This is a genomic window from Calothrix sp. NIES-2098, assembly GCF_963875125.1.
GTDB lineage: Bacteria > Cyanobacteriota > Cyanobacteriia > Cyanobacteriales > Nostocaceae > Aulosira.
Genome location: NZ_CAWNKJ010000001.1, coordinates 6538845 through 6654187, shown reverse-complemented (window position 1 = coordinate 6654187; position 115343 = coordinate 6538845). Strand labels below are relative to the sequence as shown.

General features: G+C 41.4%; 96 protein-coding genes, 1 tRNA gene and 1 pseudogene (2 of these 98 cut by a window edge). 52 read left to right on the top strand and 46 right to left on the bottom strand.

Going from position 1 to position 115343, the window contains the following annotated elements:
* From AACU33_RS27830 to AACU33_RS27820, 3 genes are all read left to right on the top strand, one after another.
* Nucleotides 1-247: the 3' end of a DUF2887 domain-containing protein gene (locus AACU33_RS27830; RefSeq protein ID WP_096592892.1), read on the top strand. 581 nt of this gene lie to the left of the window's left edge; the window shows 247 of its 828 coding nt (coding positions 582-828); its start codon lies off the left edge, out of view; its stop codon occupies nt 245-247.
* Nucleotides 248-414: 167 nt separating this feature from the next.
* Nucleotides 415-1083: a YaaW family protein gene (locus AACU33_RS27825; protein ID WP_096592889.1), complete on the top strand. Its 669-nt coding sequence runs from the start codon at nt 415-417 to the stop codon at nt 1081-1083.
* 115 nt (nt 1084-1198) lie between these two features.
* Nucleotides 1199-1471, top strand: coding sequence for a DUF2513 domain-containing protein (locus AACU33_RS27820; protein ID WP_096592886.1), 273 nt, complete (start codon nt 1199-1201; stop codon nt 1469-1471).
* Nucleotides 1472-1481: 10 nt separating this feature from the next.
* On the opposite strand, the gene menD is transcribed toward AACU33_RS27820, so the two are convergent.
* Nucleotides 1482-3254 (bottom strand): 2-succinyl-5-enolpyruvyl-6-hydroxy-3-cyclohexene-1-carboxylic-acid synthase, encoded by a 1773-nt coding sequence (gene menD, locus AACU33_RS27815; protein ID WP_339376330.1) that lies wholly within the window; start codon nt 3252-3254, stop codon nt 1482-1484.
* Between the two features lie 124 nt (nt 3255-3378).
* Here menD and folB point away from each other — a divergent pair, with 124 nt between their 5' ends.
* The 3 genes from folB to AACU33_RS27800 all read left to right on the top strand — a co-directional run bounded on the left by folB (nt 3379) and on the right by AACU33_RS27800 (nt 6759).
* A complete protein-coding gene (gene folB, locus AACU33_RS27810; protein ID WP_096592880.1) occupies nt 3379-3747 on the top strand; it encodes a dihydroneopterin aldolase in 369 nt (122 codons plus the stop codon).
* A 958-nt stretch (nt 3748-4705) separates the two neighbouring features.
* On the top strand, nt 4706-5986 hold the full coding sequence (locus AACU33_RS27805; protein WP_096592878.1) for a GGDEF domain-containing response regulator: 1281 nt from the start codon (nt 4706-4708) through the stop codon (nt 5984-5986).
* A gap of 236 nt (nt 5987-6222) precedes the next feature.
* Nucleotides 6223-6759 (top strand): maltose acetyltransferase domain-containing protein, encoded by a 537-nt coding sequence (locus AACU33_RS27800; protein WP_096595415.1) that lies wholly within the window; start codon nt 6223-6225, stop codon nt 6757-6759.
* Nucleotides 6760-6917: 158 nt separating this feature from the next.
* Here the strand turns inward: AACU33_RS27800 and AACU33_RS27795 are convergent, their stop codons facing one another.
* The 10 genes from AACU33_RS27795 to AACU33_RS27750 all read right to left on the bottom strand — a co-directional run bounded on the left by AACU33_RS27795 (nt 6918) and on the right by AACU33_RS27750 (nt 16037).
* Nucleotides 6918-7298 carry a calcium-binding protein gene (locus AACU33_RS27795; protein ID WP_096592875.1) on the bottom strand — a complete coding sequence of 127 codons (381 nt, stop codon included), beginning with the start codon at nt 7296-7298 and terminating at the stop codon, nt 6918-6920.
* A gap of 174 nt (nt 7299-7472) precedes the next feature.
* Nucleotides 7473-8258 carry a hypothetical protein gene (locus AACU33_RS27790; protein WP_096592873.1) on the bottom strand — a complete coding sequence of 262 codons (786 nt, stop codon included), beginning with the start codon at nt 8256-8258 and terminating at the stop codon, nt 7473-7475.
* Nucleotides 8259-8416: 158 nt separating this feature from the next.
* Nucleotides 8417-9196 carry a photosystem II S4 domain protein gene (locus tag AACU33_RS27785; protein ID WP_096592870.1) on the bottom strand — a complete coding sequence of 260 codons (780 nt, stop codon included), beginning with the start codon at nt 9194-9196 and terminating at the stop codon, nt 8417-8419.
* A gap of 37 nt (nt 9197-9233) precedes the next feature.
* A complete protein-coding gene (locus tag AACU33_RS27780) occupies nt 9234-9395 on the bottom strand; it encodes a hypothetical protein (protein WP_339376329.1) in 162 nt (53 codons plus the stop codon).
* Between the two features lie 84 nt (nt 9396-9479).
* Nucleotides 9480-9986 (bottom strand): hypothetical protein, encoded by a 507-nt coding sequence (locus AACU33_RS27775; protein WP_096592867.1) that lies wholly within the window; start codon nt 9984-9986, stop codon nt 9480-9482.
* Between the two features lie 175 nt (nt 9987-10161).
* Entirely contained in the window at nt 10162-10539 is a 378-nt protein-coding gene (locus AACU33_RS27770; protein ID WP_096592865.1) for a hypothetical protein, read from the bottom strand.
* A gap of 314 nt (nt 10540-10853) precedes the next feature.
* Nucleotides 10854-13124, bottom strand: coding sequence for a TolC family protein (locus AACU33_RS27765; protein ID WP_096592862.1), 2271 nt, complete (start codon nt 13122-13124; stop codon nt 10854-10856).
* Between the two features lie 103 nt (nt 13125-13227).
* The gene (gene kaiC, locus AACU33_RS27760) at nt 13228-14790 is read right to left on the bottom strand and encodes a circadian clock protein KaiC (protein WP_096592860.1); all 1563 of its coding nucleotides are present in this window, start codon (nt 14788-14790) and stop codon (nt 13228-13230) included.
* 250 nt (nt 14791-15040) lie between these two features.
* Nucleotides 15041-15355: a circadian clock protein KaiB gene (kaiB, locus tag AACU33_RS27755; protein WP_096592857.1), complete on the bottom strand. Its 315-nt coding sequence runs from the start codon at nt 15353-15355 to the stop codon at nt 15041-15043.
* Between the two features lie 100 nt (nt 15356-15455).
* Nucleotides 15456-16037: a KaiA family protein gene (locus AACU33_RS27750; protein WP_096592855.1), complete on the bottom strand. Its 582-nt coding sequence runs from the start codon at nt 16035-16037 to the stop codon at nt 15456-15458.
* A gap of 666 nt (nt 16038-16703) precedes the next feature.
* On the opposite strand from AACU33_RS27750, the gene AACU33_RS27745 reads away from it, so the two are divergent.
* The gene (locus tag AACU33_RS27745; RefSeq protein WP_096592853.1) at nt 16704-20081 is read left to right on the top strand and encodes an ATP-binding protein; all 3378 of its coding nucleotides are present in this window, start codon (nt 16704-16706) and stop codon (nt 20079-20081) included.
* Nucleotides 20082-20400: 319 nt separating this feature from the next.
* Here the strand turns inward: AACU33_RS27745 and gyrA are convergent, their stop codons facing one another.
* Nucleotides 20401-22905, bottom strand: coding sequence for a DNA gyrase subunit A (gene gyrA, locus AACU33_RS27740; protein ID WP_096592847.1), 2505 nt, complete (start codon nt 22903-22905; stop codon nt 20401-20403).
* A 228-nt stretch (nt 22906-23133) separates the two neighbouring features.
* On the opposite strand from gyrA, the gene AACU33_RS27735 reads away from it, so the two are divergent.
* Entirely contained in the window at nt 23134-23532 is a 399-nt protein-coding gene (locus AACU33_RS27735) for a response regulator (RefSeq protein WP_096592844.1), read from the top strand.
* 146 nt (nt 23533-23678) lie between these two features.
* Here the strand turns inward: AACU33_RS27735 and AACU33_RS27730 are convergent, their stop codons facing one another.
* Entirely contained in the window at nt 23679-24563 is an 885-nt protein-coding gene (locus AACU33_RS27730) for a tetratricopeptide repeat protein (RefSeq protein WP_096592841.1), read from the bottom strand.
* A 1194-nt stretch (nt 24564-25757) separates the two neighbouring features.
* Between AACU33_RS27730 and AACU33_RS27725 the strand changes: the two genes are divergently transcribed.
* From AACU33_RS27725 to AACU33_RS27705, 5 genes are all read left to right on the top strand, one after another.
* Entirely contained in the window at nt 25758-27326 is a 1569-nt protein-coding gene (locus tag AACU33_RS27725) for an efflux RND transporter periplasmic adaptor subunit (RefSeq protein ID WP_096592839.1), read from the top strand.
* A gap of 78 nt (nt 27327-27404) precedes the next feature.
* Nucleotides 27405-28688 carry an ABC transporter permease gene (locus tag AACU33_RS27720; protein WP_096592836.1) on the top strand — a complete coding sequence of 428 codons (1284 nt, stop codon included), beginning with the start codon at nt 27405-27407 and terminating at the stop codon, nt 28686-28688.
* Between the two features lie 92 nt (nt 28689-28780).
* On the top strand, nt 28781-29452 hold the full coding sequence (locus tag AACU33_RS27715; protein WP_096592833.1) for an ABC transporter ATP-binding protein: 672 nt from the start codon (nt 28781-28783) through the stop codon (nt 29450-29452).
* A gap of 175 nt (nt 29453-29627) precedes the next feature.
* Complete coding sequence (locus AACU33_RS27710; protein WP_096592830.1) at nt 29628-31061, top strand: TolC family protein; 1434 nt, start codon at nt 29628-29630, stop codon at nt 31059-31061.
* 741 nt (nt 31062-31802) lie between these two features.
* Complete coding sequence (locus AACU33_RS27705) at nt 31803-32189, top strand: hypothetical protein (protein ID WP_096592828.1); 387 nt, start codon at nt 31803-31805, stop codon at nt 32187-32189.
* Between the two features lie 447 nt (nt 32190-32636).
* On the opposite strand, the gene AACU33_RS27700 is transcribed toward AACU33_RS27705, so the two are convergent.
* Nucleotides 32637-35093, bottom strand: coding sequence for a hypothetical protein (locus AACU33_RS27700; RefSeq protein ID WP_096592825.1), 2457 nt, complete (start codon nt 35091-35093; stop codon nt 32637-32639).
* 795 nt (nt 35094-35888) lie between these two features.
* On the opposite strand from AACU33_RS27700, the gene AACU33_RS27695 reads away from it, so the two are divergent.
* Together AACU33_RS27695 and AACU33_RS27690 are read left to right on the top strand one after the other, a co-directional pair.
* The gene (locus AACU33_RS27695; RefSeq protein WP_096592822.1) at nt 35889-37361 is read left to right on the top strand and encodes an efflux RND transporter periplasmic adaptor subunit; all 1473 of its coding nucleotides are present in this window, start codon (nt 35889-35891) and stop codon (nt 37359-37361) included.
* A gap of 91 nt (nt 37362-37452) precedes the next feature.
* Complete coding sequence (locus tag AACU33_RS27690) at nt 37453-38670, top strand: ABC transporter permease (RefSeq protein ID WP_096592820.1); 1218 nt, start codon at nt 37453-37455, stop codon at nt 38668-38670.
* Between the two features lie 503 nt (nt 38671-39173).
* Here AACU33_RS27690 and AACU33_RS27685 read toward each other — a convergent pair.
* Both AACU33_RS27685 and AACU33_RS27680 read right to left on the bottom strand, forming a co-directional pair.
* Nucleotides 39174-39623, bottom strand: a complete 450-nt coding sequence (locus AACU33_RS27685) for an orange carotenoid protein N-terminal domain-containing protein (RefSeq protein ID WP_096592817.1) — start codon at nt 39621-39623, stop codon at nt 39174-39176.
* Nucleotides 39624-39959: 336 nt separating this feature from the next.
* Nucleotides 39960-40736, bottom strand: coding sequence for an SDR family NAD(P)-dependent oxidoreductase (locus tag AACU33_RS27680; protein WP_096592815.1), 777 nt, complete (start codon nt 40734-40736; stop codon nt 39960-39962).
* A 169-nt stretch (nt 40737-40905) separates the two neighbouring features.
* On the opposite strand from AACU33_RS27680, the gene AACU33_RS27675 reads away from it, so the two are divergent.
* The 7 genes from AACU33_RS27675 (at nt 40906) to AACU33_RS27645 (ending at nt 47731) form a co-directional block, all read left to right on the top strand.
* Nucleotides 40906-42408, top strand: a complete 1503-nt coding sequence (locus AACU33_RS27675) for a hypothetical protein (protein ID WP_096592812.1) — start codon at nt 40906-40908, stop codon at nt 42406-42408.
* 66 nt (nt 42409-42474) lie between these two features.
* A tRNA-Val gene (locus AACU33_RS27670) sits at nt 42475-42548 on the top strand.
* Nucleotides 42549-43147: 599 nt separating this feature from the next.
* A complete protein-coding gene (locus AACU33_RS27665; RefSeq protein WP_096592809.1) occupies nt 43148-43378 on the top strand; it encodes a hypothetical protein in 231 nt (76 codons plus the stop codon).
* 216 nt (nt 43379-43594) lie between these two features.
* Entirely contained in the window at nt 43595-44776 is a 1182-nt protein-coding gene (locus AACU33_RS27660) for an aminoglycoside phosphotransferase family protein (RefSeq protein ID WP_096592807.1), read from the top strand.
* Between the two features lie 22 nt (nt 44777-44798).
* The gene (locus AACU33_RS27655) at nt 44799-45920 is read left to right on the top strand and encodes a T3SS effector HopA1 family protein (RefSeq protein ID WP_096592804.1); all 1122 of its coding nucleotides are present in this window, start codon (nt 44799-44801) and stop codon (nt 45918-45920) included.
* The gene (locus AACU33_RS27650; protein ID WP_096592802.1) at nt 45914-46930 is read left to right on the top strand and encodes an aldo/keto reductase; all 1017 of its coding nucleotides are present in this window, start codon (nt 45914-45916) and stop codon (nt 46928-46930) included. The genes AACU33_RS27655 and AACU33_RS27650 overlap by 7 nt, the downstream gene beginning before the upstream one ends.
* A 39-nt stretch (nt 46931-46969) precedes the next feature.
* Nucleotides 46970-47731 (top strand): peptidylprolyl isomerase, encoded by a 762-nt coding sequence (locus AACU33_RS27645; RefSeq protein ID WP_096592799.1) that lies wholly within the window; start codon nt 46970-46972, stop codon nt 47729-47731.
* Here AACU33_RS27645 and AACU33_RS27640 read toward each other — a convergent pair.
* Genes AACU33_RS27640 through AACU33_RS27625 form a run of 4 tightly spaced genes read right to left on the bottom strand, consistent with a single transcriptional unit; the run spans nt 47728 to nt 53689 of the window.
* A complete protein-coding gene (locus AACU33_RS27640) occupies nt 47728-48519 on the bottom strand; it encodes a peptidylprolyl isomerase (protein ID WP_096592797.1) in 792 nt (263 codons plus the stop codon). The genes AACU33_RS27645 and AACU33_RS27640 overlap by 4 nt on opposite strands.
* Nucleotides 48520-48555: 36 nt before the next feature.
* Entirely contained in the window at nt 48556-49992 is a 1437-nt protein-coding gene (locus AACU33_RS27635) for an HlyD family efflux transporter periplasmic adaptor subunit (protein WP_096592795.1), read from the bottom strand.
* Between the two features lie 37 nt (nt 49993-50029).
* A complete protein-coding gene (locus tag AACU33_RS27630; RefSeq protein WP_096592792.1) occupies nt 50030-53110 on the bottom strand; it encodes a peptidase domain-containing ABC transporter in 3081 nt (1026 codons plus the stop codon).
* A 6-nt stretch (nt 53111-53116) separates the two neighbouring features.
* Nucleotides 53117-53689, bottom strand: a complete 573-nt coding sequence (locus AACU33_RS27625; protein ID WP_445291767.1) for a helix-turn-helix domain-containing protein — start codon at nt 53687-53689, stop codon at nt 53117-53119.
* Nucleotides 53690-54047: 358 nt separating this feature from the next.
* Between AACU33_RS27625 and AACU33_RS37645 the strand changes: the two are divergent.
* Nucleotides 54048-54152: pseudogene (locus AACU33_RS37645) on the top strand (DUF433 domain-containing protein); the annotation flags it as partial.
* Between the two features lie 202 nt (nt 54153-54354).
* Nucleotides 54355-56247 (top strand): alpha-amylase family glycosyl hydrolase, encoded by a 1893-nt coding sequence (locus tag AACU33_RS27620; protein WP_096592787.1) that lies wholly within the window; start codon nt 54355-54357, stop codon nt 56245-56247.
* Between the two features lie 71 nt (nt 56248-56318).
* Here AACU33_RS27620 and AACU33_RS27615 read toward each other — a convergent pair whose 3' ends face one another.
* From AACU33_RS27615 to AACU33_RS27605, 3 genes are all read right to left on the bottom strand, one after another.
* The gene (locus AACU33_RS27615) at nt 56319-56996 is read right to left on the bottom strand and encodes a sugar transferase (RefSeq protein WP_096592785.1); all 678 of its coding nucleotides are present in this window, start codon (nt 56994-56996) and stop codon (nt 56319-56321) included.
* Between the two features lie 189 nt (nt 56997-57185).
* Nucleotides 57186-59414, bottom strand: coding sequence for a GUN4 domain-containing protein (locus AACU33_RS27610; protein WP_339376328.1), 2229 nt, complete (start codon nt 59412-59414; stop codon nt 57186-57188).
* Nucleotides 59415-59584: 170 nt separating this feature from the next.
* Complete coding sequence (locus AACU33_RS27605) at nt 59585-60148, bottom strand: NUDIX hydrolase (RefSeq protein WP_096592782.1); 564 nt, start codon at nt 60146-60148, stop codon at nt 59585-59587.
* 199 nt (nt 60149-60347) lie between these two features.
* Here AACU33_RS27605 and AACU33_RS27600 point away from each other — a divergent pair, with 199 nt between their 5' ends.
* From AACU33_RS27600 to AACU33_RS27575, 6 genes are all read left to right on the top strand, one after another.
* Nucleotides 60348-61361 carry an IS701 family transposase gene (locus tag AACU33_RS27600; RefSeq protein ID WP_096586464.1) on the top strand — a complete coding sequence of 338 codons (1014 nt, stop codon included), beginning with the start codon at nt 60348-60350 and terminating at the stop codon, nt 61359-61361.
* A gap of 244 nt (nt 61362-61605) precedes the next feature.
* The gene (locus tag AACU33_RS27595) at nt 61606-62658 is read left to right on the top strand and encodes a dipeptide epimerase (RefSeq protein ID WP_096592780.1); all 1053 of its coding nucleotides are present in this window, start codon (nt 61606-61608) and stop codon (nt 62656-62658) included.
* Nucleotides 62642-63688: a DUF1611 domain-containing protein gene (locus tag AACU33_RS27590; protein ID WP_096592777.1), complete on the top strand. Its 1047-nt coding sequence runs from the start codon at nt 62642-62644 to the stop codon at nt 63686-63688. The genes AACU33_RS27595 and AACU33_RS27590 overlap by 17 nt, the downstream gene beginning before the upstream one ends.
* 543 nt (nt 63689-64231) lie before the next feature.
* Complete coding sequence (locus AACU33_RS27585) at nt 64232-64660, top strand: Nif11-like leader peptide family RiPP precursor (RefSeq protein WP_096592774.1); 429 nt, start codon at nt 64232-64234, stop codon at nt 64658-64660.
* A gap of 156 nt (nt 64661-64816) precedes the next feature.
* Nucleotides 64817-66079: a nif11-class peptide radical SAM maturase 3 gene (locus AACU33_RS27580; protein WP_096592771.1), complete on the top strand. Its 1263-nt coding sequence runs from the start codon at nt 64817-64819 to the stop codon at nt 66077-66079.
* Nucleotides 66080-66103: 24 nt separating this feature from the next.
* Nucleotides 66104-66256 (top strand): hypothetical protein, encoded by a 153-nt coding sequence (locus AACU33_RS27575; protein WP_339376327.1) that lies wholly within the window; start codon nt 66104-66106, stop codon nt 66254-66256.
* A 172-nt stretch (nt 66257-66428) separates the two neighbouring features.
* On the opposite strand, the gene AACU33_RS27570 is transcribed toward AACU33_RS27575, so the two are convergent.
* Nucleotides 66429-67454, bottom strand: coding sequence for a 2-hydroxyacid dehydrogenase (locus AACU33_RS27570; RefSeq protein WP_096592768.1), 1026 nt, complete (start codon nt 67452-67454; stop codon nt 66429-66431).
* A gap of 17 nt (nt 67455-67471) precedes the next feature.
* On the opposite strand from AACU33_RS27570, the gene AACU33_RS27565 reads away from it, so the two are divergent.
* Nucleotides 67472-67615, top strand: a complete 144-nt coding sequence (locus tag AACU33_RS27565) for a hypothetical protein (protein ID WP_339376326.1) — start codon at nt 67472-67474, stop codon at nt 67613-67615.
* 738 nt (nt 67616-68353) lie between these two features.
* Here AACU33_RS27565 and AACU33_RS27560 read toward each other — a convergent pair.
* A complete protein-coding gene (locus AACU33_RS27560; protein ID WP_096592766.1) occupies nt 68354-68815 on the bottom strand; it encodes a DUF4383 domain-containing protein in 462 nt (153 codons plus the stop codon).
* 422 nt (nt 68816-69237) lie between these two features.
* Here AACU33_RS27560 and AACU33_RS27555 point away from each other — a divergent pair, with 422 nt between their 5' ends.
* Complete coding sequence (locus tag AACU33_RS27555) at nt 69238-70038, top strand: SDR family NAD(P)-dependent oxidoreductase (RefSeq protein WP_096592763.1); 801 nt, start codon at nt 69238-69240, stop codon at nt 70036-70038.
* Here the strand turns inward: AACU33_RS27555 and AACU33_RS27550 are convergent.
* The 3 genes from AACU33_RS27550 to AACU33_RS27540 are packed head-to-tail and all read right to left on the bottom strand — an operon-like array spanning nt 70035 to nt 72921.
* Nucleotides 70035-71549 (bottom strand): GH3 family domain-containing protein, encoded by a 1515-nt coding sequence (locus AACU33_RS27550; protein WP_096592760.1) that lies wholly within the window; start codon nt 71547-71549, stop codon nt 70035-70037. The two genes, AACU33_RS27555 and AACU33_RS27550, sit on opposite strands and share 4 nt — an antisense overlap.
* Complete coding sequence (locus AACU33_RS27545; protein ID WP_096592758.1) at nt 71549-72157, bottom strand: acyl transferase; 609 nt, start codon at nt 72155-72157, stop codon at nt 71549-71551. The genes AACU33_RS27550 and AACU33_RS27545 overlap by 1 nt, the downstream gene beginning before the upstream one ends.
* Entirely contained in the window at nt 72154-72921 is a 768-nt protein-coding gene (locus AACU33_RS27540; RefSeq protein ID WP_096592755.1) for a sterol desaturase family protein, read from the bottom strand. Before AACU33_RS27540 ends, AACU33_RS27545 begins: the two co-directional genes overlap by 4 nt.
* A gap of 337 nt (nt 72922-73258) precedes the next feature.
* Here AACU33_RS27540 and AACU33_RS27535 point away from each other — a divergent pair, with 337 nt between their 5' ends.
* From AACU33_RS27535 to AACU33_RS27520, 4 genes are all read left to right on the top strand, one after another.
* Nucleotides 73259-75376 (top strand): PAS domain S-box protein, encoded by a 2118-nt coding sequence (locus AACU33_RS27535; protein WP_096592753.1) that lies wholly within the window; start codon nt 73259-73261, stop codon nt 75374-75376.
* Between the two features lie 160 nt (nt 75377-75536).
* A complete protein-coding gene (locus AACU33_RS27530) occupies nt 75537-75791 on the top strand; it encodes a ribbon-helix-helix domain-containing protein (protein ID WP_096592750.1) in 255 nt (84 codons plus the stop codon).
* Complete coding sequence (locus AACU33_RS27525) at nt 75791-75919, top strand: type II toxin-antitoxin system RelE/ParE family toxin (RefSeq protein WP_339376324.1); 129 nt, start codon at nt 75791-75793, stop codon at nt 75917-75919. Before AACU33_RS27530 ends, AACU33_RS27525 begins: the two co-directional genes overlap by 1 nt.
* A gap of 9 nt (nt 75920-75928) precedes the next feature.
* Nucleotides 75929-76111 carry a type II toxin-antitoxin system RelE/ParE family toxin gene (locus tag AACU33_RS27520; protein WP_339376323.1) on the top strand — a complete coding sequence of 61 codons (183 nt, stop codon included), beginning with the start codon at nt 75929-75931 and terminating at the stop codon, nt 76109-76111.
* Nucleotides 76112-76253: 142 nt separating this feature from the next.
* Here AACU33_RS27520 and dprA read toward each other — a convergent pair whose 3' ends face one another.
* Entirely contained in the window at nt 76254-77372 is a 1119-nt protein-coding gene (gene dprA, locus AACU33_RS27515; protein ID WP_096592748.1) for a DNA-processing protein DprA, read from the bottom strand.
* A 336-nt stretch (nt 77373-77708) separates the two neighbouring features.
* Between dprA and AACU33_RS27510 the strand changes: the two genes are divergently transcribed.
* Nucleotides 77709-78944, top strand: coding sequence for a cysteine desulfurase (locus AACU33_RS27510; RefSeq protein ID WP_096592744.1), 1236 nt, complete (start codon nt 77709-77711; stop codon nt 78942-78944).
* On the opposite strand, the gene AACU33_RS27505 is transcribed toward AACU33_RS27510, so the two are convergent.
* Entirely contained in the window at nt 78928-79617 is a 690-nt protein-coding gene (locus AACU33_RS27505) for an ElyC/SanA/YdcF family protein (RefSeq protein WP_096592741.1), read from the bottom strand. The two genes, AACU33_RS27510 and AACU33_RS27505, sit on opposite strands and share 17 nt — an antisense overlap.
* Entirely contained in the window at nt 79617-80270 is a 654-nt protein-coding gene (locus AACU33_RS27500; protein ID WP_096592739.1) for a DUF2301 domain-containing membrane protein, read from the bottom strand. Before AACU33_RS27500 ends, AACU33_RS27505 begins: the two co-directional genes overlap by 1 nt.
* 256 nt (nt 80271-80526) lie before the next feature.
* Here AACU33_RS27500 and AACU33_RS27495 point away from each other — a divergent pair, with 256 nt between their 5' ends.
* Nucleotides 80527-81066 (top strand): SH3 domain-containing protein, encoded by a 540-nt coding sequence (locus AACU33_RS27495; RefSeq protein ID WP_096592736.1) that lies wholly within the window; start codon nt 80527-80529, stop codon nt 81064-81066.
* On the opposite strand, the gene AACU33_RS27490 is transcribed toward AACU33_RS27495, so the two are convergent.
* Nucleotides 81063-81884, bottom strand: a complete 822-nt coding sequence (locus AACU33_RS27490) for an SAM hydrolase/SAM-dependent halogenase family protein (protein ID WP_096592733.1) — start codon at nt 81882-81884, stop codon at nt 81063-81065. The genes AACU33_RS27495 and AACU33_RS27490 overlap by 4 nt on opposite strands.
* A gap of 124 nt (nt 81885-82008) precedes the next feature.
* Between AACU33_RS27490 and pirA the strand changes: the two genes are divergently transcribed.
* Nucleotides 82009-82164: an arginine synthesis PII-interacting regulator PirA gene (pirA, locus tag AACU33_RS27485; protein ID WP_339376322.1), complete on the top strand. Its 156-nt coding sequence runs from the start codon at nt 82009-82011 to the stop codon at nt 82162-82164.
* 204 nt (nt 82165-82368) lie between these two features.
* On the opposite strand, the gene aspS is transcribed toward pirA, so the two are convergent.
* Nucleotides 82369-84156, bottom strand: coding sequence for an aspartate--tRNA ligase (gene aspS / locus AACU33_RS27480; RefSeq protein WP_096592728.1), 1788 nt, complete (start codon nt 84154-84156; stop codon nt 82369-82371).
* A gap of 784 nt (nt 84157-84940) precedes the next feature.
* Between aspS and AACU33_RS27475 the strand changes: the two genes are divergently transcribed.
* Complete coding sequence (locus AACU33_RS27475; protein WP_096592725.1) at nt 84941-85348, top strand: GFA family protein; 408 nt, start codon at nt 84941-84943, stop codon at nt 85346-85348.
* Nucleotides 85349-85394: 46 nt separating this feature from the next.
* Here AACU33_RS27475 and AACU33_RS27470 read toward each other — a convergent pair whose 3' ends face one another.
* Nucleotides 85395-86840 carry a DUF3370 domain-containing protein gene (locus tag AACU33_RS27470; RefSeq protein WP_096592723.1) on the bottom strand — a complete coding sequence of 482 codons (1446 nt, stop codon included), beginning with the start codon at nt 86838-86840 and terminating at the stop codon, nt 85395-85397.
* 214 nt (nt 86841-87054) lie between these two features.
* Nucleotides 87055-88176, bottom strand: coding sequence for a geranylgeranyl reductase family protein (locus AACU33_RS27465; RefSeq protein WP_096592720.1), 1122 nt, complete (start codon nt 88174-88176; stop codon nt 87055-87057).
* A 151-nt stretch (nt 88177-88327) separates the two neighbouring features.
* Here AACU33_RS27465 and AACU33_RS27460 point away from each other — a divergent pair, with 151 nt between their 5' ends.
* Nucleotides 88328-88549 (top strand): hypothetical protein, encoded by a 222-nt coding sequence (locus AACU33_RS27460; RefSeq protein ID WP_339376321.1) that lies wholly within the window; start codon nt 88328-88330, stop codon nt 88547-88549.
* Here AACU33_RS27460 and frr read toward each other — a convergent pair.
* The 3 genes from frr to AACU33_RS27445 form a co-directional block, all read right to left on the bottom strand.
* Nucleotides 88536-89084: a ribosome recycling factor gene (frr, locus tag AACU33_RS27455; protein WP_096592718.1), complete on the bottom strand. Its 549-nt coding sequence runs from the start codon at nt 89082-89084 to the stop codon at nt 88536-88538. The genes AACU33_RS27460 and frr overlap by 14 nt on opposite strands.
* On the bottom strand, nt 89071-89799 hold the full coding sequence (gene pyrH / locus AACU33_RS27450) for a UMP kinase (protein ID WP_096592715.1): 729 nt from the start codon (nt 89797-89799) through the stop codon (nt 89071-89073). The genes frr and pyrH overlap by 14 nt, the downstream gene beginning before the upstream one ends.
* A gap of 70 nt (nt 89800-89869) precedes the next feature.
* Complete coding sequence (locus AACU33_RS27445) at nt 89870-90424, bottom strand: thioredoxin family protein (RefSeq protein WP_096592713.1); 555 nt, start codon at nt 90422-90424, stop codon at nt 89870-89872.
* Nucleotides 90425-91467: 1043 nt separating this feature from the next.
* Between AACU33_RS27445 and AACU33_RS27440 the strand changes: the two genes are divergently transcribed.
* The 7 genes from AACU33_RS27440 (at nt 91468) to AACU33_RS27410 (ending at nt 100133) form a co-directional block, all read left to right on the top strand.
* Nucleotides 91468-92367: an alpha/beta fold hydrolase gene (locus tag AACU33_RS27440; RefSeq protein ID WP_096592710.1), complete on the top strand. Its 900-nt coding sequence runs from the start codon at nt 91468-91470 to the stop codon at nt 92365-92367.
* A gap of 162 nt (nt 92368-92529) precedes the next feature.
* Entirely contained in the window at nt 92530-96072 is a 3543-nt protein-coding gene (gene metH / locus AACU33_RS27435; protein WP_096592708.1) for a methionine synthase, read from the top strand.
* Nucleotides 96073-96210: 138 nt separating this feature from the next.
* Nucleotides 96211-96645 carry a SufE family protein gene (locus AACU33_RS27430; RefSeq protein WP_096592706.1) on the top strand — a complete coding sequence of 145 codons (435 nt, stop codon included), beginning with the start codon at nt 96211-96213 and terminating at the stop codon, nt 96643-96645.
* Between the two features lie 23 nt (nt 96646-96668).
* On the top strand, nt 96669-97580 hold the full coding sequence (locus tag AACU33_RS27425) for an alpha/beta fold hydrolase (RefSeq protein ID WP_096592703.1): 912 nt from the start codon (nt 96669-96671) through the stop codon (nt 97578-97580).
* Between the two features lie 36 nt (nt 97581-97616).
* Nucleotides 97617-98588, top strand: coding sequence for a CobW family GTP-binding protein (locus AACU33_RS27420; protein WP_096592701.1), 972 nt, complete (start codon nt 97617-97619; stop codon nt 98586-98588).
* A gap of 100 nt (nt 98589-98688) precedes the next feature.
* Nucleotides 98689-99732 carry a WD40 repeat domain-containing protein gene (locus AACU33_RS27415; protein WP_096592698.1) on the top strand — a complete coding sequence of 348 codons (1044 nt, stop codon included), beginning with the start codon at nt 98689-98691 and terminating at the stop codon, nt 99730-99732.
* A gap of 137 nt (nt 99733-99869) precedes the next feature.
* The gene (locus AACU33_RS27410) at nt 99870-100133 is read left to right on the top strand and encodes a hypothetical protein (RefSeq protein ID WP_096592696.1); all 264 of its coding nucleotides are present in this window, start codon (nt 99870-99872) and stop codon (nt 100131-100133) included.
* Nucleotides 100134-100197: 64 nt separating this feature from the next.
* Here AACU33_RS27410 and AACU33_RS27405 read toward each other — a convergent pair whose 3' ends face one another.
* The 5 genes from AACU33_RS27405 to pstS all read right to left on the bottom strand — a co-directional run bounded on the left by AACU33_RS27405 (nt 100198) and on the right by pstS (nt 107012).
* Nucleotides 100198-102366, bottom strand: a complete 2169-nt coding sequence (locus AACU33_RS27405; protein ID WP_096592693.1) for a DEAD/DEAH box helicase — start codon at nt 102364-102366, stop codon at nt 100198-100200.
* 556 nt (nt 102367-102922) lie between these two features.
* A complete protein-coding gene (gene pstB, locus AACU33_RS27400; protein WP_096592691.1) occupies nt 102923-103729 on the bottom strand; it encodes a phosphate ABC transporter ATP-binding protein PstB in 807 nt (268 codons plus the stop codon).
* 54 nt (nt 103730-103783) lie between these two features.
* A complete protein-coding gene (pstA, locus tag AACU33_RS27395; RefSeq protein WP_096592688.1) occupies nt 103784-104665 on the bottom strand; it encodes a phosphate ABC transporter permease PstA in 882 nt (293 codons plus the stop codon).
* A 19-nt stretch (nt 104666-104684) separates the two neighbouring features.
* The gene (gene pstC, locus AACU33_RS27390; protein ID WP_096592685.1) at nt 104685-105635 is read right to left on the bottom strand and encodes a phosphate ABC transporter permease subunit PstC; all 951 of its coding nucleotides are present in this window, start codon (nt 105633-105635) and stop codon (nt 104685-104687) included.
* A 201-nt stretch (nt 105636-105836) separates the two neighbouring features.
* Entirely contained in the window at nt 105837-107012 is a 1176-nt protein-coding gene (gene pstS, locus AACU33_RS27385) for a phosphate ABC transporter substrate-binding protein PstS (RefSeq protein WP_096595414.1), read from the bottom strand.
* A 502-nt stretch (nt 107013-107514) separates the two neighbouring features.
* On the opposite strand from pstS, the gene AACU33_RS27380 reads away from it, so the two are divergent.
* Together AACU33_RS27380 and lspA are read left to right on the top strand one after the other, a co-directional pair.
* Nucleotides 107515-108102, top strand: coding sequence for a biotin transporter BioY (locus AACU33_RS27380; RefSeq protein ID WP_096595413.1), 588 nt, complete (start codon nt 107515-107517; stop codon nt 108100-108102).
* Nucleotides 108103-108215: 113 nt separating this feature from the next.
* Nucleotides 108216-108692, top strand: coding sequence for a signal peptidase II (gene lspA / locus AACU33_RS27375; RefSeq protein ID WP_096592683.1), 477 nt, complete (start codon nt 108216-108218; stop codon nt 108690-108692).
* A 363-nt stretch (nt 108693-109055) separates the two neighbouring features.
* On the opposite strand, the gene AACU33_RS27370 is transcribed toward lspA, so the two are convergent.
* Nucleotides 109056-109676, bottom strand: coding sequence for a hypothetical protein (locus tag AACU33_RS27370; protein WP_096592680.1), 621 nt, complete (start codon nt 109674-109676; stop codon nt 109056-109058).
* A 439-nt stretch (nt 109677-110115) separates the two neighbouring features.
* Here AACU33_RS27370 and AACU33_RS27365 point away from each other — a divergent pair, with 439 nt between their 5' ends.
* Entirely contained in the window at nt 110116-112386 is a 2271-nt protein-coding gene (locus AACU33_RS27365) for a transglycosylase domain-containing protein (protein WP_096592677.1), read from the top strand.
* A 198-nt stretch (nt 112387-112584) separates the two neighbouring features.
* Here AACU33_RS27365 and AACU33_RS27360 read toward each other — a convergent pair whose 3' ends face one another.
* Entirely contained in the window at nt 112585-114072 is a 1488-nt protein-coding gene (locus AACU33_RS27360; RefSeq protein WP_096592675.1) for a DUF4335 domain-containing protein, read from the bottom strand.
* Nucleotides 114069-114695, bottom strand: coding sequence for a DUF3038 domain-containing protein (locus AACU33_RS27355; protein ID WP_096592672.1), 627 nt, complete (start codon nt 114693-114695; stop codon nt 114069-114071). Before AACU33_RS27355 ends, AACU33_RS27360 begins: the two co-directional genes overlap by 4 nt.
* A gap of 406 nt (nt 114696-115101) precedes the next feature.
* Between AACU33_RS27355 and AACU33_RS27350 the strand changes: the two genes are divergently transcribed.
* Nucleotides 115102-115343 carry the 5' end (the start) of an adenine phosphoribosyltransferase gene (locus tag AACU33_RS27350; RefSeq protein WP_096595412.1) on the top strand. The gene runs 277 nt beyond the window's last position, so 242 of the gene's 519 nt are visible here — the first part of the coding sequence; it begins with the start codon at nt 115102-115104; its stop codon lies beyond the right edge, outside the window.

The window sequence follows — 115343 nt, the reverse complement described above, 5'->3', positions numbered from 1 at the left end:
GATTGAAGCGATGTTGGGAGTGAATTTGGGGGAAGAACCACGGGCTATTCGGGAAGCGAAAGAATCAGAAGTGCGATCGCTTATTCTTAGACAATTAAAACGACGATTCGGTGAGCTTAATGATGAACTTCAGACTCAGATTCAGGCTTTATCGCTGGAACAGTTGGAAGCTTTAGGTGAGGAGTTGTTGGATTTTTCTACTCTTGCTGATTTGGAAGGGTGGTTACAAGGTCAAGCAAGAGGGTAAATATCACGCCAAGGCGCAAAGAAGAACGCAAGAGTTGGCTATGTAGCGATTTTTAGTTGAGTAAAGTCTATCCCTAGTGTAAGCTTTGCTAAATCCATCTTGATACAGAAACAATACTTCTGGGAAGACTATTAGCAAGGATTGGTTTTCTCAGAGGGTTTAAAAATATGGATGACCTTAAATATTTACTGAATCGTGCCTCATTTGAGGAAAGGAAAGCATTGGCAGATATTCTTAAGGCATCACAACCAACAGCCAATTCTATCGTTGATCGGCTATGTGAGAAGAGTCAAGATACTGTCAGTTATGTATTTAATGAAATATTTGATGATCATCCAAGCTATCAAAAAATAGTTAGGCGGGCTGCTAAGAAGTTAAAAATCAAATGTGAAAAATATGAACCTGCTAGCGAAATGGAGGTCAAAATCGCACAGAAGGTAATGGTAACAATGTTGGAGAAAATGACACCAGAACAGAAGCGAGAAATGGAACAGCAGTTACGAAAAACAGCATCACAATTTGATAAAGGGACAGAATTATTAGGAAGTACTAGTATTTTTCTTGCTTTAACAAGCGCTAAATTGTCTGGTTTTAGTATTTACTTACTAGCTTCAACAACCTTGGGTACACTTACTGGAGTAATAGGGGTTACTTTACCCTTTGTGGTTTATACAACAATGTCAAGTGCAATAGCTATCATTATTGGGCCAGTTGGCTGGATAGGTGCAGGATTATTCTCAATATGGCAATTGACAGAACCTAGTTATAAAAGAGTTATTCCAGCTATTCTTTTTATTTGCGCTCTAAGAGCAAGATTGGATGGTGGTTTTGCTTAATTGTTTTCAGAAATATTTGCTGAAACACGGGCTGCGCTATAGTAGTAGAAAACAGCCTACATACTCTAGCTGGTCATAAAGTCAAATTTAGTTTTATTAATCACACTAAATTAGTATGAAGCGTGACTTGAAATTAGTGGAAACTATACTATCACTTATTGAAAGTGCTGAAACAGAAGGTCTTTTATATAACCCAGTTAAATATCCTTATCTTGAACTAGACGAAGAATACAACCAAAATTTTGTAGACTATCATCTCACAATTATGGAGGAAGCTGGACTGATATCTATCAAATACCAACAACCTGAAAATCAAATTCGACTAACTTGGCAGGGACATGATTACCTAGAGCATCTGAAATATCAAAGTCAAGATAATGAAGGCTAATATAATAAATCTACGGAATTATTATTGCAATATCTGCTGCAAAATTTTTCAAATTATCCTGTCGCCACTTGGCATCATTTTTACGATTTGTTTGCAATTCTAAAACCCGAATCCCCTGAGTTGGAAGCGGGTTTAATTTTTGTTGTAACTGCTGCCAAGAAGTAATTAATTCATACTCTACACCATAAGTGGCGCACAATTGGGCAAAATCAATATCCTGGGGTGTGCCAAAAAACTCTTCAAATGGGGGGTCGAATTTGGCAATGGGTAGCATTTCAAAAATACCGCCACCATTGTTGTTAATTAACAAAATTGTCAGATGTCCAACAAATATATTGCGGATTAAAAAACCGTTGGTGTCATGCAATAAAGCTAAATCTCCGGTTAACATTACACTACTTTGATGGCGATGGGCAATTCCTAAAGCTGTGGATAATGTGCCATCAATGCCATTTGCACCTCGGTTAAAATGCGATCGCACTCCTAAATTATTCGGTTTCCAGAAAAATTCTACATCCCGCACGGGCATACTGTTGGCGATAAATAACGGTGTTCCTGGTGGTAAATTTTGTGAAAGTAACCAAGCGGCTTTACCTTCAAATAACTCTTCCATTGTCCCCAAGGCTTGGTCAACAGCTTCCCTAACTTGCGTTTCTGCTGTACACCACAGTTGCAAGTAATCAGGGAGAGATGAGGAAGATTTTTTCCCCTTGTCCCCTTCCCCTGTCCCCAAATCTTCAATACTCATCCGCAAATGAATCGTCCTCCCATGCAAAGGATCGAGGTTTTGGTCGCTAGGGTCGATTACCCAACGTCGCGGTTGTGTATTAGTAATCCAAGTACGCAGTTCTTTACTGGTGGGCATTTCTCCTACTTGAATTACCATTTCAGGTGCTAGCTGTTTTGCGAGTTGGGGATTTCGCAAAATCTGATCGTAGGTAGAAATTAAATAGGGGTTGAGGTCGGCGTAATTTCTGACTGGGGAGAGTCCTTCGGCTAGGACAGGCCATTTCAAAGTTTGGGAAAGTTGCGCGATCGCTCTACAATACTCCTGGGGTTGTTGTGGTTGAGCAACACCAGCGATAATAATTCCGCGATCGCATTGTTGCCATTCTGGAGGAATGGAGAATGGGGAATGGGGAATGGGGAATGGGATAGAGTTTGTAACTGCTGCAAAAAATTCTTCTGGGTGAAACTGCGATTCCAAATAGCTGAAATCAGTTCCATCGGGGATGGGTGCTAGAGGGTCACGCAAGGGAAGATTTAGATGTACTGGCCCTTTGGTAGGGGTTTGCGATTTTTCCCAGGCGTGGATTATTGTTTGTCGCAGATAAGCTAGCATCTCCATATCTGGGGAGGGTAAAGCTAATTCTGTTTGCCAGTTTGGGTAAGTGCCATATAATTTCAACTGATCTATCGTTTGCCCAGAATGACAATCTCTTAATTCTGGTGGTCTATCGGCAGTTAACACCAATAGAGGTACGCGACTTTCTCTAGCTTCAATAACCGCTGGATAAAAGTTTGCGCCAGCTGTACCAGATGTGCAAACAAGTACTACAGGACGACCGCTAGCCTTTGCTTGTCCTAAAGCAAAAAAAGCGGCGGAACGTTCATCAAGAATTGAAATTGCTTCAATATCGGGCGTTTGCTGGGCAAAGGCCACTGTTAGAGGTGTAGAACGAGAACCCGGACAAATGACAGCGCAACTCAACCCTAGGCGCTTTAGCGTTTCCGTCAAGATATAAGCCCAAAGTTGATTAACATTACTGTAGGCGATCGGCATTCCAGCAAACAGAGCTATAAATTTATCGTCAACTACTTAAGCCTATACTGCAACGTCAACACAGTGAAGGTGAGGTAGCAAATCCAGTTAAAATCCAAAATGCAAAATTCACTAGGCTAGTGTTATGGACTGCATTCATTTAACGGGAATTCGCGCCTATGGCTACACGGGGTTCTTACCAGAAGAACAGGTTCTAGGACAATGGTTTGAGGTCGATGTAAGATTGTGGCTCGATCTTTCTCAGTCTGCCAAAACTGATGCGATCGCAGACACGATAGATTACCGTAGTGTGATTAGCTTGGTGCAAAATCTCGTGAAGACATCCAAGTTTGCTTTAGTAGAGAAGTTAGCTGGTACAATTGCAGATTCTATTCTCCAACAATGCGATCGCGTTTCCCAAATCCAAGTCATTCTCAGCAAACCCGCCGCACCTATTCCAGACTTTGGCGGCAAAATTAGCATTGAATTGACGCGAGCTAAGATTGATTTGTAAAGCACGCTAGTACCGCTTAATTTCTAAATCTCATACTCAACGCCTTTAGGGTATTCAGCTTAAATAGAAAGATATAAATGCTGCGGTGACGCGAAGACTAACAAACTCTGGGGGTAGAAAGTTAAAGTTTACTGCGTCACCTTTACTTTACCTACTCTCCCTCGATAGATCCCGCTTTTCCTAACAAAGTATTTGCAAAAGTACCGCAAAATATTCGCACCTATTCCTCTTTTTGATTGCTCATTGTGCCATCATGTCGATCGATATACAAAACTTAACCTTGCATTTTATTTAAAAGGGATTATATTTTTCCCTCTTTCTCTGCCTTAACAGTTCTCAATCCATAAGTTACCAAAAAAATATTTAATACATCTAACAAATTTTTTATATCCAATTTTAGATAAGCGATTCATCATTCGCTTTGCAATAAATCGCTAGTTTTTATGTGTTTTATGATACTTGTAATAAAGTAGATTCTAGGATTTTCTTGTCAGTGGATTATATTAATAACATTAAACTAATCGCTAAAAAGTTTATCAAAAAAAAACTTAAGTTGAAATTAAGCTTCTAGATTGCGAGTAACCGCTTGGATTAATTTCAAATTACTTCTATAATGACATTTCTTCAGTTATTTGCTTCATAATTTAAATTCCTTTCAGCCTTACGTAAATCCCGCAAATAGTCGTAATTTTAGGATTGAAGATTGCCAAATTGCCAAAATATATCTTTGGTTTTTACTAACTGTAGGGCAATTTACATTTCAAAAGAGTTACTTGCGTTATTAACTGGATATCAACTGTATCAGCAATCGAATAATATGTTAATTAAAAACTTAGTTATTATTTTAGCTAGCAACTACACAGGTAGATTATAGATTGATTATTATAGGATTATTGCTTTTCAGAGTGAGTCGAGACTGAAAACAAAATCTGAACCTTAGCCAACAGATTAGTCTAACATGTTCGCCCACAAAATCCTAGTTGTTGAGGATGAAAAGATCCTAGCTTTAGATATAAGAAATAGTTTGCAGAAGCTAGGATATTTTGTTATAGAAATTACTACTTCTGGTGAAGAAGCTATCAAAAAGATAGCAGAGACAAATCCACATTTAGTATTAATTGATATCTGTTTAGCCGGGGAAATCAATGGTATTGAAATTGTGGATATCATTCAAAACCATTTCCAAATACCCGTTTTATATTTAACGGAGTATTCGGAAGATATTCAGTTAAATAAAAGGCGACTAAGTGAGCCTTTTAGCTATATTTTCAAACCATGTGCTGAAAAAGACTTACATTTCGCCGTTGAAATGGCTCTTTTCAAGCACCAAATGAGCAAAAAGTACGAGGAAGAAAAACAAAGACTGACAGCAATTATTAACAGCATGGGCTGTGCAGTCGTAGTAACATATGCTAACGGTAGTATCCAAATGATGAATCCAGTTGCAGAAGCGCTGACAGGTTGGAGACAAGATGAAGCGTATGGTAAAGATTTGGCAGAAGTTGTAACTTTAATTGACAAAGATATGGATGAAGTAATAGACAATTTAGCCAACCAGGCAATACAAGCAGGTGAGATTTTAAATCTACCAGATAACTGTACTCTGCTGGCTAAGGACGGTAAAAAAGTACCTATTGGTGATTCTGTAGCACCGATTCGGGATCTAGATGGTAACGTCAATGGTGCGGTTTTAGTTCTTCAAGATATTAGTAAACGCAAACAAACCGAGGCACAACTGCTACGCAATGCCTGTCATGATGCACTAACAGCGTTACCTAATCGAGTTTTGTTTCTCGATCGTCTTAGGCAAACAATTGAACGTAGCAAACGCCGGAATGATTATAATTTTGCAGTTTTATTCTTAGATTTAGATGGTTTTAAAGGAATTAACGATCGCTTTGGACACTCAATCGGAGATGATTTTTTAGTAGCGATCGCTCGTCGGTTAGAATCATGTTTACGCAGTGGTGATACTGTGGCTCGATTTGGTGGTGATGAGTTTGCCGTACTCTTGGAAGATATTAAGGACGTGACAGACGCTACCAATGTAGCTAAACGCATTCAAGAGTCTTTAAGCGTGCCACTTAACCTTCACGGACATCAAATAACTCCCACTGCTAGCATCGGAATTGCTTTGAGTAGCGGTGGTTATGAAGAGCCACAAAACCTGCTGAGGGATGCTGATATTGCTATGTATCGTGCGAAGCGTCAAGGAAAAGCTCGTTATGGTGTATTTTGATTAAACCTACATTTTCCAGATCGTTACTCAACCACCAGTTAACTCTCGATTGAATTCTCGCTAGGAAAGCATTGGCATTAGAAATCTACCTCTGAGTCACTTAGCTTGATTGTCAAGCCAGCTTATGTATCATAATAAGCAGCAAAATCTCACAATATTTGGAATTTTTCCTCTGCTATAAATCCTATTCAAGCGAGGCTCAGAATTCTGTGCTCGGAAAAACAGAAAAACAAAAAATGCTGGCAGGCGAGTTATACTTTGCAGAAGATCCAGAATTAGTTGGTGAAAATAAGCGAGCTTGTCGTCTATTGCGAATGTACAACGCTACAACGGAAGAACAGCAAGAGCAGCGACGACAAATTTTGCAAGAATTGTTTGGAAAGATAGGTCAAAAAGCATCGATTGTGCCGCCTTTTCACTGTGACTATGGCAGTAATATTTATGCTGGCGATAGATTTTATATGAACTATGGCTGCGTGATTTTAGATTGCAATACAGTTCATATTGGTGAAAATGTGTTGTGCGCTCCTTATGTGCAGATATACACTGCCTACCATCCTATAGAACCGGAAATTCGATTGTCTGGCAGGGAACTTGCTACCCCAGTTAAAATTGGGAATAATGTCTGGATTGGTGGCAGTGTAATTATTTGTCTGGGAGTAACAATTGGTGACAATACTACTATTGGTGCTGGTAGTGTAGTAGTCAAAGATATACCTGCAAATGTGGTTGCTGTGGGCAATCCCTGCCGCATTATTCGGCATCTATCTTAGAATTCTCTTAGCAGAATTTAATTAAATAATGCAGTTTGCAGAAATAACTCTTGCATAGAAAACCGTTGACTCTGCTTAATTCAAAGATGGTTTGCAGACTGATACCAGCATTCTTTAAGAGTACGTCTAATTGGCTCCGGGTAATAGAAAGTTAACTTTTAAAACTTATATCCTCTAGCAAGCCAATATTGCCAATCGGCAAGTGCTTCTTGAGTTTCTTCATCAGCATTAATTGCTTCTATTTCCGATAGCCGTGCTGAAAATACATCTTCATCTTTGCCATCAGGATAGACCACTTCTACAAACATATCCTTTTCACACTCATCCTCAGGTGCCATTCCCAAAACTTCGACCTGCTTTTCTTGAGGTGCTGACGATTTACGTCCCTTTTTTGTCCACTTGGCCATAAAGGGAAAGTTAAGAGTATCGTCAAGGTAGTAGTACCAACCCATCGCTCGTTCCTCTTTGTCTTCAGCATCGACAATGATTTCGTTTTCAATGCGATGCTCTCGGTTTTGATCGAGTTCAACACTAGGCATAAAATCTAGACTTGCTTAGGATAAATTTTCAAATATGTATACCTTTTTGGCGATCGCCTGTCAATTGGTTTTGTGTTTTTTCGCCTCATCATCTACCGTTGCCTCACAAGCTAGATAGAGTTTAACAGTAACAAACACTTACCATAAAATTACGGTGAATTTTAGCTATTTAACTTACTGCCCTTGAATAACAGTGTAATTTGGACTACTTCTTAATGAAACTTCTTCAATTTTTAGATTGATTTTGTCAGCAGCAATTATTTCAGCTGCTTCTTGTAAAAGCTCATGCTGTTCTTTTTGAATTTCCTCTAGCCGATGGGAGATTTCTGCCAATCTTTGCTGTTTATCTTCATAGATAACTTGAGTATTTATTGGTAGTAAAGTTGAATTTTTTTCATTGGGTAAAGTGCTGGTCATTTTTTGCACAGCAAAACTAGCAAATTTCCTCAAGGATATGAAGCTAACTTCGATCAAAGACTGAAGTAATTTTATTGGCAGTTGCAGAATTGACCAACTAGCTATCTCAATCAAGCGCACGATCGCTTTAATCGTACTCCAGGCGAGAGCCAGGATAAATACCAGCATTACACAACTAATAATCGGGTGATTAGTTGCCCAACTCAGCAGCTGAACTAGCCTCAGAAATGCCGGGTGTTGTGCTAGCCAATCACTCATCGAAGAAGCGATCGCTGTTTGAACTGCTACCGATGTTGAACTCTTAATTTGTTCAGCAGTTTGCAAACTTTGTTCTACAGAACTTTTAGTTTGTTCCCAGCTAGTTGTAACTGTATTAATTGCGCTATCGCTAGCTTGATTTACAGTTTCTTGGAAAGACTGGCCTGCTTGCTGTGCTGAGTTGGTTAGGGTATTAACGCTATCACGGACAAGATGTTTCCCTTGTTGAAAGCGTTGCCAAATTCCTTCAGGAAAATTTATGCCTATTTGAGGTATCTCGCCCATCCCTCGATCCTCCCCATTGCCGCATCTCGCTAGTTCTTATTTCTAGGATAGTATTTGGTATTTGGCGATCGAGCAACCACAACAGAGGAAGAGTTTGGCATACTTTTGCAGTGATTAGGCGACTGACTGTATGAGCTTTGTCAGTCGCCGTAAGCATTTTACATATACCTGGTTAATTGAACTCGGTAACGGTCTTTTTTAGTAACAGCCACTTCCCCAACTTCTAAGCGTCCTTTACCGCGAATGGCGATTAAGTCTCCTGTTTTGACTTGAGAACTCGCTTGAGAGACTTCCTTCCAATTGACGCGGACATCACCGGAGTCGATTAAATCGACCATTTTGCTGCGGGACATGCCAAAACCCGCAGAGGCGATCGCATCCAACCTCAAAGAAGCCTCAACAGTGGTTAATTCTTTTTTCTTGGGTTCTCGAACCTTTAACTCGCTAAACTCAATTCGCTGGGTTTTTACCGGAACCGATCGCACCTGTTTGAGATTCATCTCTAAAAATTCTGTCAACTCTGGTGCGACAATTGCCTGTGCGCCGCGTTCGCCCAAAACAATAATATCCCCGGTTTTTTCTCGGACGATTCCCGTTCCCAGCATTGCGCCTAAAAAGTCGCGGTGTGTGGCGGTATCAAACAAGAAATTACCGGCAATTTCTAATGCAGCCAAAGCGACTTGGGATGGATCTAAAGGCATTTCGGAACGAGCGATCGCTAATCTTTGGCGTTCTGCTTGGGGATATCCACCCCAAGCTACCAATTGCACCTCTGTTAGCCGACTGAACGCTCGTTGAATTTCTGCTAATTCTGGGGGAGATAGAAAATCTGTCAAAACAACTTCCCAAGTTTTGATTGCTTGTTCCGCTTGATCGATAACACGAGCTACACTATCTCGATTTTCAACACTTTTTAAAAGTTCTTCTCTGGGCAACATTCTCAAAAATTATGAGTTGTGAGTTGCAAGCCAACAATTAAGCATTATTGACTATTGACTCATGACTACTGTTCGATTCTAGCGTCATCTGCCATTGCAAACTCGGTGCAGTTGGATAATCAGGCGGATGATGCGATCGCACCTTCACCTCTAAAGCACAAGGCCGTAACTTAAGGCGTAGTGTTGTAATCTGCGACACATTACTCAGCTTGTAGACTTTTAAACTACACAATACTACACGCTGTAGTGCATACTTTACTTAAGCTTCTTGATATGGAATTGCTTAGGCACTAGTAGTATCTGCATAACCCTGGATATTCTCTGGCTCAAACTGACGTAAAATGCGGGTTGCTTGCCGGGTGAGAGTTTCAGAACCCTGAACTACTATCAGATACTTACCAATATCTAAGCGGTTGCGATAGGGTAAAGCATCGCCACTACCTGCAATTAAACCGACTCCGCCACCAACAACCACGCTACCCATAGCGCCACTTATAGCACCCAATATTCCCCCGACAATGTGATTGCCAATTTCTCCAGCCCAAGCAAAGGTATCTAAGCCGGTAATCAAGCTAAAGGTAAAACCTGCAAAAAAACCGAATGGTACTAACCAGAATGCCATGAGCTTTGCTTGCTTTTTGGCTTGTTCTTTAGGATCGATTAAGCCAAACTCATCCGCAGTTTTGTAACCTTTACCGAGGATAGTACTTTTGATGGACTCTTTTTCTAAAGCTAAGTAAGCAGCTTCAGCTTGGATACGGTCTGGTAATACAGCAACAAGGTAATTCATTGATTGAACAAGAGTGTTTTGGAAAAAATTGCCTTAATTAACAGCGTACCAGTGCTGGTCAAATCAATCTTGTGCCTCAGCCAAAATCATCAGCATCAAGAGTTAAATCAAAATTGATCGCTTGATTATTCCTGGGGCTGCTCCCTGTATAATTTATACCTTGCTATATCAAATATTACTTGAGCGCATCCAACGGTTCGCAAAAATCGTTGACACCTTGTTTGAGAACATAAAGCAAAACTGGTACTGCCAAAATCTTAGGAAATGTCGGCATTGTATAGAGGTAGTCCATCATCTTTTGAACTGAGCCACTCTGTAAATCTGCCCGAAATTCCTGTTCGCAAATCACAGCACGCCACTTTCTAGCTAAAGCATCTAGCCATTCTGAATTTGCTCTTTCTGGTTTTTGTCCCGCTTTAATCGCCAGGCTCATAGCCGCATCTTCTAAATCTCCCTCACAATCCTCAATTAAATCCAGCACTTCCATTGCTATGGTGTTATCTGTTAATTGAGAGCGAAACTGTGCAATTTCTTGTGATGTTACTGTAGTCATAAGTTTGCGATCGGCCAGTAATTAAATACTCAGCTATGTTATTCCAAATTAGATGGATTATTCACTGAGAAACTGGTTTTCAATTGAGAAACTTTATACTTTGGTAAATTTAGGTATATTTTTGCTATTTAAAAATTTAGATTCCTGAAAATCTACTTACTTAGAAGCCCATTTGCCAACTTACAGAAGCAAGAGTAAGTAATATAAAATACTAGACAACGCTAGGTTTTGAGGGAGAAATTTAAATTTTTAGTTCCTGAGTCAATAGTCATTAGTACTCATACAAAGGATAAATGACTAACGACTAATGACTCTTAACGGAATGCCCTGGTGGTGACAGAGCGTTGTAATTGAGCCAATGCGCGGTTGTAATCCAAAATTGCCCGCACGCGATTACCTTCAGCTCTTGTCAAATCATTTTCCGAGTTAATCACATCAGTTTGAGTACCTACACCAGCTTGGAAACGCAACCGTGCTAAACGTAAAGCTTCTCTGGCTTGTTCGAGAGCCGCGTTAGCGGTTTGAACGTTCTGCAAATTAGATTGCTGAGTGGAATAGGACTGTTCAACCTCAAACCTGACTTGGTTACGGAGGTCAGCAAATTGAGTTTCTGCGATCGCAATATTAGCTCTTGCTTGCGCTGCCCTTGCCCTTGCTGCTCCTCCATCAAACAAATTCAGGGTTGCCCTCACTCCTACCGAGTAACCATCGGCAACACTAATATCATCATTAAACTGATCGAAAAGTTGGTAGCTAGCAACCAAACTCACCTGCGGGCCTAGTCCTGCTAAAGCTTGCCGTCGTTGTTGCTCGTTGATGTTGCGTTGTGCCAATTGTTGTTGCAAATCAGGACGGTTTTGAAAAGCTAGCACAATACTTTGTTCTAATGTCTGGTTCCAAAGGCCAGCTAATCTTACCGGGTCTGCGGCACTAATATTCACTGACTGTGGCAAACTCAACCGAGCCGCTAACTGACGGCGAGCGATTTGCTGCAAGGAAACAGCAGTAGTTAAATCTTGTTGCGAATTAGCTAAATTCACCTGAGAACGCAGCACATCGAACCTAGTACCTACCCCAGCACGCTCTAAAGCTTCCGCATCCCGCAAACTAGCCTGGGCATTCGTTACAGCCGACTGGGCAATGCGTACTTCTTCATCGCGTTGTTGCAGATTGTAATAGTCTGTAGAGACACTCAGCCGGATTTCCTCAAACTGATTCTCTAAAGCCAACTCATTAAAGCGAACCTGTTCCTCAGCCGCCCTAATGTTAGCTTGCCGTCTCCCAGAAGTGTAGATGTCGTATGAAAGTTGTGCTTGACCATTAAAATTTGTATTGCTAGGAGCAGGATCAATGGGTTGACGGAATGCAGGCGGTAGCCCTTCTTGTTGCTGCTCTTGAACTTTTACCCGATAGGTATCCGAAACAGTACGCTCGCGTGTAATATCAGTACTAAGACCTAGATTGGGAAATAGGGCAGCTTGTGCTTCTCGTAGCGCTGCTCGACTACGCTCTAGCTCCAATTGAGTTACCTGTATCTGTCGATTGTTGCGTCTTGCTAACTCCAAAGCTTGTGCTAAAGTAATTGGCTGATTTCCTTGAACCTTTACTTCCTCTGGTTTTGTAGGATATTGCAGAGGATTGGGGTTAGGAATCAAATTCTCTGGAACTTGAACAGCACCAGCAGGTGTGGAATTTGTAGTTCCTGGTATGGTGGGAATTTGCAAAGAATTACCAGGTGTAGAGTTTGTGGTTCCTGGTACTGTAGGAATTTGCAAAGAACTACCAGGCGTAGAGTTTGTGGTTCCTGGTACGGTGGGAATTTGCAAAGAACTACCAGGTGCAGGAGTCGATTTTCCCGGCGTAGTTATCGTATTACCCTGAGCCACTAAATCCCGTGCAGCCATTCTTGGCGTACAAGTTCCATTCAGCATTAAAGAAGCTGTTCCTTTTTGCTGCGAACAAGTGGTTATTGCTAACAGCTTTGCCGAACTTGTATTGTTGATTGCAGATGGTACAACTGCCTGCAACTGAGTATTAAAATTTTTCTTCTGAGTTTTGGGTTGCTGTGAAGCAGATAACAGCAAATTGTTTTGCTGGGCAGCAATAGGTTTGGAGTCAAAAGTAGGAACGACGATCTTCTCTAATTGCTGTCCAGAATTAGCTGAGTTCTTCTGTTTTTGTTCTCTGTTAACAGAAGCATTCAAATCTGAAGGTTGCGCAGGAAAAGAGTTAGGTGACAAACTATCAAATATACCTTGATTTTCCCTAACTATTTGTGATTTTATCGAACTAGCATTTCCTGCTTTTAGTATTAATGTACTGTGATGACTTAAAGGTTTCGCATTCAGTGACATCCAATTACTTGAAGTTACTAAACTTGAAAACTTACGGTCTGCTATGTAGGGTATTTGTGTGTTTGTGACCTCCGCAACCAAGGTTCGACCATAATTAGAAGTCAAAACACTAGGAGAAGACGCCGATTGTACCCTATTTACTTTCACAGTACCAGCCCAAGCGGGCTGGGTTGTTAACACTGCTACTGTTACGCCAGGCAAGAAACTATGGAATAATTGCTGTCCTTTCACCGCATCCCCTCACACAAAATCAATCTAGCGGCAGAAAACTTTTCTTCACCACAGAATATAGCACGACACTAAATTAAGAAGAGAATATAGTACGATACCAAATTTAGGAATCGGAACTCTGCTTATCTTCAAAACGTTTAACTATGCGAGAAAGTTCCGCCTTTTCATCGATACTAACGCGGGTAGGAGCACCACTTACAATTCTTTCATAATTCCTGAAGGAATCTTTAATTTCTGGACCGTCGGCGGTAATATTGTACTCGCGGATACCTTTATCATGCCACGATCCCCGCATTTTGAATACATTAATTGCCCGCGACATTTCACCACGAATTTCTACATACTGCAACATCAAGATTGTGTCAGTAATTGTGGAAATATGAGAGTCAGTGATGGAATGCGACCCCATAAATTGATCGGTTGTATTGGTAAAAAATCCAGTAATTTCTTCTTGTTTAGCGTAACCTGTAACACCGATTACAAACTGTCGGAATGCATTATTGCTAACACCTCTAGCTAGCGCGGAAAGCGAGTCAATTGCAATCCGCGCTGGCTTGAAAACAGCAATTTCTGACTTAATAATTTGTAGGTGGTCTTCTAAACCAGTTGATTCCGGATAGGTACAGATAATTTTCAGTAAACCTTGGCGTTCTAATTCTTCAAAATCAATTCCCCAAGAAGAAGCATTACGAGAAAGTTGAGCGCGTGATTCTTCATAGGCGAATAATATTGCTTGCTCGCCATTCAAGCAGCCATCTTGGATAAATTTGCTGACTAATAAGGTTTTACCAGTACCGGTGGCTCCTGTTGCCAAAATAATTGAATCTTTAAAGAAACCACCACCACACATTTGATCTAAGGTTTTGACACCAGAAGACACCCTGACATTAGAAGACCTTTGAGTCAAGCGCATTGCTCCTAATGGGAAGATATTGACTCCTTCATTAGTAATAGTAAAAGGATATTCGCCTTTCATATGAGTTGTACCGCGCAATTTGAGAATTTCAATTGTGCGGCGGCGACGTTCTCCTTCCAAAACGTTGCGGACTATCACTACATTATCGGAAACAAATTCTTCCACACCAAAAGAAGCTACTGGCCCGTATTCTTCGCTACGTTCGGTGGTAATTACAGTCGTGACACTCAGCTGTTTCAGCCTTGCTACGAGGCGAAAAATTTCTCGCCGCACGACTCCCATCGCTTCATATTGCTGAAATACTGCTGTGATCGAATCAATTGAAACGCGCCTGGCTTTATATTTGCGAATTGCATATTGCAAACGTTCAATCAATGCCGAAAGGTCAAAGTTACCGACGATATCTTGACCTTCAGGATCTGGCGAAGCATCAAGAATAAACAATTTGCCTTCGTCAATTAAACGTTGCAAATTCCACCCAAAAATATAGGCATTTTTGATAATATCGCTGGGTGATTCTTCAAAAGTAACAAATACCCCTGGTTCATCAAAGTACGTGATACCGTTATAAAGAAACTGTAGAGATAATAAAGTTTTGCCTGTTCCTGAGGTTCCACTGACTAAGGTAGTTCGCCCAATAGGTAAACCGCCATGACTAATATCGTCAAAGCCCTCAATCATTGTGCGGATTTTTTCAACACCCCCAATTAACGGTGTTTTAATTTGCTCTGGTTGCTCTTTTTCAATCATTGCTAGCTAATAAAGGGGTATTAAACCCAGGTTTCCTTTTACTAATGTTTATACTTTCTCATCAAATTCTTAACGCTTAAATATTTTACTAAAGAAGTCGGGAGTGTAAAGCAGAAGCAGAACTTTAGTATGTGCTTGGCATCTGAATCAAAGATAAAATCAGATTTTTTTGATTTTCTTCACAATTTCTAGCTAATTCGTGCATGAAACAGGTGACTTCATACTTCATACTTTATACTTGAGCGTTCTTTTACTCTTCCCAACCTTCTTCACTCAGTTCTTCATAAAGTAAATCCAATCCAATCAATACTCTTTCTCTGTCTGAAAGATCGCCAATAATCTTGCGAACTGGAGGAGGCAAAATTTTCGACAATGTTGGTGTGGCTAATATCTTATCCTCTTCTGCTAGTTGTGGGCTTTTGAGAACATCTATGACTTTTAAAGCATAAACACCTTTAAACTCTTGGTCTAAAATATCTTTTAGTGTTTTTAATGCCCGTATTGAGTTAGGTGTGTTCCCGGCCACGTATAGCTTCAGAACATACGTCTTTCTGGCTTGATTCATAAAGGTACAGGCTAGACTTGGGATAAAAATATAGGACACGTTTGCCTATTGTCAGAGAAGGGTGGTGGCTGTTGCCAATTTGAACTTATATTCATTTACTTTATTTATATATCGAACACCTATAAGTTTCACACAGGTGAGCCAGAATATCTATTAATGTCAGACGGTAATCTAGTAGTGCTTCGTCGCTCCTGCCTTCTAATCTTAGCTGTTTGGCAAGTTCTTCAATTATCTCCATGTGTATTTCTATGATTTGCGGCACAGGAATATTAGCACAAAATACTACATTGATGAATTTATCAATTTTTTCTTTTAATGTTTTCTCTGTGGTAAAGTAATTTATAAGTATTTCTCGGTAATTGGATTTAATTTCTTTTAACAAAGCTTCTCGATCATCTTTATCCATCTGCTGAAAACTCTGGTGTTTTTGCTTATAAGATGCGAATACATAGCTATATTTTTGAGTGGATATTTCATTAAGGTTGAATAGAAACCACTTTCTTAGATAATTAATATGATTAACATCAATCGTATTCAAAGATAGGAATAAAAGCTGGTTACTGCTAGTGCCGAAAACCAAATTCTTTATCCACTTAGTTAATATTTCTTTAATGGCTAAGGTTGGTTGCTTATATAAATATTTTTGAACATTTGCTGGAAAAATTAATATTGGTAATAACATTTTTAGTTTATACTTCTCCTTGATCTTTTTGACCAAGTTGATCGAGATCGGTCAGTGCAAGATGGAGTTGTAGGCTCATCCCGGTATTGAGTTAAGCTGAATGAATGCACTCCAAAAGGTTAATTGATGACAGCCCAAGTTTCTAAAACTCAAAAAGCTGATGCAAATAGTAAGTCAGAAGACTTAGTAAATTTTTGTTGAGGCGCTTTTTGGAGAGGGTGCTGTAGTTAGTTGACGATCTTCATATGTATATCTATCTAAATACAGATTTTTTTATTTCGCTCCTTGATAAGATACTTAAACGAACTTAAAGGATTGTCGCATTCTAAATCATTATAATTCCTCAAGGTTCTAAAGCGAATTTTTAGAGCCATAATTGTTTTAGCTATTGCTATCGAGGAGGTTTTTCAATACCAGTCAGAACACTGGTGAAAAATTGTCGCCCGGAGTAGAATGCGGCAAAGGGAAATAGCCGCAATGAAAATCAATAGACCCAAGCAAGCGTTAGTAAGGGCTATGCCCGTTATTTCAATAGCATTGGAATTGTAAAGAGAATTTTTTATAAGAGTCTTCTTAAAGGATATTGCTTCAGGCATGAGCGCCATCAAATCCAACGGTGATGCTGAGTCCAGAGGCTTCCAGAGGAAGAATGAACCCCGAAGCCTTATGTCAATGCTACAGTACCCGCTTTATGACTTTCTAGCAACCGTACCTATCTGCGTAGAAACAAGTACTCTGGCAATAGTGCTGGAAATTTTTGAGCAAGAGCAGTGCGATCGCGTGGTAATAGTAAATCAGCAGCAATGCCCGATTGGGTTGCTGCACTCTGCCAGGTTGACCCAAAAATTGCTGGCAGCAGCTAGTGGCGATCGCTTTTCTTTACAGCAGCCATTATCAAATTCCGATCAAGCGCTGATTGAGCCAATCCAAACCATCCCCGCCGCCGAACGGGTAGAGCAATTTAGCTTGTTTTTGCGTTATCAACAAACTCAAATTAACCATAATAATTTAGATTGGGCACTCATTGACTCCGACGGCAAATTTTTGGGTTTGCTAGATAGCTCAAGGTTGTTGCGATTGTTAGCTAGGGAAAAAGTAGCAATTGATGCAGTATCTTTTGGCGATGCTCAAGATTACACAACGGAAGCCAGCCAAACCGATGTGGCGATGGCAACTTACTCACAAGCACAAATACTCAATCAGCAGCAAGCTCTATATAAGCCACTAGTGCAATTGTTAGAACGCTTGCCCTGGCCTTTGATGCTACAAACTGGTAATGGCGAGGTGGTAGCACAAAATCCAGCATGGTGGCAGCAATTGGGAGTGTTAAAAGATCCCGAAGGAGTCAGAAAACAAGTAGAAAGGATACTTGCCTCCTCTTTAACCAAACAGCCAGAATATGCCACACAAAAAGCCCAGAAAAATCAGCCCTATGTAACAGGAAATGGGCATAGTTTGGGAGAACAATTCAAACTGCATTCCGGAGATAATGGCTTATCACTACAACAGAAAAGTGTGGTTGGTCGGTTGCAATCTACCTCCTTACCTACAAACAACCTGTACGAGCAAAGTACAGCGACTACATCCAATCAGTGTTTTTGGGATAGTCAAGGAGGTACTTGCACCTGCATTGTGGAAGTGCAAAATGGTCAAGAGCGAGTTTGGCAGTTTGCCAAAATTTCTTTAGATAGTACGGAATTGAAATTCTTGAATGCTGAGTCAGAAATGACGCTGGCTAATCCAGAATCAGGACTTGCTAGTAACGATCTGTGGCTAGTGTTAGCTACTGATGTGACCGAGCAACAGCAGCTGTGTAAAGAATTGGCAGCGAAAAATGCCGATCTAATTCAATTGAATCGGTTAAAAGATGAGTTTTTAGCTTGCATTAGTCATGAACTCAAGACCCCTTTGACTGCGGTATTAGGATTATCGCGATTGTTAGTCGATCGCCAGTTAGGGGAATTAAACGAACGTCAAGCCCGTTATGCTGGACTGATTCATCAAAGCGGACGGCATTTGATGAGTGTAGTCAATGACATTTTAGATTTAACTCGCATGGAAACAGGGCAGATGAATCTGACCCTAGCTCCAGTGAATATTCTTGCCGTGTGCGATCGCGCTTTATCTGAAGCCAAAGCTATTCACACGCAAACAGGTAAAACCAAAGCTGCCAGCCAAACTCAAGTAGAAAGTTCTGGCGATCATCGCTTCTCGCTGACAATTGAACCAGGAATCAAGCAGATGGTAGCGGATGAATTACGTCTGCGACAAATGTTGGTACATCTGCTTTCTAATGCCTTTAAGTTTACTGAAGTCTCCGGCGAAATTGGCTTAAAGGTGAGTCATTGGGAAGGGTGGATTGCTTTTACAGTCTGGGATACAGGTATTGGCATTCCAGAACACCAGCAACATTTAATATTTCAAAAATTTCAACAACTAGAAAATCCCCTGACTCGCCAATTTGAAGGCACAGGTTTAGGACTAGTACTCACTAGAGCTTTAGCACGCCTCCACGGTGGTGATGTCAGCTTCTTGTCGCGGGAAGGTAAAGGTAGCCAATTTACACTGCTGTTACCACCTAGCCCTCCTAAAACAAGCTTTACCGAGCAAGAAGAAGAAAATATAGAAGATGAAGATATTGAAACAGTTAATACTAATACAAGAAGCTTAACTCCATCAGCGCGTCAGCGAGTCAACACATCTGCACAACATCATTCGGTGTCATCACAAAGGTTGGTGTTGGTAGTTGAGGCAGTAGCTCGGTATATTGAAGACTTAACCGAACAACTCAAAGCTTTAGGATATCGCGTAGTGATTGCTCGCTCTGGCACAGAGGCCGTAGAAAAAGCTCGACGCCTGCAACCAAAAGCTGTATTCTTAAATCCCTTACTACCTTTATTATCGGGATGGGATGTACTGACCTTAGTCAAATCCGATCCTGCAACTCGCCACATTCCCTTAATTGTGACAGCGACAGGCGCAGAAAAGGAGCAAGCATTTGCCAATCGCGCTGATGGTTTCTTAAGCCTACCCGTACAGTCTCAGGCGTTAGCACCACTATTAGAAAGTCTATGTGCTACACCAACAACTCAGCAATCGGGATTAGACAGTAATGAAACTTCCGTTAGCACAACCCCACTGCGAATTTTGAGATTGGTCAATCCAGAGTTGGAATCAATTAATCCCCACTCTTTATTGCGAGAACACCGAGTTATCGAAGTAGATGACTTAGATCAGGCAGAACTTTTGGCGAGAGTTTGGCAGTTTGATGTAGTTTTGCTGGATGTAGAAAGCCCTACCGCCCAAACTTACCTGCAACAACTCAGTCAGCACCCGCGATTGGCGGCCTTACCTTTAGTGACTTGCGATGTTATCACTACCTTAGCAGCTTCTCAAATACCTGGTTTGTCTGTATTTCCCTGCTTACAACCATTAGGCAAAGACAACAATAGCAGTAGCAGCAAACCTGATGCTTTATTATCAGTGCTGCAAATTGCTGCTGGTATATGTTGTCCACCAAATATTTTAGTGGTGGATGTCACAATGTTACGAGATTTGCCCCAGGTAAGACGCAAGCAAAAAAACTCATCGCTGAATAGTGAAGAAAGAGGATCGGAGTGGTTTCAAGCTTTAATTCAATATCTGCAAACAGCAGGTTTAAAAGCCGCAATGGGTAGTTGTTGGACAGAAGTATTACAACAAATTCGCCATCAAAGTGTAGATTTGTTGCTCATCTGCTTGAGCGAATCTTCTATTCATAAAGAAGTACTCAAAGCATTGAAAGCATTGGGAGATTTACCTTTCAATTTGCCACCAATTTTAGTACTCGATCGGAGATTGAATCGTGCGCAAGCGATCGCCCATTCTCAGTCTAAAATCTCTCAGCAATTAATTGAGAAACAAAAAAAGAATAGCTGGGAAACTCTAGAAAATATAGCGAATGAGATTTCTGCCCAAATTTTACCTCGCTCAATTTCAATGGAAGACTTGTTAAACGAGGTACATCAAGCTTTGAGTGCCAATCCTCACGAGGAAAAGCTTTAATTGTCATTGGTCATTGGTCATTGGTCAAGCTTGAACTTTCAGGCTCAAAGACTCATTAACGGAGCTAAAAGGCTGGTTAACCGAGTTCCAAGACTCATTAATGGAGCTAAAAGACTCATTAACGGAGTTCAAAGCCTCGTGAACGGAGTTCAAAGACTCATTAACGGAGCTAAAAGGCTGGTTAACGAAGTTCAAAGGCTCATTAATGGAGCTAAAAGACTGGTTAACCGAGGTCAAAGACTCGTGAACGCAGTTCAAAGCCTCATAAGTTTACAACGCAATTTGTCCTGACACTATCTAATCCATGCTGTCTGCAAGGCTACTGTCGCACCTCGACGACCGTAATAATTTTTTCATCGCGGTTGAGTTGCAGGATGCTTTCACCCTTGGTATCCCTAGTTAACAAAGGTACTGTTTCCAGAGGTATACGCACTACCCGTTCTTTATTAGTGACTAACGCTACTTCCGCAGAGGCGATCGCGGCGACCATTCCGGCTAAATTATCAGTTTTGGTGGTGAATTTTACGTATTGCGTGCCTAAATCTCCTCTATTGGCAGATCTCATCTGACTTACAGGAAAACGTTTGGCATATCCTTCTTCGGTAACTAACAACAAATCTTCTTGTTCGTTCACCGTGACACAGCCAACCATTTGCTGATGTTTCAGCATTCGTAAGGCTTGTAGTCCCATTGCAGCACGACCCATGATCGGTAGTTGTTCGTCATTTACGGGAAATTTCAATAAGCGTCCGCTGGAACTGGCGACGATCAGATGTTTACCTGTAGTAGTAAATTGACTAAACAATAATTCATCATCGTCTTTGAGTTTGACAATCGTTACTCCCCGACGAGTCAGGTTTGTTAATTCTTCCAAAGACAAGCGTTTAATTCTTCCTTGTTTCGTCAACAGAATTAGCTGAGTAGTTTCCGAATTTTCTGGTAGCACAAAGCGATTGACAACAGCTTCTTGAGTACCTTGAGCTGTATTACTCAGCATGGTAATCAGTGGTCTTCCTTTGGGAGAACGCCCAGTGATTAGGGGAATCTCTCCTACCGTCACCGGGTAGACTTTACCGCCACTGGTTAGTACTAACAGATCTTTTGCTGTGTCAGTTAACTGAGTTTGGATGATGAAGTCGTTATCATTCAGACCGTTTTCAGCTTTAGATTTTTTCCCATTGGGCTGAATCCGGCGCACATATCCCCGTTGGGTAAACTCTAAAATTGTTTCTTCTGCGGGTGCGGATGGTTGAGAAAAATCCTCATCTTCTTCTGTAGGCTGACGAACTCTCCCTTTATCTTCTGGTTTTCTGATTTCCGCAGTGAAAGGTACGAGTTTAGTACGACGCGGATCGCTATATTTACGCTTGAGCGATCGCAAATCTTTTTTCAGCGCTTTGAGTAATTCCTTGCGATCGCTGAGTAATCTGCGCAATAAATTAATTTGCTCTGTGAGTTGCTCAAACTCTTGCTGCAAATTTTGTTGTTCTAAACTTGTTAAGCGACGCAATGGCATAGCTAAAATTGCATCTGCTTGGACTTCACTCAAATTTAATCGGCTACACAGGTTAATTTTTGCGGTGCTACCATCAGCTGCTTGGCGCAAAATTTCAATGACGGTATCTACGTTAGACAAAGCTAAGAGTAAACCCTCTACCAAATGCAGGCGACTTTCGGCTTTACCTAATTCGTAACTGTAGCGACGGTTGAGGGTTTGCTCGCGGAAACTTAAAAATTCTAGTAACAGCTGGCGCAAGCTTAACTGGCGAGGTTGTCCATCTACCAACGCTAACAAAATCGCCCCAAAGTTTGTTTGTAAAGCGGTTTGGTGATACAAATGCTGGAGTATTTCTTGGGGATTGGTATCGCGTTTGAGTTCGATGACGACGCGCATTCCTTCGCGATCGCTTTCGTCGCGAATATCCGAAATTCCCTGCAAGCGACCTTGATTGACTAATTCGGCTACTTTCTCAATCCAGCCTGCTTTATTTACTTGATATGGTAATTCTGTGACAATAATTGCTGTGCGTCGCTTGCTCCCACGAGATGGGGCTATCTCTTCTAGGGTTGCAACTCCCCGCAATACAATCCCACCCTTACCTGTGGTGTATGCTTCTTTAATTCCTGCATCACCAATAATTTCTCCGCCAGTGGGAAAATCTGGGCCGGGAATTAGCTCGAATAATTTTTCATCTGATAAATCTGGGCTGTCGATTAAAGCGATTAAACCATCAACAACTTCCCCTAAATTATGTGGGGGAATATTCGTTGCCATTCCCACAGCAATACCCGCACAGCCATTAAGTAATAAGAATGGTAACTGTGCGGGTAAAACTGTTGGTTCTTGTTGGGAATTATCGAAGTTACCGATAAATTCTACAGTTTCTTCACCAATTTCTGTCAGCATTCCCTCATGACCAATGGCGGCGAGGCGCGTTTCTGTATAACGCATTGCTGCTGGCGGGTCATTGTCAACGCTGCCAAAGTTACCATGTCCGGCGAGTAAGGGATAGCGGCTAGAAAATTCCTGCACTAACCGCACTAAAGCATCGTAAACTGCTTGGTCGCCGTGGGGATGGTACTTACCTAACACATCCCCCACGACACGGGCACATTTCCGATAGGGTCTATCTGGTGTTAGTCCCAGTTCGTGCATGGCGTATAAAATACGCCGATGGACTGGCTTTAAGCCATCACGCACATCTGGCAACGCTCGTCCTACAATTACGCTCATGGCATATTCTAGGTAAGACCGTTGCATCTCAGTGTGCAGGGCTGTGGTGATTACCTGTCCCGTTGAGAGAAGGTTTAACTGTTTTGCCATGAGCTTTTTCCCTGAAATTTAACTACACAAAAGTCGCCTAAAATTAATGCTGCAACAACCACAGCATAACGGATGAAAAGGAATTTCTAACCAAATCTTGATGGTCATAGGATAAGAAGCAGTAGTATTATCCTTGATGACGGGGATACACATTGAAGACTAAAAAGGAGGCAGACAACTGTTTTTTTTCAGGTGTTTATCCCCCCTATTCTCATAAGTTAAATTCTCATGAAAACTGTTTTGATTGTAGAAGACGATCTGATCAATGCTCGCGTTTTTTCCAAAATTTTGACCAAGCGCGGTGGCTTAGATGTTAAACATACAGAAAATGTGGAAGAAGTAATCAAAATTGCCCAATCTGGTGATGCAGACCTTATTTTAATGGATGTTTCTCTTTCGCGAAGTGTTTACCAGGGTAAATCTGTTGATGGTATCAAAATTACACAAATGTTAAAAGCTGACCCAAAAACAGCAAACTTACCTGTGATTCTGGTTACTGCTCACGCTATGGAAGGCGATCGCGAGAACTTCTTGAAACAAAGCGGTGCTGATGGGTACATCTCTAAGCCTGTAGTTGACCATCAACTTTTTGTTGACCAAATCCTGGCACTTTTACCCACACAATGAAAGCTGAGAATTGGTGATTGACATTCAGCAATGCCCAACTTCCCGTTACATGAGTATATATGTACTATGAAAAGGGATAGTTCGGCAAGTGGTAATGAGTAATAGTTAAAAGCGGTTCCAATTACCAATTGCCAATTGCTGTTCTACTATTGGGCAGGCGGTTGACTAGGGTTTAATGGACTTTCCCCTTGCTGTAGAGCTGCTTGAATCCTGGGTAATTCCAGGAACTTTTTCGTATCCGATAGTAGACGTTGACCCCAAAGATTTTGCTTGAGGAAATCCAAATCGCCGTAGCGCTGATCGATGCGGAGTGCAGCTTCTCCCATTGCTAAACCTTGTTGGCGATCGCCTTTAGTATATAGGGCTACTGCCAAGGCTAGTAAAGGTTCTGCTGCTTGTTTGTCCAAAGATACAGCAGTTTGCCATTGCTTAATCGCATTTTGAATATCACCCTGTTCGTAATGGATTAAGCCAGTGTTGTTAATTGCCGGCCAAAATTTCTTATCGAAGGAGACGGCTTTATTATATTGAGCGATCGCATCTGGCAATCGACCAGTCATATAGTATGCATTCCCCAAATCAAATAAACCTTCTGGATCGTTGGGTTTTAACTTCAAGCCAGCTTGGTAATTAGCAATCGCTGCTGGATATTTCTGCTGCTGAAAGTTAGCCGAACCCATTGCAAACAACACATCAGCATTTTTTGGATTGAGTGATTGTGCTTTTTTTAAAGCAGCGATCGCCTCATCATAATTTTTGGTTTGCAGCTGTAAACCACCCAATAGAAACCAAACTTTATCATTTTTCGGAGCCAGTTGACTAGCCAGCCTGGCTCGTGGCAAAGCTAACTCAAACTGTTGAAACTGACCTAGTTGAGCCGCCTCTTGTGCCAAGCTCAAGCCTTGTTTTTCCAATTTCCCTGCATCGAGTTGCAGTGTATGGGGTATTAGTGCCTGTGCTTGTGCTGCTTTTGGCATACTCCACAAACTACAGACAACTAGAAAAGAAATTATTCCAATATTTTTAGGCACACTACCCCCTCTTACCCACAAATCAAAGAATCTTTCAGCTAGCTTAAACGATCTCCGTCTTAGAAGAAAGGCAAATTTTGTAGTCAAAAGTCAAGAGTCGATCGGAAATTATTTCCACAAAATTGAGGAATGGGGAAATCAGCCCACAGATTTACTCTTCAAGAGCAAACGGGGAATAGGGTTAACGCCTAAGGATCTCTAACTTTCCTCTGCGTCCCTGTATATCCGCATACCCGTGCTATCTTCTATTGCTTTTACCGATCTTTTTCCTATCCTAAACGAGTTTTTTGAGCAGTTTTCCGGAACGGGCAGAGAGCTGCGGAGGATGTAAATGCAGCAGAGAAGGTTTTTCTCAGATTTTCTTCCTCTACTTAGGTTCGCTTTACTCTTGCCAACGAAAGGCGATCGCTTATATTCTACTCAGTTCTTTAATCAACTATGTTTTTCTAGATCGAGCTGCATCTCCCGAATCTATCCCCTCAGATAAATTAGTATTTGTTCAGAATATTGTGCCAATTCTTAGGCAGAGAATTTCCCCAAGCTAGCAGCAATTGTTTATTTATTGCTAACGATAGTTGCGCGATCTTAGCTAATCAAATTCTTGATTTTAAATCTCAGATATCCAACTATTAGATGAAGTCTTTTGTTCTCTAGTGAGTTAGTTTTAAATAATTCTAGTACTTTATCTAATACCAGCAATAATATAAAACAGTAGCAATTATAACAAAATACAGGAGTAATATATAACCAAACTAGGTTTTGGCAAACACTAGCAACTTCTCAAACCAACTGCCAAAGTTGCATAATTCAAGCAATGATAGATACCTTGAAAGTATATTAGTAATAAAATAATTTCTCAGTATAGCACTATGAAAACAGTTTTTTAACCTGATGCATAAATTGGCTAATTAGCCTAAGCAAGCAGATATTTTTAATTTTCGATAACAACAAATGAAAATTACTGGTGTATTAAATAAATACCTGCTAGCCAAAGCGCTCAAAATTCCTTGCTGAGTTAATTAGAGTCAAGCTACATCAATGAAAATTGATGACATTGGTCATGTCCCAATCTGAAAGTACTAGTGACTTTAGTCATGCACCAGTTTGAACGATTTTGCACGATAATTACTAGCATGAATTTATACAAAAATATTGCGATCGAGTCATGTTTACAGATAAAAAAAAAGAGTATCTATGACAATTGATGCATCAAACCCTGTAGATTCATCAGCTTTGATTCCTGAAGTCAAGAGAACCAAAGGGAAGATTCGCTGGCTACCCTGGCTGCTCTCCCTTGTACTTTTGGGTGGAATTGGCTACGTAATTTATTACCAGGTAGCTGTCGCTCCTACTCAGCAAGCAAGACGCCGCGTTCTGACACAGCCTGTAGAAAGGCAGACTTTAGCAATTACAGTTTCAGCGAATGGAACGGTAAAACCTGAGAGGTCAATTAACCTCAGCCCGAAAAATTCCGGCATCTTGAAAAGACTTCTGGTGAAGGAAGGAGATATTGTCAAACAAGGGCAGATTGTAGCTTACATGGATGATTCCAATCTGCGAGGACAACTCACCTCTGCCCAAGGACAATTGGCACAAGCTGAGGCAAATCTGCAAAAGGCACAAGCTGGAAATCGTCCTCAAGATATTGCTCAAGCACAGGCACAGCTAGACGAAGCCCAAGCAAATCTACAAAAAGTACAAGCAGGCAATCGCCCTCAGGATATTGCCCAAGCACAAGCACGGTTACAAAGTGCCCAAGCTGCTTTGAGAAAAGCGGCAGACAATTTCCTGCGCAATCAGCAACTTTACAATTCCGGTGGTATTTCTCTTCAGACTTTAAATCAAAGTCGTGCAGATCGTGACAGCGCCCAAGCTGCTGTGAATGAAGCGCAGCAAGCCTTAGGTTTACAAAAAGCTGGGTCGCGTTCAGAAGACATAGAAGCAGCACGCGCTACAGTTGCGCAAAGACAGCAAGCTTTAGCACTTTTAAAAGCCGGAACTCGCCAAGAAGACATCAACGCCGCCCGCGCCCAGGTGACATCTGCGCGTGGTTCCTTGCAAAATATCCAAGCCCAAATCAATGACACGATTATTCGCGCCCCATTTGATGGGGTGGTGACAAAGAAATACGCCGATCCTGGGGCTTTTGTAACTCCCACAACTGCTAGTAGTGACGTATCTTCTGCGACTTCTTCTTCGATTTTGGCTTTGGCTTCGACCAATGAAGTTGTAGCAAATTTAGCCGAAACTAATATTTCCAAAATTCGCATTGGTCAGAAAGTGACGATTAAAGCCGATGCTTATCCAGGAAAAATATTTGAAGGTAGAGTTAGACAAATCGCTGCCCAATCTGTAGTTACGCAAAACGTTACCAGTTTTGAAGTGCGAGTATCGCTCTCAGATCCTCAAAGGTTACTGCGGTCTGGGATGAATGTGACCACAGATTTCCAAGTCGGTCAATTGGAGAATGCGCTGGTAGTGCCTACAGCCTCAGTTGTCCGCCGAGAAAATGCGACGGGTGTATTTGTGGCAGGAGAAGATAATAAACCTGTATTTACTCGGATCGAAACGGGCGTAACAGTCAATAACTTTACCGAAGTTAAGTCTGGACTATCAGGAGACGAGAGAGTATTGCTCAGTTTTCCACCAGGTTCAAGACCGCAATCAACACCCAGAGGCGGGGTTTTCCCCGGCTTAGGCGGTGGTGGCGGACGTTCTCAAGGTGGTGGTGGTGGACGTTCTCAAGGCGGTGGTTCTCCTTAAGAGTCCAGAGTCAACTAATTATTTCTTCCCACACTCCCTCGTCTCCCTTGTCTCCCTTATCTCTAGACCTTAGCGAGTATGTTTAAGATATTTAATGGCTTTTACAAAGCTAAGAAGAATACCCGCACAGTGCCATTGTTAGAAATCTTGTCAATGGCAACAGAAACACTGTGGAGTAATAAGTTACGCACAGGACTAACGATGCTAGGCGTAATTATTGGCATTGCTTCAGTCATTGCCATTACTTCTGTTGGTCAAGGGGTACAAAAAGGAGTTGAGCAACAGATCCAAGCTTTGGGTACAGATGTCATCCAAATTTTAGCTGGTGCAGCCAGAAGTGGAAATATCAGCCAAGGGATAGGTTCTAGCAGTACCTTAACTTGGGAAGATGCAAAAGCGATCGCAGGGCAAGCGCCATCGGCTCAGATGGTTTCTGCCTATCTACAACGGAATGCCCAAGTTGTTTATGGAGGACAAAACACATCAACAACAATTTACGGCACTGATTTGAACTACCCAGACGTGAGAAATACTCACCCCCAGCAGGGAAGATATTTTACTCAAGAAGAACTCAATACAGCAGCACAAGTTGCTGTGCTTGGGCCGACAGTGCAAAAGACTCTCTTTGACCAAGGTGTCAATCCCATAGGTGAAACAATCCGCATTCGAGGAGAGGCTTATAAAGTAATTGGGGTGATGGAACCTAAGGGTTCTCAGGGGCCAATGGATCGAGATGACCAAGTTTTCATACCTCTAACCAGTATGTCAGCCAGACTAGTTGGTAATAATGCCCTAGCAGGTGTTTCTGTGAGTGGCATTTTAGTCAAAGGTGCTAATCAAGAGCAGTTAGAGGCGGCGCAGTTTCAAGCCACCAATCTCTTACGTCTGCGTCACAACATCTATCCACCACAAGCTGATGATTTTCGCTTAACCAACCAAGCTGATATTGTCAGCACCTTTACCAACGTTGTGGGATTATTTACCGTGATGGTAGTAGCGATCGCGGGAATTTCTCTAGTAGTGGGCGGCATTGGGATTGCTAATATTATGCTAGTTTCCGTGGTCGAACGTACCAGAGAAATTGGCATCCGCAAAGCCGTAGGAGCTACTAATTCCGCTATCTTGAATCAATTTTTAGCCGAAGCGATCGTCATTTCCATTGTGGGTGGAACGATTGGTATGGTGAGTGGTGTTGCCATTGCCTTTGGTGCCGCAACTATATTTAAATTTCCATTTGTAATTTCTTTAATATCAGTAATTGTCGGTTTTGGGCTATCTTTAACTGTTGGCTTAATTGCTGGTGTTATCCCCGCTAGAAATGCCGCAAAATTAGATCCAATAACCGCTTTACGTAGCGACTAATTAAACAGGATAGAGGAGACAAGGAAGTGTGGTGGAACCAGGAAGACAACGAAGAAATAACCAATGACCAATGACAAAGGACAAATCACAAAATGCCCACAATGATTTGGATGGAATCCATTACCAAAACCTACCACTTAGGAGAAGTTGAAGTCCCTATACTTAAAGGAATTCAACTCTCAATTGAAGAAGGAGAATATGTGGCGATTATGGGTGCATCGGGGTCAGGTAAATCCACACTCATGAATATTTTAGGTTGTCTGGATCGTCCAACTTCAGGACATTATATTTTTGAAGGCAGAAACCTCACTACCTATGATGATGATGAATTAGCCTATATTCGTAATCAAAGAATCGGTTTTGTTTTCCAACAATTTAACTTATTGGCAAGAGCAACAGCATTAGACAATGTTATGCTGCCAATGGTTTATGCCAATTTACCCAAGCCAAAACGCCGCCAAAGAGCATTGGAAGCCTTAGAGAGAGTTGGATTAAGAGAGCGTGTTGCTAACCGTCCCAGCCAACTTTCTGGAGGACAACAACAACGAGTAGCTATTGCACGCGCTTTGGTTAACCGACCTGCATTAGTTTTAGCAGACGAACCAACAGGAGCATTAGATACGGAAACTTCCCATGAAGTGATGAATTTATTAACAGAATTAAACGATCAAGGAATTACGATTGTGATTGTTACCCATGAGCCAGATATTGCTGCTCAAACTAAAAGAATTATCCGCGTACAAGATGGTTTAATTGTAGGCTAATTATGTCAAGTTGAGATTTTTTAGTTGAGATTTGAGATCAAAATTTTTTATTATAAACTATCTATAATGTAGAATTCAAAAGCTTCTAGATAAAATTATGATTTCTCAATATGATAAAGATTTTTAATTGCTGCCTCGAATTTGCTGAGAAAACCAATTTACTACTACATCGACTATGAATTTCACCTTATTTTTTGTGCGTTCTACCTGGGTTGCAGTGGCAGTTGCTATTCTCATGCCAACTTTAGCTCAAAGCACAGATGCAGCAACACCCCCAGCAGTGAAGCAATCCCAAGATATTACAGGAACTAACCCTGCTTCAAACATCGATAATCTCAACCCGAATCCTAATCCTTTACAATTTCCTACCAAACCAGAGGAAGTGAGAATTCAGAGAACTGTACCTCTGACTTTGGCTCAGGCTTTGGAACTAGCAAGACGCAATAATCGAACATTGCAGGTAGCTATATTGCAGTTACAACGCAGCCAAAGCGCAGTCCGAGAAGCTCAGGCTGCTTTGTTACCTAATGCTAATCTTAGTACTAATTTAACTAACAACGGCCCTGGTTTTAGTGGTGGTAATTCATCAACTACATCCTTCAACGGTCAAGCACAACTCAACTATGACCTCTATACCTCCGGTAATCGCCAAGCTAATATCCGAGCAGCAGAAGAGCAGGTAAGAGTAGATGAATTGAATGTTGAAAATCAGTCTTTGGTAATTGGTTTAAATGTCTCCACCCAGTACTACAACTTGCAAGGAGCAGATGAACAAGTCCGAATTAATCAGGCTGCGGTAGCAAATGCTCAGGCTAGTTTACGCGATACGCAAGCTAGACTTCAAGCTGGAGTAGGTACGCAATTCGATGTTCTGCAAGCGCAAGTTAATTTAGCTAACGCACAACAACAGCTAACTCTTGCTCTTTCACAGCAGCAAATTGCGCGTCGTCAGTTTGGCACGCTATTAAGTCTGCCACAGTCGGTTGATGTCACGGCAGCCGATCCTGTGAGAATAGCGGGTCTTTGGCCGCAAACACTCGAACAAACTATTGTGCAAGCTTTTCAAAATCGCCCTGAATTGCCCCAACAGTTAGCACAACGCAATATTGCCGAACAACAACGTCGTCAGGCGCTTTCACAACTAGGGCCACAAATAGGCGTGACTGGTAGGTATAGTTTACTAGATCAATTCAACGATAATATTAGCGTTGCTGATGGTTATTCAGTGGGACTGCAAGCAAATTTAACTTTGTTTGATGGTGGAGCAGCAAGAGCAAGAGCAGCTCAATCAAGAGCTAATATTGCGATCGCAGAAACAAACTTTGCTAGTCAACGCGACCAAATTCGCTTTGATGTAGAACAGTTCTATTTTCAATTGCAATCTAATCTAGATAATGTGCAGACTTCTACGGTCGCCTTAGAACAAGCTAGAGAAGCTTTGCGGATAGCCAGGTTGAGATTCCAAGCTGGTGTTGGTACGCAAACAGAGGTGATTGCTGCCGAAAACGACCTGACAAGAGCAGAAGGTAATCGAGTTTCAGCTATCTTAGATTACAATCGCGCTTTGGCTAATTTACAGCGTTCTGTTACTTCCAGAGCTGCACGTTAGGAACTCCCCAATAAAAAACAACCCATCATTCCGAATGCAGGGGAGTAGAGCTATTGGAAAAAAGAATGCGACAAATGCATCGTTAGGGTCGGGGTTTCCTCGTCCTTAACGACAGTCGATAGATCGCAACCATAATTGCATCGGTATTATTTGTAAAGCTAATAACTTCTAGCCGCAAGTCCCTAAGGATTTGTGCGTACACAGCAGGTCTGCAAAGAAGCTTGAGAAGAAGTTGCGATCGGTGTGTCCTATGATTTTTTCTAATTGATATAAGTCCTATTTTCTAACTTGAAAGACTTTTGAGTTGAGAATTCTGAGTAGTTAGTTAAGAGACATGAATTATTTACCTTATTCTGTTTTTCGCTCCGAAGCTTTTTATGCATGATGATGAGGTAAATTTTATTATTGGCAGTGCATTCTGCTTGATTTTATAAACTTAAAAACTAAAATTAGAATAAAAAGAACAATATTGAGCTGAGAAAATATATTGACTTTTAATACATTTCTTAAGGTAAATATCAAATTTCTTCTTAACAGAAATAATGTAAAGTTTTTTATTAAATAAAGTACTAATAGCGTGACTTAAGCTAAAGTGAATATAGGAAATTTATTTGCTAAGTGAGATAGTTTAAAAGATGGCAACTACAAGAGCAATTAATAGATTTCCGAAAAGATTTACTAAAAGATATAGAAAGATACAACACGTATATAAATATGTGTTGTAACAAAAAGGAGGATGTTATGAGTATCAGCAAAAGAATTGCTATTTCTTTATTTGCCGCTACTACCAGCTTGTTGAGTTTAGTTCCAGTTGCTATGGCTGGTGAAGGTGGTGCCGCTGCCGCTGTATCCTTCTCCAGCACACCGTGGGGAGGTGTAACAGGAGGCGCAGCTGCTGCCGCAGTAGGTAAACAAGATGCTGCCGCTGCCGCAACTAATAGACAAGGTAATTTCTTCGAGCCTACAACTAACACAGCTTCTGCATTAGGAAGTGCTGGCACTGTCAGGTTGTCTACCGAACCAACTGGGCAAGTTTCGATGCGAGGACATCGCGATCCCACCCTATTTATTCCACAAGTAAATCATTTGAACAATGACGGTGTTTATGGCGATGTTTTGCGTCCTTAATCATTAGTTGTTCGGTATTGGTGCTAATTTATTATATTTATCAGGTTGCATAATAAACTGTGTCAATGTTTAATCAAAATGACCAAGTCGATATCTCTAAAGCCTATTAAGTAGGCGGAAAAAATAAATGTAGTGTCACTATAGCTAATCACCCGGTTTCTACCCTAAGAACAGCAGCTTAGAGAAATAAGAGAAACCGGGTTTCTTTGTAAGATAATTCGTTTTGAATTAAATACTTTTGTATAAAGCTGACATTATTATTTTGTTATTTGTTAAGGCTAATGATACGAGAGACGTGCTTGATTACGTCTCTAAATTATCTGTATGTGCCAAAAAATTAGAGAACAAAGCCACCAAATTGGAAGATTTGGTGTCTCTTAGTTAGGATAGTTTTAATTCCCCGATTGATATAACTTTTTGCTCCTTGGCATCTGCAATCGGACTTTTTCAATGTATAAAAGGATTATTAGGCTCTCCCAAACGTAACCAAACTTGGAAGACGTTATCTTTAACACTCGACTCTTGTCCAGAGGAATCAGCACCTAAGTTGTATTCATTGTTAGCCCACATGAATGCTAGTGTGGGGCTATTGTATTTATTGCCTAATTTGAATTGGGCGCTAGCACCGTACCACGAGCGAGCAGAACTTTTATTTATGGGAGTGTAGTAAGCCGACAATTGCAAATTATCCCCCAACTTAGCAGCGATATCGGCTACAAGAGTATCTTTGACAGAATTAGGCAATATATCTCCAAAATAATTAACTAAACCTACAGAAAAATCTCCTATGTTAGCTCGTGCGCCTACTGTTAACGAACTACCAGATAAATCCATGACATTGTTACCAATACGCTTTGGTTGATCGAGTGCATAATTTAATCCAGTAGAGAGGAATATATTAGCATTTTGACTGAGGGTAATTTTTTTGGAAACGCTCCCTATGACTTGAGTATAGTAGTCATAGTCGGGGTTGAGATAGGCAATTCCTCCTAAGGTATAATTCCAACCGCTAGAAGTATTTTTGGTAAAATCTGCACCAAGATAAGCTTTTATTTCTTGGGCACCAATTACACCTGCATAATATCTAAAAACATCGTCTCCTTTTGTAGTATTACCAGTAAAGCTAAGATGAGGAAAATAACTGGTTTTTTCTGTGAATTTGCTAGTTCTTAAAGTATTCACATCTTGAAGAAACATTTTGAGATAAATTTGGCTGTAGAAATCTTGTAGGTTAGCAGTGGAGAAACTTTGGTTATTGAATAGAGATAAAAAATTTACATTCGATTCATAACCTCCCTCTGCACCTGCATCAACTAGAATTCGCTGCGGCCCAGTAACTTCATAATAAGTGTCCTCAGATAAAGTACGTTTGGTAATTGGCGAAAGACCAATCCAGATACTATTAAAATGGGCACTGGGCAATTTTTGTGGGTCTTTAATATCTGGTGATGTACTTTTTGCTTCTCCAATACCAGCATGATAAATAGTTAAACTGTTGGCTGGTAGGCGTGCATTATTAGCGGCAAAAAATAAATTGTAGTTCACATTTTTATTAGGGGGATTTGTCCCGCCTACAATTTGAGGATTGGCATCTGGTAAGATTAAATTCCCTAGTTGAATAGCAGAATTGAGCAATCTATTTTCATCATTTGCGATTAATCCAAAACCGCGCACTGTTCTACCAATAACAGCTTCGCGATCGTTAGCTCTCACAACTTGTCTGACTGTAGAATAGATTCCCACAGGCGTGTTTTCAATTTGTTCTTTTCTAGTTACCGATGTGGTATCGCTAGATGACACAGTACCAACCTTCGGGAAATATAAATCTACGCCTATATCTTGCCCATTGGTTCCTGTTTGAAAACCAGGCTGTTTCATAGCATCTAGCGATGCTGTTTCTACCACATCTCCAAAATTAGAAGTTTGCATAATGCGCATTGGCATTAGTGTTTGAGGGTCGATAGAATTTTTATCGGTGATAATTCCTGGAGTATATGTACATTGTCGATCGGGATTAGATAAACAGTTAGCTGTGAGACTTAATTGTATTTCCGTACCCATGATAGTCTCAGCAGCTTTTTTAGCAATTGTAACTTCCCGCTTTCTTCTCACTGTTTGTAGTTGTAAATAACTGCTTTTTTGTTCGACAGTAAAAATGTTATTTTTGGTCAAACTTGCTTCAATTTGGCTGTTGAGTTTGATAATACCGTTGACATCAAACGTTTGATTTTGCTGATTGCTGAAACTGCTCCCTCCAGCAAATTCCCATTCTGTTAAGTGACTGATGGGTAAGCCATTCAGCATCATTGTAGTTGTAAATGCTGGGACTTTTTCTTTAGCAATTACTTGAGGTGGAATAATGTATTTTGAATCTGCTGGTGTAGATGCTGGTGGCTGATTTTCTACTGGTTTTTGCAGTAATTCAATAAGTTTGGGTAAGTTTTGTGCGGGCGTAGATATTGGGGCTGTTTGCTGTTGTTTTTGAATTTGTTCTAATTTATTAGGCTGACACAATTCAGAATTAGTAATTATTGGTTCTAATTCATCTTCTTGAGTAAATTCAGGTGTGCCTAATTGGGGTGGAATGCAACGATGAGAATTACTCACCTGTGTTTCCAAATTTTCTCCTTTTAGTTGCTGTGCAGAATTAGATATTTCTGCTTGAGGGTTACTTTCAAATTCGGGTGAATCGCTTGAAGATTCTGGCTCGGAAATTGGAGATGGAAGATTGCTAGAACTTTCTAAATAATCTGGAAGATGATTTACAACTGATTCTGGCTTGTTCGCAGTTTCTAGATTGCTTAATTCCGCAGCTAATACTTTTTCGCCGCATAATTGTTTAGGCAGAACAGATGCAGTAATTACCAACAATATTAAGCGCGATTTATTTGTAGTTGTATTCATAATGATGAAGTGAAATCATATTATTTCTTGCGACACAGAGTTATTACACAAACAATTCACGATTGTGCAAGTTTGTGCATCATTAATGGTAAATACACTCTGAGCGTTGCCGCCTGAATTATTCAGTCTGCAAATTTCGATAAAATCAATGCTTAATCTTCGGAAAAAAACTACTCTGCGAGTGTCTACATCTGTCACTTTTTCTGTAAACAGCCGCTAGTTTTTCCTTGATACAATTTCCCAAATTTTAGTTGTTCGCCTATTATCGGCTTTTAATAGTGAAAAGCGAATAAGTCAGTCGGGCAAAAATAAATGTAAAAGTTCAGCTATCTTATGGGGTCAGGTAATTAGCAATGACCAGTTCAGCAGCAGCCCCATCTCTTACTATGCATCTACAATTATTACTTCAGTGAAATCTCTAAAACTTCCGGAAGATATGGGAATCAATAGGCACAAAATAGCTAAAAAAATTTGATGGATACAGTATCAAATTCACAACACTGTAGAGACTGTACTATACGGTCTCTACAGGAAGTATTCTCAGAATCAGTAAACTGCTGTAAACCTTTCGTAGGTTTTACGGACAATCTCATTGATGTCACCCAATCAGGTGAAGGCATACAACTTTACTAAAAGTTAATATCAAGAATGGTAAAGCAAACACTAATACCAAAAGTCCTCAGGTAGTTTTTACTGTTCTATCGAGATTGAGTCTAAATTTTCAAACCCCAAGTTGTTGCACTCTTCCTCTAACAGACAGATATTCCCTGAAAGTAATATTGATAGGCTGCTATCATGAATACGCACGTAGAAATCCCCTTGATTGGTAAAAAAGTAAAGTATCCATTGCGTTGGCTAATAGGGCTAATGACAGCGGGTGTTTTGGTTGTGGGTACAACTACTACCTACAATTTGGTGAATCGGGGGACTGGTAAACAAGACATTACTCAATTAACTGTTCCTGTAGAAACGCAAAATGTCACTCTGCGAATTACTGCTAGCGGTAAAGTAGTACCTGTTCAGAGCGTGAATATCAGTCCCAAAAATCCAGGGGTGTTGGGGCAATTATATGTCGAACAAGGCGATCGCGTGCAACAAGGGCAAATTATCGCCAGGATGGATGTTGGCGAAATTGAAGCTCAAATCCTACAATACAAAGCGAATATAGCCCAAGCCCAAGCCCAACTCGATCAAGCCCGTGCAGGGAATCGCCCTCAGGAAATTACTCAAGCTAAAGCGCGTTTAGCACAAGCAGAGGCTCAGTTAGCCGCAGCGCGTGCGGGTAATCGCGCTCAAGAAATTGAACAAGCGCAAGCGCAAGTAGAATCGGCAAAAGCCCAGGTTAACTTAACGCAAGCACGGGTAACTAGGTATAGAGAATTGACACGACAAGGTGCAACTTCTCAAGACCAGCTGGATCAATATATAAGTGAAGACAGACGCGCACAAGCTAGTTTACAAGAAGCGCAAAAACGGCTGTCTCTGTTGCAAAGTGGTACTCGTACTGAAGAAATCGAGGCGAAGGAAGCAGCTGTTACAGAAGCACGCGCCGCATTAGTGCTGTTAGAAAATGGTAGCCGTCCTGAAGAAATTGCTCAACGTCAAGCAGCGGTGAAAGCTGCGCAAGCTCAATTAAAAGCGGCTGAAGTAAGACTTGCAGATACAGTAATTCGCGCTCCTTTTACTGGGATTGTCACCCAGAAGTATGCAAACATCGGTGCGTTTGTGACGCCAACAACTTCTGCTTCTAGTAGTGCATCGGCTACTTCTAGTTCAATTGTCGCTGTCGCACGAGGTTTAGAAGTGCTAGCGCAAGTCCCAGAAGCCGATATTGGCAGAATTAAACCAGGACAACAGGTAGAAATTGTCGCGGATGCTTATCCCGACCAAGTATTTAAAGGTCGGGTGCGCCTGATTGCACCCGAAGCAGTGGTTGAACAAGGTGTAACATCCTTTCAGGTGCGGGTTGCACTAGATACTGGTACGGATAAACTACGTTCTGGCTTAAATGTTGATTTGACTTTCTTAGGCGATCGCGTCAGTGATGCTTTAGTATTACCCACAGTCGCCATTGTCACCGAAAAAGGTCAAACTGGCGTACTCATCCCCGACGCCAATAATAAACCCGTGTTTCACCAAGTAACTGTTGGGGCGCAAATCCAAGACCAAACGCAGATTTTAGAAGGAGTGAAAGCAGGCGATCGCATCTTTGTAAACCCACCGAAGGATTACAAGATTGAGAAAGCGAAGGAGCAGAGTCAGAAATAGGGGACAAGGGAGTGTGGGGAGTGTAGGGAGAAATAACAAATGCCCAATGCCCAATGCTCCATGCCCATTAACAAATGACAAATGACAGGATATGAACTTTTTAGAAAGCATTCAAATGGCGGGGAAAACCCTGCTGGCAAATAAGTTACGTAGTGCCCTGACCATGTTGGGTATCGTTATTGGTAATGCTTCAGTAATTGCCATGATTGGGATTGGTGAAGGTGGGCAGAGGTATGTTTCTCAACAATTAGAATCATTAGGGCCAAATATATTATTTGTATTGCCAGGTAATCGAGAAACTGAGCGTATTTCTAGAGATGTGCCTAAAACTCTGATTTTAGAGGATGCACAAGCGATCGCAACTCAAGTACCAACGGTAGCAAATGTGACTGCTGAGTTAAATAGCCGTCAGGTGGTGACTTACCGCAATCGCAACACCGATGTTAATATCATCGGTACAACTCCCAGCTTCTTGACAGTACGAGATTTTGACGCTGAAAAAGGACGATTTTTTACAGATATAGATATGAAGCGCAGTAACCAAGTTGCTGTGTTAGGTGCAGATTTAGCAGAAAGGCTATTTGGTAGCGTTAATCCTGTAGGACAACAATTAAGAATTAAAAATACCAGCTTTCAAGTCATTGGCGTTCTCACAGCCAAAGGTTCAAACTTAGGTGTGAATTACGACGATGCAGCATTAGTACCAATTATTACCGCAGCTAACCGCCTAATTGGACGAACTTCTCCCTATGGTTTAGAGGTGACATATATTGTCGCCTCTGCGAAGAATGCTGATAGCGTTGATGCAGCCGAGTTTCAAATTACCAACTTGCTGCGACAACGCCACAAAATTAATGGCGAAGATGACTTTACAATTCGTTCTCAGAAAGATGCATTGCAAACAGTCGGGCAAATTACAGGCGCATTAACAATTATGCTAGCGGCGATCGCTGGGATATCTTTGTTTGTCGGTGGCATTGGTATCATGAATATCATGCTAGTTTCCGTCACCGAACGCACCCAAGAAATCGGACTTAGAAAAGCGATCGGGGCAACTCAGCAAGATATTTTGCTACAGTTCATAGTTGAAGCCGTGATAGTCTCTGCAATTGGCGGCTTTGTCGGTACGGCGGTTGGTGTTGGTGGTATTTTCTTAGTTGCAGCCTTAACTCCCTTAGAAGCCGGAATTTCACCTGTTGCAATTACAATGGCTGTTGGTATTTCTGGCGGGATTGGCTTATTCTTCGGTGTTGTTCCTGCACGTCGTGCAGCCAAACTCGACCCAATTGTAGCGTTGAGAAGCGCTTAAGTTGGTTGGTGTAATTAAAGATAACTGGTGAGGGTTGTCATTTGTCATTTGTCAGAGTTTTAAGCGATCGCTTACTACCCTTACCAAATATATCCCCGAATTTTTTGAAAAGTTGGGGATTTGATTTTATTGATTTTATTGTGACCAAAATTACAACATTAATAAGAAAAGCTGTAACATTAAGGCTTAATATTAAAACTTTTCTTATACAAGTAACAATATTAAGCCTTAAGGTTAGAACATTAAGCCTTTAGCTTACAACATTAAGGCTTAAGGTTATAATATGAAGTCTTAAGGTTACAACATTAAGCCTTTAGCATGTAACATCAAGGCTTAAGGTTGGAACATGAAGCCTTCAGCTTACAACATTAAGGCTTAATGTCATAACATTGATGACCAATGTGTTAGGCCGCAATAGTAAAACACCATACTTCCTAATAGCAGTTGAAAAAATGATTGCGACCTAAGGATTCACGAAAATCCAAAATCCAAAACGGTACAAACTAACCTTGTGCTTGTACAGCAGTCAGCATGAAATTTAGCCTTTGATCGAACTCTAGCTGTTTGATCTGTGCTGTAAATTGGTCTGTTTCAGCAGGAAGTTTATATTCAGTAGGAACTGGGATGATAGTTCCATTCTCTATCCCTTGTGCCAGCAACAACCAAACCTCTAGTTTCGCATTGGGACTTAGCGCTTTGTAAGCACGGTTAATCTCACTACTACCACCCCGAAGTAGGTCGCGTTGCGCTTGCAGTTGTTCTTGTTGAGACAAGTTCTGGATGTGATCGAACACGGCTTTACCAGGAACTTCCACACTGTTAGGAGGTGATGGGTTTAGCTGATCTTTAATATCCAGATAACCGTACCAAAGTATAGCCAGTTGAGTATCTACATCAAATCGTCGAAAAGTTTCTAAAGCTGGTTTAGTGCGTTCGTCAACTGTGTAGGTCATAAAAACTCCAAATTAAGCGAGTTTTTCTTAGTTTTGCGGTTCCTAAGAAAAATTTCTTGCAGTTACTCCACATAACTTAACGAATGATTCTAGAGGCATAATCCTACGAAAGATAGAAACAATACTTATTCTGTCAGACAGATGTAGATAGCCTCTACAGAGTACAACTAATACCCATTGATTAAAAGAATGCGCATATGGGTAAGAAGATGACTACAAATAATTGATGTGCCGCAAATATTATTTCAACTCATAGTAGAAATAGCAAAAAAACAAGAGCGATCGCTCTTGTTTTAGTACATTCTAAATATTAGATATTGACTTTAAGAACGTATATTAGGACTTAAAACTTCTAGCTAACATATTCAACAGAATTTTTCTTGGTACTACCCTTGCTAATATAGTTCTAATTTGAGTTTTTACATCGCCAATCACAATGGCTGGCTGCCAATTATCCAAAGCTTTTAAAGACTGTTCTACCACTTCTTCACTAGTAAACATTTGCTCTGTATTCCCTGCTAAAGTCGGAGGAAAATTAGCTTCAGCAAAAAAGTTAGTTTCTATAGGGCCTGGACAAGTAACGAGAACGCGAATACCATAGGGACGATTTTCTGCCCATAGAGCCTGACTAAAACTTACAATAAAAGCTTTACTGGCGGCATAAACAGAAAGATATGGCATTGGTTGAAATGCGGTTATAGAAGACACATTAATAATGCTTCCCGATTGACGTTGCCGCATTAATGGCAGAAATTTATGAGTTAAATCGACTAAAGCCAAAATATTTAATTGCACTATTTTGACTTGCTTTTCCCCATCAGAGCTAGCAAAATCACCGTAATCGCCAAAACCTGCATTATTGATTAATAAGTCAATCGTTAATCCTTGTGCTTGAGTAGCATCAAAGATAGCTTGAGCAGCACGAGGTTCTGTCAAGTCTTTAACTATAACTTCTACTTTAATATTGTAATTTTTTTGTAGTTCTTTAGTTAGTTGATGTAATTTTTCTTGTGAACGCGCAACTAAAACAAGATTAGTATTCCGTGCTGCTAGTTGTTGGGCAAAGGCTTTACCAATACCGCTAGAGGCTCCTGTAATTAAAGCAGTTGACATCCTAGGTTTTTTGATAAAAATTAAATCAATTTATAGATCCTAACAATAGTTATTACTACTTTTCACTATCTAGAGTTGTATGCCAAAAAGATCAAAACTGAACTCAACAACATGGTAGTTTTTCCACGCCAAGCGGGAATACTAGAATCATAAGTTACATCTTGTGTCTATGTATCGGTTAAATAAAAGAGCCTGGAAAATTTTGTCTGCTGAAGTTCAAAGATGCAGTGGTAACGATCGCGTCAGCGAAATTGAACAAGAAATAGTCATTAAGCGCTTAGAAGAACTGCGCCTGGAAAAAGGTTCTCCGGCTAAGTTAGATGAATTGCGAGATAGCGTCATCGATATCTATCCTCAATTTAGCGAGAAGGTACTCAAACAAGCGGCAAAAGCTAATCAACCGCTTAGTCTTTTTAGCACTATAAAATGGGCATCTATACTTTTGGGCAGTTCCGCAGGGATGCTGTGGGTAATAAATTTGCCTTACCCAATGATTCGCTGGCCTGTTGCTAAAACTGTTCCCATCTTGTTATTGCCTAGCTATATAAATATGGATTATCACTATCGTGAGGCAATTAAAAACCTTGAACAAGCAGACCAGTTAATTAATCAAGCCACCAGTCCCTATGATATTGAGCAAGGTTCTCAAAAAGCTAAAGAAGCACAAAAAAATCTGGATAATCTGCCAGTTTGGTTTTTAGGATACTATCCTCAAGCTTACTGTAATTTTTTTGGTTGCACTTGGAAGTTTACCGTAGATGAGTTTGAAGCAGCTAGGCAACGGGTGGCGCGAATAGATGCGATCGCTTTTCAAGATCGAAATGCTTTTACACCCCTAGCGCAAGGAGAAATGGCGCTCAAGCTAGCACGCCAGCAATACGAACAAGCTACTACTATTAAAGATAAAGAATTAGCGATCGCATCTTGGCAAGCAGCCATCGATCAACTAGAAGAAATTCCCGAAGCCACCTTTGCTGGAGAGACTGCAAAAACTAAACTCAAAGCTTACAAACGCGATATTGATAACGCGCGTATCGGTACATTCATTGCTGCTGCACAAGAATTTGATTTAGAAGCTGAAAAAATCCAACCAACAGAACCCAAAGCTGCAACAGAATTATGGGAACAAGCAATTAAGCGCCTTAACCAAATCCCAACAGAGAATCCTCGCTATTTAGAAGCACAAAGATTGCTAGCTGGTTATCAAGCCAAACTCAAAACAGTAGCCGATCCTCGTAGCGGTACATATATTGAAGCAGCAAAAGAATTTGCTCTAGCAGCAGCTAAAGCATCACAAAATCCACCTCATCCTGTAGTGAAGTGGGAGCAAATTGAAAAATTGTGGCAAAAATCAATCGATCAATTAGAAAATATTCGCGTGGAAGAACCCGGCTATGTAGCAGCGCAAAAGTTACTTGCAGAGTATCAAACGAACTTAGGTATTATCGAAACTCGCCGCAAAGACGAAGGTGAAGCACAAGCATCGCTCCAAGAAGCTAATGAGCAAATCCAAAGTTTGATAGCCTCTCCACCCACCGAGCCGCAGCAGCTAAAAGGTAAAATTCAAGGCGTTATCAATCGGTTGAAAACTATCAAAGCGGGAACAACTGCTTATGCAGAAGCGCAAACATTGCTAGCATCTGCTGAGAAAAGGCTTCAACAGAAACAATAAGCCTTTGCACGTCTAAATACTTGCTTATCTTAAATGGGTATGCTATATTTGCTAATCGTGGGTTAAGGACGTATAGCTCAGTTGGTTAGAGCGCTACGTTGACATCGTAGAGGTCACTGGTTCGAATCCAGTTACGTCCATTTTTTTAGAATGACAAATAATCTGTTAATTATCGCTTTTCAAATTTTTGAAATTGGGATGATAGTGTAGGCGATCGCAGTAAACTTCTAGCCACGCCCGCCAACTACCACCCTACAATCGCACCGTCCTGTCCTCGCTATCCTTAAGCTGACTTGACTTGAGCAGTTTATGATAGGACGAAATTAATTTGTTGAAGCGATAAATAATCTGTTATTTGTAATCTGTTAACCCATAAAAAGACATAATTAGAAGGTAATTAAACTATTTATGTCCAAATTTTTTACACCTTTATCAAAGATGGGTTTGCAACTATATCTATCTAAGTAGAGATGAAGAAACCGACACTCTAGCCACTTACTCTTAACATCTCTTACCTAAGATGCTTAGGAAATACATCAACTTCTTTGATTCTTATAAATTCAAGACATAAATATCTTTCTAATACTTTTTTTGTGTCTATAAAATAGGTTCTAATTGCTTGAATAATCAAATTAATAAGGTTAGTCTAAGGATGTATGGAAGCTAGAGAAATAAATTCTAGTTTCTATTCAGAACTATTGACTCATCTAGAATCTTATCTAGAAGTAAGGAGGCAAAAATGTCTGATAAGAAACGGGAAATCAAACTCAATGATTTGAACGAGAAGCGCCCTGCTGGTTCCGAATTCCTCAAAAAGGATGAAGGCTATCTCGACAATTTGAGTGAAGATGAACTCAATGCTCGAGGTGGAGCAGATGATATTTCAATCTCTGCTGGAGACTATGTCTCGTCCGGTACATATACCAGTACAGGCCCAGGTAGCGATGTGAGTATCGGGGATCTCGACTAGCTAGTACCTTTTTACATAGCCACTGCTAGCTTAATTGCATTGGCTATATCAACCGATTAAATTTTTCAGGGTGTCCATTGATTGAGAAAACTGAATTACTGTAGCTCATCCAGTTTGATTTTGAGCGATAAGGGTTGAAGGCATATCTTCTTAGGTATGTCTCAACCCTGCGTTCCTAATTAACTTTGTTCAGCGAATTGTGAAAACATAGTATTCATGTCATTTTTGCTAAGTTCACAAAATGTTTTTGAGTATATAGAACGACATAATATTTATACTCAATTAGGAGAATATCCAGGGCAGATAGAACATAAAGCTGCTCGAAACTTTAACCTATTGTTGAGTTTGCCTGATAATCGCACGATAATTATAAAACAAGAATGTTATAGACCTGATGGCAAAACAACAGGTGGATTTCTTAACGAATGGCGGATACAAGAATTTTTACAACAATTTCCATCATTGAATCACCTTCATCCATTCGTTCCAGAGGTAATTCATTTTAATGAGGAAGACTCAATTATTATTTTTAATTACCTCAAAGACCATTGCGATCTGATTGATTTTTATACAAAAAACAATTTTTTTCCGCCTGCGATCGCATCTACTATTGGTAGCACCATAGCAGCATTTCATCAAGCGACTCTCAATCATGAGGAATATCGTGATTTCTTTTCTCAGGGACGTGAAGATGCACCCCTAAACGGCGGTATTCCTTACATTATTCGCAAATTCGATCGCATTAATCCTGAAGTTTTTGGTCAGGTGCCTGGGGATGGTTTGAAATTCTTTGCTCTATATCAGCGTTACGATAGTTTGAGAAATGCGATCGCACAATTAACAGACACAATCGCGCCATATTGTTTAACGCACAATGACCTCAAGTTGAACAATATCTTGCTGCACAATAATTGGCAGCAAATTCTGGAAGAACAATCTTCTGAACCCAGTGTAGTTCGTGTAATTGACTGGGAGCGTTGTAGTTGGGGCGATCCAGCTTTTGATATTGGGATGCTTGTCGGCAGTTATTTGCTTCTTTGGTTAAAGAGCTTAGTGGTGAGTAAATCCATTGATATTGAAGACTCTTTACGCATGGCGGTTACACCACTGGAAAACTTACAGCCGTCAATCGCTGGCTTGGTGAGTACCTATTTCGCCAATTTTCCAGAAATCCTGGAGTATTGTCCTGGGTTTTTGCAGAGAGTGATGCAGTTTTCTGGTTTGGCTTTAATTCTACACATTCAAGCAACGCTTCAGCACCGCAAAACCTTTGGAAATACAGGAATTTGCATCCTTCAGGTGGCGCAAGGTTTACTTTGCAGTCCAGAACAATTTATGTCGGCAGTGTTTGGGACTGCTGCATCTGAAATTACGGGCTTGCAGCCTGCTCTTGCTTAAGTGTTTTTTGGGGAAGATCGTAATGCAATTGCTAGATTATATACCAACTCAATCACTCAATACATCAGGTGATCGCGTGTTGGGCACACTTCAAGAAATTGCTAGTAAAGTGCAGCTTGAGTCTAACTTTTGTATTCGGCATCCTGACTACAAACCCTTAAAGCTGCCACCCGATGTTGTTTCTCGCTTTCAAAATCTACCGTTGCAACTTCAAACTAAGTATCAAAGTCTACAACTAAGAAGTTTTCTTTACGGCATTTATTACAACGGTTCCCTCCGTAAGGTTTTAGCAGCAGAAGCCGATGCAGGTGAGTTAACGCCTGAGCAAAGCTTAGAGAACAACCGATTTCAGGGCGTAGATCTGAAATTTTACGAGCAGTTGCATAACAGTAATCGGGGAACAGGTTATTTTGACTCAGGTTGGAGAGTGCTGAGACAGGAGGTAGATGGCACTCTAGCAGTAATCAAAGATAATTTAACCCTGCATATTGAGCGAGAACGCCATCTGCGGGTAGAACACCAGTCTGCTGTAGTCGGTAACGATGTTAGCATCCGCTTGCCACGCAATCGCGTTCAAAGTGGCTTTTATATGGCAGTTAGTAATGTGAGTTCGCAAAATCGCAACAATTCAAACGATCCTGAATGTGTGCGAATTTATTTTAACCTCACGCCTGAAGGAGCGATCGCTCTGATGAATGCAATCACCACGCAATTAAATGACATTGCAATTCCCTTCAAATTTAAGGCACTCTATAATCCGTCTGACTACGATCGCTTCGACTCTGCGGTTCTATACAGTGATCAGCAAGATTATGAAGCAATTAGGCAAATGCTTCAGGGGATTTATCTCGAAAATAAATCGCATTTTCAACCAGAGATACCCTTATTCACCAAGTTTCTCGCACCAGGACTGGCACTAGCAGAAGAACCCGATCGCAAATTTGCTACTAAAGAAAGTTTTGGAACGCACCGTTGCCAAATTGTTGCCAATGGCTTACTTCAAGCCCGTGAGAATGGTGATGAGTCTCCAGAGAACCGAATGACTTCGATTTTGCAAAATTTTTCCCGTCTTGGGATCGATGTAAATCATCCTTACTTGAATGCAAACTCTGAAGATATCTACACCACCTTAGAACTATGCTAATCGCTGATTTAGCACCAGAACCTACGATTAAACCCGACAGAGTAAGTGAGCTAAACGCTAGATTTCCAGCGTCAGATTTGCCATTCTACCGTAAGTTGGGGAGAACCGATCTGACAGCGAGCTGTTTGGGTTTAGGAGGTGGAAGCGGTATCTCCAGTGAAGATACGCTATATGCCTTTGAGCAAGGTATTAATTATTTCTTTTTCTCTAGCGATTTACACCACTTTTTGTACAGCAAAATGTCTGATGCGCTGCGGCAATTATGCAGGCGAGGTTCGTCTGTTCGGGAGAATGTGATTCTAGCGACTGTCACCTATAACAAAAGCCCAGAAATGGCACTAGCGGCACTTTTCGATCAGTTTCAAGAACTAAAAATTGATTATGTAGACGTGTTTTTCTGGGGCTGGATTGGCACGGATGATGCTCCCCGCTTTCAAGATTGTATGGAACTTTCCCACGATCTGCGAGGCAGCAATTCAGTGTATCAGCGCAAGATGGAAAGGTGGTTTGGCATATCAGAACGTTTGAAAAAAATGGGTGCCGTTCGCTATATCGGGGCTTCGTTTCACGATCTAGATTTAGCCCGTCAGTGGCTCAATAGTCCGTTGTTAGATGTGGTGATGGTAAGACATAATGTGGCTCACCGCAATGCTCAGAGTAAGATTTTCCAAGATGTAGAGGTTCAAGATTCACAGCGATCGGGCATTGTTACCTTTAAGTCTGCGGGAATGCACACATTTCTGGCAAATGCTCCAGCTCAGTTGCCTAAAGATTGCTGGCAACCGTCTGTGCCCGATTTTTATCGCTACTCTTTATCCCAAAATGGCGTGGATGTTTGCTTGACGGGAATGAAACGACGCAAGGAAATTGATGCAGCGATCGCCAGAGTGCAAAAAGGCAAGTTAACACCTACGGAAATAGATTACCTCAACCTTTACGGTGACTTACATCGCAAACGGTTGACAATACAAGACGTTCCGCGCGATCGCTTAATTTATCAAACTGCTTAAATCAAATCCTCTTGTCTACTCGTTCGGGAGAGCAAAATCATGCAAGAAGTTTTAGAACAAACTGAATTACAAGAAACAATACCGGAAATTCATCCCGCTACAGACGATGAGATTCTGGCTTACTTGCGCAGTTATGGCAAAATTGCTGAAGTTGCTGCACAGGTTGAATATAATACGCACATCCTCAAATTTTGCGAAAAATTTGATATCACCGTTTCTGATGAAGAACTGCAAGCCGCAGGAAATGAATTTAGGCGATCGCACAATTTATTAAGCGCATCCGAAACCCAGACTTGGCTTGATCGGCAACGAATGACAGCAGAAGATTGGACGGAAGGTATTCGCGTCAAATGGCTAGAGCAGAAGTTAAAAGAACATCTGTTTGGCGAACAAGTTGATTCTGATTATTTAAACAACCGTAAACAGTATAAACGGGTGGCGCTCTCCCAAATTCTCGTGCAGGATTTAAACGACGCGCTCAAAATCTTTCAGGCGCTACAAAAAGAAAATGCTTCTTTCTGTGCCTTAGCACTTGAATACTCCCAAGGCAAACAGTCTAAAGACAAAGGAGGGTTTGTAGGGGTGCATTTTCTGCCAAAACTCATGCCAGAAGTTGCAGAGGCGATCGCCAATGCTAATGAAGGTGAAGTTGTGAGACCCATTCAAACGAAACTGGGTTATCACATCATCAGAATTGAAAAATGGTTTCCAGTTCACTTAAATGAATCTCTTCGAGAAGAACTCATAGACTCACTATTTCAAGCTTGGTTACGAGAACGGAATATTTCTTTCCCTCATTAATTACTTAATGATGATGAATAGTTTGGTTGCTCAATTTGGTCAATAGACTCTGGTTGAAATTGAGTAATAACTTCCACCTGGTCTACCTGTTGTTTTAACCAATCTAGAAATAAATTAGAAAGAATTTTCTTATGCAGCGTTTTATCTAACTCCGGTTGAATAATTTCTTCTACTAAAATTAAGTGTGCGCCTTTAGAAGTAATAATTGGTTTTAGCAGTTGGGGTGGAGTCGATGCAAAAATTACAGCAGAAATCTCCGGCTTGAGATCGGTACGGCGTAATTTTCCCCGATATCCTCCACATCGTCGCAGTTCCGTATCTTGAATATATCGATGAGCAACTTCGGGAAAACTCATATCGCCTTCTTGGATGGCATAGAAAAGTTCCATTGCCAAATCTTCATCATCTAAGACAACTTCATACATCACAACTTGCGTGTAATCGAGTTGATGGCTAACAAAAAAAGGCTCAACTTTATCGCCAAACAAATGTTGAGCCAACTTCGAGGAAAGGGCACTAATCCGCACAATCTCTTCAAAATCATCTAAAGATAAGTAATGCTCCTGTAACCATAATTCGGTTGCATCCGCACTCAAGAGGTTATGATTTAATCTAAACGCATCAGCAGTTTCCTGAAGGTCTTCCGGCTCTAGAGTAACGCCAGTTTCCTCAGCCACAGCGTCAATAATTTTGCGATTGGCAATCCCCCTAATCGTTAGAGGCATTTGATAGGAGAGTCTAATCTGTTGAATTAAGTCTTCCTGGGAAATAGCGATAGTTTTTAACATTTCATTACTCTCTATATTGAAACTAAAAGATGAAATTTAAAGCTCTAGTCCCCCTGCTTCCAGCTTCTTAAACGGATCTAAGAGAAAATCAATTACCCGTCTCTGGCGAACAATGACCTCTGCTGTTGCCGTTTGACCGGGAGTGAGCGCAATTTGTTTATCTTTGGTTTGTATATGCGATCGCTCCAGCATGACTTCCAACTCAAAGGTTTGAATCGCACCTTGGGGCGTTTGCGTCATCTTAGAATTTGGTGAAACCCAAGTGACCTGACCTTTGACAATGCCATAGTCCTGGTAAGGATAGGCATCAAATTTAATCTGGACAGGCATCCCGACCTCGAGAAATCCACTTTCTTGGCTTGGCATATCTGCTCTTAATACTAAGAGGACATTCTGAGGCGCAATTTGAGCAACCAATTGACCAGGCTGAACTACGGCTCCGGGTTTCTCAATCGGCAGTTGAAATAAAACCCCATCAATGGGCGAGCGAATTTCGCGCCGCTGCAACTGAAATTTCAGGGCGTTGATTTGTTGTTTGGTCTGGTTAATCTCTCCTTGGAGAGCTACCATTTGTGAATCCAAATCCTTGATTTGTCGCTGAATTCCTAGGAGCGTTAGCTGATTATCGCGCAGCGTACCTTGATACTGCTGCTGTTGCGCTTTCAGTTGAGCTTCAGCCTGTTGCATATCTGAACTGGCTTGATTCAAATTTTCTCTTGTTGTATCTGCGATTCGCTGTTGAGCAACAACCTGCACCTCGGCAACAATACCCTCGCCTACCAAGCTGCGATAGCGCGCCACTTCCTTGTTGTCTCTCGCTAAACGTTCGCTGGCAATATTTTGTTGAGTTTTGCTGTGTTCCAGCTTTTGCCGCGTTTCCTCAATTTTAGCTAGTTGGGCGGCGGCTATGGCTTTTCCCTGCTGTTGTTGGGTAAGCATGGTTCCTCCCTGGAGTTGGTTCTTCACAAGCTGCAACTGGGAGAGCCGATTCATCTGCCCTTCAAGCTTGGCTTGGGCTTGCTGGAGTTCAGTTCGAGTTAAATCAGATTCTAGCTTCACTAAAACCTGTCCCCGTTTGAGAGTTTCACCTTCTTTAACCTTGATTTCTGCCACTTCCCCAGCTACAGGCGCATCCAACTCAAAGGTTTTGCCCTTTGGCTCTAGCTTTCCTCTAGCAGTTCCGGTTTCATCCACCTTGGATAGCATTGCCCAAGGCAGAACGATCGCGGTAAAAATTGCTAACAGGTAAAGCATTCCGCGTGTCCAAACTCGTGGCATGGTGTTAATGGATTCTTCGGTCACAGAAGACCATTCCTCATTCACCCCATTTTGTAAATTCGAGGGACGGGATGAGTCTGCGATCGCAGTATCCAAAGTAATACTCGATGAACCATGACCATTACGACCGTTGCGATCGCTAGGGACATGTCCATTTTGAGGAAAATCATTTGGGATGTTTGACGGGTTGGGCATAGGAACCTCACACTAGTTGGGAAATTGAATGCTTGATTCAACCCACGGCGGTGAGCTGTTGTTGATTGAGATAGAAATAATGACCGCGTTTTGCCATCAATTGATCGTGATTGCCCTGTTCGACTAACACGCCGCGATCGATTACCAAAATCACGTCGGCATTGCGAATGGTGGAAAGCCGATGGGCAATTACAATCGTGGTGCGGTCTTGAGAAATCGCGGTCATGTTGTTCTGAATGATTCGTTCAGACTCCGTATCAAGGCTACTGGTGGCTTCATCAAATATCAGCAAGCGGGGATTGCCCAGTAACGCCCGCGCGATCGCCAGACGTTGCCTTTGTCCACCCGACAGCATTCCCCCAGCTTCACCGATTTGGGTTTCATACCCCATTGGTAATTCTTTGATAAACTGATCTGCGCCAGCCTGACGAGCAGCTTCAATTATGTCTTCCAGTTTCGCTGATGGCTGACTGATGCTGATGTTTTCCCCAATCGTGCCACCGAACAAAAATGTGTCTTGATCGACCACGCCTATTTGCTGCCGCAAGGATTGCATTGAAATACAAGTAATGTCATAACCATCAATCAAAATCTTGCCTTCAGTCGGCGGATACAGTCCTAAAATCAGCTTAGAAATTGTTGATTTTCCGGAACCACTGCGTCCTACCAGGGCGATCGTTTGCCCAGGAAGGGCTTCAAAGGTGATGTTTTCTAAGGTATTCGTCTCACTTTCCGGGTGGTAGCGAAATGTGACTTGCTCAAAGCGAATGTGACCCCGCAGGGGAGGTAAAATTTGCCGGGTCTGGTGTTCTAAATCTTCCTCTGGCTCGGCTTCAATCACGTCATCAATTCGCTCAATGGAAATCATCACTTCCTGTAGCTGGTTCCATAGCTCAATTAGGCGCTGAAATGGGCGGATGACGTTGGTAAGCAGCATATTAAACGCCACTAATTGACCAATTGTGAGTTGATTTTGAATTACTAACCAGGCACCAAACCCTAAAAGAGCAGCAGTCGCAACAGCTTCAATCCCTGAGCTGAAGGTCTGGAGCACAGTGTTAATGACTTGCCCCGAAAACATCATTTTCAGAGATTTATTAAACAGTTCTTCCCAATGCCAGCGCACGCTGCGCTCAATCGCCATCGACTTAACTGTGCGAATACCCGTAAATGACTGGATAAGATAACTGCTCTCAACGGCAGAGGCGTTAAATATGCGTCGAGAGATGCGCTGCAAGAAGGGGGTGGCAACCAGTGCCAATATGACAAAGGGCGGGACGATCGCTAATACCAACAAGCCCAACTTCCAGCTATACCAGAACATCAAAGCCAGATAGACAAAGGAAGTTAATAAATCAAGCCCAATGGACAACGATTGTCCTGCAAAAAACCGTTGAATTTTATGGTTTTCTTGCACGCGGGAAATAATATCGCCTACATAACGCGACTCGAAGAAACGCAGAGGTAAGCGAAAGGCATGGTTGATAAACCCAACAATCAGCGCTAAATCCACACGATTTGCCGTATGGTACAGCAGATATTGCCGCAACGCCGTCATAGCGACTTTGAACAAACCGAAGAGCAGCAAGCCAAGTGCGATCGCCACTAAGGTGAGTTCGCTGCGCTGCACAACTACCCGATCCAATAACAACTGCGTTAACAACGGCGTTAACAGTCCAAATATTTGAATCAGGACGGATGCTAGTATGACCTCAAACAGTACCAACCCGTGGGGCTTAATCAAATCAAAGAACCGCCACACATCGGTCTTGGCTTCATCGGCTTCTGTTAAAAAGGCGGTGGGCTGCACTAATAAGGCATATCCTGTCCAATCGGCGTTGAATTCAGTCCGCTTGAGCGATCGCTGACCTAAAGCCGGATCGGCGACAATCACGCGATCGCCAGTTATCTTATAAACCACAATGTAATGGTTGCCACCCCAGTGAGCGATCAAGGGTAAAGGTTGTCTGGATAAAGCTTTAAAGTCTGCTTTGATGGGACGAGTCGAAAACCCAATGCTTTCGGCGGCAGCAGATAACCCGCGAATCGAAGCCCCGTTGCGATTGATATTGGCTAAATCTCGAACCCGATTGATGCTGAAGCGTTTACCCCAGTAACGACCGATCGTTACTATGCAAGCTGCCCCGCAATCTGCTGCACTCTGCTGTTCATAGAACGGATAGCGCTGGATAATATGTTGCCACCAATGACTAGCTTTAACCTTAGGGCTAGGGAAGTATGCTTTCTGACGTTTTTGAGGAGTTGATTGGGGAGTCTCAGTTAGTGAGGGTGGAGTTACGCCAATCGACCGCGCTTCCTGCTCGCTATCTGTTGTACCTTGTACCTCTTCTGCTTCTTGGGGTGTATCTGCCTGAATTAGTTCTTCCAGTTGGGGCAAATAACGCCTTGCTCTGTCCCACTGGGCAAGGCTTAAAGTATAAATATCAACAGATTCAGTCACCTGCCAGTCGCGCCTTTGGCTAGCAGGCGGCACGGGATAGAAGGTTCCAGGGGAAAGAGTTTGACCGGAGGAGTGTACAATCTCGCCACGACGCAGCAACCATAGCTTTTGCTCAGAGAATAAACTCGCTGGTAGTCTCCCAACCTCGAAATTGTGCTCGTCCAATAATGCCAGCATGTCGGTTAATTGCTCTAGTGAAGCGTCTTTTAGGTGAGCAATCTGTCGGCATAACAGTAATAAATCCCACAGAACTGCCTGATGGCAAAGGTGTTCTCGAATACCAGGATGATGACGAATCAGCGTTTGCAAATCCTCGTTCGGCAGAAAAGCCAATTGCAATTTCAGAGAGGCTCTAGCTTTGTAGGGTTGAAAATGTGCCTTCGGAAACAGCGTTAGTTCACCAAATATTTGCCCCTTTTCCAAGGAAGCAATCAGATTATCATTGGCATACAGCAATCTCACCTTGCCATCTAAAACAAGATAAATTCCTGGCGTGGCATCAACAGATTGCCAGAACGGTTTGCCAGGGCCGGGTTCTAAAAATTCGATTTTTTCTAAACACTGCGTCAACTCTTGTGCTGAAAGTGTTTGCCCCAAGGCACTATTGAGCTGTTGAGCAACTTGTTGTTCGGAAATTGATGATGGAAGCTGAACCATAAGAGCTTAAGGATGAACCTCGATCGGATTGATGAGCAACAAGTCAGATGATTCAGTTGATGCAGGCGGTTGAAGATCGTAAAGTGCAATTTTGAGATCTTTATCTTTACTGACAGCTTGATTAATGCCTTCTTTCACATGAGGCGATCGCGTAGACAGTCCCATTTCTTTAAGTAAACGGTTAATGTGGCGATCGCTAATCTCAATTCCGGTTTCATCTGTCAAATGTTTGCTTAACCACCCTGCTGTCCATCGCTTAAAGGGATAACCATAATCTCTTGGACTATGGCCTACCAGTTCTCTCAAACGCTGGAGATAGCGATCGTTGACTGTATGAGGGCGGCCAATCGGAGATTCATGCCATAGGTGAGCCTTTCCTTTTCTTGCCATCTCTATCCATTGCCGTGCCGTTTTTTGAGAGCATCCAAGTTCCTCGCAAACTTGTGCCTGAGATTTACCTGCATCTGCCAAAAGCATGATTTCAATGCGACGGCGATACTCAGCTCGTCGCTCCTTTTTCATATGTTTCAACAGCAGTTTGCGTTGAAATGACGTTAGGATTTGGCTTTGCTCCTCCACAATTACCCCTCCTTTCAAATTTCCACAAAGCCTATGCAAAGCTTATATAGAAAAACCTAGAATCTGTTCAACTACCCACAAAAGTTTTTCCCTCGCAACTTTACAGACACTCCCTTGACAAGATGTTTTTAATTCCACCAGACACATCATTCCTATAAAGAGGACTAGACAGCAACAAAGGCAGGAAAGAGAACTATTGCAGAAAGTTTCCTACTAGTTCTAAATCTGCTACTTTTTTAACCCGATCTAATTAAAGTGGGATTGTTGCTCCAAAGCCTCTTTCTAGGGACAGCTATTTTGCTTGTCCAGGCTACTCTTTAGGCTGACTAGCAAGGGTGCGCTCAAATTTTGCCAGTAAGATCATTCTCACATCAGTGCTGCTGATTTAGTTAATGCTTGGATATATGTAGATCCTTATGCAGAAGAAATCGAAGCTGCTATCCGAGCAAATGAGGTTGCTTAACAAATAGCGCTTTTAATACTAGAGCAACTTCTACTCCAAATATGCTTTATTGATTGGGATTGCTCATTTACAAGTGCGATCGCATACTCATGGCTAGCTTAAGCTACTCACTGCCATGTAAAATTTTTGTGAGATAAATTTTGACTACCTAAGCCCTAAGTTACCTAGACAACGCCAAACCGTTAGCGCTTTTAATAAAATTATGGTGCAAATTTCTCCATCCCCTTCTGAGATTGAAGCTCAAGCTACAAAAGCTGCTGCTGGGTTCCATACTGAAACAGTTGCATCCGAAACAGTTTCCGATTTTGAGTTTCTGTTTACCAGAGCGATTGAATTTCGCCAAGAAACTATTTACTTCATCATTGTAGACCGTTTTTATGATGGAGATTCCAGTAATAATGAAGGCGCTAATCCAGAACTTTACGACCCCACTAAGCAAAAGTGGGGTAAATATTGGGGTGGAGATTTGCAAGGAATTATTGACAAACTAGATTATCTCAAGAATCTAGGAATTACAGCAATTTGGATTTCTCCATTATTTGAGCAAGTAGAAGCATTACAATTTGATAATGCTGCAATGCATGGTTATTGGACAAAAGATTTTAAACGGATTAATCCGCGTTTCCTCGCTCCTAATGAGGAGAATTCTTTATTTAAAAGTAGCACATTAGATAAATTAATTTCTGGCTTACATGAGCGAGGTATGAAGTTAATTTTAGATATTGTTTGTAATCACAGCAGTCCTGATGTTAACGGTGTCAAAGGTCAACTTTACGAAGATGGGGTGTTAATTGCGGATTATTACAATGATGTTAATCATTGGTATCATCACAATCCAGAAATTACCGATTGGGAAGATGAATATCAATTGCTCTATTACGAAATGTCAGGATTGGCAACTTTTAATGAAAGCAATCCTGACTATCGCCATTATATTAAAACTGCAATCAAGCAATGGTTAGATAAAGGAGTTGATGCTTTACGTGTGGATACAGTAAAGCATATGCCTATTTGGTTTTGGCAGGAATTTAATAGCGATATTCAAACCCATAAACCTTCAGTATTTATTTTTGGTGAATGGGGTTTTAGCAATCCTAGAAAGAGCAGTTCAGTTAAATTTGCCAATGAGTCTGGAATGTCAATTTTAGACTTTGGTTTGTGTGAAGGAATTCGTCAAGCTTTGGCTCAAAATGCAGCAGGGGGATTTCATTTAGTTCAAGATGTTCTAAATCTGGATTATCTTTACAATACGGCAACAGAATTGATTACCTTTATAGATAATCATGATATGCCGCGATTTCAAAGTTTGAATTCCGATCCTGAACTATTGCGATTGGCGATGGCTTTGATTATGACTAGTCGCGGAATTCCTTGTATTTATTATGGCACTGAGCAATATCTCCACAATGATACTAATGGCGGAAACGATCCTTATAACCGTCCAATTATGGAGAAATGGGATACAGCTTCACAGCTTTACCAAGATATTCAATTATTATCTAAATTGCGGCGTTTAAATCCGGCTGTTTCTCTAGGAAGCCATAAGCAGAAATATATTACACCTGATGTATATTGCTATCTGCGGAGTTATCGAGATTATCGTTGCTTAGTAGCGATGAATAAAGGCGATACAATTACTATTGATGTAGAGAATACAGAATTAGAAGATGGGGAATATAACTGTATAGTAACGCAGCGTCAAATAGAAGTTAAAAATGGCAAAATATCAGGCTTAAAGTTAAATCCCAAAGAGTTAATTGTACTGAGTTATTTGGGCGAACGGGTGAAGGGAAAAACGATTGTCAGGGTACAGGTAAATGGTTTGACAACCCAACCTGGTGATACAGTTGTGGTGACAGGTGATTGTCCGGAGTTAGGCAATTGGGATATTAGCAAAGCTTACGCTTTAGAATATATCAATGAAAATACTTGGTTTGGGGAAATACCTTTTAATGAGAGTGCAGGAAAAGCAATATGCTATAAGTATGCTCTGTTGAGAGAGAATCAACCAGCTTTGCGCGAAAATCTAGTTAGCCGTCGCTGGATATTAGTGGAAAAAGGTACAGTTAAATGGCGGGATACTTGGGCGTCCTAATTTACTCTTAAAAAGTAAGATTCCCGACTTCTTTAAGAAGCCAGGAATCTTAACTCTTCACTACAGATTTTTTAGAATGCTCCAATTTTGCCAAAGATGACGTAGAATGTTTTCCCAATTAAAAATAAGTCATAAAATGGATGCCAATTTTTCTGGTATTGCAAGTCTAAGTCAACGATTTGTTCAAAATCTGTCACATGAGAACGTCCGTTAACTTGCCATTCTCCAGTTAAACCGGGTTTGACGTTTAAACGACGCCAATGTTTTTCTGTGTATTTAATAACTTCATCACCTGTAGGCGGACGTGTTCCAACTAAGCTCATATCATTGAGCAAAACATTCCAAAATTGGGGTAGTTCATCTAAGCTAGTGCGTCTTAAAAAGCGACCTACTTTAGTAATTCGGAAATCATTTTTGTTTTTAAAGATGAGTCCATCAGCCTCGTTACTTACTAAAGATTTTAATTGCTCTGCATCACTCACCATTGACCGGAATTTATACAGACGAAATGGGCGTCCTTGCAGACCATAGCGTTCTTGAGCGAAGAAAATAGGCCCTGGACTATCGATTTTAATAGCGATCGCTATCGGTACAAACAAGATTACTAAAATCAATAATCCTACCAAACTCCCCAAAATGTCTAAACAACGTTTAAATTTAGACTCTACTGAGGGATGCAGAGTATATTCTAAATCCCAAGATTTGAAAGTAATGTCTGGAAAAATTCCTTGTAATTGTGTTTGATGCATGATCCTGGCTCAATTAACAAAGGTAGAATTACTTAGTTTGAAACTGTGTTTATTAAAAACAGTATGGGTAGGAATACAGTTTTGTCTTAGATGATTTCGGGAATTTGGCGAACGTAAGTAGGTTTTTCTCTAGCTCCACATATCTGCGTTGATTCCTAAAATAAACGCGATCGCTTCTACCCTCCTGGCTTAAGTAGAATTAAGATCGTCTGCCACGGGATTAACAATTTGACAAGTCTCAAGACGCGAGAAGAGAGTAACGCACAATTCCCACCAAGCAGCAGTTGCGATCGCACTATGCCACTCCCAAACACCTAATACTTTCACACGCCAAGCTTGCTCAAGAAAACCGACATAAGGTAGATGTCCGATAGGAGTTTCCCCTTGCCAAATCAGATTGTCATAATCAACCCAAGAGTCTTTGAGTCGCCAACCAACGCGATTGGCAAAATCAATACAGGTTTCTGTAGCAGCCACTTTGGCGCTACCAATCATTAAAGCCAACACAGGGTCAGTAGCAGATTTACTTTTCATACTCTGCCAGATACGGTGTTGGACGCTAAAACCAAAGCGCCCATGACTATAACTTACCCAAAGCTGGTCAATAGTATAAAGATCTTTACAATAAAAATTTTTGAGACTGTCGAGATCCAGGTAGCGCTGTTGTTCTCGTCCAGCTACCTGCAACATGAGAGTTGTCGTTTCTCGATCCGCCTCCAGCCATCTTTGGGCTTGGAGTAAATCTCGCAGATGAGTATAATCTATCCCTACCTCAGAACTCAAATCATCAACGGTGGGATTGTTAGGATCTTCTGGCTGTTCGTTGGAACTATCGTTAGAGAATAGGGTTTTTCCTGGTAAGACTTCAATAATTCCTTGAGAACCAGACAACCAAAAATATAAGTTGATGTCAGTTTTTGCCAATTGCACTTGCAACTGTGTAATCCAAGCTGCGGCTGTGAGTCCAGTTGGCTGTATCCCCTGGTTGAGAGTTTCTAATAAAGTAGTAGCAAATCTTTCGCTGTCGTGAGATGGGACAGCAGCCGTAATTAAACACTGTCCTATATCTAATCCTAGTTGGAGTTCTTCTAGCCAATCACGTACTGATGCTGTGTCTACTCCCGGTTCTAGCGGACAATCTAACACGATGATTTGTTGCGATCGGCATCGGCGTAACTGTTTTCTTAACCACGAGCGCTGGATGACAATATCATCAGAGAGTATTAATACGGCTTCTCCCTGTTCTGTCTCTTGAATTTTTCCTCGCAGATATAACAATACCGTGGCGGCTGCGTCTGGGATATTGGTAGATTCGGTAAAAGATTGAGATAGCAAGCATTTTTGAATGGCTTTGCGGACATCGGATTGGGAATTTTTGCCGCTTACAGCCCAATAATTGACTGCAAAACTACCAGCAGTACTGAGTATTTTACTCAAAGCTAGAGAAGTTTTACTTTGCGGAAGTCCTTCTACAACTAACGCCTGTCGCGGATTTTGAGAAGATTCTATTTTTTTGGATTTCAATCCCAAAACTACTTCTCCTACACCTTCGACAATGCGCTTGGGCGTTTGTGAGGGATATTCCGAATGTATTGAATTGTCTCCCCGTCCTTTTTTGAGTTGATTAATCACTCGCAACTGCTGATTGGCTTTATCTATATATGTGAGTGTTTGGTGATAAACATAGCGGTAAAGCCCATCAGCTTCGATTACCCCTTGAGAATCAGCAGCTTCTCCTTTTAATCCGCGAATCAAATAATATGTAAATACACCATGTCCTAGTTGGGGAAATTCCCAAGATTGCTGCCCGCGATCGCAAGATAATAAAGCATAAAATCCTTTTCGCTGGGCGGCTCGTTGTCGAAGCACTTCTACTAACTCTGGTGTCGGGTTGAGTTGGGGATCGGTTTGGCCTCTCGCACCCAACAGGGTCATCCCACCGCTATGACAAGCATCTAAGATTAGTAATTGTTGCTGGGCAGAACAATTCTCTAATAGTTGCAAAACTTCCTGCAACTTTAAACCAGTGTCGATTAATTTTTCTTTTTGCGTATCTTGCAGACACAGCACCACCTGCTGGCTTAATGGATCTAGCATCCCATGTCCAGAAAAATAAAATAGAACGGTATCAATGGGTTTGGTAGCGGCTGCGATTTGTCTGAGGCTAGTCAGAACATTTTCTAACTTTGGCTGCTGGGAGGCAAAATCGTGGTAAATCATCACCTCCTTTTGCGGAAATGCTTGTGTTGCGGCGTTTAAAGCATCTCCTAAACCTTGACAGTCCAATGCTGAGTAATGCAAACAAGGTATTTGCTCATCCTCATATTGATTCACGCCCACCAGTAACAGCCAAAGTTTGGCTACACCGGTTTCTAGGGAATGAGTTGAGTGACTAGTACGAACCCCAACTGGACACATCTAAGCAATTTACAATGAAAAACCCAATGCTACTAAGCATCTTAGCTGCTGACTGCAAACAAAGTATACATAGAGCAGCTTTAATGCCAGCGGTATCAGATTAAACAAGACGTAATTTTGGAGAGTTAGTTCCAAAGCAAACTATAGAGCGATCGCAACAGCGCTCAAAGTCATTTTTTACCTCTTTCTGTGAGAAAACTCAAACCTAAAAAAAGCGCTGCTACACTACCTGCTACAGCAATTTCCCCTTGAGTGATTTTTTCTAAAACTGATTCTACAGGAATTAATATTACTTCAATTTCTTCTGTAATATCTAACTGTTGCTCTTTAGCCTTTTTGACATTTTCTGCTAAAAATAAATGGATTTGATTGGTATCTTTACTGGGCTTATCGTATAGTGTGGCGATTTTATTTACTTGTTCGGTAATATAACCAGTTTCTTCTACTAATTCTCTCACTGCTGCAACTTCTGCATTCTCTTGTTGTGGATCGAAACTACCAGCAGGGAGTTCTATAAAAAAATTGCCTACAGCGTGTCTATACTGCCTAACAAATACAATCTCTTGATTGCTAGTTATCGGTAAAATTAACGCTACTTCTGGTTTAATATTAACAAAATAATCATCAATAATTTCTCCGTTAGGCAATTCTATTTCATCTTGTCTCACCTGGCACCAACGATGATCTAATACCATTTGCGATTTCAATATTTTCCATTTTTTCAGGTTTTTCATAGATACTCAAAGTGAATTGTATAGTTCAGGACTTACGCAACTGGCACAATGCGATCGTTAGTTCATAGTACATATGTATTAATTAAATCTGATTTTGAAAGCTTTGCCTTCGTAATAGAAGTCGCTGTCTTGGAAGTACTATCGAAATATTCGTGAGAAAATAGGTAGAGGTTATATTAGATAAATTTCGCTAAGGGTAATGAGATTTACTAAGCTTAATTACTGCCAATATTTATTAAGTAGTCAAATTAATTATACAATTACCAATTTGGCAGAGCATTTAGAGAGTATTAGTCATGACGCAATTAACTATTATTTGAAAACCGAAAAATTAACACCTCGTTTACTATGGGATAACGTGAAAGAGGTCGTTGAGTCTGATGAAAATGGTTACATCATATTTGATGATAGCGTTTTAGATAAAAAGTATTCTGAAGAAATAGAAATAGTCAGAAGACAATATAGTGGTAATGAGCATGGTGTCCTGAAAGGCATTGGTGTAGTTAGCTGCGTGTATGTCAACCCTACACTTCAAAGATTTTGGGTCATAGATTATCGAATTTTTAATCCTGATGTCGATGGGAAAACCAAGATAGACCATGTGAAAGATATGCTCCAAAACCTTGTGTATCATAAGCTTTTACCATTTGATACTGTTTTGATGGATACATGGTATGCGGTACACAGTTTAATGCTATATATTGATAGCTTAGACAAAATTTATTATTGCCCTTTAAAAAATAATCGTTTAGTTGATGATACATTTGGTCAAGAAAAATATAAACGGATTGAATTATTAGAATGGAACCAAGAAGAATTAGACTGTGGTAAAATCATAAAAATTAAAGGATTCCCAGCTAATAAAAAAGTGAAACTATTCCGGGTTACTGTTTCTACCAACAGAACGGATTATGTCGCCACTAACGATTTATCTCAAAGTTCCACGGATGTTGTACAACAGGTGTGTAAAATTCGTTGGAAAATAGAGGAGTTTCACAGGGAAATTAAACAACTAACTGGCATTGAATCTTGCCAGTGTCGGAAAGCTAGACTCCAAAGAAATCATATTGCTTGTGCAATGTTGGTTTGGGTTAGGTTAAAGAATTTAGCCTATAGAACTGGCAAAACTATCTATCAAATCAAGCATAACTTGCTTTCTAATTATTTAATTCAGCAACTGAAGCGCCCAAGTATTTTTATGTGCTTGGTTTGATTTATATTGTCGCGTGTCAGGGCTTTGCCCTGCCTGCTATTTGTGCCAATTGCGTAAGTCCTATAGTTAATAGCGTATCTTTTAAAGTATGATTTCTCCTTCGTACATAAGCTGACAAAATTATCGATAAATTTTGCCAATCAAGGACGTGTAAAAAAGTATAACAGATGTATATAAATAACTAAACTTTAGACTGACACTGTGATATTTATGTTATCTGTTATAGTTTTAGATAAAAATATTTATGCAAATTCAAGTCAAAATATTTACCGTCAATAAGCGGTTTCCCCTGAAAATTAGTCGGGGTACAACTGCCCAGACAACAAATATATGGGTGAGTATTTCCCATGAGGGAATTGAAGGTTGGGGGGAGGCGTCGCCGTTTGGTGTAGGCGATCGCTCGCAATCAACCGATAAAATTAAAGATGCTTTGCAGCAAGTTACATCAATTTTAGAAACATTCAGCCCGTTGCAGCGGCAGCAAGTTGAGCAAGAGTTGATAAAAGCGCAGGTTCCTTCTTCAGCGAGGGCGGCGTTGGATATGGCCATGCACGACTGGCTAGGCCAGCGTGTAGGTTTACCACTGTGGCAACTCTGGGGACTCGATCGCAATGTTATAGTGCCGACTTCAGTAACTATTGGTATAAATTCTCCAGAGGGGGCGCGAGCTAGAGCGCGGGACTGGTTACAATTTACAGATGTCCGTCTTTTTAAGGTGAAGCTAGGTAGTCCGGATGGCATAGATGCCGATCGGAAAATGTTATTAGCGCTAAAAGAAGAAGCCCCAAATTTGGAATTCTTCGTTGATGCCAACGGTGGTTGGAGTTTGAGTGATGCTATTGAAATGTGTAGTTGGCTAGCTGATTTAGGTATAAAGTATGTAGAACAGCCACTGCCACGGGGTGAGGAAAAAAGTTTAGCAGAATTACAGAAGCATACGCCTCTGCCAATTTTTGTTGATGAAAGTTGCTTTACCAGCGCTGATATTCCCCAATTAGCAAACTATGTGGACGGCATTAATATCAAACTCATGAAATCAGGAGGCTTAACAGAAGCAATACGAATGGTACATACAGCAAGAGCCTATGGTTTACAAGTTATGTTTGGTTGCTATTCTGATAGTTCGCTAGCTAATACCGCAGCGGCACATCTGGCTCCTCTAGCTGATTATTTAGATTTAGACAGTCATCTCAACTTAATCGACGATCCGTTTACAGGTGCGTCGATTCAAGAAGGGAAAGTTTTGCCCAACGATTTACCAGGTTTGGGGGTACAAAAAAGTGCGTCTGCCACTTAATCAACGAATAGCTATTTTGCTGCATGAGGGAACTGCTGGAACTCAGGGCAAAACAGGGTTGTCACTTTTACGTTACAGTGAAGCCCCAATCGTCGCCGTTATCGATCGCGAATGTGAAGGAAAATCTTTATCGGCAATTACAGGTATCAAGCGTGATGTGCCAATTGTTGGCTCAGTAGCTGCATCTTTGGAATACAAGCCGCAAGTATTGGTAATTGGCATTGCTCCTAAAGGCGGTGCTGTACCAGATGATTATTGGCATGAAATCAAAGATGCCCTAGAAGCTGGGATGTCATTGGTGAACGGTTTACACACACCATTGGCAACGATGCCAGAGTTAAATGCGCTGCTAAAACCAGGGCAATTAATTTGGGATGTGCGCAAAGAACCACCTAACTTAGGCGTCGCTAGCGGTTTGGCGCGCACCCTTCCCTGTCGGCGGGTGTTGACTGTGGGAACTGATATGGCAATTGGCAAAATGTCAACCAGCCTAGAAATGCACTGGGCATCACGGCTGAGGGGTTGGCGTTCTAAGTTTTTAGCCACCGGTCAAACTGGTGTCATGCTAGAAGGAGATGGTATAGCTTTAGATGCCGTGCGGGTAGACTTTGCAGCTGGTGCTGTCGAACAAATGCTCATGCGCTATGGCAAAAACTACGATATCGTCCATGTTGAAGGACAAGGTTCTCTGTTGCATCCAGGCTCAACAGCTACTCTGCCTTTAATCCGTGGTTCCCAACCAACTCAACTTATATTAGTGCATCGGGCGGGACAAACTCATAATCGCAATAATCCCCATGTCCCAATTCCGCCTTTACCAGAAGTAATCCGGCTTTATGAAACAGTTGCTAGTGCTGCGGGTGCTTTTGCTCCTGTGCGTGTAGTTGCTGTAGCGCTGAATACTGCTCATTTAGATGAAGCTACGGCTAAAGAAGCGATCGCCCAGACAACAAAAGAAACTGGGCTACCCTGTACCGATGCAGTACGTTTTGATGCCAATATCCTGTTGGATGCAGTGATGAAGAATTAGTTCTAATATTGCTAATAATGCAATAAGTTTATCAACTCGTTGGCAACAGCGAGTTTTTTTGTTGTTAATTATACTTTGAAAACACAATGTATTATTATGATGTCCGGCAAGTTACTCTGATGTCATTGCGAGTGGAACGTAGACACCTGAAAGGTAGCTTCCCGCAGGGTAGTGGAGCGTAGCAATCACAAAGACTCTGCGATTGCTTCCCTACGGTCGCAATGACGGGTATTTGAATAGACATAGTATCACCTGGATAACAACCGCTTTTCCGAGATCAATTCTCTGTTGCAAACGTTTTTAACACAGGTAGAATCAGAATCAATTAAAAATTACAATTTCAGCCAAAGTGGCTACATTTGTATTTAAAATTTAAGCCGAATTGGCTACATCTGTTTTATGACCTCTGATAGAGTGGTGACAGTATTTAATTGCAGATTTTAGTTGGTGGAACTTCATATATTTAGAGAGGATTAATAGTATTTCCTTTTCAACTACGTCTGCCGATCCTACTCTTTTTTATGGGAGGTAAGAAAAAATCAGATGTCTTTAGAAATATTGGAAAAAGTCAAAGAATTTTTGATTAGGCTGGTCAAAGATGAAGATTTTCGCCAGCAATTAATGAGCGAAAAAATCGATGAGGTGAAAAAATTTATCGCAGATAGTGGCTATAATTTTTCTCAAGAAGAATTTGAGACAGCCACCATCAAAATCTTGGAATTAAAAGAATTAGGTGAGTTTCACGAACTTACAGAGCAAGAGTTATTAGGTGCTGTAGGCGGTTTTACAAAACGTTATAAGCCTCTACCAGAAGAGCCAATTGCGCAGCCAATGTACGGCATAATTATCGAGCCAATCGGCATAGACCCACAGCCGATGTACGGGATCGTTATTGAGCCAATTGAGCCAATCAAGCCAATAGACCCGCAGCCAATGTACGGCATAATAATTAGCGATCCTGAATTACTATAATCGCTTCCTAAGCTGTTGCACATTTAAGTTGTATTAGGCTACGCAATTTAAATGTGCAGTAGCTTGGCAAAATTTATTAAAACAAGAATCTGCTAATTTTTTTAAAATTTTAATTCCGCGTAGCGAAGTGGATGGTAAGACTTTCTGGGGGTTTTTATGACATATCGTCGCACAAGTTATGCTGTTTGGGAAATTACTTTAAAGTGTAATCTTGCTTGTAGTCATTGTGGTTCGCGAGCCGGCAATGCACGTACTAAAGAACTATCTACAGAAGAAGCATTGGATCTCGTTAAGCAAATGGCAGAAGTCGGGATTAAAGAAGTTACCCTCATAGGTGGTGAGGCATTTCTGCGTCCGGACTGGCTGGAAATAGCTAAGGCTATCGATCGCGCCGGAATGCGTTGCGGTATGACTACCGGCGGCTATGGCATTTCCTTAGAAACTGCACGCAAAATGAAAGAAGCCGGAATTCGTACTGTTTCTGTTTCTATTGATGGCTTGGAAGAAACTCACGATCGCCTGCGGGGCAGAAAAGGTTCTTGGAAATACGCTTTTAAAACCATGAGCCATCTGCGAGAAGCTGGTATTGCTTTTGGTTGCAACACACAAATTAACCGCTTGTCAGCCCCAGAATTCCCTAGTATCTATGAACACATACGCGATGCGGGAGCCGTAGCTTGGCAGATTCAACTCACCGTACCAATGGGTAATGCTGCCGACAATGCAGATATTCTGCTGCAACCTTATGAGTTACTGGATATCTACCCCATGATTGCCCGTGTTGCTCGTCGCGCTTACCGCGAAGGCGTGCAAGTTCAGCCAGGAAATAATATTGGTTATTATGGCCCCTACGAACGGCTGTTGCGGGGACGGGGTAAAGAGCATGAATGGGCATTTTGGCAAGGTTGTGCTGCGGGACTTTCCACTTTAGGTATAGAAGCTGACGGTGCAATTAAAGGTTGTCCTTCATTGCCGACTACCGCTTACACAGGTGGTAATATTAGAGACCGTTCTCTGCAAGATATTATTGAAAATACGGAAGAATTGCGGTTAAATTTAGGCGCAGGTACCCCTGAAGGCACAAAACACCTGTGGGGATTTTGTAAAACCTGCGAATTTGCCGAACTTTGCCGTGGTGGTTGCAGCTGGACTGCCCATGTTTTCTTTGACCGTAGAGGTAACAATCCTTACTGCCATCATCGAGCGATTGTCCACGCAGAGCAAGGTTTAAGGGAACGAGTGATTCCCAAAGTAAAAGCTACAGGGCTTCCTTTTGATAACGGGGAATTTGAACTCATAGTAGAGCCGATAGATGCTCCTAAACCAGAAAACGAGCCACTACAGTTTAGCAGCGATCGCATTTTTTGGTCTGAAAGCTGGGAGCAAGAGCCTGAAGTGACTTACTCTTTGGCTGGTTAAAGTTTTATTTTTATCGGAGGAGATATGGAAACAAATTCTGGAACTGCCAATCTGCAAGCAACTAATAGCGCAGAAGAAGAACTATCTCTCTTACCGCGTTCAGCTTGGAGTAGTCAATTGGCTTATTTAAAAGCATTGTATAAGGCAAAACAAGCCTTAGATAAAAGGCAAAAGTAAAGTTTAGCGGCTCCTGCTACAAGTCAAACCCAGTTGTGTCTACCCTCAAGTCCCCCTCACAAGGTGGGACTTTTTTTTAGGGGCGTCCTGAAACGTGCGCAGTAGCGGGAATGTTTTGGAAGCCTACACTCACTGCACAGCAGGAGTGTAGGAGATTTCACTTCAACAAATCCTAGCTAACGAGTATTTTATTTTCAGCTGGAGGTTGAGCGCGGATTTCATTGTGGCAAGGACGACCTTGTTCAAAGTCAGTGATATTAGCTAGAGTTGTATCCGCAATATTACTCAGAGCTTCTTCTGTAAAGAAGGCTTGATGTCCAGTGATCAGCACGTTGGGAAAGGTTGTGAGGTGCTGGAAAACATCATCTTGGATAATTTCACCAGACAAATCCTCAAAAAACAATTCTGATTCTTGCTCGTATACATCGACACCAAGATAACCGATTTGACCGGATTTTAACCCTTCAATTACCGCTTCCGTATCAATGAGTGCGCCTCGACTAGTGTTAATAATCATCACACCTGGTTTCATTTGGGCGATCGCGCGATCGTCGATCAAGTGATGAGTTTCCGCAGTTAGGGGACAATGTAGAGAGATGATATCAGAGTTGGCAAGTAACTCTGGCAACTCTACATACTTTCCACCCATGGCTTCTAATTCTGGGTTTTGATACACATCGTATGCCAGTAGATGACAGCCAAATCCTTTCATGATTTGACCCAAAATTAAACCGATTTTGCCAGTACCGATAATCCCCACGGTGCGTCCGTTGAGGTTGAAACCTAGCAATCTATCTAGGGAAAAATTGCCTTCCCGAACGCGGTTATAAGCGCGGTGGATTTTGCGATTGAGGCTCAAAATTAATCCTACAGCGTGTTCTGCGACCCCATAGGGTGAGTAGGCAGGTACGCGCACAACTGTAATTCCTAAGTCTGCGGCTGTATGTAAGTCTACATTGTTAAACCCCGCACAGCGCAGGGCTACCAGGCGAGTTCCGTTTGAGGCGAGAATCTCTAAAGTTGAGGCGTCAACCTGGTCATGCACAAATACACAAACTGCTGGAAACCCGGCGGCTAAAATGGCGGTATCTCGATTTAGGCGGGGTTCTAAAAATACTAAATCGTGTTGTTTAGGCGAATTTGCAGCTTCTAAAAACTGCCGATCGTAGGCTTTTGTACCGAATACTGCTACTTTCATGCAAAACCTGAGGTTTGATGCTGCATAGTTTTCGAGAACATGATAGCTTGACATTTACCAGTGCGATCGCACCTCTGATGATTGCTAGTGCTAGACTTTCACCCGGATGTTACCAATTATTGAATTACAGCAAAACTTTAGAATTTGTAATCTCGCTATGACGCGAACTGAATTATTTTAAGGTTGTCTATGAGACTTAGGGGCAGAAGACAGGGAGCAGGGATAGCGAGAAAAACATTTCTGATTAAATTGAATAATTTATATTCTGCAAGTCCCTCAGAACAAAACTTATTGTCCTAACAACAGAAGTTGCGGAAGTAACGTCAGAGGTTACGGAAGTAACGACAGAAGTTGCGGGAGTAACGACAGAAGTTGCGGGAGTAACGACAGAAGTTGCGGGAGTAACGACAGAAGTTGCGGGAGTAACGTCAGAGGTTGCAGAAGTAACGTCAGCTTCTTTGAAACTAAGTAGACGCAACGCACTGGCTCACCAATGACAAACATTGTTTATCTGCTGAGAGTAAAATAAACAGGCGGATTCGCCTTATCAAAGGAATCCGCCCTACAGACAAACAACAATACTATGAACTTATCCATCATTACAGCTGATTAAGCTTTATTACCTTAAGTAATTGCAATATCTTCATTAATATTATGAATAAATCGCATTAGTTATTCTTGAAGCGCAAAAAGCGATCGCCTCAATAACCTATTCTTCACTCCAAGCACTTAAAAATTCCACTTGATTTTGCATATCTTCTGCCGACTTAGCTGCAATAATTGCAATCTCTGTATTTGGCTCGTAGTTGCGCTTTAGCGCTAAAGCACAACTTACGAACCAGCGATGATTATTTGCACCGACTTACTTATTGATTATTTAGTTTAGTTAGCAACAGGTTTTACAAGCGATCGCGATAGCGACCAGTTACCATCTCGCGTTCGTGTTCTCGTATATCTGCTGGACTGGGTGTTTTGAATCCAAAGTAAGCAGCAATTAATGCTGTAATTGCATGTAGCCAAACATCATTACCAAAGATGGGAATTAAACCAAATACAGTATTAAGAACTGGTAACAATCCCATAACTGCAAGCACTCCATAAAAGATTGCCAAACCGCGTGCGTAATTTCGCGATCTGATATAAGTACGGTAGGAAACTAATCCCGCAATACCGACAGCTATATGCACAATGTTATGGAGAAGATTAACAGCAAATGCTTTTAGCAAGTAGCCATATCCAACCTTAACAGCTAATGCAGGCCCAGCAGTACCAGGCGATGCGACCATACCTGGTATAAAGCCAAAAAGGCCAACTAATAGAAACACAATGCCGCAAATCAGGGCAAAATAGCGTGCTCCCATAATATTACTCCCCATTTCCTCAAGATTTTGGGAAACAAACGGGATTATTCATCCCTAAAACCACTCACTTTGATTGTTGCAATTACAACGGCTACTGTTATTCAAGTGCCAGATTTTAACTAGCAGTCGTAGCAACAATTTCTCTTACTCTAAACTCGCTTAAGCTTCAGTAAAACGCCCCCTATCTAAAGTAAGAATTTTGAATATTTTGCTTCAATAACAAGCTTTCTAAAAAAATGGATATCTGGTTTTGGTTAATTTATTGACGGAATTTGCTGCATTTATCCATTACTATTAGTCAATTGTCAATCTTTGGCAAATATACTCAAAGATTTGGCTACGTAAGATACTGTTATTTATTCCTTCATCTACCTGAGTTTAATTGACTTGAATTCACGATATTTTTGAGATAAATACAACACATGAGTGAAGGTAAGCGCCAAAAAACTGCTCTGATTACTGGAGCTTCTAGCGGAATTGGCTACCAACTAGCACACATTTTTGCCCGGAATCATTACAATCTTGTGTTAGTAGATAAAAAAGAAGAAAAACTTAATGAGATGGCGGAGGAATTTCCGCAAAAGTTTGGCATTTTTGTCAAAAACCTGGTTAAGGATTTATCTATACCAACATCGCCAGTAGAAATTTTTGATGAGTTACAACAAGCATCAATCGTGGTTGATGTGTTGGTTAACAATGCTGGATTTGGGACTTATGGAGTATTTGCTGAAACAGACCTTAATGCTGAACTAAAAATGCTACAGGTCAATATAGTAACCCTCACCCATTTAACCAAGTTGTTCCTCAAGCCTATGGTAGCGCAAGGCTACGGAAAAATATTAAATGTTGCTTCGGTTGCTGCTTTTCAACCAGGGCCTTTAATGGCAGTTTATTTCGCTACTAAAGCCTATGTTTTATCCTTTTCCGAAGCAATTGCTAATGAATTAGAAGGTTCAGGGGTTACAGTGACTGCGCTTTGTCCGGGGCCAACAGCAACAGCATTTCAGCAATCAGCGGCGATGGAAGATTCTAAGATTTCTAGCGTTAATCGCATGATGGATACAGAAAGAGTTGCCAGAATTGGTTACAGCAGTTTGATGGCAAATAAAACAGTTGTAGTTCCTGGTTTAAGAAATAAAATATTGGCTGAAAGTGTAAGATTTACACCCAGAAAGCTGGTGACAAAAGTAGTAAAAAGTATGCATGAACTGAAGAAAAATTAGGAATTTCCTAATCGCAATTCTGCTAAAAGTTCAACATCAATGGGAGAGGTTGCGAGAATTTGATGCTTAATACCTCCCCAGATGCTTCCAGTACGGACGCGATGCAGGGCTAATATTTCCGGGATTTCATGAGAAATTAAAGCTTCTACTGGTGCAAGTTGACCGATCGCGCGCGCACGATAGTAGTGATGCGACTGTGATAAGGCACGATCTAGTTGTTTTGCAATGATTTCTGGGGTTTCTTTTGCTGCATCGAGTAACAGAAGATAGTGAGGTGGATTCGCAACGGGAACTAAACTTTTAAAATGAGTTTCCTGTAAGTTCATGCTATTTAAAGCATCATTGACAAAAGCTGCGTGCAACTTTTCGCCCACTAAATCGCTAATGGCTTGGTGTCGCCCCAGAAATTCTAAACAGGGAGTTTGACGATACCAATGAGTTACCCGGACGCGATCGCCTATACGATAACGATACAAACCTCCCTTTTGTGACAAGATAATCGCGTACTCCTTTCCGATGCTGAGTTCGTGTAATCGATGTAGCGAACCACCATCATCCTCAAACTCGAAAAACACCTCATCGAGAACCGGAACATAACCCGCAGCAGCAATCAACGGAATCGTCATTGGGGCTTCGGTGGCTAGCAGTCCTTTACCTTGAACTAACACGCTAGGAAATTGCGATCGCAATCCCTGTGCTTTATCGGCGGCGTTAGCGCTATCCCAGCAGGAAATCAGCTTTAAATTTGACCACAGTTGTGTCCAGGGAATTTGACTTTCGCTGAGGAGTTGCAAGCGATCGCGCGATATGCGGTTGTATAATTCTGCTTGCAATAACTCTCGATTTTCCTGAATGTATTTTAAATGTACTTCTAGGAAACTCGGACTCCAAATCGAAATAATTTCCAGTGTCTCCGCCTGCAATAAAGCCAAAGCCAACTGATGTTTAAATAACTGCGGATCGTGGAGGCGATTGAGTCCATCCGGTATCACTAACCAAGGACGTAGCAACCAACGCAACCAACCATCCAAATAATCTAAGTCATCCTGTGAAGATTGAGAATCGGGAGGATTTAATTGCGGCGAAATACAGGCGTACAGCTTACCTGTAGAAAATTTGGGGCCATGTACAATCAGATCGTGTGCCCATACACAAAACATCTGATTGAAAGATTGCCGCAAAGACTGAGTATAAGGAATCCATTTCGCCGCCCCGCTACTACCAGAAGTTTTTTCATAAAACAAAATAGGTTCGGGAGTCAGAGGAATTTGTCGAGATTTTTGATGTCCTAAAATCCAAGGTTCGAGTGCATCGTAGTCAACAATCGGTACGCTTTGCCAATCTGCTACAGAACTAATTCCCAAAGCTTTACCATACTCACTTTTAATTAGGCGATCGCAAATCTTTTTCTGTACTGATATCTGCATTAACTCAGGTTCATTCAATGCTTGCTGAAATCGCCTTGCACTGGCGGAGAGAAATTGCCCAAAAAGCTGAATAATCGGACGCATTATGGCACTTGCTGGTTAGGAGAAAGGTTTGTGGCCATTGTTAGAAATGTACCATCCCCAATGATTACACCAGGTGCGAGAATAGATCCGGCTCCCACAAAGACATCATTGCCAATCTTGACTTTTTTGACATACAACATCAGGTTTTGTTTGCGGGGCTTGATGACATGGGAGGAAATTGCAACGCGATGACCCATAACCACGCGATCGCCAATTTCCAATAAACCGCGATCGGCAATTTCTAATCCCGGTGTCCAGTAAACATTTCGCCCTACCTTAGCACCCCACAATCGCAACCATAACGAAAATGCTCCCGGAATCAGCCGCAGAATGGCTTCCAATACTGGAATAGTAATATAAATTACCTGGATTTGATGGCTACCCCACCAAGGGCTATATTCTTTGCCAATTAAATAACTAATGCCTTCCTGCACTGGGTACACCCATTGATGCCAACGGTAAACTATTAAAGGCAAACCATAAATAGAAAACAACACAGCCAGAATACTAAATATGCTAGGTGAATAGGCGAGATAAACTATTGCTCCCGCAGTTAGCATTAATATCAATGTAGGAAAAAATAACAGAATTGTACTTAAAAAAGTCATGAAAATGGAAACAAGAGTTTTTGGGTGAAAGTTAATGAGGTAGTAATTCCAATTACAGAGGGCGCTTCTTTACTTTCGTAGTAAGTTCTATGTAACTTATCCCAAATTTTTAAATTAGCACCATAATTGCAATTATAAACTTCGCTGCAATGATGCCATGCATGATCCTGCGGTAGGATTAACCAAGAAAATAAAAATCGATAGAGCCAGCTATTTTCTCTAACGCTCAAGCGGCTATGTCGCCATAAATCCAAGGCAGAAGTTAAACTTACTCCAACTAGATAAACTGTTGGGTCAGCTAATAGATATATAAACAAAGTGTGTATCCATAAATAAATAATTAGCAAACTTGTCCAAAGGGTATTTCGAGAAGTGCCTAGCACATCCATTTGAGTAACAGTATGATGCACTTGATGCACTGGCCAAAACCATTTGGTATGCAATAAACGATGATTCCAATAATACAAGTAATCAACTAAAATAAAACTGAGAATAAAAGTAAATATTGGTGATAATTTTAGATAGCCTTGATAATCAGGCAATAAATTTTGGTAAAGCCCATAAACTAAGGTCGTCTGTAGTAAAGGAATTAAAATTCCTTGAATTGTTAAACCTATACTATCTAGTAACCAATCTTCACGACTTTTAACTTTTAGTTGAGTGCGACTGAAGCGGTCTGCAATCGTCCAGCCGACTAATCCGATAAAAGTCACAAAAATTAAACTTTGTGCCAAGTTTTGCACATTTAAATTCTGATATAGCATTTCCTATATTTCTCAATTTTGAGCAACAATCATCAGACTGAGATTGAGTTTATTTTATATAGGATAACTACCTACACCTTGCTGAAAAACTGATAGTTATAGTATTTTTCGAGAAATTGCCAGCTTTGGAAGAAATTACTCATAATCTTGATGGCTGAATCCGCAGTTGATATTGCTAGTTTTGCTTATAGGTAACGATTGCCTGCCTTCGGTTTACACGGATGCATTAATAATATTTTTTACTGGATAATTTAGATTGTGTAATGGGGAAATTTGCTGTAGTGGGTATGCACTCTGCCTACTCTGCCTGATAATCCCTCCAAGTTTGATGTATACCATGAGCCAAAATTTTCATATTCAGAGTGACTTACAGCGAGACGATCTCTACTGCTCGTTTTTGGAACATCTGCCAATTGCAGCTGCAATGCTAGACCGTGAAATGAAGTATTTGCTAACCAGCCAACGATGGTTGAGCGAAATAGGTTTGGAGGAGCAAGATATTATTGGCCGATCGCATCTTGAGGTATTTCAACAGTTCTGCGAACCATTGACAGAGGCATATCATTACTGTCTGAGGTCAGCCCTGGGATTATGTTTAGAAGAGGAATTTCAGCAGTTTGATGGTCTAACAGGCTGGCGTCAGTGGACGCTTCTCCCTTGGTGCAACAGTGCCGGGGTGACGAACGGAGTGATGCTTTTGGCTGAAGACATCACCCATCGCAAACAAGCAGAACTGGCGCTACGTCGGGAACACAAACAAGCTGAAGAAGCTATGTTTCGCCTAGCGGCAATTGTCGAGTCCTCGGAAGATGCCATTATGAGTAAAACCTTGGATAGTGTAATTCTCAGCTGGAATTATGGCGCAGAAACACTGTTTGGCTATACAGCAAAAGAAGCGATCGGTCAATCTGTAACCATACTGATTCCTAGCGATCGCATGAATGAAGAAACCCAAATTATTGAGAAACTCAAACGTGGAGAACGAGTTTCTCACTTTGAGACAGTGCGCCAACGTAAAGATGGAACGTTGATTGATATTTCGCTGAGTATTTCTCCAGTCAAAGATGCCACAGGCAAAATCATTGCGGCTTCCACAATTGCTCGCGATATCGGTGCGCGTAAACAAGCCGAAGAAGCGATGTTTCGCCTAGCGGCAATTGTCGAGTCTTCAGAGGATGCCATTATCAGCAAAACCTTGGATGGGCTGATTGTCAGCTGGAATCGTGGGGCAGAAACATTATTTGGCTACACGGCAAAAGAAGCGATCGGGCAACCTATGGTAATGCTTGTTCCTGGCGATCGCATCAATGAGGAAGCCCAAATTCTGGAGAAACTCAAGTGCGGCGAACGAGTCGATCACTTTGAAACCGTGCGTCAACGAAAAGACGGAAAGCTGATTGATATTTCGCTGACGATTTCTCCAGTCAAAGATGCCACAAGTAAAATCATCGGTGCCTCTAAAATTGCTCGCGATATTGGCGTTCGCAAACAAGCCGAAGAAGCTTTGCGACACTCAGAAGCTCAATTGCGGCAGAAGGCGATCGATCTCGAAACAACCTTACTTGAACTGAAGCGAACCCAGACTCAGCTAGTGCAAAACGAGAAAATGTCTAGTTTGGGTCAATTAGTGGCTGGAATAGCTCATGAAATTAATAACCCAGTCAACTTTATTTATGCTAACTTCAATCCTGCCAATGAATATATTCAAGATCTGTTAGGACTACTGCAATTGTATAAACAACATTATCCCAGCCCAGTAGCAGAAATACAGAATAAAAGCAAGGCTATAGACCTAGATTTTCTGGTAGAAGATTTGCCTAAATTGCTCTGTTCAATGGAAGTTGGTGCAGACCGAATTAAAAAGATTGTACTCTCATTACGGAATTTCTCTCGTATGGATGAAGCCGAGATGAAATCGGTCAATATTCATGAGGGTATTGATAATACGCTCATGATTTTACAGAATCGCCTCAAAGCCAAGCAAGATCGTCCAGAGATTGAAGTAATTAAAGAATATGGCAACTTGCCTTTAGTTGAGTGCTACGCTGGACAACTCAACCAAGTGTTTATGAACATTATTAGCAACGCCATCGATGCCCTCGAAGAACGAGACGAATGGCGCACATTTGAGGAGATGAAACAACAGCCTAGCCAAATTCGGATTTGTACAGAGATTGTCAGTCCAGATCGCATAAAGATCGGAATTTTAGATAACGGTTGCGGTATCCCAGAATCTGTGCAACAGCGATTGTGCGATCCATTCTTTACCACTAAGCCAGTTGGCAAGGGGACAGGATTGGGAATGTCGATCAGCTACCAGATTGTCACCGAGAAGCATGGTGGCTCATTACAGTGGCATTCTATACCCGGTCAGGGAGCCGATTTTGTGGTTGAAATTCCAATTCAACAGTCTAAGCAAATAGGCCCTCAATTGAGAAAAACCCATCTTTATTGAGTAGTGTAGGATTCTGATAAGTAACTCGGTAGAAATAAACCAAACTAGCTTACCAGAGTAAATATCGGGCATCCTAACTCACAAGTAAATCCATATTAGAATATTAATCAAGATTAAATGGAAGCATTCCAACTAAACGATTTTGAATTTTAGCTTGCTTATGATTAGTATCAATATTTCCTTGTCTGACTCAATGAAAACTTTTGTTGAGGAACAAGTAATAAAAGGTGGCTATGCTTCAATAAGTGAATACCTTTTAGATTTAATCAATCAAGACCAACAGCGCCAAGCTCAAGAAAATATAGAGGAACTTTTAATTGAAGGACTGGAGAGTGGAGATTCAATAGAAGTTACTGATGAATGGTGGGAACAAAAACGTATATACCTGATTAACAAGCCGCTTCAAGAACAATAATGACAAAGCGGATAATTATTACACCTAAAGCCAGTTTAGATATAGATGAGCATTTTGCTTACATTGCCCAAGAAAACTCTGATGCTGCACTACATTTTTTTGATGCTGTTAGGGAGACTTTTGCATAGTTAGCAAAAATGCCGATAATGGGGAGATTATATAAAGTGCAGAATCCTCGTTTAAAAGGTTTGCGTAAGTGGGTTGTTAAGGATTTCAAAAAGTATCTGATTTTTTACCTTCAAGCAGATGAAAATATTCAAATTGTGCGAATTCTCTATGCTAGAAGAGATATTGAGAGAATTTTGGAACAAGAACTGTAGTGTATAAGCGATCGCTTTTTTGATGAGTGTAAAGAGCGATCGCATCTCTACAATGCTGAAGATTTCAACTAAATTTAGGTTTCTACATATAGATAAGTTAGGGCGTTATTATCAAGCATTGGTCGAATACCAAAATGAAATACTATATTTTTTGATATCGCATTCCTGGGAGTTGCGAAACTAAACCCATCAGTTCTAACTGTAACAATGCGCTAGAAACTGAGCCAGCAGCCAAGCCTGTTTGCTGGACAATAAAATCGAAAGGCAAAGTATCAACAGCGATCGCATCTATTACCTGTTGTAATTCTGGTGATAAATCTGGCAAACTCAACTGCTGGGGTGGTAAGGATTCTGCAACTATATCGATTTGTGGTATTGCTCCTAGCATTTTTAAGAGTTCGTCTAGTTCTTTAAGAATTATCGACGCTCCTTGACTAATTAATTTTAAACAACCTTGGGATGGGTAGTCGTCTAGCCTGCCAGGTAATGCATAGACATCTCTACCAAAATCATTGGCGTAAGTGGCGGTAATTAACGCCCCTGATTTTAAAGGTGCTTCTATGACTAAGATGGCACGGCTTAAACCTGCAATAATGCGATTGCGGCGGGGAAAGTGGGCGCGATCTGGTGGGGTTTTGGCGGGATATTCACTTACTACTAATCCCGCGCTCAAAATCTGTTTGTACAAATCCCGATTTTTTGGTGGATAAATCACATCTACACCTGTACCCAAAACTGCGATCGTGCGTCCACCTGCTTTCATGGTAGCTAGGTGGCTTTCAGTGTCGATTCCTTCAGCCATCCCAGAAACAACTGTAAAGCCGTTTTTCGCCAAAGCTGTGCTAATCTGGCGAGTCCAACGGATACCGTAATCTGAGGGTTGGCGAGTTCCGACAATTCCAACTAGAGGTTTGTGTCCAAGATTTTCTTGTAGTTCGACTTCGCCGCGATAGTACAAACTTGCGGGTGGGCTGGGTGTTTCCAATAACAAGCGGGGATAATCTGCATCTGCTGGCGTCCAAAAATGCGGGTTTTCTTCCTGGTGTTTGATGAGTATTTGTTCTGGATGCAGATGCGATCGCTGTTTTACCACTTTTGCCAATGTCTGCGCACCAAAACCCTCTACCTGTGCCAATTCCGCCCCAGTCGCTTTCCAAGCTGTTGCTAGCGTGCCAAAATGCTGTTGCAAGCGCCGTAGCAATACGGGGCCAATCCCAGAAATTTGCGACCAAGCTAACCAATACGCACGTTCTTCTGTCACTTGCTCATCCTCACACCAACTTGATTGAGTATTCCCAAATTCGGTTGAGCTGTTGATGTAAGTTTGATGAACTTTGTAATTTAGCTGCTTGCCAAATTTTAAATGAAATTTATCAACTGATTTCGTTAAACTTTTGATAATTTTCTGCTAGAAATCAAGTATAAAATTTTAGAATTGAGTTAAGAAATTACTAGGCTTGTAAGGTAAGTTCTCATCTAGAAGTACTGGCTCTACATTGCTGTTTTGTAGTGCGAAAATCTTGAATTATTACAGTTAAAATCACGTGCCATAAAAAAGGTTACTGGCAATGTGTAGATAGAATAATGGTGCAATATTATGTTGTTAGAGTTAAACGATCTATTTGATGTCAAAACTATCCGTCAAGACTTTCCCCTGTTACACCAAGAAGTTTACGGCAAACCACTAATCTGGTTAGATAATTCTTCCACAACTCAAAAACCCCAAAGTGTAATTGACACGCTTACACAGTTTTACAAGCAGTATAATTCCAACGTTCATCGCGCTGTCCATACCCTAGGAATACAAGCTACAGATGCTTATGAAGCAGCCAGAGAAAAAGTACAACATTTTATAGGTGCAAATTCGGCATCAGAAATTATCTTCGTGCGCGGAACAACAGAAGGAATTAACCTAGTAGCTCAAACCTACGGACGCAAATATATTCGTGAAGGAGATGAAATTATTCTTTCCACATTGGAACACCACTCTAATATCGTTCCTTGGCAAATGTTAGCGCAAGAAACAGGTGCAATTTTAAAGGTAATTCCGGTTAGCGATCGTGGCGAAATTCTCCTCGAAGAATACGCTCAACTTTTGAGTTCGCGTACTCGCATTGTTGCTTTGGTTCACGTTTCTAATGGATTGGGAACTATTTTGCCAATTCAAGAAATGACGGAAATGGCACACCAATATGGGGCGCGTGTGGTGATTGATGGCGCTCAAGGTGTCCCCCATCTCAGCGTAGATGTTCAATCCTTAGACTGCGATTTTTATGCTTTCTCTGGTCACAAAATGTTCGGCCCGTCGGGAATTGGTGTGCTTTATGGGAAACAAGAAATTCTTGAAGATATACCGCCTTGGCAGGGTGGCGGTAGCATGATTCGCAGTGTCACTTTTGAGAAAACCACTTATGAGGTTCCACCCGCCAAATTTGAAGCAGGAACTCCCAGTATTGCCGATGCGATCGCATTAGGTGCGGCTATCGATTATCTTACTAACTTAGGGATGAATAACATCGCCCAGTACGAGCATAAACTCACCGATTACGCGATGGCACAACTCGCCCAAATTCCCGGATTGCGTTTGATTGGGACAGCGAAACAGAAGGTTGGCGTGTTGTCCTTTATCTTCGAGGATATCTCCCCAGTCGAAGTGGGACAGCTTCTCGCTTTAGAAGGTATAGCCGTGCGTGCAGGCCATCACTGCGCGCAACCCACAATGCAAAGGTTTGGCGTGACTGGGACAGTTAGACCTTCCTTAGCGTTTTACAACACTTATGAAGAAATTGATTCTTTAGTAGAAGTGCTGCGTCAAATCAAGCTTTCCAATTAAAGAATTGTGCATAAGTATAAGCGATCGCTTCATCAATCACGGTGCGCACGCCTTGGCTAGAACTCCACCATTTTTTTGGATTGTAGTCTCGTGTTTTGGCAGCGATCGCACCTATTTTAATCTGAGGAAGTACTTTTTGAAATAGCAACCAACTCCTACGTGTATGCGCATCCCAAGAGAACAGATTAATTGATTTTGGTTGTAAATGTGAGTTCGATAGCCACCGACCAAATTCAACAGCTGAAGTATAGCTACGATCCTTTATTACAAAAGGTGCAGGTACAGCCACTACTTTTTCAGATTCCATACCCAGTTTTTTTAAAGTGGCAGCTGCTACGTCTGCATAGGTATTATATCCAGTCAAATAATTTCCTATTTCTAAAGTGCCTCCTGTGGTAATTATTTGGCGATAATTACCGCTTTTAAATTCAGCAACAACTTCTTGTAGTGCATAGTCTGGTAGCCATCCTTCCACAACCAATATTTCTGCTGATTGAATGGGAGAAGTAACGGCCAGAAATGGATGGATATGAGTAATCGTAAAAATTATTAAAGCTGCAAATAAAGCGATCGCAATTATCCATCCCTGAACCGTCAGTATCCACATTTCTTGGCGTTTGATTAATCTGAATTTAGGAAGTTTTAGCCGCTGGCGATTTTTTATCTTCTGCATTAGGCTTTTTGCAAACGCTGTTGTTTCAAATAACTAAACACAGATTTGTCGCCAATATCCGCAGGAATTGCTTGCACTGTTTTACGCAAAGCAAATACTAAAAATAAAATTGCCCAAATTCCCAAGAGAACCTGTTCCGCCTGAATTGGTAGAATCCCCACCAAATGGCCTAACAACAACAACGGTACAGTGAAAGTTAATATCTTTGTTTCTAAGCGATTAAAGCAAAAAGCCTCTTTAAAATAAATACCAGTCAAAGCTACAAAGGTAAATCCGATCCCAAATAAAGTCAGAGGATGATTGTAAACGGTGACAGCCAAAGGTTCATTACTAGACAGCGCCAATCCGATTGATGTAATGCTACCAATTACCCAAAAAACCTGTAAAAATCGGTGCAGTATAGCCATATATATATGGATGGTTAATAAGCTTACACCGAGAGCCAGAGTAAAACAGGCGTATAGTGGAGTTAGCACTGTGTAATTTGGGTCATTGTTGAACAACACTAAAGCGCTACCGATAGCAAAGCTGAGTGCAGCAATAGTTAATCCAGCGCGATAAATAATTACACCAATGCGATCGCTTTGAGTAATTGTAAATTCCCCAAACTGACCTTGATAAACTTCTGGGGCTGATAGTGTTTGTGTAGTCATAGTAAATCAGTTATGAGTCTGGATTGAGAATTAGTCCCTCGTACTTAGTCTAATAACAAATCACAAAGAAGGCGTAAAGGGCACAACTCTCATGTTTTTCTCTGTGCTTATGTGTCCTCTTCAATTTAGGGCAAACCTATCTTAAAAGAAAAATCACTTTTTCGGAAAATCTCCGATCGCTTCTGTATTTATAGTTAGTTAAAGTTGCTGAAAGTTCAATTTTATACTCTTTAATCATCTGGCTTTGGGAGAATATATGAGTTTGATAACAAAGTTAACAGCGGGATTGTTGACTTTTGCAACATTGATGGCGGGAATATTGCCTGCAATGGCTCGTCCGGCGACCTTGACGAGTAGAAGTAATCTGCGAACGAGTGCATCTTTGACCGCCAGTGTAGAGGAAATCTTACCATCAGGTAGTAATCTGGAAGTTTTAAATCTTACAGTAGGAGATGATGGCGATTACTGGTACTTTGTCCAACCAACAGTGGAAGGAACAGCAAGAGGTTGGATACGCAGCGATTTAGTCAGCTTTAAGCCGAGCCAGAAGCGCTATGCAACTATATCTGGGGAGCGCGGGTATAAAATTAATGTGCGTTCCTCTCCCAACTTAGGAGGTAAGGTTCTGCACACCGGGCTATCCGGTGATTTGGTGACGGTTGAAGATTCCTATCAACAGGCGGGTGAATATCGTTGGTATCGCATCAAGTTCCCAAATAATGTTACTGGTTGGGTGCGAGAAGACCTTTTATCAATATGGCCGCAAGGATGTATTATCATTTGTCCCGTACATTAGGCGTTATTACTAATTATTTGGACTTCTAGACTATCTTGCAACTCGATCTGTAATTGTGAATTTGCATTACCGCTATTGATGGCAATTTCTACCCAACCATGACTTCCAACTAAAGCGATCGCTTCTCCAACTTCAACATCACTGTAAGTTGCATGCCCTGGTATAGTCAACCCACGAACTTGCACGCACCAGGTTTTACCTTCGACATAACTTCCAGGAATATTGCTAATTAAGTTGCCGAAGCGGTCAATATATTGAATACAACCGACTACACCAGTTGTTGTTTCTTGGCATTCACCTAGATTTAGCTGTACCAAAGTCGCTGGATCGATTTCTTGCCCTAGTTCTTGAATAGGGACGCCACTAGCAAGATTAGCTCCCACTGGTGCAAAGATATCTCTACCGTGGAATGTGGTACTTGCTTGGGGAGTTCGCCAATAGTTACGATTTGTTAACTCAACCGCTGCGATCGCGGGATTTTGACTGAGTATGCCACTAAAGATGCCATTATCTGGCCCTACTAGAAAACCTTGGGCAAATTCTACAGCGATCGCTCTTCGCTTGCTTCCCACTCCCGGATCTACCACAGCTATATGCACTGTCCCCACAGGGAAATAAGGATAAGCATTCATCAAACAAAATCTAGCAGCAGCGATACTTTGCGGCGGAATCTGGTGGGTCAAGTCAATTGCTGTTAGTTTGGGGTTAATTTCGGCAATTACTCCCTTCATCACACCGACATACACATCGCGATCGCCAAAATCGCTCAGTAAGGTGACGATACTTGCTTTGCCATCAAGGATTCTCGATCGATCCATTGGTATACACGGTGTGTATCTATAAATATATAATAAAGCAGATATTTCTGTAACAAAGACTACGAAATTTGTGCTATATTAAGAAGACAGCACAAAGATGATGATAGATAACCAGGTAATCATTATGAATACAAATAGACTCCAAGCTGCTAACAAAGCTAAAGAAGCTCACAGACAAAATATTCAAAGAGATATCGAACGTCGTTTGCAAGTAGCCAGATCTCAGGGTGACGAAAAACTAATTCGTCAATTAGAAGATGAAATGCGTTACTGCGCTTAAATCAGCCCTTCAAAGTTATAGTTTTGTTGTGTGTAAACCCGCTAGCGCGGGTTTTTGTTTGGCATTAGTCAATGGGCATTTATCACCAGATGGTTAATATTTGGTGACAAATCTTCCATCAAGCTGATAGCCCCATTCATGAGAAGGCTAGAAATAGCAGCTTGACTCTATTGTGAAAGTGCAAATCGCTCCCTATCTACCCTTTTACGTTTTTGGCTTGTAAGTGGAAGTAACGTGCAATTCTTTCAACTGCTTTGGATCTACCGCAGAAGGCGCATCCGTCAACACACAACGAGCTTGCTGTGTCTTCGGAAAAGCGATGACATCGCGGATTGATTCTTCCCCAGCTAATAACATCGCCAACCGATCTAAACCGTAGGCGATGCCACCATGAGGTGGTGTACCATATTCAAACGCCTCTAAGAGAAAGCCAAATTTATTTTGTGCTTCTTCAGGTGACAAACCTATGGCTTCAAACACCTGTTCTTGAATTTCTCGTTGGTAAATCCGCCGACTACCACCGCCAACTTCAAAGCCATTAAATACCAAATCGTAAGCTTGAGCGCGGGCGGTTTTTAAGTCATGCAAATCGTCAGGATGGGGTGCGGTAAATGGATGATGCAGCGCTTCTAGGCGTTTTTCATCAGCATTCCATTCAAACATGGGAAAATCGGTAATCCAGAGCAAATTGATTTTTTCTGGATCGATTAATCCGAACTCCTTAGCTACAAATTGCCGCAATCTATCTAAAGTTTTATTAACTGTAGCTGCATCGCCAGCCCCAAATAGCAATAAATGACCGGCTTGTGCGCCTGTACGGCGTAAAATTTCCGCTTTTTGTTCAGCCGTCAGGTTGTCTTTAATTGCGCCAATAGTGTCAATTTCACCATCTTCTCGAACGCGGATATAAGCTAAACCCTTAGCTCCAGCTTCACTAGCTTCTTTGAAGATATCCCCGCCTGGTTTGATGCGGACATTAGAAATTGCATCGTTACCATTGGGAATTGGCAGAATTTTGACGATACCACCGTTGGCGACAGCATCCCGAAAGACTTTGAAACCAGAATCTTTTAAGACATCAGAAACATTAACTAGTTCCAAACCGTAGCGGGTATCTGGTTTATCGCTACCGTAGCGTTCCATCGCTTCGGCGTAGGTAAGACGGGGGAAAGGATGATGTAACTCAATACCTTTAACGCTTTTGAAAATATAAGAAACTAACTTTTCGTTAAGTTCGATAATTTCTTCTTGAGACATGAAACTCATTTCCATGTCCAACTGGGTAAATTCAGGCTGTCTATCAGCGCGTAAGTCTTCATCGCGGAAGCAACGAGCAATCTGATAGTATCTGTCCATACCAGATACCATCAGCAATTGTTTAAATAGCTGGGGTGATTGCGGTAAAGCAAACCACTCACCAGGATTGACGCGACTGGGGAGAATGTAATCCCGCGCTCCTTCTGGGGTAGAACGGGTAAGTATGGGGGTTTCAATTTCAATAAAACCTTCTACGTCTTCTAAGTAGCGGCGCATAGCTTTTACAACTTGATGGCGCAATTGGATATTCCGCGCCATGCGTTCGCGACGCAAATCTAAGTAGCGATACTTCAGCCGCAAGTCTTCTCTAACTGTCTCCGTGTCCGCTGTGGAAACTTGGAAAGGTAACTGTTTGCGGACACCGTTGAGCAATTTAATCTTATCGGCGTAAATTTCTACTTCGCCTGTAGGTATGCGAGGATTGAGGGATTCGTCGGGACGTTGCGTTACTCTTCCAGTGATTTCGACAACGTATTCATTCCGCAGAGCATTTGCTGACTCATAGGAATCTGGGGTGCGTTGAGGATCGCTCACAATTTGGACAATGCCAGAGCGATCGCGTAAATCTAAAAATATCACGCCCCCATGATCGCGGCGACGGTCTACCCATCCGTACAAGGTGACAGTTTCTCCAATATTTTCTTTTCGGAGCGCGCCGCAATAGTAAGTTCGCATAGTAGTTAATTCTGTTCTTCCGCTATAGATGGGCAAGTAAATGTCAAAGCTTTCCCATTATCTAGCATCAATAGTATCTAATTGAAGACAAGATGGCATAATCTCCGGCCATTGGGCTGAGGAGATCGGAAAGATGTGTCTTTAAGTTACTATAGCCGAATGGGAATTCATAAGTACTAGTGGTGAAGGCTGTCCCGATGACAAAATGTTCATAGCCATGCATTAAGGAAATAGTGACATAGAGGCGTAAAAACGCAAAAAAAGGTCTTCCAGCTAGAAAATGGGGATAACCAATCGAGAAGGGCGCTAGAGGTATACCTAGCTTCGCAACAATCCAATAGAACTTCTCTGGATGCTCAAAAAAACTTCTTTTCTTCCATAAGCACCGATCGACGTATTTTGTTTTGTCTTCCCTATAGATGCAAGCGGAATTTTACTAGATTAACTTTGCATTTAATCCAAAATGTCACAAATTTTAAGCCAAATTGACCACAAAATTGCGAGCACAAAAGTTAAATTTTAAACTAGGCGTTTAATGTATAACCTCAATCTTATTTACCATAGATGATTGGTTATCTGGTTAAGAATAAAGATTATTTCTATGAGAGGCTGTATATTAACGCCAAGATTTTAACAACATCCAACACGACTAAATTTTGAATTATTTAGTCAGAAGAGTCTTGGCGTTAATCAAGAATAAAAATTCCGTTTATACTTGGGTCGGCTTCTCATAGATACTAATACTAAGTTAATATTTCCACTGAGCAGGATAGTGAGGTTATTTATGGCTTTTTCTGGTGGCTGTTTGTGCGGTGCAGTACGTTATGAATGTCAGGCAGAACCTGTCCTAGCAATGCATTGTCAGTGTGAAAACTGTCGCAAAACTAGTTCTACAGGGCATAGCTCAAAATTGGCAATTCCCAAAGCAGCATTGAATATATCTGGCGAATTGAAGTTCTATGAAACTCCAGGCGACAGTGGTAATACTGTACGCCGAGGTTTTTGTCCAATGTGCGGATCGCATATCTATGCTGAATCTTCTGGTTTTGATGAAATAGGAGCAGTCTCGGCCAGCAGCCTAGACGATGTATCCATATTTCAGCCTAGTATGGTGGTTTATGCCTCCAGTGGGCCAGCATGGGATTATCTCGATCCGCAGTTACCTAAGTTCCCTAAAATGCCTGCTATGTAAGATATGGCTTAGAGAATTTAATTAATTCGGTTTTTCCAGAGAAAACTCAAAGTGTTCTTACACTCAACACCTGAGGCGGTGTGGAATCTGGTGGATAGATAACATCTACCTGTACCATTCGTTTAGTTGCAGGTGGTAGTGTCAGCTGTACCAAAGGTTCTAAAACTTGACCTGTTCTGTGCCACAAATGGACATAACGTGTTTTTTGTTTCCCTTGGTCATCAGTATATTGCAGCCGCACTGTACCGCGGAAAAAAGGAAAATCTAAGGAAGGTTTGCGAAAACGTAGACCACCTTGAGATAATTTATCTTCTTTTAACGGTGTTTCTAATGTGACACTGACTTTTTGCGTTTGGTTGGTAGTATTACTCAAGGGTAAGCGGAGATTATATTCCACCCCATAATTACCATGAGCTTCATAGGCTGTATCTGGATAGCGTACTAACATATTGGCAGTTTGAATTTGTCCGCTACCCAATTGACCGCCACGTAGGGTAACTAAAGGATAAGAAATTGCCTTACCACGCTGAGGAATTGTGAGAGTCTGGTCTTTGGAGTTATCTACAAGTAAAGCTTGCCACTGAGAACCCTGAGATACACCAGCTACACGCCCGTAAATCAGCGCACCACCTGTAGCATTTGGGGGAGTAGGAGTTTTATCTCGTGGCCCAGCAAAGTTGCCAGTATTGAGTAAAGCTTGCCATTCTGCTAGGGTAGGAGAGCGATCGCTACCATTAGCATTTTTCTTGGCAAACATTGCTAAACTGGCTGCATAAACTTTGCCACTACTACGCAGCCGCATAAAGCTAGACCGACCATTGACAGGTTTTTCCAGATTTTTGACCGGAATTGGATGATTTAATAACAATCGGCTTTGACCTGCTGGAATTACCAGCTTGGCCGGAAAATCAGCTTGGCGAATTCCTCGTAATACATCGCTAACAGCACGAGCACCCGGCCCAGAGTAGGTTTTACCATCATTATTTTCGATGTAGGGTGCTAAGGTGACAAAAGGCGCATCCTGCAATAAATAACTCGCCGCTTGCAAAACATCAACTGTTACTGCTTTCTTAGTTGGGTTCTGCAAAATTACGCCTAGGTAAAGCGTTTGTAAATCCTTAGGGGTGTGGGTATAGTGGTGAGCAAATAAGTCAAAGCGTCCCTCAAAGGGAAAATTTAGATGTGCAGCTGAGACTTTTTTCCCATTTGAGGGAAATGTAGAAAGTAAAATTCCCTCAGTTTTGACCCATTCTGGGCTATTGCTATTAAATACAGGAATAGTATCGAGCTTGCCAGGTAAAGCGCGTACTTCCCCAGCTTGGACAATCTCTTGAGGCGCAGGCTTGGGTGAAGTTTGGGCGACTACTACTGAATTGTTAGGGTAGCCATTAGAGTTAAAAGCCGTGTATCTCAAAGTTTGTGAAAGGGCAACTCCTAATAAAAATAAGCATATAGGTGCAATCAGTTTGTCTTGAGGCTTATTAGCTGGCATAGTTATCTATTTTCAAGGAAACTTTGGTGCAAAGAATCACCTGTTGTAACTACAAGCCCCTTGAAGGAGATTTCTTAATCAATGGTTATTTGTCAATAGTCAAGCGTCAAGAGTTAATGGTCATTTGTCATTGGGCAAGAAGGCAACAGGCAATAAATAGGTAAGAGTAATTTTTCTCCCTTGTCCTCCTTGTCCTCCCTGTCCCCCTGCTCCCTTATCCCCCAAAACCAGGGATTAAACGCTTAAGGGCACGACCAGCAACATCGCCATAGCGCAGTTCGCCACAAAGAATTTTACCCATAATCTGGGCACCAGAAGGACGCTTCACACCAACGTTGTAACCAATTTTTGGAAAGCGATAAAATGCGTTAGCTAATTTTTGCGCCCAAGCCATATCAGTGCCCCATTGTTCGTTAATGCTGTTGGTATATTCTTCTAAAGCATTGATATCGCCTGAAAGCGCCTGATTAATAGCACTTGCTGCCAGCAAACCACTAAAAATCGAAGGACGAATACCTTCTGCTGTCATCGGGTCAACTACACAAGCTGCTTCTCCAGCTAAAACAGCATTTTGGGTATGTAGCTTTTGATTCCCATTCCACAAGGTAATAGGATGACCGTATTGCTTGCAGGTTTTGACATCTACATTAAAAGATTGAGCGTACTCATCCAAAATCTTCTTGAAATCTTGAGGTGCGCCACCAATAAATGTCCCTACACCAAGGGAATAACCTTCAGCTTTAGGGAAGTTCCAAATATAGCCATTTTTGACCAGGCCAAATTCAAAATGAGCCGTGGATTTGTTCTCAAAATCGGCAGGAACTTCTGCCTCTAAAGCTCCTGCTAAGTGACGTTTGCGGTCTTTAAAGCCTAGCCATTTTGCCATCGGCCCTTTAGCACCATCAGCCGCAATTAAGTAGCAACCTGTAAATGAGCCGTTGGCTGTGTTCACCTGCCAAGAGTCTGCTTTAAACTCAATGCCAGTTACTTCTGTATCGTCTTGGAGTTGCGCCCCTTGTTGCTGGGCTTGTTGAACAAGAAAATTGTCAAAAACATCTCGCCGCACCATCCAAATCGGTTCTTTAACTCCAATTTTCGCTTCTACTGGGTCTTCCATATTCCAGGTAAAGCGAAGAGAGTCTACCTTTACGGAAATCGCTGGGCTAAAATCAAAGTCAAACCATTGCGCGATCGCTGGTGATACTCCACCACCACAGGGTTTATATCTTGGCAGAGATTCTTTTTCTAAAACTAATACTGAGCGACCTTGTTTGGCTAAATGATACGCAGCTGTTCCACCTGCTGGCCCGGCTCCGACGATGATGCAGTCATACATATGGCTAAATTTTTGCTCCTCAATTAGCCCACCAAAAACTTATTTGTTGAGCATTGCCCACCCTAGACTAGTCTCTGTTTAGGGCGCATACAAAATTCTAGCTTATTACGTAAAACCACAGAGAAACACCGATGGCTAACGATGAATATCTGTGGTTTCAGATTTAAAGATTGGACTGGAGTTAATGGTCAAAAGTCAAGAGTCATTAGTGATTTTTTCTAACCCAATGATGCCAGTTGCTACAACGCGACGGCACTTCCTTCAAGTCGGCGTTCGCCCTTGGCGTTGCCGAAGGCTAGCCGCCCAACGGAGTGCCTTGGAAACCCGTCTAACGCAGTGGCTCCCCCATGTCCTATACCCTAGACAGTGGTAATGTCTTTTTCTTTTTCTGCCAATAATTCGTCAATTCTGGCAGTATATTTATTCGTTAATTTTTGGAGTTTGTCTTGTTGGTCTCGCGATTCATCTTCGGAAATTTCTGCGTTTTTCTCCTGTTTGCGTATTGAGTCTACAGCATCGCGGCGGATGTTACGAATCCCAACACGACCTTCTTCGGCATATTTAGCAGCGATTTTGACTAGTTCTTTACGGCGATCGCTTGTCAAAGGTGGTATATTGAGCCGAATTACCGAACCGTCGTTGCTGGGGGTTAACCCTACATCTGACAGAGAAATTGCCTTTTCAACTATATTCAAGCTGCTGCGATCGTAAGGTTGAATCAGGATAGTGGTGGCATCAGGCGTACTGATATTTGCCAGTGATTTCAAAGGGGTAGGTGTACCGTAATACTCTACCAATACCTTATCTAGTAGACTCGCATTGGCGCGACCAGTACGAATCGTGTTAAAAGCGCGTTGAGTTGCCTCAACGGTATGTTGCATTTTACTCTCAGCTTCAGCTAATTTCACAAGAACCTCCCACAAGGGTGCCGATGGATTCTCCCATGACTGCGCGGTGAATATTACCTCGCACTGTCAGGTCAAAGACCAGAATCGGAATATTATTTTCTTTACACAAGGCAATCGCGGTAGTATCCATTACCCGCAAATCTTTAGCCAAAACATGGGCGTAGGTGAGGCTGGTGTAACGTTTGGCATCAGGATAGACATGAGGGTCAGCATCGTATACTCCATCTACCTTGGTGGCTTTAAAAATCACTTCAGCATCGATTTCTGCGGCTCTTAAGGCAGCAGTAGTGTCGGTTGTAAAGAAGGGATTTCCAGAACCCGCGCCAAAAATTACCACCCGTCCTTTCTCAAGATGACGGATGGCACGACGACGAATATACGGTTCCGCTAATTCTTGCATAGCGATCGCAGTTTGCACTCGCGTCTGTACCCCTATTCGTTCTAACGAATCTTGCAGCGTCATGGCATTCATTACCGTGGCAATCATCCCAATGTAGTCAGCGGTTGCCCTGTCCATTCCCGCCGACGCCGCTTTGACGCCACGAAAAATATTGCCGCCGCCAACGACGATAGCGATCTGAACGCCAGTGGCTACCACCTCTCCTACCTCTTGAGCTATTTCTTTGACCACTTCTGGATCAATCCCATAGCCCATGTTACCCATTAAAGCTTCACCGCTCAGTTTAAGTAAAACCCGTCGGTAATTCGTTCCCATGAAGTTACGCTTTATCGAAAAAGTTGCAATTGCCTCCAATTTAAGATAACAGTAGAGTGCCTATCTGTGTCTAGTTACGCCAGATTAATGAAGTACCTATTGCCTCAGTTTCTGGTGGATATATTTTATGACCTTTTAGTAGCGCTGCGATCGCCTTTTTTAAATAATCTTCTCCCCCACCTAGAGGGTTATGGGGATGATTGTCAATTTGACCTTTGTAGCGTAATATACCTGTATTATCTATTAAGAAAGCCATTGGTGTTTTACAAGCACCAAAACTTTGAGTCACATCTTGGGTTGAGTCCCATAGATAAGGGAAGTTCAATCCGTGACTTTCAGCAAAAACTTTCATATTTTCAAAGCTTTCTGTTGGATGCCCAATAGCTGCACTACCATTCATCCCAATCAGTGTAAAACCAAACTTTGCAAATTCCGCTTGAATCTTTTTTAGTCTATCTAAATATAAGGCTACATAAGGGCAGCGGTTGGACATTGAGATGACACCAACTGCACGAAACTTTTTGAGATAACGACTAAGATGGTGTACTTGATTGTCAATTCCGGGCAGCTCAAAGTCTGGTGCATAGCTCCCAATAGGAGTATCAATAGTTTCTAGTGTAGTCATGTTTTTAAGTTTGGAGGAACTAGCAACAAAAAAATTCGTCAAACTCAGAGTCACTTTCCTAGTTGCAAACTACTCCTTGGCAGATGCTTGATACACAATGATTTTAGAGACTAATTCAGCCAGCGTAAATTGTAAAACTACTGAATCTACTACTGATTCTAATTTCATGAAATAGTACTTAGGAATATTGTAATTTTCGCACCATCAGAAAAATGTAGTGTGCGCAGACTTGTTGAAAAATCTCAAACCCAAAGCTGGAAGTAGAAGCTCTAGAAGTAATAATTATCAATACTTCTGTCCCTAGTTAGGAATAATATGAATTGTTAATTGGCTAAAACTAGTGAAAGTGCTATATATGAACATTTACTACATTATTTAATTAAATTCTAGAATTAGCTTTATTTTTACTTTACAGAAAATCTCAATTCTAATTTTTACTCTATTCAATGCCATATAGATAATTTTCTACATTCCACAAACATGATTGCAAATCTAAACTTGAGATGGTGTCCCATGCTATTTGTAAAAACTTAACTACATATAGCTACGAATTTAGTAAAAATACTGTGTATCAATTATATAGATTACAAATTGGTATCATTAATTTAGTGTGTTGAAGGTTTCTCGACTTAGAGCATACACAACTAAGCACATACTGTATTAATAGTATTAATTATAACTATATTTTAAGTATAAATGCCATATACAAGAAACTTCCTATCTAAATAGCAGAAATTATATTTACATCAAAAGTGTATATTTGTCATACGTCTGAAGATAGATAGCATTTAACTAATAGAGAATCCAAAAGAATTAAGAAATATTTAGTATTATCGGTAACAGTAGCATCAAAGATCTCGCAGAAAACCGTAAATCCGTAGGTTTTGTATGTCTCTGTTTCAGATATTGCTTCAGTAATCCAAATTATTTCCAACCTTAAAGAATTTAATAAAAATTAAAATAATGATGACTGTGGCAAAAAATCTATCTGTCAATTCTGGCACTCATAGTTTATTAATAAATTCCTGGTTTCAGCAACTGCCATGACAACTTCTACAACCGCATTTAACACCACCAAAACTTGGACTTGGCAAGGTTTCCCCATTTGCTATCAAACCCAAGGAAGCGCTGGCCCAGCAGTTGTTCTAGTGCATGGCTTTGGGGCTTCGTGGTGGCACTGGCGGCAAAATATCCCTGTGCTAGCAGAACACTGCCGCGTTTATGCCATTGATTTAATAGGCTTTGGCAATTCGGCTAAACCCAAGCCAGGCGAAAAAATTGATTACACCCTTGAAACTTGGGGACAGCAAGTAGCTGATTTCTGCCGTGAAGTGGTAGGTGAAGCAGCATTTTTGGTAGGAAATTCTATTGGCTGTATAGTCGCAATGCAAGCGGCAGTGAGTAACCCAGAGATTGCTTTAGGAGTGGCATTACTCAATTGTTCTTTAAGATTATTACACGATCGCAAACGGGCAACTTTACCTTGGTCTCGTCGTTTTGGCGCACCTCTTCTTCAGCGCCTATTATCTATCCAACCAATTGGTGCATTCTTTTTCAGTCAAGTTGCTAAACCAAAGACAGTTAGGAAAATTCTGCTGCAAGCCTATGCTAATTCTGAGGCTGTAACAGATGAGTTGGTAGATATTTTGACTGCGCCAGCCAGCGATCCTGGTGCGGTGGCAGTTTTCTTGGCTTTTACAAATTATTCCACAGGCCCCTTACCGGAAGACCTTTTACCTGCGCTACCTTGTCCAGCAATTATTTTATGGGGAACGGCCGATCCTTGGGAACCAGTGGATTTAGGTAGAGAGTTAGCTAATTATCCCCAAGTACTGAAGTTTATTCCCTTGGAAGGAGTGGGACATTGCCCTCAAGATGAAGCACCGGAATTAGTTAATCCGATTTTACAAGATTGGATTTGGGAGCAAACAAAGAATAAGTGACCGCCTATAAACGCCGATAAACGCCGATGAAAACTGCTCTTTTTAGACCCATCATCTCTAGCGATGTCTGATTTTATTCAAGCCTGCCGAAAATTTGCAAATTATAGAAAATAATAAGTTAAGTCTAATATCGCACGACTAACTTAATTTCCTCGTGAAAATATGGCTCATCCTTTTCTTGAACGTTTACGTAGTCCAGAACGCCCGGTTATTGTCTTTGATGGGGCGATGGGCACTAATCTGCAAACACAAAACCTGACTGCTGAGGATTTCGGCGGCCCGCAGTATGAAGGTTGTAACGAATACTTAGTTCATACCAACCCGGAAGCTGTCGCTAAAGTTCACCGTGACTTTCTCGCTGCTGGTGCAGATGTAATTGAAACGGATACTTTTGGTGCGACTTCGATTGTGTTGGCTGAATATGACTTGGCAGATCAGACATATTACCTGAACAAGACAGCAGCCGAATTGGCAAAGCGAGTGGCGGCGGAATTCTCGACACCAGAAAAACCCCGGTTTGTGGCGGGTTCTATTGGCCCGACAACGAAACTTCCTACTTTAGGACATATCGACTTTAACACAATGAAAACTGCTTTTGCAGAACAAGCAGACGCTTTATGGGATGGTGGGGTTGATATATTTATTGTCGAGACTTGTCAGGATGTGCTGCAAATTAAAGCAGCGCTGAATGGCATTGAAGAAGTTTTTGCCAAAAAAGGCGATCGCCGTCCGTTGATGGTATCGGTGACAATGGAAAGTATGGGCACGATGCTGGTAGGAACCGAAATCAGTGCCGTACTCACAATTTTGGAACCTTTCCCAATTGATATTCTCGGTCTCAACTGTGCTACAGGCCCAGACCTGATGAAGCCACATATTAAATATTTGGCAGAACATTCACCTTTCACAGTTTCTTGTATTCCGAATGCGGGTTTACCTGAGAATGTTGGCGGTCAAGCACACTACCGTTTGACACCGATGGAATTACGGATGGCTTTGATGCACTTTGTTGAAGATTTGGGTGTCCAAGTGATTGGGGGTTGCTGTGGGACACGTCCAGAACACATTCAACAATTAGCAGAAATTGCCAAAGACTTAAAGCCAAAAGTTAGACAGCCGAATTTAGAACCAGCGGCAGCATCAATTTACACCACTCAGCCCTACGATCAAGATAACTCTTTCTTAATTGTGGGCGAACGCCTCAACGCCAGTGGTTCCAAAAAGTGCCGCGAATTGCTGAATGCTGAAGATTGGGATGGACTCGTTTCAATGGCGAGATCCCAGGTAAAAGAAGGTGCCCATATTCTTGATGTCAACGTCGATTACGTCGGACGCGATGGCGTGCGAGATATGCACGAACTCGTTTCGCGTATTGTTAATAATGTCACATTACCCTTAATGCTCGACTCCACTGAATGGGAAAAGATGGAGGCGGGTTTAAAAGTCGCTGGGGGTAAATGTTTGCTGAACTCCACCAACTACGAAGACGGCGAACCGCGTTTCTTAAAGGTGTTGGAATTAGCGAAGAAATACGGTGCTGGGGTAGTCATTGGCACAATTGATGAAGAAGGGATGGCACGGACTGCTGAGAAAAAATTTGCGATCGCTCAACGTGCCTATCGTCAAGCGGTAGAATATGGCATACCTCCCACAGAAATCTTCTTTGATACTTTAGCTTTACCCATCTCTACAGGGATTGAAGAAGATAGAGCAAATGGCAAAGCCACTATTGAAGCTATCCGCAGAATTCGTCAAGAATTGCCAGGATGTCATGTAATTTTGGGTGTTTCCAATATATCCTTTGGTCTTAGCCCCGCAGCGCGTATTGTCCTGAATTCGATGTTTTTACACGAAGCGATGAGTGTAGGGATGGATGCAGCTATTGTTAGCGCTAGCAAGATTTTACCACTTTCTAAGATTGAACCACAGCATCAAGAAGTTTGTCGCCAGTTAATTTATGATGAACGTCGATTTGAGGGTAATGTCTGCGTTTACGATCCTCTAGGAGAACTTACCACAGTTTTTGCTGGGGTAACGACAAAACGCAACAAAGGTGTTGATGAAAGTCTCCCCATTGAAGAACGCTTGAAACGTCATATCATTGACGGCGAACGCATTGGTTTGGAGGCACAACTAACAAAAGCTTTAGAACAATATCCCCCCTTAGAAATTATCAACACTTTTCTGCTGGATGGAATGAAAGTTGTCGGTGAGTTGTTCGGTTCTGGACAAATGCAGCTACCCTTTGTATTACAGTCTGCGGAAACCATGAAAGCAGCCGTAGCTTACCTCGAACCATTCATGGAAAAGTCAGAAGCTGGCAATAATGCGAAAGGAACAGTAATCATTGCCACTGTAAAAGGTGATGTCCACGATATTGGTAAAAACCTAGTGGATATCATTCTTTCTAATAATGGCTATAAAGTCATTAACTTAGGAATTAAACAGTCGGTAGAAAACATTATTCAGGCTTACGAACAGCATAAACCTGATTGTATTGCCATGAGTGGGTTGCTAGTAAAATCTACCGCTTTTATGAAAGAAAATTTGGAGGTTTTCAACGAAAAAGGAATTAGTGTCCCGGTAATTTTAGGTGGTGCGGCGTTAACTCCTAAATTTGTCTATGAAGATTGTCAAAATACCTACAAAGGTAAAGTAGTTTATGGCAAAGATGCCTTTTCTGACTTGCATTTCATGGATAAATTAATGCCAGCGAAAGCTGCTGATAAATGGGATAATTTGCAAGGATTTTTAGATGAAGCAGGAACTGAGAAATCAGAAATCGCTTCCCCGAAATCAGAGGTGATTACTGAAAAATCTTCTCTCAAGACTCAGAACTTAGAACTTAGCAATGAAATAGATACAAGACGTTCTGAAGCTGTGTCGGTAGATATTGAACGTCCCACACCGCCTTTTTGGAAAACGAAGTTGTTGCAGTCTAGCGATATTTCTTTAGAGAAAATATTCAATTATTTGGATTTGCAAGCTTTAATTGCTGGACAATGGCAATTCCGCAAACCAAAGGAACAAACTAAGGAGGAATATCAAGCTTTCTTAAATGAAAAAGTGTATCCAATTTTGGAAGATTGGAAAAACCGAATTATTGCGGAGAAGCTGTTGCATCCCCAGGTGATTTATGGATATTTTCCTTGTCAGGCTGAGGGTAATAAGTTGCATATTTATGACACGAACCGCCTAGACGCCAAGGAAATAGCTAAGTTTGAGTTTCCTAGGCAAAAGTCTTTAAGGAGACTGTGTATTGCAGATTTCTTTGCGCCTAAGGAGTCAGGGATAATTGATGTGTTCCCAATGCAGGCTGTGACTGTGGGTGAAATTGCAACAGAGTACGCGCAGAAATTATTTGCAGATCATCAATACACTGATTACCTCTATTTCCACGGTTTAGCAGTGCAGTTAGCAGAAGCTTTAGCCGAATGGACACATGCCAGAATTCGTCAGGAATTGGGTTTTGCGGCTGAAGAACCAGATAATATTCGCGATATCTTGGCCCAACGCTATCGAGGTTCCCGTTATAGTTTTGGCTATCCGGCTTGTCCGAATATTCAGGATCAGTACAAGCAATTGGAGTTGTTGAGGACTGACAGGATTAATCTATATATGGATGAAAGCGAGCAGCTTTATCCAGAACAGTCTACAACGGCGATTATTGCTTATCACCCAGTAGCGAAGTACTTTAGCGCATAGAACTGTACCCCCTCCTCGCTTGTCAGGAGGGGTATAAAATCTTACCAGTTTAGAGTCTTGGGAAATGCTCATGACAAACGCGATCGCTCCTCAGATAATTTACACTCAAGAGGAGACCGATCGTTTGCAACAGATGTTATGTCATCAACTTTAGATTCTTTACCACCTGCTCTCGCTAAAATTGTTCAGCGCTTTCAACGCGCTTCCGACCCAAAGCGGCGCTACGAACAACTTATCTGGTACGCTCAGAAGCTTCCAGAGTTTCCAGAAGCTGACAAGGTACCAGAAAATAAAGTCCCTGGTTGCGTTTCCCAAGTTTATGTCACTGCCAGCTTGGATGATGGGAAAGTGAAATATCAAGGAGATTCTGATTCCCAGTTAACCAAGGGATTAGTCGCCTTGTTGATAGAAGGTTTAAATGGCCTATCTCCTACAGAAATTGTTCAACTAGCACCAGATTTCATTCAAGCCACAGGTTTAAATGTCAGCCTGACACCTTCTCGCGCCAACGGCTTTTATAACATTTTTAAAACCATGCAAAAAAAGGCGTTGGAATGTAAATTAGAACAGTAGTAGTGAGTGCTGAGTACAAACTCATGTCTACCAATTTATTAACAAATGAGAATGCTGTTGGCTTTGGTGGAGTAGTTCAAGAATTTCTCTGGAATTGGGAAAATCAATCGTTACGGGTGGTGTACGAAACTCTTGGTCAAGGTTCACCCCTATTGCTACTACCAGCTTTCAGCAGCGTTTCTACACGGGAAGAAATGGGCGAACTTGCTAGGTTACTAGCTCCCCACTTTCAAGTTGTAGCAGTAGATTGGCCTGGTTTTGGCGAATCTTCTCGACCTGGTTTAGATTACCGTCCAGAATTATATCAGCAATTTTTAGCAGATTTTGTCAACTCAGTTTTTAACACAGCAATTAATGTCATAGCAGCTGGTCATGCGGCTAGTTATGTTTTGCAATTAGCTGTCAAACAGCCTGCTGCTTTCACCAAAATTGTCTTAGTCGCTCCGACTTGGCGCGGCCCCTTGCCAACAATGGGGGCAAATCCCCAGGTAGCAGGTATGGTCAGAGGATTAGTGCGATCGCCTATTGTGGGTCAAATTCTCTACAAACTCAATACTCTGCCATCTTTTTTAAATTTTATGTACCGCCGCCATGTCTTTGTAAATGAGGCGAGACTTACCCCCAGTTTCATCGAGAAGAAATGGCAAACCACTCAAAAACCAGGAGCGCGATTTGCTTCTGCTGCCTTTGTGACTGGTAATATTGATGCGGTACGCGAGCAATCTGATTTTCTGGGATTAATCAGAGCGCTATCTGTCCCACTCACGATCATAATTGCCGAATCCTGTCCGCCCAAATCAAAAGCAGAAATGCAGGCTATGGCGACGTTACCCGGAGTCAGCAGCGTTGTGCTTCCTGGTTCCTTGGGACTGCATGAGGAATACCCAGCAGAAGTTCTAGAAGCCGTGCTTCCTTTTATGAAGGCGCTATCATAGGCAGATAATGATTATCACTATAGCTGTCTTGAGATTATGATCTCTGCCGAAACATCCAATTCTGTACCTGTAACCGTTCTGACTGGCTATCTTGGTGCAGGTAAAACCACCTTACTAAATCACATTCTCACCTACGAACACGGCAAGAAAGTCGCTGTCATCGTCAATGAATTTGGTGAAGTTGGCATTGATAATCAATTGGTTATCGATGCAGATGAAGAAATCTTTGAGATGAATAATGGCTGTATCTGTTGTACAGTCAGGGGTGATTTAATTCGCATCATCGGCAACTTGATGAAACGGCGCGATAAGTTTGACCATTTAGTAATTGAAACTACAGGTTTAGCTGACCCTGCACCAGTAATTCAAACCTTCTTCGTCGATGAAGATATGCAAAATCAACTGTCTTTAGATGCAGTGGTGACAGTTGTTGATGCCAAGCATATTTGGCAGCATTGGGAAGCGGATGAAGCGCAAGAACAGATTGCTTTTGCCGATGTAATTTTACTGAATAAAACTGATTTAGTCACACCAGATGTATTAGAAGAACTAGAAAATCGGATTCGGGGGATGAATGCATTAGCTAAAATCTACCGTACCCGTAATTCTGAATTATCAATGGATGCTTTATTGGGTGTGAAGGCCTTTGATTTGGATCGTGCTTTAGAAATCGATCCTAACTTTTTAGGTGAAGATGCCCACGTACATGATGAAACTGTTTATTCTGTAGCTTTAGTAGAAAAAGGTACAGTTGATGCACAAAAATTAAATGCTTGGATGACCGAATTATTGCGTACCCAAGGCCCCAATATCTTCCGGATGAAAGGCATTTTAAATATTGCTGGAGAAGAGAATCGCTTTGTGTTCCAAGGAGTCCACATGATATTTGATGGTAGACCAGATCGCCCTTGGAAACCCAACGAAACCCCTAAAAATGAACTAGTCTTCATCGGTCGCAATCTTGATGAAACTAAACTCAAACAAGATTTCCTAGCCTGTTTAGCTTAAAAAATACTTTGCATTTTCCCTTTGTGTCTCTGTGACTTTGTGGTTCAAAAATCTTTTTTAAACACAGAGACACAAAGACACAAAGAACTTTTAACACACTATGAACTTTACAACTAGTAAAGCCCAAGAATTTGAAGAATATTCTTCGGGGCTACTTTCAGATTATGTAACTGCGATCGCTTGGTCGCCTGATGGTACAAACTTAGCCGCAACTTCCGCCGCTGGGGAGGTCATACTGTGGAATCATGATGACCTAGTAACTATGCAAACTGGTGATGGTAAATCAGTAGATTGCATTGCCTTTTCTCCAGATGGGAAATTTTTGGCTATTGGCGGACAAGATGGACAGGTAAAAATTTGGCAAGGTAATGAATTAATCGCCACCTTAGAAAATGCCCCAGCATGGGTTGATAAGCTAGCTTGGAATCATACAAGTAATCAACTGGCTTTTAGTTTGGGGCGTTATGTGCAAGTTTGGGATGCAGACACAAATGAAATTGTCGTCACGTTAAATTTCGATAACTCATCGGTTTTAGGTATTGATTGGCGCAGGGATGGGGAATACTTAGCCATTAGCGGTTATCAGGGAGTCAAAATTTGGCACACTCCAGACTGGGATGAGGAACCATACATCTTATCCATGCCTACTGTCAGTGTAGCTATGGCATGGTCGCCCAATGGCAAATTTCTCGCTTCTGGCAACATGGATCGCAGCGTCACCGTTTTGGAATGGGGTAATCCTGACCCTTGGGTGATGCGCGGCTTTCCTGGTAAAATTCGCCAATTAGCATGGTCAGAAGCTACCACCCAATTAGGTGCGCCGATTTTAGCATCCTCCAGCGTTGAAGGTATTGTGGTTTGGGAAAAGCTAGAAGATGATTCCTTAGGTTGGGAAGCACGAGTTTTAACTAATCATGTTGATGTAATATCTGCGATCGCTTTTGCACCGCAAAGCTTTTTATTAGCATCTGCCGCTGCTGACGGTTGGCTGTGTTTGTGGAATAACGCCCAAGAAGTCAGCCAAATTCTCACAGGTGTATCAGCAGGATTCTCCTGTCTAGCTTGGCATCCTCAAAGTAATTATCTGGCCGCGGGTGGCGAACAAGGGGAATTACTGATTTGGTCAAAAGTAATACAAGATTAACGAATAAATTTTTGGTGTTCGATTAACATGAAAGGCACTAATTAAGAACTTTATCAGTCATTCATCTCAGTAATCGCGGTTGAACGCAGTCAATTTATTGGCTATGCTGTATCACCAGAAGTCTTGATTTGTGAACTATGAATATACTCAAACGATTTTTAATTGCTTTTCATCTTTTTCTTGCGTCTATGCTGTTCCTAGGCAATCCAGCACAGGCATCTAGTCTACAATCTGCACCTGCTACACAAATCACGATGGTAGCAGATGCACAACCCATTTCTGGAATATTAGTTCCAAAATTAAATCCAGCATCTCATCAAATTAGCGATCGCGCTGGTTGCAATTGTACTCAATGCGTTCAATCTAAATTTCATTTACTGCAAGGTAAGTTGCCTCTTTAATTGTAGTCAGGACTTCAGTTCTTAAAATCAGGGCTAAAGTCCTGACTACGATAATTTTATCAAGCTACCAATGCGCCACTTGCTGCTGTAGTTCTTCGATATCTAAATAATCTCTAATAAAAGCCTTTCTTAATAGTGGATAAGGAATAAATTCATCGTACTTTTGTAGTTCTGGTGCTTCAGATTCACTTACCAAATACTCCGGCGTAATTCTTTCTTCAGCCAATGCTGCAATTTGTTGAGCCAAATCTGGAAATTTATTCTTACCTAATTTAAGTGTCAGATAATAAGGATTCATCCCCCCAATATTTTTAATTTCCAAAGATTCACGACAGCAGGAATTCAGCCATCTTTCTAATGTACGGTAAGCTAAAGTTCCCATCCAAGGAAAGATACAGCATTTACCGTTTTCTAATCGAAATATATACTGTTTATCTAAACCAGCTTCTCTCGCTAACTGGCGAACTCTTTGTAAACATTGCAGAGCATTTGTTTGTAAGTAACTATATTCTAAATCTTCCAATAAAACTTGCCGCATCCGTTGTAAAACTTTGGTATGGATGATTCCTCCACCACCACGCCAATAAATAGTAGCTTTACCCTCTACAGGTTTAACAGAAATCACTCTTTTTTTTAAATCAATTTCTGCGACTTCCCAAGTTCTACCTGCTAAGGCAAATTGATTGCCAACAAGAGGCGGCTTTAAAATACTACCAATTTCTGTTGTACCTTGCTTTACTGTATATTCTTGACTGTCAGTAAAGACGGCATAGAACTGAAATTTCCTTACTACTCTTTCTCCAGTCAATCCGATAATTAATTTACCTGTTTCTGTTTTTTGAATATGGTCAATATCAATTAAGTAGCGTAGCAATAGTTTAAAATCTTCCTGAGAAATAGCAGCAAACGGTGGTAAGTTTAAAACTTGTTTAGCTAAGGCAGCAGGTGAAAGTTCGCCTGTTGCTGCTAAAATACTCATTGTCTGGTGATATAGCAAACTCAAGGGATATTTTACTGGCTTAATTGGTTCAATCCATCGCTCCTCTAAATACAGTTGGATAATGGCAATGCACTGCAACAATTGCCAAGGAATTTGTTCTGGGAGAGATGCTTCTAGGGAAGGTTGAGTTTCTGCGCAAACAAAGCGCATATCAGCAGCTTCACCTCTTCTGCCAGTACGTCCTAAACGCTGTAAAAAACTAGCTACAGAAAGGGGAGATTCTAACTGAATGACTCTTTCTAAATGACCAATATCTATGCCTAATTCTAGAGTCAATGTTGCAGCAGTCACCGCCGGATTCTTGGGTTCGCGCATAGCATTTTCCGCTACTTGCCGCAAGCTAGCAGATATACTGCCATGATGTACATGATAAATATCTGGTAATGCTTGTTCTGTAGCGATTCTGCGCAAGGATGCAATTACAGATTCTGTTTGCGTGCGGTTATTCGCAAAGATGAGACATTTACGAGATTTGCTGAGATTAAACAGATATCTATCGTATGAAGTTACTTCTATTTCATCAACTTCATCGTTGAGATAAAAATGTTCTACAGCTAGTTTAATTTGACGTTTTCCTCCCTCAATTTTGGGCGTAATAACTGACTTTTCCGTGCCAGAACGTAACCAATCTTCCGCCATTGAGTAATCACCAAGGGTTGCTGACAAACCAATGCGGCGGGGTTGTGTTTGCGTTAAATTCGCTAAACGCTGCAATTGACAAATAATCTGACAACCACGTTCTGAACCCATAAAAGCGTGAATTTCGTCAATCACTACAAACCGTAGATCGCCAAATAAGCGAATTAAGTCATTGTGTTTATTAACTAATAAACTTTCTAAAGATTCTGGTGTAATTTGCAAAATACCTTTAGGGTTTTTTAATAGATGATTTTTATGGCTTTGAGAAACATCTCCATGCCAATGCCAAACTGGAATATCTGCTGCTTTTAACAAGCCGTTGAGGCGTTCAAATTGGTCATTAATTAAGGCTTTGATAGGCCCAATATATAATGCGCCTATGCTATTAGTAGGATTTTCATGCAATCGAGTCACAACAGGCAAAAATGCTGCTTCTGTTTTACCCGCAGCTGTGGCTGCTGCAACTAGTAAATGAGAATCCGTATCAAAGATAACTTGACAAGCAGCAATTTGGGCTGGGCGTAATTCAGTCCAGTTGTGATGATAAATATATTCTTGAATAAAGGGTGCAAGACGATTGAAAATGTCACTCATACCAATTTAAGATTTTTGAGATACTGTCTGGAAAGTCTTTATAGCTGTTCCAGCAATCTCACACAATACTACATCTCTTAATTTGGTATTAATTTATTTTTAAAAAATAGATAATAGTTAAGTTTCTTCTATCCATTATCTAAAATTACAAGAATTCAAATTATCAAAATTCTATATTGAAGTAGATAGAGAAAAACTGACCAATTTCTGCAACACAAAGATACCAATTAAATCGTCAAAGTAGCTGATGCAGAATTAACTATTTCGCCTTCTCCCTTCGTGGAACTAGTTTTTCGGCAAAATCGTCAATCAGGAGATATAGCCAAAAAGCGATCGCTAATTTGCTGTTCTGCTAGTAATTGCCATTTTCAGTAAGAATAATTTTATCTCAAATAAAAAATTTGCGTGACTGTCAATCTTTAACAGCCACACGTGAGTTTCCTACAATTCAATTGCGATTGCTGTAGAACGTAATTTTACAAGCTAGTGACTAACAGCCTGAGTAAAGCAAAGTTACATTTATGTAAACTTAATTATTCTCACAGCTTAGTAGTCATTAACCAAATCTGCCACTGACGTAATCTCTCGTATCTTCCTGCTTAGGATTGTTGAAGATTAATTCAGTAGCATCATATTCTACTAGGTAGCCGCTACGACCACCTTTATCTGTCTGTTGGACATTGAAAAAGGCTGTCATGTCAGAAACTCGTGCGGCTTGTTGCATGTTGTGAGTAACGATGACAATGGTGTATTGCTCTTTCAGCTCGTGAATCAATTCTTCAATCCGCAGGGTAGAGATTGGATCAAGAGCAGAGCAAGGTTCATCCATTAGTATAATTTCAGGTTGCACTGCGATCGCTCTGGCAATACATAAGCGCTGTTGTTGTCCGCCAGATAAAGATAAGCCGCTTTGTCGCAGTTTGTCTTTTACTTCATCCCACAAAGCCGCCTTACGCAAACTTGTCTCCACCAATTCATCCAGATTACCTTTGTATCCGTTGATTTTCGCTCCAAAAGTAATATTGTCGTAAATTGATTTGGGAAACGGGTTCGGCTTTTGAAATACCATCCCAATCCGACGGCGCACTTCTACTGGATCGACATCGGATGCGTATAGGTTTTTATCGTAATAATAAACTTTACCTTCTGCCCGAAAAGATTCAATCAGATCGTTGAGACGGTTGTAACATCTCAGTAATGTACTTTTGCCACAACCAGAAGGGCCGATAAAGGCTGTAACCCGATTTTTTGGGATATCTAGCCAAACGTCCCGCACAGCTAGGAAATTGCCGTAGTATATATTGAGGTTTTCTGTACGTAATACAGTCTCGGTACCGTTCACTGTGCTAATTTTAGAAACCATAAATAGTCTTGTGTAAGTTTGGGGGTAGTAATTTGCCCTGGAGACAATACTGCACTAAGCTTTCTGGCGAGTTGCCCAGCGTGCGATGATACTAGTGATGAGTACCATCAACACTAAAATCAGAGAAGCTGCCCAAGCTAGTGATTGTAAATTTTTAAACGGAGTAATCGCGAAGTTATAAACTAAAACAGCAAGAGATGCTGTTGGTTTGAACAAGCTATTCGGCCAAAACGGCGAGAATAAAGCAGTAAATAGTAGAGGAGCAGTTTCGCCAGCAGCGCGGGCGATCGCTAAGGTGGTTCCAGTTACAATTGCAGGTAAAGCAGCTGGTAATACCACTTGGGTTACAGTTTGGAATTTAGTTGCACCTAAACCCACAGACGCTTGCCGTAAATCTTGTGATACTAACTGCAAGGCTTCATCAGTGGTGCGGACAATAATTGGTAACATCAAAATCGATAATGCAAACCCACCACCAATTGCTGAGTAAGAACCCAAATTGAGTTTTACCAAAGTCAACACTACAATGCCATAAGCAAATACCCCAGCAATAATAGATGGAACTCCACTGAGGATATTAGTAGCAAATCGGATAGCTCTGGCTATTTTACCAGAACTAAATTCTGTCAAATAAATCGCTCCCAAAACACCAAATGGGATGCTAATGAATGCACCAATGCCCACCATCAGTATCGTACCTAAAATAGCATTACCAAAACCACCTCCCTTTCTCAGAGGAGCAGGTGGCAACTCAGTAAATATGCTAGGACTGAGACTGCTGAAACCTTGGATGATGACGTAAGAAAGCACTGCCAATAAAGGTAGAAGCGCCAATATCCCACATATAAATGCTAAGACCGTCATTGCTGTGTTAAACAGCGTTCTTTTGGACATTGGGGCGCGTGTCAGGCTACTTTCTGAATAACTAGAAGTCATAATTCATCCTATAACTACCCTAAATTCGCTTCATTCGGATAACTATTAATTCTGCAAAAATATTAACTATAAGTGTTAATACAAACAGAACTAAAGCTGCGTACATTAAAGCCGCTACTTGCAGGCCGCTAGCTTCCGAAAATTGATTTGCTAGTAGGGAAGAAATCGTATTGGCTGGTGCTAAAAGTGAAAGACTAATATTGTTGGAGTTACCTATTAACATTGTAACAGCCATTGTTTCTCCCATAGCCCGACCAAGTGCTAGCATCACAGCACTAACAATGCCAGAAAAAGCTGCGGGAATTAAAACTTGAAATATTGTTTCCCAACGAGTTGCCCCTAGTCCTATAGATGCTTGGCGTAAACTGGGAGGGATAGAAATCAAAGCATCACGAGATATAGCTGTGATGATTGGCAAGGTCATAATTGCTAAAATAATTCCGGCTGGTAACATTCCCGGGCCTGTGGGAGTGGTACCAAAAATTGGTAAAAAGCCCAAGGAACTATGAAGCCATTTTCCTAAGTTAGTGACAATTGGCACTAAAACAAAAATGCCCCAGATTCCGTAGACAACACTAGGAATAGCTGCGAGCAGTTCTACCAAAAATACTAATACCAGCCGGACTTTAGATGGCAGAAAATTCTCACTTAATAAAACAGCAGTGCCAACACCAATTGGTACAGCCAACAACAAACCTATAAAAGAACTTACTAAAGTTCCATAAACTTGCGGCAATACGCCATATTCATTATTAACTGGATTCCAACTGCTTTGGGCTAAAAAGCCTGCACCAAACTGCTGAATGGCTGGCCAAGCCCCGATCGCAACCTGTATCGTAATCCACAATAAGGTAGCAGCGATCGCCAATGCAAAAATCCGCGTCAGCCAAATAAAACCCCTATCTAGCGACTTTTCTATTTCTGAGCGATTTTTGATCGCTGATTGCAGATTCTTAGTATTTGTAGTCATGACTACTGACTTTAAAAATTAGATCGAGAAAAATGTGGGAGAGAACCAGTCTTAGCAGTATTGTCGTTAGATACACTATTGAACCTGAAACTAGAATTAAAAATGGGAGCGCTAACACAGCGACAAATTTAATAATTAGTCAAAACTTGATAAACTTATGGCTCCCTATGTTTTAACTCTTGACTTGAAACTAAAAAAATGCTATTTACTGGCACTAGTGTTGCCACCAATAGCAATCTTATAATCGGGATTAATTTGATCGGCAGCAGCGGCTACTTTCGCAATTACAGGTTGAGGCAAAGGAACATATCCTAGTTCGCTAGCAATCTTTTGACCATCAGTTAAAGCGTACTCGATTAAGGCTTCCATTGCCTTACCTTTTGCAGCATCATCATACTTTTTGTAAGCCAGAATCCAAGTGTAGGTAACTACGGGATAAGAATCTGCACCTTCTGGGTCTGTAATAAAGGCACGGAGATTTTCCGGCAAGGTTACGGCTTCCAAGGTTTTAGATGCAGATTGATCGCTAGGTACAATAAACTTACCAGCTTTATTTTCTAAAGCAGCAAATTTGAGGTTATTTTGTTTGGCGTAGCCATACTCAATGTAACCAATTGCACCCTGAGTTTGTTGAATCTGAGCAGTAACGCCTTCGTTACCCTTAGCACCAACACCTACAGGCCATTTTACACTCTTACCTTCACCAACTTTACTTTTCCACTCTGGGCTGATAGCACTTAGATGTTTTGTAAACACACCTGTTGTTCCACTACCATCAGAACGATACACAACTGTAATTGGCTGTTTAGGCAGTTTTGCATCAGGGTTAGCCTTGGCAATTAAAGGATCGTCCCAAGACTTGATTTTGCCCAGTAAAATATCGGCGTAAACTGTCCGTGGTAACTTGAGTTCTGGAACATCAGGTAGATTGTAAGCTAGCACGATGCTACCTGCTGTCACAGGCAGTAAAATTACACCTTTCTGTACCTTTTGAATTTCTTCATCTTTCATAGCAACATCGCTGGCACCAAAGTCCACAGTACCTTTGATAAATTGCTCAACGCCAGCACCGCTACCAACGGACTGATAGTTAACTTGCAAGTTGGGATATTTTTTGTTCAAATCAGTGAACCAACTTGTATAAAGGGGTGCAGGAAAAGATGCGCCAGCGCCTGTCAAAGAAAGATTTCCACCAAGATCTAATTTTGTGCCTGAATTAGAGGCAGTAGCATCTGTAGCAGTACCAGGTGTCTCTTTGGTAGCTGTATTGTCTGGAGTTTGCTGTCCGCCACAAGCAGCTAGGCTAATTGTCAGTGCTAACACTGAAATTGAAGCTGTGAAGCGAGTATTTTTTATTGCACTTAGGCGTGAAAGCATTGCTGTCAATTTTTGGTCAACTTCCAAGTGAGCGCTTCTAAGATACCTCTAAAAGGTAAACTTGAAGGTAAACAAGAGGTTAACAACGTGAAAAATATTTGTTTTTTTTAGATAAATTTCCGACAAGAAACTTTATCATTTGCGGATAAAATTTATACATTCAATTATATGCGTAAAATACAATGCCCAAGAAATCATGCACTACATATCTATAACAATATGTTTGTCTAGTGTACTTTTTGGTTGTTTAACCAAGGAAAAAACATTTATCTCAATCTAAAAGATAAAGGTGATATAATTAAACGCTTAAATTTTTAACGGGAACATAACCACTAGTGGCTTACAGTTTCTGTATTCAGAGCCTGAGTCGATTTAAAAGTACTGAATTGCACAATCAAGATATTTTCGCCGGATGTGCTAGCAAAAATTTGGTTTGAATATTAATGCTTATACTGGTTGTGAAAATTTCTTTCGCTTGCTTATTCCTTCTTACTTTATATTAATGTTTGCTGCTTCCAATCAATTACTATGGTCCATGATTGGCTTACTCCTAACAATGGGTAGCACTTTCCTAGAAGCCTATGGCATTACCTTACCTTGGAGTTGGAGTAAGCATGGAATTCAAACTTTTTCTTTAGGTGTCAGCTATCAAATTGGTGCAGTGCTTCTGGTAGGTTGTTTGGGAGGAAAAAATGCTGGTGCGCTTTCCCAAATCGCTTATTTAGTGATGGGTTTAACATTGCTACCAGTTTTTTCCGAAGGTGGTGGAATTGGTTATGTAAAGTTAGCTCACTTTGGTTACTTACTCGGCTTTATTCCCGGAGCTTGGATTTGTGGTCTCTTAGCATTTAAAGCGAGACCGAAAGTAGAAACTCTTGCCTTTAGTTGTATTTGTGGTTTGGTATCTGTCCACATTTGCGGTATTGCTTATTTGGCTATCAGCTATTTTTTCCAGTGGACAGGTACAGAAGATTTGACATTAATCCAAGCAATTCTCAAATACTCTTGGTCAGTACTACCAGGACAATTGACTGTAGTTTGTGCCGTTACTGTAATAGCATATGTATTAAGACATTTAATGTTTTACTAGTTATGCAGGGCTAGAGAGTGAAAATCAAAATTATTCTTCTCATCCCTACCATGCTTTAGCCGCAGGAGTATCAAACTCTAGTCCTTAATTCCTAGTCTATAGTTCCTAATTTCATGCGTTTAAAAAATCACTTATTCTGGCTTGCTGCTTTTCTAGCTTTCTTCATCGATCAACTGACAAAATACTGGGTGGTGCAAACTTTTAAATTGGGACAAACACTACCACTTATACAAGATGTCTTTCACCTTACTTATGTAACCAATACAGGTGCAGCTTTTAGCCTTTTAAGTGGAAAAGTAGAGTGGTTGCGCTGGCTATCTCTGGGAGTGAGTTTAGTCTTGATCGGATTGGCATTATTTGGCCCATTATTAAACTTTTGGGATCAGCTTGGCTATGGTTTAATTTTAGGTGGAGCAGTTGGTAATGGTATCGATCGCTTTATTTTAGGTTACGTTGTTGATTTTCTCGATTTTCGGCTGATTAACTTTGCTGTATTTAATATGGCAGATTCTTTTATAAGTATCGGTATTGTTTGTTTGCTGATTGCTTCCTGGCAAAAAACACCAAATTCCAATCACAGGTCAAGGTGATTATCGAGAGCCAAATTTGGATTTAATTAATACTTAAATTGAGCTTAAATAAATCGAAAAAAGAGTAGTTGCGATCGCATTAAATTACGGTGTCTCATCTGTTTGAAAATAGCGATCGCACTACTATAGAGCTTAAAAAAACTACAAAATGTTTGGAACTATTAAGCCTGGAGATTTTACCCCCAGGCTTAAATTAGCTGAAATCTTTAATTCAAAGAGATTTTACCAGAACTTGAGATAAGGGTTTTTTGAACTTTGTATTGCACAGTATGTAATTTTATCAACTCGTGCAAACTGTCAAGATGAACTAACTGTCCACTGTTCTATGACTGACAAATTAATCTCAGAATTCTGCCTCAGCTTTTATTTACCAGTAGCAGGAGCACTTGGCAATTCACTACCGGGAACTGGAGTTGGAGAAGTTGCACCTGGTTCGGTAGTGCTACCTGGGTTGCTAGAATCAGGCACAGTTATGCTTCCTGGTGCAGGTGCTGTACTACCAGGAGTAGTAGGTGCAGGAATATTAGTGCTTCCTGGTGTTGTATTAATTTTCTTGGGAGTGCCAGGTGCTGGAGTTGTATCTGGCACAGCAGATCCAGGTGTGGTGTTACCTGGTGTGGGATTTGTATCCGAAGGTGCAGTTCCAGGTGTGGTTGTATTATCTGGTGCTGGAGCTGATGTTCCAGAAGGACTAGGCTCAGGTGTGGAAGTGCTTCCTGGAGTTGTGCTATCAGGAGTAGTTGTTGTACCGCTACTAGGGGTAGTAGTGTTAACTGAAGTACCACCTGCACAGCGAGAATTTAGCGGAAAATGCTCACACAGAAGCTTCATACCTTCTGGTGAAATCTTGATTTCCGTTGGTGAACTAGTGGATGAGCTACCGGATTGAGCTATGGAGGATTTACTTGATTCAGCAGCAGCAACATTAGCAGTCAGCGCCAAAGTTAGGGCTGTACCAATCAGGCTCAGAGTTTTTCCCTTCATTCTGAAATTAACCTCAACGGAACACTCCGCCCATTAAATCAAACAAAATAATTTATAAAATCTGTCTAAATGGGGATGTATATTTTTGCTGCAATATATGTGGATATATTAAAGCGGTAAAATTTACATCCTAGTTTTTTTGCTCATTAGTTTTGATAATTACAAAAGGAAATTTACTCTATTGAGGTATTATTCCCGTTAATACTATATATAATAAGCATTCTAGCAGTAAAGCTTTAGTAAATGCTGAGATCAGCAAGAGTTCAAGAGAAATAACGTAAATATGCTGAATAAGAAGTCTTTAAATGTAAAATCTATTCAAAAAAAATCAGTACAACCAATTTCTGCCTAGGCTTATGACTAAAATGGTGTAAGACTACCATGAAGTAAGACTCTAATTCTCCTGATTCTTCGTTAATAGGCGCGATCTAAATAGTCAATGAGTTCCCCGCAACCCCCTCAAAAGCCGCAAACGATACTTGGTCAACTGACACAAGCAGTACACACAATTCAAGCTAGGGTGGATTTTTCTAAACTAGCGCTCAAGCCTAATGCCAAAGTACCGGAATTATTGGTGCAGGATGCGGGGGCAGATAAGGCAGAGGTATATCCGTTGTTAGGCGATCGCTATATTTTAGGACGCAGTTCCAAATCTAGCGATATAGTAATCCGTAACCCCGTAGTTAGCCAAATTCACCTGTCATTAACGCGTGATTCTACGCAACGCACTCCAGTTTTCATCATTAAAGATGAAAATTCCACAAATGGCATTTATCGCGGCAAACGACGAATAACTTCTTTAGAATTACGTCATGGCGATATTCTCACCTTAGGCCCACCAGAACTTGCTGCTTCTGTGCGCCTGCAATATGTCGATCCCCCAGCTTGGTATGTCAAAGCAGCCACTTGGTCAGCTTATGGTGTTGCTGGAGTCAGTGCTTTATTTGCTTTGGTAATCGGTGTGGAATGGCTGAAATTCTCGGTAAGACCCTTACCGACAGCTACCCGTGCACCAGTAGTTGTTTACGCCCGTGATGGTGCTACACCGCTGCGTGCGCCGAGAACTACATCTCACGTAGACATGAAGCGGTTGGAGGATTTTGGCCCTTATTTGGCAAAAGCTGTGATTGCCTCAGAAGATAGTCGTTATTACTGGCATTTTGGGGTCGATCCTTTAGGAATTTTGCGTGCTGTACTGATTAATAGCCGTAGCGGTGATGTGCAGCAAGGAGCTAGTACTGTCACCCAACAAGTTGCTCGCAGTTTGTTCCGAGATTATGTGGGTAGACAAGATTCCTTAGGACGGAAATTGCGAGAAGCAGTAGTTGCTTTGAAGCTAGAAACTTTTTACAGCAAAGATGAAATTTTGCTGACTTATTTAAATCGAGTATTTTTAGGGGCAGATACCTCTGGTTTTGAAGATGCTGCTAAGTATTACTTTGATAAGTCAGCTAAAGAATTAACTTTGGCTGAAGCCGCGACTTTGGTGGGTATTTTACCAGGTCCGAACGCCTTCGATTTTTGTGGTGATGGTCAAAATAAGCTAGAAGCCGCTGAATACCGTAACCGCGTGATTAAGCGGATGGTAGAAATGGGGCAAATCAAAGCAGAGGATGCTAACCGTGCTAGACGTTCCACTGTCCAAGTCAGCCCGAAAGTTTGCGAACAGCAAGCTAAAACTATCAGTCCTTATTTTTACAGCTATGTTTTCCAAGAACTCGAATCAATTTTAGGAGAAGGTGCAGCAAAAGAGGGGAATTATATTATCGAAACCCAGCTAGATCCAGCAATTCAGGCACAAGCAGAAGCAGCTTTACGGAATTCAGTCAATAATGCTGGCTCAAGTTTTGGCTTCTCCCAAGGCGCGATCGTCACCTTAGATTCGAGCAATGGCGGTATCTTGGCTATGGTGGGGGGTACAGATTACAAAAAAAGCCAATTTAATCGTGCCGTTCAAGCCAAAAGGCAACCAGGTTCCACCTTTAAAATTTTTGCTTACACTGCTGCTATTCAGCAAGGAATTTCACCCTTTAGGAGTTATTCTTGTGCGCCTTTAACTTGGCAAGGCTTTACTTACAAACCCTGTCGTGCGGGTGCTGATACTAGTTTGGATATAGCTACAGGTTTGGCGCTGTCGGAAAATCCGATTGCATTGCGAGTGGCGCGAGAAATCGGGCTGGATAAAGTTGTAGCAATGGCCCAACGTTTGGGAATTAAATCATCGTTAGATCCAGTTCCTGGCTTAGTACTTGGTCAAAGCGTAGTCAATGTCTTGGAAATGACTGGTGCTTTTGGCGCAATTGGCAATCGTGGGGTATGGAATCCTCCCCATGCTATTAGCCGGATTTTAGATAGTGGCGATTGTCGCGATCCTAAAGATTTAAAAACCTGTCGCGTAATTTACTCTTTTGACCAAGACCCTGATGCTAACAAACGAGTACTATCGAATGATGTAGCCGATGAAATGACTAGTTTAATGCGAGGGGTTGTAACTAGGGGTACAGGTCGCAGTGCAGCCATAGGATTGGGGGAAGCTGGTAAAACTGGTACAACGAATGACAACGTTGACTTATGGTTTATCGGCTTTATTCCTAGTCGGCGGTTGGTTACTGGGATTTGGCTAGGAAATGACAATAACTCCCCTACATCTGGTAGTAGCGCGCAAGCAGCTCAGTTATGGGGTAATTATATGGGGCGAATTGTTAAGTGAATAGTCAAGAGTCAAGGGGAGCCACTGCGGTGAGACACTCCGTTGCGGGGGTTTCCCCCGTTGAAGGAAGTGTCGATACCTGTAAGGGTCTTGGGGTCTCCCCAAGTAGAGTAAGTGGCGTTCAAAAGTCAAAAGATGTCTTAATTTTGAATTTTTGATCTCCCTTCTGTTTCTCATATACCTTGTTCCCTGCTCGATCTATTGATATCCGTGCCAGGGAGCAACTTCTAATTTACCACTAGGCTGAAATATTACTTGGAAGTGGGCAAGAGGTTCTTTCGTATTGGGAGCAACCAAATTGGAGCCGTAAGCTGCTTGTAACATCTGAGGAAGAGGAGTTTCCCTAGCATAGTCATAGGCAACTTGGTTAAGCGGTTCATAATCGGCGATCGTACCATCTTTGTTGACCGCTACCCGATACTTCAAATATCTCTCAAAGTTAGGTGTACCACCCCAGTTTTGGCGAACTGTATTGTATAGCTTCTGGCTTAACTCTTTGACTGCCTTAGGATCGGTAATTTTTGCCCCAACTACTTCTGGTGTCTTCGCATATCCCCGCCAAGGGCTAACTTCCAGCACACCCGATTTAGTTAGCACAACTTTAAATTGAGCAATTGGTTCGTTGCTAATAGAGCCACGATTGGCGGGATTGTAAAGTAAGTTAGGTAGAGGCGTTTTTTGGATGTCTTCATTAGCCTTTTTATTCACCGCCTTATAGCCAACCATTGCACCATCCGCAGCTACGCCCACACGATAAACTAAATCTTCTTGTAATCCTGAGCGATTAGACCAAGCTGGATTAATTTGGTTGTACAATTGACGATTCAACGCACGCAGCTTAGACGCATCGGTAATTTCCGGGACGGTTGTCAGAAGTGCTTCTAAATCTTTAACTGCGGGGGTCGCTGTTGGGGTGGGAGTAGCTGTAGGAGTTGTAGCCGCCGCAGCTGTAGGTGTCACAGTTGGGTTAGCAGTAGGAGTAGCTGATGCTGGAACTGTAGATTCAACAGCCGCAGGAGTAGCACTAGGTGTAGCATTAGGTGTTATAGAGCTAGTTTGATCTTGTGATTTTGGCTCTGGTGGACGTACTTGAGGAGATGGAATCACACTTAAAGCAAGTGCTGCTACCGCTAAACTTGAGACGCCAATACTAGCAGGTACTGCCTGCTTCAACACAGCTTGACTAGCAAGACTACTGCGTCTGGCAACTGGTTGTAATTCTAGCGATAGCTCTGGTAAAGTTTGGGTGTCAGCAAAAAACTGATCTACCGCTTCTACTAAGTCAAATAACTGTACCGTATTCAAATAGATTTGAATAGGCTCTTTAGTACGGTTGGGGTTAGCATCAAAACCTGCTGGTTCCCCCTCCGAATGTACAATCAATCTGTGGCGATCGATATCTATTTTTTGTAACTCTACTAGTTCGGAATCTCGATTATGTGCTTGTGGATTTGGTACATTGCTCAAAAATTCTTGAGCATAAGCACTAACGGCCCTTACTAAGCTTTCAAAAAACTCTCGTCCGCCTGCTAAAGGCTGGTTATAACTAGATAAATAGCATTCGGCATTTACCAATATCGATAATTCTGGACGTAGCTCCTGAAAGTGTGCAGCCCTGCTGGCATCACTTAAACCTTCTAAAAGTAACGTGCAATTAGGTAGACTATATTTACGTTGAATATTCATTCTACTTCTCCATCGAAAAGACTGATCCAGAATCGCTGCATTCCAGCTGTGCCAGTACAGAAGAGTAGTTGTCCCAACAGATTTATAGCCAGATCGTCTAATTTCTCGTCTGAATTTAATGCTAGTACGCCAGAACGCCGAGAACTCATCCTACTCTTAAAATGCGTTCTAAACCTCTCTAAATAATTAGAGAGACGCAAATTTTGTTCCAAGGGGATCTGCTTTTCATTCATTTGTTGATAAATCATTAGCAACTGGCGGATGACAACTGTCAAACGCCGCGCTATATAACAAGCAATGACCACCAAAGCTTTCGCTTCCATGATAGTTAAAGGGCGACGCATATGTGCTCGTCGTAGTGGGTTAGAACTACGCATTCGCCACAAAGTCACTCTATCTTTAATAATTCCTTTTAAATCTAATTCTTCAGCAAAAGCGAGGATGGCTTCAGAACCACCCAGTTCCAATGCTTCAATTGCTAGTAATATCAGATCTATTTGTACCCGAGTTCTACGGGGACATCCCTGCCCCTCAGTGGCCGGATCGGGTAAGGTATCCAGAATCATAGGCAATGAGGGGGGAGTAGGACTGTTGAAAGGCGTTAAACTAGCGGAGACATTCATTCTATAGATACCTTGTGCGGTTCCAACAGACTAGGTAAAACTAATTTAAGATAAATAGCCATACAAAAGTATGAGACTTGTAGCAGTATTAGTACTGCCTGATATATACATTACTTCTTCTACTCAAAGGTTTCCGTATACTTAAATTTAAGTTGTTAACACATAAGTGTATCAGCCTCATTCGGTAGTGCAATTCCATCCCTAGCTTGAGTTAGATTCAAGCGATCGTCAATGGATGGCGAAACTGGAGCTTCGATCCCCAGCGTATGACATTATAGTGTACGATTTGTCAGGTATCTGGAATTGGCGATCGCAGACGGGCGATGAGGAAAAAGGAGGTTTCTAGATCGCCATGCTCAATGCCCAATCCTCAATTCCCAATAATCAATCCCTAATACCAATTTTTATGGATTTGAAGTCGCTAATTCGTGATATCCCAGATTTTCCCAAACCCGGAATTTTATTTCGAGATATCACTACGCTACTGCGCGATCCTCAAGGGCTGCGCTATACTATTGACTTTTTCGCCCAACAGTGTACAGATAGGGGAATGACCCCAGATTACATTGTGGGAATGGAGTCACGGGGCTTTATTTTTGGTTCTCCTTTGGCTTATAAATTAGGATCTGGTTTTATTCCCGCCCGCAA

Coding starts and splice junctions, on each gene's coding strand:
- AACU33_RS27825 (WP_096592889.1), top strand. CDS start 415: ATGGATGACCTTAAATATTTACTGAATCGTGCCTCATTTGAGGAAAGG.
- AACU33_RS27820 (WP_096592886.1), top strand. CDS start 1,199: ATGAAGCGTGACTTGAAATTAGTGGAAACTATACTATCACTTATTGAA.
- menD (WP_339376330.1), bottom strand. CDS start 3,254: ATGCCGATCGCCTACAGTAATGTTAATCAACTTTGGGCTTATATCTTG.
- folB (WP_096592880.1), top strand. CDS start 3,379: ATGGACTGCATTCATTTAACGGGAATTCGCGCCTATGGCTACACGGGG.
- AACU33_RS27805 (WP_096592878.1), top strand. CDS start 4,706: ATGTTCGCCCACAAAATCCTAGTTGTTGAGGATGAAAAGATCCTAGCT.
- AACU33_RS27800 (WP_096595415.1), top strand. CDS start 6,223: ATGCTGGCAGGCGAGTTATACTTTGCAGAAGATCCAGAATTAGTTGGT.
- AACU33_RS27795 (WP_096592875.1), bottom strand. CDS start 7,298: ATGCCTAGTGTTGAACTCGATCAAAACCGAGAGCATCGCATTGAAAAC.
- AACU33_RS27790 (WP_096592873.1), bottom strand. CDS start 8,258: ATGGGCGAGATACCTCAAATAGGCATAAATTTTCCTGAAGGAATTTGG.
- AACU33_RS27785 (WP_096592870.1), bottom strand. CDS start 9,196: ATGTTGCCCAGAGAAGAACTTTTAAAAAGTGTTGAAAATCGAGATAGT.
- AACU33_RS27775 (WP_096592867.1), bottom strand. CDS start 9,986: ATGAATTACCTTGTTGCTGTATTACCAGACCGTATCCAAGCTGAAGCT.
- AACU33_RS27770 (WP_096592865.1), bottom strand. CDS start 10,539: ATGACTACAGTAACATCACAAGAAATTGCACAGTTTCGCTCTCAATTA.
- kaiC (WP_096592860.1), bottom strand. CDS start 14,790: ATGATTGAAAAAGAGCAACCAGAGCAAATTAAAACACCGTTAATTGGG.
- kaiB (WP_096592857.1), bottom strand. CDS start 15,355: ATGAATCAAGCCAGAAAGACGTATGTTCTGAAGCTATACGTGGCCGGG.
- AACU33_RS27750 (WP_096592855.1), bottom strand. CDS start 16,037: ATGTTATTACCAATATTAATTTTTCCAGCAAATGTTCAAAAATATTTA.
- AACU33_RS27745 (WP_096592853.1), top strand. CDS start 16,704: ATGTCAATGCTACAGTACCCGCTTTATGACTTTCTAGCAACCGTACCT.
- gyrA (WP_096592847.1), bottom strand. CDS start 22,905: ATGGCAAAACAGTTAAACCTTCTCTCAACGGGACAGGTAATCACCACA.
- AACU33_RS27735 (WP_096592844.1), top strand. CDS start 23,134: ATGAAAACTGTTTTGATTGTAGAAGACGATCTGATCAATGCTCGCGTT.
- AACU33_RS27725 (WP_096592839.1), top strand. CDS start 25,758: ATGACAATTGATGCATCAAACCCTGTAGATTCATCAGCTTTGATTCCT.
- AACU33_RS27720 (WP_096592836.1), top strand. CDS start 27,405: ATGTTTAAGATATTTAATGGCTTTTACAAAGCTAAGAAGAATACCCGC.
- AACU33_RS27715 (WP_096592833.1), top strand. CDS start 28,781: ATGCCCACAATGATTTGGATGGAATCCATTACCAAAACCTACCACTTA.
- AACU33_RS27710 (WP_096592830.1), top strand. CDS start 29,628: ATGAATTTCACCTTATTTTTTGTGCGTTCTACCTGGGTTGCAGTGGCA.
- AACU33_RS27705 (WP_096592828.1), top strand. CDS start 31,803: ATGAGTATCAGCAAAAGAATTGCTATTTCTTTATTTGCCGCTACTACC.
- AACU33_RS27700 (WP_096592825.1), bottom strand. CDS start 35,093: ATGAATACAACTACAAATAAATCGCGCTTAATATTGTTGGTAATTACT.
- AACU33_RS27695 (WP_096592822.1), top strand. CDS start 35,889: ATGAATACGCACGTAGAAATCCCCTTGATTGGTAAAAAAGTAAAGTAT.
- AACU33_RS27690 (WP_096592820.1), top strand. CDS start 37,453: ATGAACTTTTTAGAAAGCATTCAAATGGCGGGGAAAACCCTGCTGGCA.
- AACU33_RS27685 (WP_096592817.1), bottom strand. CDS start 39,623: ATGACCTACACAGTTGACGAACGCACTAAACCAGCTTTAGAAACTTTT.
- AACU33_RS27680 (WP_096592815.1), bottom strand. CDS start 40,736: ATGTCAACTGCTTTAATTACAGGAGCCTCTAGCGGTATTGGTAAAGCC.
- AACU33_RS27675 (WP_096592812.1), top strand. CDS start 40,906: ATGTATCGGTTAAATAAAAGAGCCTGGAAAATTTTGTCTGCTGAAGTT.
- AACU33_RS27665 (WP_096592809.1), top strand. CDS start 43,148: ATGTCTGATAAGAAACGGGAAATCAAACTCAATGATTTGAACGAGAAG.
- AACU33_RS27660 (WP_096592807.1), top strand. CDS start 43,595: ATGTCATTTTTGCTAAGTTCACAAAATGTTTTTGAGTATATAGAACGA.
- AACU33_RS27655 (WP_096592804.1), top strand. CDS start 44,799: ATGCAATTGCTAGATTATATACCAACTCAATCACTCAATACATCAGGT.
- AACU33_RS27650 (WP_096592802.1), top strand. CDS start 45,914: ATGCTAATCGCTGATTTAGCACCAGAACCTACGATTAAACCCGACAGA.
- AACU33_RS27645 (WP_096592799.1), top strand. CDS start 46,970: ATGCAAGAAGTTTTAGAACAAACTGAATTACAAGAAACAATACCGGAA.
- AACU33_RS27640 (WP_096592797.1), bottom strand. CDS start 48,519: ATGTTAAAAACTATCGCTATTTCCCAGGAAGACTTAATTCAACAGATT.
- AACU33_RS27635 (WP_096592795.1), bottom strand. CDS start 49,992: ATGCCCAACCCGTCAAACATCCCAAATGATTTTCCTCAAAATGGACAT.
- AACU33_RS27630 (WP_096592792.1), bottom strand. CDS start 53,110: ATGGTTCAGCTTCCATCATCAATTTCCGAACAACAAGTTGCTCAACAG.
- AACU33_RS27620 (WP_096592787.1), top strand. CDS start 54,355: ATGGTGCAAATTTCTCCATCCCCTTCTGAGATTGAAGCTCAAGCTACA.
- AACU33_RS27615 (WP_096592785.1), bottom strand. CDS start 56,996: ATGCATCAAACACAATTACAAGGAATTTTTCCAGACATTACTTTCAAA.
- AACU33_RS27610 (WP_339376328.1), bottom strand. CDS start 59,414: ATGTGTCCAGTTGGGGTTCGTACTAGTCACTCAACTCATTCCCTAGAA.
- AACU33_RS27605 (WP_096592782.1), bottom strand. CDS start 60,148: ATGAAAAACCTGAAAAAATGGAAAATATTGAAATCGCAAATGGTATTA.
- AACU33_RS27600 (WP_096586464.1), top strand. CDS start 60,348: ATGAGATTTACTAAGCTTAATTACTGCCAATATTTATTAAGTAGTCAA.
- AACU33_RS27595 (WP_096592780.1), top strand. CDS start 61,606: ATGCAAATTCAAGTCAAAATATTTACCGTCAATAAGCGGTTTCCCCTG.
- AACU33_RS27585 (WP_096592774.1), top strand. CDS start 64,232: ATGTCTTTAGAAATATTGGAAAAAGTCAAAGAATTTTTGATTAGGCTG.
- AACU33_RS27580 (WP_096592771.1), top strand. CDS start 64,817: ATGACATATCGTCGCACAAGTTATGCTGTTTGGGAAATTACTTTAAAG.
- AACU33_RS27575 (WP_339376327.1), top strand. CDS start 66,104: ATGGAAACAAATTCTGGAACTGCCAATCTGCAAGCAACTAATAGCGCA.
- AACU33_RS27570 (WP_096592768.1), bottom strand. CDS start 67,454: ATGAAAGTAGCAGTATTCGGTACAAAAGCCTACGATCGGCAGTTTTTA.
- AACU33_RS27565 (WP_339376326.1), top strand. CDS start 67,472: ATGCTGCATAGTTTTCGAGAACATGATAGCTTGACATTTACCAGTGCG.
- AACU33_RS27560 (WP_096592766.1), bottom strand. CDS start 68,815: ATGGGAGCACGCTATTTTGCCCTGATTTGCGGCATTGTGTTTCTATTA.
- AACU33_RS27555 (WP_096592763.1), top strand. CDS start 69,238: ATGAGTGAAGGTAAGCGCCAAAAAACTGCTCTGATTACTGGAGCTTCT.
- AACU33_RS27550 (WP_096592760.1), bottom strand. CDS start 71,549: ATGCGTCCGATTATTCAGCTTTTTGGGCAATTTCTCTCCGCCAGTGCA.
- AACU33_RS27545 (WP_096592758.1), bottom strand. CDS start 72,157: ATGACTTTTTTAAGTACAATTCTGTTATTTTTTCCTACATTGATATTA.
- AACU33_RS27540 (WP_096592755.1), bottom strand. CDS start 72,921: ATGCTATATCAGAATTTAAATGTGCAAAACTTGGCACAAAGTTTAATT.
- AACU33_RS27535 (WP_096592753.1), top strand. CDS start 73,259: ATGAGCCAAAATTTTCATATTCAGAGTGACTTACAGCGAGACGATCTC.
- AACU33_RS27530 (WP_096592750.1), top strand. CDS start 75,537: ATGATTAGTATCAATATTTCCTTGTCTGACTCAATGAAAACTTTTGTT.
- AACU33_RS27525 (WP_339376324.1), top strand. CDS start 75,791: ATGACAAAGCGGATAATTATTACACCTAAAGCCAGTTTAGATATAGAT.
- AACU33_RS27520 (WP_339376323.1), top strand. CDS start 75,929: ATGCCGATAATGGGGAGATTATATAAAGTGCAGAATCCTCGTTTAAAA.
- AACU33_RS27510 (WP_096592744.1), top strand. CDS start 77,709: ATGTTGTTAGAGTTAAACGATCTATTTGATGTCAAAACTATCCGTCAA.
- AACU33_RS27505 (WP_096592741.1), bottom strand. CDS start 79,617: ATGCAGAAGATAAAAAATCGCCAGCGGCTAAAACTTCCTAAATTCAGA.
- AACU33_RS27500 (WP_096592739.1), bottom strand. CDS start 80,270: ATGACTACACAAACACTATCAGCCCCAGAAGTTTATCAAGGTCAGTTT.
- AACU33_RS27495 (WP_096592736.1), top strand. CDS start 80,527: ATGAGTTTGATAACAAAGTTAACAGCGGGATTGTTGACTTTTGCAACA.
- AACU33_RS27490 (WP_096592733.1), bottom strand. CDS start 81,884: ATGGATCGATCGAGAATCCTTGATGGCAAAGCAAGTATCGTCACCTTA.
- pirA (WP_339376322.1), top strand. CDS start 82,009: ATGAATACAAATAGACTCCAAGCTGCTAACAAAGCTAAAGAAGCTCAC.
- aspS (WP_096592728.1), bottom strand. CDS start 84,156: ATGCGAACTTACTATTGCGGCGCGCTCCGAAAAGAAAATATTGGAGAA.
- AACU33_RS27475 (WP_096592725.1), top strand. CDS start 84,941: ATGGCTTTTTCTGGTGGCTGTTTGTGCGGTGCAGTACGTTATGAATGT.
- AACU33_RS27470 (WP_096592723.1), bottom strand. CDS start 86,840: ATGCCAGCTAATAAGCCTCAAGACAAACTGATTGCACCTATATGCTTA.
- AACU33_RS27465 (WP_096592720.1), bottom strand. CDS start 88,176: ATGTATGACTGCATCATCGTCGGAGCCGGGCCAGCAGGTGGAACAGCT.
- pyrH (WP_096592715.1), bottom strand. CDS start 89,799: ATGGGAACGAATTACCGACGGGTTTTACTTAAACTGAGCGGTGAAGCT.
- AACU33_RS27445 (WP_096592713.1), bottom strand. CDS start 90,424: ATGACTACACTAGAAACTATTGATACTCCTATTGGGAGCTATGCACCA.
- AACU33_RS27440 (WP_096592710.1), top strand. CDS start 91,468: ATGACAACTTCTACAACCGCATTTAACACCACCAAAACTTGGACTTGG.
- metH (WP_096592708.1), top strand. CDS start 92,530: ATGGCTCATCCTTTTCTTGAACGTTTACGTAGTCCAGAACGCCCGGTT.
- AACU33_RS27430 (WP_096592706.1), top strand. CDS start 96,211: ATGTCATCAACTTTAGATTCTTTACCACCTGCTCTCGCTAAAATTGTT.
- AACU33_RS27425 (WP_096592703.1), top strand. CDS start 96,669: ATGTCTACCAATTTATTAACAAATGAGAATGCTGTTGGCTTTGGTGGA.
- AACU33_RS27420 (WP_096592701.1), top strand. CDS start 97,617: ATGATCTCTGCCGAAACATCCAATTCTGTACCTGTAACCGTTCTGACT.
- AACU33_RS27415 (WP_096592698.1), top strand. CDS start 98,689: ATGAACTTTACAACTAGTAAAGCCCAAGAATTTGAAGAATATTCTTCG.
- AACU33_RS27410 (WP_096592696.1), top strand. CDS start 99,870: ATGAATATACTCAAACGATTTTTAATTGCTTTTCATCTTTTTCTTGCG.
- AACU33_RS27405 (WP_096592693.1), bottom strand. CDS start 102,366: ATGAGTGACATTTTCAATCGTCTTGCACCCTTTATTCAAGAATATATT.
- pstB (WP_096592691.1), bottom strand. CDS start 103,729: ATGGTTTCTAAAATTAGCACAGTGAACGGTACCGAGACTGTATTACGT.
- pstA (WP_096592688.1), bottom strand. CDS start 104,665: ATGACTTCTAGTTATTCAGAAAGTAGCCTGACACGCGCCCCAATGTCC.
- pstC (WP_096592685.1), bottom strand. CDS start 105,635: ATGACTACAAATACTAAGAATCTGCAATCAGCGATCAAAAATCGCTCA.
- pstS (WP_096595414.1), bottom strand. CDS start 107,012: ATGCTTTCACGCCTAAGTGCAATAAAAAATACTCGCTTCACAGCTTCA.
- AACU33_RS27380 (WP_096595413.1), top strand. CDS start 107,515: ATGTTTGCTGCTTCCAATCAATTACTATGGTCCATGATTGGCTTACTC.
- lspA (WP_096592683.1), top strand. CDS start 108,216: ATGCGTTTAAAAAATCACTTATTCTGGCTTGCTGCTTTTCTAGCTTTC.
- AACU33_RS27370 (WP_096592680.1), bottom strand. CDS start 109,676: ATGAAGGGAAAAACTCTGAGCCTGATTGGTACAGCCCTAACTTTGGCG.
- AACU33_RS27365 (WP_096592677.1), top strand. CDS start 110,116: ATGAGTTCCCCGCAACCCCCTCAAAAGCCGCAAACGATACTTGGTCAA.
- AACU33_RS27360 (WP_096592675.1), bottom strand. CDS start 114,072: ATGAATATTCAACGTAAATATAGTCTACCTAATTGCACGTTACTTTTA.
- AACU33_RS27355 (WP_096592672.1), bottom strand. CDS start 114,695: ATGAATGTCTCCGCTAGTTTAACGCCTTTCAACAGTCCTACTCCCCCC.